This is a genomic window from Sodalis sp. RH20 (assembly GCF_047324205.1).
In the GTDB taxonomy this organism is placed as follows: Bacteria; Pseudomonadota; Gammaproteobacteria; order Enterobacterales; family Enterobacteriaceae; genus Acerihabitans.
Window position 1 is genome coordinate 4,147,283 of the sequence record NZ_CP178733.1, and the last position, 115,343, is coordinate 4,262,625.

The following is a 115,343-nucleotide window of genomic DNA, read 5'->3' on the forward strand; positions in this document are numbered from 1 at the left end:
CGGTATTCACCGGTTCCCGGGTGGTGATATCCAGCAGGCGCGCGAGCACCACTTTACTCAGCCGTTGCTGGCCGGTGGCCTCCACCGCCCGCGCCACCATGTGTTTAAAGTCGCGCTCCGGCGGTCGCTCGATTTTGCCGGTTACCTGCGGCAAGGGTTCGGCGGGCACATTCCGGCTTTGCAAAAACATCTCGCGATCGAACCCCTGGCTGCGCTGCGGGATAAACAGCGCCGCGGGCCGGTCGGCATCGAAGGGAATGGCGCCCACCACCAGCGGCCGTTCAATGCCGGCGTTTCTGGCGCGCCGGAAGGCGTGGCGCAGCTCCCGCTGAAACACGCCATCGGGCTGATCACCCCTGCCCGCGGGCGCGCTGATGGCGCAGAAACGACCCTGGGTAACGAAGCTGCGATAAGGCGACATGAAAAAAAATCCGTTTATAAGGGCATCCGCGTCGCCTGGTGTTGTCTGTCGAAACAATGAAAATTCCACGTGACGATCTCCGCTATTATCAAATGATAAACACAATAATAATAATTATCATTTGTATTGATAGCACATAAACTACGTCGTAGAATCTGCCGTGTCAATGAACGTAAACACTGCCTCACCCGCGCAAGGGTGGATTTGATTGCCCGTTTTTTGTCATCATAAGGCGGACAAAACCAGCCCCTACCCCAGGAATACCAGACATGATCACTCTATTGTCCCGGCACCGATCCGCCTGCAATTGGCTCGCCCTGATGGCCCTGCCCTTACTGCTGGCGGCCGCGTCCCCGCGCGCCGCTGAGAACGGCTGGCCGCGGCAGGTGGCGGGCGCGCATGGCGCCATTACCCTGGATCACATGCCGCAGCGCATCGTATCCACAAGCGTCACCCTTACCGGCTCGCTATTGGCCATCGGGGCGCCGGTGATAGCCAGCGGCGCCACCACGCCGAATAACCGGGTCGCGGACGAACAGGGCTTTTTTCGCCAGTGGAGCGATGTCGCCCGGCAGCGCGGCGTCAAACGCCTGTACATCGGCGAGCCGGATGCCGAGGCCATCGCCGGCCAGAATCCCGATTTGATTATTATCGCCGCCACCGGCGGCGATTCGGCCCTGCGCCTTTACGATCAGTTGTCGCCGCTGGCGCCGACCCTGGTGGTCAATTATGACGATAAAAGCTGGCAGGACCTGGCCCGGGAGCTGGGACAAGCCACCGGCCATGAAGCGCAGGCCGCGGAGGTCATCGCCCGCTTCGACGCCCGCCGGCAGGCGCTGAAACAGCATCTGGCGCTGCCGCCGCAGCCGGTATCCGCCCTGGTATACCAGCCGGACGGCAAAGCCGCCAACCTGTGGACCGCCGATTCGCCGCAGGGCCAGCTGCTGCGCCAGCTGGGCTTTACGCTGGTCGAACCGCCCGCCACCCCCGTCGGCGGCCGAAGCATGGGCGTGCGCAAGGACATCGTCCAGCTGTCCGGCGAAAACCTGGCCGCCGGCCTGAACGGGCAAACCTTTCTGCTGTTTGCCGGCGATGACGCCAGCGCCCGGTTGCTCTTGGCCAATCCGTTCCTGGCGCATCTGCCGGCGGTGCAAAACCGCCGGGTCTACGCCCTTGGCAACGACACCTTCCGCCTTGATTACTACAGCGCCAGCAATGTGCTGGCCCGCCTGGAACAGCTGTTCGCCAAGCCGTGATCTTTCCCCATCCTGCCGCGTGGCTAACCGCGTCATGCCGCGGCCATTCCCGGCCGGGCGGGGATTCATGGCGGTTATGGCTCACTGCGGCCGGCGGGCGGGATTTCATCCGCCGGCCGGCCCTGATCCCGATGCCGCGCCATATCCACGGCGCGCAGGCCCCGCAGCGCCAGCGCCGGCAGTAGCCCCGCCAGGGCCGCCGCCAGGCCGAACGCCGCGGCGGCCAGCCCCGGCGGCATCAGGGTGCCCAACCCCCCCAATACCAGCGCCCCCAGCGCGTCGCCGGTGACGTTCTGCGCGGTCCACAGGCCGTTGATGCGGCCCAGCAGATGATCCGGCGTCAGCTGTTGTATCAATGCATATTGCAGCAGCGAGTTGATGGCGCTGAAATAACCAAAGCCCGCCAGACACAGCAGCGCCAGCGCGTAGCACGGCATCAGGCTGCATGCCGCGACGCAGATAAACGCCATGACGGCGGTAAGCAGCAGCATTCTTCCCGGCCGCGCCGTGGCGGCGACGCGGCCGCTGGTAAACGCGCCTATCGCCGCGCCCAGGGGCACCGCCGCATACATCAGCCCCAGCCGGGCGGCGTTGATATGCCAGCTTATCGCCAGCGCCGGGTAAAGCACCCGTACCGCGCTTGCCATGGTCAGCAGGGCGCCGATCAGCGCCACCAGGCCGATGGTTTTATGACGAAACAGATAGGCCATGCCGCCGGCCAGCGCGTGCAGCGGGTGTTCCCGGGGCTGGGGAGGCGGCGCCAGCCTGGGCAGGCGCAGCAGCGGCAACAGCGTCAGCAGCGTGCCAAGCGCCGCCAGCCCGTAGTTCCAGGCCACCCCGCCGGAGGCGATGACCAGGCCGCCCGCCGCCGGTGATAAAATGGCGCCGAAGCGCACGGTCAGCATGCTGATGGCGCCCGCCTGCATGACATTTTCCCGCCCGACCAGCGACGGCGTGGCGGCCAGCAGCGCCGTCACCCCCACCGCGCCAAAAAAACCATCCCACACCGCCAGCAGATAAATCGCGAACAGGGACGGTACCGGCAGCAGCGCGTTAAGGCACAGGCCGATAAACCCCACCCCGCAGGTTGCGCGGGCAAACAGGATAAGCCCGCGCCGCTCGCGGCGATCCGCCATCACCCCGCCGGCCAGCAGGCCGACGAACATACCGCCGCCCGCCAGCGTCACCGCCAGCCCGACCTGCAGGGTGGACCCCGTCATGGCCTGTATCTGCACCGGCACCGCCACCGCCAGCATGCCGAGCGCCAGGATGGACAAAAACCGCGCGATAAAAACCGCCCGGAAGGCGGGGTGGGTTTTCAGCAGGCTGATATCGAGTAAATACGAGGGTTTTTGCATAAGACGCTAACTATCCGGGGAATTCGACGCCACTGGGCGCTGCAATCAGGGAAGCAGTCATGCTATCATAAGTTATTGCGAGTAATAACGATAATAAATATCATTATCATATAATTTATGGTTTAGCCTTTTATGCGCCATTATTACGGATTGCTGTTAAGCGGCGTGCTGTTGGCATTATTGATGGCGGCGAGCCTGTTTATCGGCGCCAAAACCATTCCCGCCGACCAGGTATTGCCCGCGCTGACCGGCGCCTGCCGCAGCCCGGATTGTATTATTATCCTCGAGAGCCGCCTGCCGCGCACGCTGGCCGGGCTGCTGGCGGGCATCGCCCTGGGGCTGTCCGGCGCCCTGATGCAAACCCTGACCCGCAATCCGCTGGCCGACCCCGGCATTCTTGGCGTCAACGCCGGCGCGGGGTTCGCCGTGGTGCTGGGCATCACCTTTTTCGGCGCCGCCTCCATCGATCGCTACCTGTGGTTTGCCTTTGCCGGCGCGCTGGCCGCCGCCCTGCTGGTGGCGTTAATCGGCGCGGCAGGCGGCGGGCGGCTGAACCCCATTCGCCTCACCCTGGCGGGCGTGGCGCTGGGCGCGGTGCTGGACGGCATGGCCTCCGGTATTTCCTTGCTCAATCCCCTGGTCTACGACCAATTGCGCTTCTGGCAGGCCGGTTCGCTGGATATCCGCAGCATGGCGGCGGTAAACGCCGTTATCTGGCCTATCGTCCTGGGCACCGGCCTGACGCTTTGGCTAACGCGGGCGCTCAATACCCTGGGCATGGGCAGCGAACTGGCGACGGCGCTGGGCTCGCGGGTGGGCCTGACGCAGCTGCTCGGCCTGGCGGCCATTACCCTGTTATGCGGCGCGGCTACGGCGCTGGCGGGGCCGATAGCCTTTATCGGGCTGATGATGCCGCATATCGCGCGCTGGATAGCCGGCCCGGACCACCGCTGGCTGCTGCCCTGGACGCTGCTGCTTACGCCGCTGCTGCTGCTGGGCAGCGATATGGCGGGCCGGGTGATGGTGCCCGGCGAGCTGCGCGTATCGGTGATAACGGCGCTGCTCGGCGCGCCGGTGCTGATAGCCCTGGTACGCCGCCACCGGATGATAAGCCGGTGATGATGGCGAACCGGCACGCCCGGATCAGGACGTCGCTGACCGTCGGCATCCTGCTGCTTGCCTGCCTTGCGCTGGCGATTTACGCCCTCGGCGCCGGGTCGCTCCCGCTTCCGGCCCGGCAGGTGGTGGACGCCCTGCGCGGCGCGGCGGCGCACAATATCCAGGTTATCGTGACGCAATGGCGGTTGCCCAGGGTGGCGATGGCGTTATTGCTGGGCGCGGCGTTGGGCGCCAGCGGCGCTATTTTCCAGTCGTTGATGCGCAACCCGCTCGGCAGCCCGGATGTCATGGGTTTCAATACCGGCGCGCACAGCGCCGTATTGATAGCGATAGTGCTGTTCAACAGCAGCTATCTGGGCATAACCGGCGCGGCCCTTGCCGGCGGCCTGCTGACCGCCGCCGTAGTCTACCTGCTGGCCTGGCGCAACGGCATCCAGACCTTCCGGCTCATTATCGTCGGCATTGCCGTTCGCGCCCTGCTGGTATCGCTTAACACCTGGCTGGTGGTCAGCGCCTCGCTGGAATCCGCCCTGACCGCCGGGCTATGGAGCGCCGGATCGCTTAACGGCATGACCTGGGCGAAATGCCCGCCGGTGGCCGTGCCGATTGTCCTGGCCTTTGCCCTGGCCCTGGCTTTGTCGCGGCGCATGCGCCTGTTGGAAATGGGCGATGACGCCGCCTGCGCGCTCGGCGTGCCGGTGGAAAGATCGCGACTAGGATTGATGCTGGCGGGCGTGGCCCTGACCGCCGCCGCCACGGCCGCCGCCGGCCCCATTTCCTTTATCGCCCTGGTGGCGCCGCAGATTTCACGCCGCCTGGCGGGCAGCCAAACCCTGGCGATCCCCCTGGCGGCCCTGACCGGCGCGCTGCTGTTGCTGGCGGCCGACCTCGCCGCACAGCGTATGTTTACGCCTTATCAGCTTCCGGTCGGGGTGGTTACCGTCAGCATCGGCGGCCTCTATCTGATCGGCTTATTAATCCGGGAGTCGCGAAAAAAATGAGCGCCCTTACCCCGTCGTCCAGCCGCCTGCGGGCGGAAAATCTTACGCTCGCCTATGATAAAAAAGTGATTGCCCGCGATCTGTCCATCACCATCCCCGATGGTGAACTGACGGTGATCATCGGCCCCAACGCCTGCGGCAAATCGACGTTGCTGCGCACGCTCAGCCGCCTGATGCGGCCAGGCGAGGGCACCGTATGGCTGGACGGCCGGGAGATCGGCGCCTACGCCACCAAGGAGGTGGCGCGGCGCCTGGGATTGTTGCCGCAAAGCTCCAGCGCGCCCGGGGATATCACGGTGGGCGATCTGGTGGCGCGCGGACGCTACCCGCATCAATCGCTATTAAGCCGCTGGAGCGGGCGCGATGAACAAGCGGTGCAGGAAGCGATGCGCGCCACCGGCGTCGCCGGGCTGGCGGAACGGCCGGTGGATACCCTGTCCGGCGGCCAGCGGCAGCGGGTCTGGATCGCCATGGTGCTGGCGCAGCAAACGCCGCTGCTGCTGCTGGACGAACCCACCACCTGGCTGGATATCGCCCATCAAATAGATCTGCTGGAGCTGATGCGCGAGCTGCACCGCGCCGGCCATACGCTGGTGGTGGTGCTGCACGATCTTAATCACGCCTGCCGCTACGCCACCCATCTGGTGGCGATGCGCGACGGGCGTATCCTGGCCCAGGGGGCGCCCGTGGACATCGTCACCGCCGAACTGGTGGAGGCGGTATTCGGCCTGCGCTGCATGATCATCGACGATCCGGTCTCCCATACGCCGATGATCGTGCCGCTGGGCCGGGGCTGACGCCTACAGTTCCCTGAGCGCCTGGTTAAGCAAGGGTCCGAGCACCTGGAACGACGCGGGCGAAATAATATCCACATGGGCGCAGTCCAGTTCGTGCACGCGCAGCCGGTCCACATAATCTGACCAGGTCCGGCGCACGTCCATAGCGGCGGGCAGCGTGCGCCGGGCCACGAACAGCGTGGCTTCTCCGGCAAAATACGCGCTGCGGCTGGCCGCCAGCAGGCGTACCGAATCCGCATAGTTGCCCTCGATGGCATCGAACAGCCGCCGCTGTTCGTCCCCCGCCGGCTCCGCAATACCCTGTTGCGCGGCGATGAACTGCTCGCGCTCGCGCCGTACTTCCTCCAGCACTTCGGGGTCCAGCACATGTTTACCCTGCACCGCGTCCCAATTGCGCGTCTCCGGCGGGTAGGTATCGAGCAGGCCGAGAAACGCCACCGTTTCCCCCGCCGCGCGTAAACGGGCGGCAATGCCCTGCGCCAGCGTGCCGCCCAGCGAATAGCCGATAAAATGATAAGGGCCGTGCGGCTGTATGCCGCGCACCGTCAGCAGATGCGCGTCGCACACCTGCTCCAGCGTGCCGTACCGCTGCAGCGGACCGTCCGGACGCGGCGATTGGATACCCACCAGCGGCCAGCGCGGATCGATATAGCGCCGCAGCACGCTGAACTGCCAGGCGAAACCGGAGGCGGGATGAAAGCAAAACAGCGGCGGGCCCTCGCCCTGGCGCAGCGGCAGGACCGCGTCCAGTCCGGAACGCCGGATAGCATCGCCGGGGTCGTTATCCACCTCATCATCAAACAGCGCGGCCAAGCGCGCCACCGTCGAGGCCACCATCACCTGTCCGACGGTTACCGGCTTACCCACGTCGCGGCGCAGCTCCGCCGCCAGCCGCATCGCCAGCAGGGAATGGCCGCCAAGGGCAAAAAAGTCATCATCGACGGACCCGATCTCCTGTTGCAACAGTTGCGCAAACAGCGCGGCTACCCGCCGCTCGATGGCGGTTTGCGGCGCTCGCCCCCGTGTCGCCCGACGCGACTGGGGTAACGGCAGCGCCTTGCGATCCAGTTTACCGTTGGCGCTGAGCGGCAGGGCCGGAAGTTCGACCAGCGCCACCGGCACCATATGCGCCGGCAGCCGTTCGGCCAGGGCGTCGCGCAGCGCCTCGGGGTGCAGCTTTTCACCCGGCTGCGCCACCAGATAGCCGACCAGTTGCCGCGCATCGCCGCCGATGCCGCCATCAGGCGCGGCGCCCAATACCCGGGCATGGGTCACCGCCTGGCGCACGCCCGGCAATAACAGCAGCGCATGATCGATTTCACTTAACTCCACCCGCTGCCCGCGGATTTTAAGCTGATCATCGCTGCGGCCCAGGTACTCCACCGCGCCGTCGTCCAGCCAGCGGGCAACATCGCCGGTGCGGTACATCCGCCCGCCGTCGCCGTCGGGATCGGCCACGAACCGGCTGGCGGTCAGCTCCGGGCGCGCCAGGTAACCCTGGGCCAGTTGAACGCCGGTCAGGTAAAGATCGCCCGCAACGCCCGGCGGCACCGGCCGCAGCCGCCCGTCAAGAATGCGCAGGCCGGTATTCCATACCGGGAAGCCGATCGGCACATGCGCCCCGCGCACCGCCGCCAGCGTCTCGCCGTGGGCCGGGTACCAGCTGACGTCCACCGCGGCCTCGGTGGGGCCGTAGAGGTTATGCAGCTCCACCCCGGTGCGCCGCTGCCACAGGCGCGACAGTTCGGCGGGCAACGCCTCGCCGCTGCAAAATACCCGCCGCAGGGTGGCGCAGCAGGCGATGGCGCCGTCATCGGCAAGTGAGGCGACAAACGCCGCCAGCATCGAGGGGACGAAATGCAGGGTGGTAACGCGGTAATCGGCGATAAGCTGCAGCAACACCTGCGGATCGCGGTGGGCGTCCGGCGGCGCCATGACCAGCCGCGCGCCGTTGATAAGCGGCCAGAAAAATTCCCACACCGATACGTCAAAGCTACAGGGGGTTTTTTGCAGCACCGCGTCATCCGCGCTCAGCGGATAGCGATCCTGCATCCACAGCAGCCGGTTGACGATGGCGTCATGGGCCACCACCACGCCTTTCGGCCGTCCGGTCGACCCGGAGGTATAGATAATATAAGCGGGATGATGGGCCGACGGCCGGGGGAAATCCCGCGGCAGCCGCGGGTCCGCTGTCAACGGCGCCTCATACAGCAACAGATCGCCGCGGCCGTCGAACCGCGCGGCCTGTCCGGCGCAGGTGATAATCAGCCGCGGCCGCGCATCGTCCAGCATCAGTTGCAGCCGCTCGTCCGGATAACCGGTGTCCAGCGGCAGGTAGGCGGCGCCCACCTCGATAACCGCCATCAGCGCCAGCGTCAGGAATACCGAGCGCGGGAGCGCGACGGCGACGATATCGCCCGGGCGTACCCCCTGCGCCGCCAGCCGTTGCGCCAGCGCCAGCACCTGCCCGCGGGTTTCGCCGTAGGTCAGGCGGCGCCGCGCATCCGCCAGCGCCACGGCCTGGGGCGTGCGCAACGCCTGGCGTGCCAGCAGGGTGGCGAGCGTATCCGGCGCCAGCGTTTTACCGGTATCATTGATGCGCGCCAGCAGCGCGCGGTCGGCCTCGCCCAGCAAATCGGCCTGGCCGCATGGCAGCGCGGGATCGGCGGCAAACTGGAGCAGCAGCAGCGGCAGGCGCCGGGCATGGCCGGCCAGCTCGCCGGCGGTATACCGCTCGGCGTTGGCCACCAGTTCCACCGCTACCGTTTCTTCCCCAAGATAGAGCGCGATTTCCAGATCGCGCACCGGCCCGGAAGCCAGCGCGTGCGTCACGCCCTCCACCCCGGCGAAATCAAGCTGGAAGTCGAACATCTTCAGATTAAATACCGGGCCGAACAGCGGTTGTTCATCCCCTGTGCGGCCCAGGTCGCGCAGTACCTGTTCCGCATCATAACGCTGATGGCGGCGCAGGCTCTTGAGCTCGCCGGACAGGGCGGCGGCCAAGGCGCCCAGCGTCTGCCCCGGGCCGACGGTCACGGCCAGCGGCAGGACATTGATCACCGGACCGGTGGCATCCAGGGCGGCCGAGGCCATACGGCGCATAAAGATAAAACCGGCGGCATAGGACGGTTGCCCGCACAGCCGGGCAAACCATAACGCCACCAGCGCCAGGGCCAGATCGGCGATGCCCGGCGCGCGCTCCTCCCCCGTGACCAGGCCGGCGAACAGCCGGCTATCGAGATCAAGCGCATAACGCAGCACATGGGTGGTGGCGGCCTGGCCGGACAACGGTTTGAGCGACAGCGTGCCCGGCGCCGGCAGTCGGCCGGTTTTTTCGCGCCAGAAAGCGGCGTCGCGGCGCCAGGCATCCGACTGATAATACGCCTGATATTCCTCCACCACCCCCTGAAAGGGGGTAAAAGGCGACGGCGGCGGCGTTTCCCGGCGCATGAAGGCGCTATACAGCACGGCGATGCGGCGGGTGATGGCGGTAAAACTAAAGCCGTCGACGATCAGATGATGATAGCGCTGATACCAAAACCAGCGATCGCGGGCCACGCGAATCAGCAGATGCCGGTACAACGGTTTGCCGCTCAGCACCCGCAGATCTCCCGCCAGATCCTGCTGCATCAGCGCCAGCGCGGCGTTCCGGGCGTCGCCGGCGGCGCTGAGATCCACGCAATCGGGACGGTCAAAGGTCAGATCGCCGTCAACCCATTGCACCGCAATGCCGTCACGCTCGGCAAAACGCATGCGCAGGGTGTCGGCTTCGCCCATGCCCTGGTCGATGGCGCGCAGCAGGCAGCCTTCATCGATATCGCCCTTAACCTCGATATAGTGCGCCACCGCATAGGCGTTGGGCTGCGCGGAAAGTTGGTCTGCCACCCAGATACCGGGCTGCGCCGCCACCAGCGGCAGTTCGGCCGGCTGTCCATCGGCGCCGGTTGGCAAGGATATTTCTGACACGGCGGTAACTCCTTAAAAACGATGGGTTGCGCTGCTTATGCCCCGCGCAGCGCGGCGGGACGCATATCGGTCCAGTGGGTTTCCAGCCACCGGCCGCATTCCGGGCGCGGCGCCGGGCCAAAAACCGGCGTCCATCCGGCGGGCACCGGGCTGAAATCCGGCCAGAGGCTGTATTGGGCCTGGCGGTTTTGCAAAACCAGACAAATCTGTTGCGGATCGTCGAAGGGGTTGGGGTGTTCCAAAACGCACTCCTTATTTTGTGGCGATAGCGCCAATGACGGGGATTGCCCGGGGCGAAAATAGCCAGGCCGGGCATGGACGCGGGAAGCGCCGGCCAGGGGCGCTAGCGGCCGGGCGACCAGAGCGCGGCCAGCCCGTCCAGCAGGCCGCCGCGCCAGCACAGCGCGTCATGGCCGCCGTCCACCACCCGGTAATCAACCCGGTGCCCTTGCCGGCGCAGGAGTTCCACCACCCGGTCGTTTACCTGGTGAATAAGCCGCTCCCGGTTGCCGGCCTCGATAAAGACCTTAAGCGCCAGTCCGTCGCCCAGGCCCCGCCCGATCTGCGCCGGCAGCCCACGGTCATCGCCGGAGGCGTCCCGCGCCTGTGCCGCATCCCGGTCGGGCCACCAGAACGAACCGGACTGGCTGAGCACGCAGCCAAAATGCCCGGGCCAGTTTAAGGCGGCATACAGGGCGGACAGGCCGCCATAGCTTTGCCCCGCCACCACCGTCGTCGCCGGATCGGCGCGGTACGGCGCCCAGGCTGCCAGCTGCGGCAGCAGTTCTTCCCGTACCGCCCGCCAGAATTCAGGGTTGCAGGTTAATTCACGCCCGCGCCGTGGGCTATCGATGGCGTCAATCAATACATAGACCGCCTCGGGCAGGACCCCGGCGCGCGTCATATGCAGCAACGGCGACCAGACCGGCATCTGCCGCGCCCAGAACTGCCCGTCCAGCAGGATGGCCAGCGGACGCCCGGGCGCATGCCGGCGTCCGCTGGTGAATACCCAGATATCGCGGCTGTTGCCCAGGCGTTCGCTATGCCAGCGATGGCGCTCCAGCCCCGCGGGCGACGGCAGCGGCGGCAGGGTGCGCCCGGCCACCGGGCCAAGCCTGTCGTACTCGTTCCAGGCCGTCTGCGGGGGCGCCAGCGGCATATGCAGCGCGGAAACCGGATGGCCGCGTCCGTTGGTCCAGGCGCGCAGCGGATTAAGCCGGTCGGCGACCGCGCCGGAAAATAAACCACGCCAGGCGTTACGCAGCGCGGCGCGGTCCATGGGCGCCGCCGCCGCGCCGAACGCCCCGTCGTCCCGGCATGGGATAAAGCAATAACTGCCGCGCCACCGCGCGCCGAGACTGGTTTGCCAATACCAGACATCCGTGCCGGCAATACGCTCCAGGCTTTGCGGACCGGTATCGCTATGGTGGTCGGTCACGCCGCTGATGTTAATCCATACCCGGCGGATAGGGGACGCGCGCTCGTCGCCCCCGGGGTCGCGCCACAGGAATATCACGCCGCACTGCCCGGACGCACCGGCCTCCACCCAGGGCGCGCCCTGGCGTTCCACCTCCCGCCACCAGTCGTCGCCGCCCACATCGGCGCGGGCCAACATCATTTTTTTCACCGGGCGCGATTCCTTATGTAAACCGTGAATGTAGACGTTTTAATCTAAAACGTAAACTAAATACTATTGATAATTATTTCTATTTGCAATAGTGTGTAAAAGTTCCATTAAGGGTCGGTTTTATTTGTCAATGGCGTGGCCGAACGAGGGAATAACGTAATGTTAACAGCGATTTAACATTGCGTGCTAGCCGCCGGCAGTTGCTGAAAAAACTGCTTATTTTATCCAATTTATAACATAGCAGGCCGTCCATACTGCTGGCTTTCGCCGGAGCAGTCACGGGATCGGCTACAGATCAGGGAACATATGCATACCACATTCTCAGGTTACTCCTTAGCGACCCTAATCAGTCTGGGTCTGGGAACTCTGGCGCTTCCTTTGGCCGCGCCTGCGGCCGACAGCACGACCACAGCACCGGTATCAACCTCCGCGACGACGGACGACGCCACGGCAACCAGCGGCGGCAAAAGCGCGGCGGGCGATACCATCGTCGTCACCGCGGCAAAGCAAAATCTCCAGGCGCCTGGCGTATCCACCATCAGCGCCGATGAAATCAGGAAACGGCCGCCCGCCCGCGATGTGTCGGAAATCATCCGCACCATGCCCGGCGTCAACCTGACCGGCAATTCCACCAGCGGCCAGCGCGGCAACAACCGCCAAATCGATATCCGCGGCATGGGGCCGGAAAATACCCTGATCCTGATTGATGGCCTGCCGGTCAGCAGCCGCAACTCGGTGCGCCAGGGCTGGCGCGGCGAGCGCGACACCCGGGGCGATACCGCCTGGGTGCCGCCGGAAATGATCGATCATATCGAGGTGATCCGCGGACCGGCGGCGGCGCGCTACGGCAACGGCGCCGCCGGCGGCGTGGTGAATATTATTACCAAAAAAGACACCCGCGATTGGCATGGTTCATGGAATACCTACCTGAATATGCCGCAGCATGACGACGAAGGCGCGACCAAACGCACCAACTTCAGCCTGTCCGGGCCGCTGAGCGACGCGTTCAGCTTCCGCCTGACCGGCGGCTACAGCAAAACCCAGGCCGACGCCCAGGATATTAACGACGGTCATCAGTCCCTGCGCACCGGCACCTATGCCGATACTGTCCCGGCCGGACGCGAAGGGGTCAGGGACAAAAATATCGATGCCCTCCTGCACTGGGATTTGGCGCCGATGCAAAGCCTGGAATATGAAACCACCTACAGCCGCCAGGGCAATATCTACGCCGGCGATACCCAGAACACCAATACCAGCCAGTTGGTGCAGGACAACTACGGCCATGAAACCAACCGTATCTATCGCCAGACCCATGCCCTGACCTGGCGCGGCGCCTGGGACAGCGGCGTCAGCACCCTTAATTACCTGCAATATGAGCGCACAAAAAATACCCGCCTGGACGAGGGGCTGGCCGGCGGCACGGAGGGGATTTTCGCCAGCAATGATTTTTCCACCATCCAGCTGGACAGCGTGCTGGCGCATACCGAACTCAGCGTGCCGTTTGAGCTGGGGGTCAACCAGACCCTCACGGCCGGCAGCGAGTGGAACCAGCAGAAAATGAAGGATCCGGCGTCGAATACCCAGACCCTCCTGGGCGGCGCTATCCCGGGCGTGGCCAGCACCGGACGCAGCCCCTACTCCTCGGCCGATATTTTCTCGCTGTTCGCCGAGGATAATATGGAACTGACCGACAGCACCATGCTGGTGCCGGGGCTGCGCTTCGACCACCATTCCATCGTCGGCGACAACTGGAGTCCTTCGCTTAACCTCTCGCAGGGGCTGGGACAGGATTTCACCCTGAAAATGGGCATCGCCCGCGCCTATAAAGCGCCGAGCCTGTTCCAGACCAACCCCAACTACCTGCTCTATAGCCGCGGCCAGGGCTGTGCCGCCAGCACCGGCGGGTGTTATCTGCTGGGTAATGATGATCTCAAGGCGGAAACCAGCATCAACAAAGAAATCGGGCTGGAATTTAAACGCGACGGCTACCAGGCGGGCGTGACCTATTTCCGCAATGACTACCGCGATAAAATCGAGGCGGGTTATGTGCCGACCGGCGTCTCGACCAACGGCGCGTCCGATATCTATCGCTGGGAAAACGTACCCAAGGCGGTGGTGCAGGGATTGGAAGGTACGCTGAATATCCCGGTTAGCGAAACGGTTTCCTGGAATAACAATGTTACCTATATCATTGAAAGCAAAAATAAAGAGACCGGGGACTACCTGTCGATCATTCCGGAATATACGCTGAATTCCACCCTGAGCTGGCAGGCGCGCCAGGATCTGTCGCTACAGTCCACCCTTTCATGGTATGGACGCCAGAAACCGAAAAAATACAACTACAAGGGCGAACGCGTTACCGGCAGCGAAACCAATGAGGTCAGTCCTTACGCCATTGTCGGCCTGAGCGGCACCTACGATATCAACAAATACGCCAGCCTGACCCTGGGCATCGACAACGTCTTCGACAAGCGCCAGTTCCGCGCCGGTAACGCCCAGACCACCGGCAACGCCGCCACCAACGCTTATATGTACGGCGCCGGCGCCGCCACCTACAACGAACCGGGCAGGACCTTCTACCTTGGCCTTAACACCCACTTCTGAAGCCGTCGCCGGTAGCGGGGGAAAGGGTGTGCCGCTGGTATGTTGGGTTTGTTGACAACGGAGGGGCGCTGGCGGCGAGAGGTATGGCAGGCCGGAGAGGGTTTCGCTTGCTGTGTGCGGGGTAGGCTTATGTTGCCGTGGCCGGAGGAGGCTTATGTTGCCGTGGCGGAGGTTTCGCTTGCCGTGTGCGGGTAGGCTTATGCTGCCGTGGCGGAGGTTTCGCTTGCCGTGCGTTCGGTGGTGATATGTATTGCCGGGTGCCGGCAAGCGACAAAGAGGCCGTACCGCGACGGCCTCCTTGACCTCCGCGCGTCCGACAGATCGTGCGCCGCTGCGCGGTGCCCGGCATCACCCATCCCGGCTTGTGGACCGCCCGGTATGCGCTCCAGGCGCAATCCGGGCTTTCGCCGCTCCCGGCGGCTCATCCAGCCGTGACGTGCGCCGCCGGCGCACTCTATGCCGGCACCACGTCAACACCATCGCCTGCCAGCAAAACAGCGTTTTGGGGTCCTTAGCGGTATGCGCTTACCGGGAAAAGTCTCAGTATTCATTTTGCGCTAATGTTTACAGCCTGATGGCTAATGGCTGAAAGCGTAATGCTTACTGTTAAAACTCAAAACTGAATGATGAATGCCTTACTGCCTTACTGCATGACTGCATGACTGTATGCCTGCATGACTGTATGCCTGATTTTCGCTGTGCCAACGGTTTTCCATACGTGTTGCATTCCATAACCGTCAATCCTATGCCGACGCCAGCCCCCATCCAAAACAACAGCGCCGCTATCGCTTCATAACATGCAGTACGAACAGCGACATATGGACCGGCATAAAGCGCGCTGACGGCGCCTGTGACCCCGGCATGAGCCGCCGGGAGCGGCGAAAGGCCCGGTAGCGCCGGGAGCGCATACCGGGCCGGTGCATCACGGGGGCATGGGCGGCGGAAGGCATCGCGCAGCGACGCGCGACCTGCCGGGCGCGCGGAGGTCAAGGAGGCCGTCGCGGTACGGCCTCCTTGTCGCTTGCCGGCGCCAGGCAATACATATAACCACCGGACGCACGGCAAGCGAAACCTCTGCCGCAGCAACATAAGCCTACCCGCAAACGAAACTCTCGCCGACGCAGCATAAGCCTCCCCCGCAAGCGAACCTTCCGCAGCGGCAGTATAAGCCTCCCCCGCACACGGCAAGCGACCCCCCCCGACGCAACATTCAGCTGACCGCAAACAAAACCTTTGCCCACCGGGCTCAAGCCGCCACGAGGCCGCTGTAATACCGCCCCCTTTACCCATCACGCCCGAACGAAAACAAGCGCCGGCGCCGTCAACAGCCCGGACGCGTAATCGATACGCGCCTTATACCGCATAACCGATCATCGTCAGCATCTTTTTCACCTGCTGCACCGCGTCCTGCCGCTGCCCCACCCCCAGCTTCTGGTAAAGATTACGAATATGGGTTTTGATGGTGGTCGACGCCACGTCCAGCTCGCCGGCAATCTGGTTGTTACTGTAACCCGAATAAATCAGCCCCAGCACCTGCCACTCCCGCTGGGTCAGCGGACTGATGCGAATCAACTCGGGCACCTGCGGATGATGCAGCAATTGCTGGACAAAATCTTCGTCGAAATGGGCGAACTTATGGCGATGATGGGCATTAATATCGCGCAAAATGCGCCGGGTCCGCTGTTGTTCCAGCTCCGGCAGCACGCCGAGCTGCAGCAGTTGCCGCAGCTGCATCGCCATCGTTTCGCCTTCAATAACAAAATGGCTGATAAAACCGGTGCGATTGGCTAACGACAACGCCTCCATCAGCACCCGCTGGGCATCGTTCTTGCGCCCGGTGCGCCAATAAATAAGATTATTAAGCAACAGGTTACGGTTAAGATCGCTCACCAAATGCAGTTGTCGGGCATTATCATTAAGCTCGTCCAGCACCACTTCCGCCTCGTCGAACTGGCCGAGCAGAATCTGGGCGCGGGCAATATTACGCCACTGCCCCTGCAAAAAATGGTTATCGACGTTATCCGGTTTCACCGTCTGGTCCAGCCACCTCGCGGCGGCATCGACATCCCCGGTCAGTTGCCAGAACAGCACCCGCGGCTTATCGGCATTGGTCACCCAATCGCTATGGTATTGCGCGCCGCTTATCAGGTTCTCGCAACGGTGCAGATGGCTGCGGGCATTATCGAAATCGCCGCGCGCCAGCGCGATTTTGGCCAGCATCGCCAGGCACTGCAGCTGCTGCTGCGGTTCGGCGCTTTCCAGCACCTTCAGCCCGGCGCTGGCGGCCTGTTCGGCCTCGTCCAGGCGCGCCCAGGACCACAGCAGCTGCGCGCGCAGACGCAGCAGGAACTCATGCATCGGCAATTGTTCCAGATGCTGCTCGCCCACCAGTTCGAACGCCTTATCCTGTATTTCATACGCCGCCTGCAAATACCCCTGCGCTATCAGGATTTCGCTTTGCTGCAGCAAGGCCCACAAGGCGTAGTGATACACCCCATGCCGGCGGGCCATCCGATCGGTCTGCTGCATCATGCTCAAGGCTTTGACCAACTGTCCCTGGCAATGGGCGACTTCGCCGGTCACCGACGTGGCGACAATACGGCCGTAATAATTAAACTGCGGCAAAAACCGTAGCGCTTCGGCCGCCAGGGATTCCGCTTCAAGGGGCTTGCCGGTATTTATCGCCACCTGCGCCAGCAGGGCGTTAAACTCCGCCACCAGCCAGGGGGCAAGATCGAGTTTGCGCCGCGCCATCTCCGCTTTGTCATGGGCCAGCAGGCTCGCCACCTCGGCGCTCCGGTGCTGGCCCTGGGCCAGCCAGCCCTTGAGCAACACCAGCCTGGGCCGCAGGATCAGCACGTCGTAGGGCAAATGCTTCAGGCAACGGTCCAGCAACGCCAGCTCACCATGGTTAAATAACGTCCAGCCGCTATCAAGCAGTATCCGGCACATCATACCCACATCATTCGCCGCCATCGCGTGGTGGATGGCTTCGGCGGGATAGCCCTGCGCCAGCCAGCCCTCGGCGGCGGCGCAATGGATCTCGGGCAGCTCGGCCGCCAGTTCCCACTGGCAGCGCTGGCGCAGGAAACTGGCGAATAACGGATGAAAACGAAACCATTCGCCGCTGTCGTCCATACGCTGGATAAACAGCCCCTGGTGTTCGGTCTGCTCCAGCCGCTGCTGGCCGTTTCCCTCGCCCATCAGCCGGTCAATCAGCGCATCGTTCATCGAGCGCAGCAGCGAACAGCGCAGCAGGAAACGACGGGTGGCGCCATCGACCCGATCGAGCACCTCATCCACCAGGTAATCGGACAAATGACCGGCATTAATGCCCGACAGCCGCCGGGCGGTTTTGCTGGCCGGGGTATCGGACTGGCGGGAAGACAGCACAATCAGCTGCAGCGCCGTCGCCCAGCCCGCGACCTCGTCGCACAGCCGGTTGCTGTCCTGGGCTGCGATGGGCATATCCAGGCGTCCTGCGAAAAACTGCCTGGCCTCCTCATGGGTAAAGGCCAACTGCTGGCTGCCGATTTCCAACAGTTGATCGCGCACCCGCAGATTGGCGATGCCCAGCGACGGCAGGTTGCGCGACAGCAGAACCAGCTTGAGGCTATCCGGCTGCTGGCGCAGCAGGCCGCGCATGGCGTCATGGATAACCGTATTGGTGATCAGATGGTAATCGTCGATGACCAGGAAAAGCGGCGTGGTCCAGTCGGCCAGATCCACCGACAGCTGGGCAAACAAGGTTCCCAGGCTGGCATACTGATGCTTCTGCGCCAGCGCTTCGCTGCGCAGGCAATGGCCGCCCGTCGCCTGCTGGATCGCCGCCACCAGGTAATTGGCAAAGATCTCCGGTTCATTATCGCTATCGTCAAGGGAATACCAGCCCAGATCCTGCCTCGCCGCCGCCCACTGCGCAATAAGCGTCGTTTTGCCGTAACCGGCGGGGCTGGTAATCAGCGCCAGGCGATAGTTCGCCGCGCTATCCAGCCGGTCCAGCAAACGCTGGCGCGGCACGGCACTTTGCAGCCTCACTGGCCGTCTCAGTTTTGATGGGATTAGCATTGTTTTTATTTCCCCAGGGGTACACGGCAATGTGCTAAAACTAACTGTTAACCATTGTAATTATAATGTAAATAATTATTACCTAAGGTTATCCATATCCCATTTTAGTAAATTGCGCCCTATCACAATTTTAACTCAGCCTTGGCGCTCCTCCCCTTTTAACCCGCCGCCGGGAGGATGAAAAACGCCCCATGCCGCGTCATGATGGCCGGTGGCGGCAAACGGGCGACGGCTATCCACCGCGGGAAAAATAATGGAAGAACTCTTGTTGGAACAGATATCGGCCCAGGCCGGTATCGGCAGCGACTATATCAATGCCCTGGGCCAGCGGCAGGCCATCTCGGCACAAACCAAACGACGGTTGCTGGACGCCATGGGGCGCGGGTCAGGATTGGCGGCCGTCTCGCAGGACCCGCTGCCGCCGGTGGCCGTTTGGCGCCGGGATGCGCCGGCGGCGCTGACGCCCGGCGGCCGGGGCGATTACCGCTGGCAACTGCGCACCGAGCAGGGCGGAACCCTTCAGGGCGAGATAAGCGCCGGATCGCCGCTATCGCTGCCCCACACCCTGGCGTGCGGCTATCACCGGTTAACGTTAAGCCAGGGCGCGCGGGAGTGGCATTGCCGGGTAATCATCGCCCCGCCCCGCTGTTTTCAGCCAGGGGCGCTGCTGGCCGGGCAAAAGCTCTGGGGCGCCTGCATCCAGCTCTATACGCTGCGTTCGGCGGTCAATTGGGGTATCGGCGATACCGGCGATCTGAAAACGATGGTGCGGGAAGTCGCCCGGCGCGGCGGCGCGTTTGTCGGTCTCAATCCCATCCATGCGCTCTGCCCGGCCACGCCGGGCGATGCCAGTCCCTACAGCCCGTCGTCACGGCGCTGGCTGAATATGCTGTATATCGATATCAATAGCCTGGAGGATTTCCACCTTAGCCTGGCGGCGCGGTCATGGTGGGCGCGCGAAGAGGTGCAGCAAGCGCTGGCGCTGGCGCGCGCCGCTCCCGAGGTGGATTATCCCCGGGTCGGCGCGCTGAAATTAGCCGCGCTGCGTTTGTGCTGGCAACAGTTCAGCCTGCGCGGGGAGCAGGACGCGCAGCGCCTGGCGTTTGCCGCTTTTGTGCGCCTGGGCGGCGACAGCCTGCGCCATCAGGCTGAATTTGACGCCCTGCACGCGTACCTGCTGGCGCGGGATCCGTCCTGGCGCCGCTGGCAGGACTGGCCTGCCGAGTACCGCGCCAGCCAGGGCGCCGGAACGCAGGCGTTTCGCCGGCGGCATGCCGGTGAGATCGCATTTTATCTCTGGCTGCAGTGGCTGGCCGACCGTCAGTTTGCCGAATGTTCTGCGCTCTGCCGGGCGCTTGGCATGCCTCTCGGCTTATACCGCGATTTTGCGGTGGGGGTCAGCGCCGGCGGCGCGGAAACCTGGAGCGATCCGGCATTATATTGCCTGGAAGTAGCGATAGGCGCGCCACCGGATGTGCTCGGTCCGCAGGGGCAGAACTGGGGGCTGGCGCCCATGGATCCGCGGGTGATGGCCGCCCGCGGCTACCAGCCGTTTATCGATCTTGTGCGATCGAATATGCAGGGCTGCGGCGCGCTGCGCATCGATCACGTCATGTCGCTGCTGCGCCTGTGGTGGATCCCGCGCGGCGATACCGCCGGACAGGGCGCCTACGTCCACTACCCGCTGGACGATTTGCTCGCCATCCTGGCGCTTGAGAGCCTGCGCAACCAGTGCCTGGTGATCGGCGAGGATCTGGGCACCGTGCCGCATGAAATCCTCGCGCGGCTGCGCGACAGCGCTGTTTATTCCTATAAAGTGCTCTATTTCGAGCGGGACGCCCGGCATCATTTCCAGCCGCCGGAAGCCTACCCGCCGCAGTCGATGGCCACCGCCGCCACCCATGATTTACCGACGCTGCGCGGCTACTGGGGCGCCGGCGATCTCAGCCTTGGCAAAACGCTGGGACTGTATCCCGACGCGGCGGTGCTGCATTATCTGCATGAGGACCGACGGCGCGCGCGCCAGGGGCTGCTGGACGCCCTGCACCGTCACGGCGGCCTGCCGCGGCGGGTATCGCGCCGGGCCGATGGCCTGCCGATGTCGCGCATGCTTAACCATGCCATTCACCGCTATCTGGCCGACAGCGGCAGCGCGTTATTGGGATTACAGCCCGAGGACTGGCTGGATATCACCACGCCGGTCAACGTGCCCGGCACCAGCGATGGGTATCCGAACTGGCGCCGCAAACTGACGCGCAGCCTGGAGGAGATTTTCGCCGATAAGGGCATCAATGCCCTGCTGCGGGATATCAACCGGCGTCGCCAGTTGCGTTAGAGGCTGGGGTTCAGCCTTGGATCAAAGGTAAATTCGAGCGGCGTAACCGACGCCAGACAACCAGCAAACGCCGGATGCTCATTGTTAATCAATACATTGTATTCCATAGGCACAATGGCGGAAGGCACCATTAGCCCGACGCTCGATTTTCCCTGAAACCATTGTGTGCCGATATCCTTGGTGGCGGGAATCGGCACCGGCGCATTCCAGTTAGCAGGAAGATCTTGCGCATTGAGCTTGACAATGAAATCGTCGGGTACGTCAATACTCATTAACTGATAAAAATCTAATATGGATTCGTCCTGTAAATGCACTAATACTTCCAGAATGGCCAGTGACACTGCCGAGGAGATATACACCATCGGCGTACCCATTCTGTTCCATCTTGCCACCGAGCTGTTAAAAGCGCCAACGCCACTCCACGCGGTGGCGATATATTGCTTCTGGCAAAATCGATACAAGATCACATGACAACTCCATGTTTAATGCCTTCAATCAAACTGACCACATCACGGGCACCGGTTTCAGTGCCAATCGCCTGATTGGGTGTTTCGCCGCCTAAAACTTTGGCAGGTTTGTTCATCCAGGCAATGGTTTTCTGGAAGTCATTGCCGAACAGCGCTAAAGCCATATCAAAGGCGGTAACATAACGGGTAATAGATTCACTTTGAGCCGGAGAGAGCTTCTCTTTACGCCGGGCAATGCTGCGTCCACTTAACCCAAGCGTCGCCAAAAATTCTTCCCTTTTGAAGCCGACGATGGACCTGATATTATCAATTACCGACACTTCAAGCCCTTCCATCATCAGATGACGCAGCTCGGGACCGGACGCATCCGGCAAATGAGCGGAGGCCCACAGGCTATGTGCGGGCTCTTTCATTACGGGAGGGGTATATATTTTCATGCACGCCTCACTTTCTGCCAAATGTCATACTTCATGATAGCCATTTGGCAGAAAAAATCAATATTTTCGTGCCCGGCAAAAAAATGGCGACATAACGTCGCCAAAAACACAGGACACAGACACAGACACGTACGCAAGAACAACAACAGTGGCTTAACCTTTCAGGCCTCCGGCGGTAAGACCGCTTACCAGCCAGCGCTGGGCCAACAAAAACAGCAGGGTGATGGGTAGGGCGGACAGTACCGCCGCGGCGGCAAAATCCCCCCACAGATAGTTTTGCGGATTGAGATACTGCTGCATGCCCACCGCCAGGGTGAAATTATCCACATCGCGCAGCAGCAGCGACGCCACCGGCACCTCGGTAATGGCGGCAATAAACGACAGCACGAACACCACCGCCAGTATCGGCACCGACAGCGGCAGCAACACCAGCCGGAACGCCTGCCAGGGCGTGGCGCCGTCCAGCGCGGCCGCTTCCTCAAGCGAACCCTCGATAGTGTCGAAATAGCCCTTGATGGTCCAGACATGCAGCGTGATGCCGCCAAGATAGGCGAAGATCACCCCGCCATGGGTATTAAGCCCCATAAACGGCAGATACTGACCCAACCGGTCAAACAGCGCGTACAGCGCCACCAGCGACAGTACCGCCGGGAACATCTGGAAAATCAGCATGCCCTGAAGCAACGCGCTTTTACCGTGAAAACGCATGCGGGCAAAGGCGTAGGCGCAGGTGGTGGACAGCGCCACGATGCCCAGGGCGGTAATGGTCGCCACCTTTACCGAGTTCCATAACCACAGCAGCACCGGGAACGGCGGCGGGGTTATGCTGCCGTCCGCGTGCCGTACGCTCAAACCCAGCGCCAGCCGCCAGTGCTCCAGGGATATCTGCTGCGGGATCAGGCTGCCGGTGGCGAAGTTGCCGACGCGCAGTGAAATCGCCAGCACCATCAGCAATGGAAACACGATCAGGGCGATAAAACCCAGCAGCAGCACGTGCGTCGCCGCCAGCCGCAGGAAACGCGATGAAGATTGCACCATAGCCACCCGGGACCTCCTTAATCAAATGTCAGACGCGCCGTTTTCACATTCAGTATCGCCAACCCGCCCACCAGCAGGAAAATAAGGGTGGCGATGGCGGCGGCCAGGCCGAAATCCTGCCCGCCGCCGCCTTCAAAGGCGATACGGTAGGTATAACTTACCAGCAGGTCGGTATAACCGGCGGGAGTGCTGGTGCCAATGCGGTCAGGCCCGCCGTTGGTCAGCAGCTGGATCAGCACAAAATTATTAAAATTAAACGCAAAGCTGGCAATCATCAGCGGCGTAAGCGGCTTGAGCAGCAACGGCAGCGTAATACGGAAAAAATTCTGTAACGGTCCGGCACCGTCCATGGCCGAGGCTTCGTATAAGTCATCGGGTATGGATTTCAGCAGCCCCATGCACAAAATCATCATATAGGGATACCCGAGCCAGGCGTTCACCACCACCAGCATCAGCCGCGCCAGCAGCGGATCCTGAAACCAGGCGGGCCGGATGCCGAACACAGCGTTCAGCAGCATATTGATTTCCCCAAAACTCTGGTTGAACAATCCCTTGAAAATCAATATTGAAATAAACGACGGCACGGCATACGGCAAGATCAGCAGCAGCCGGTACAAAGCGCGGCCCCGCAGCGCCTCCCATTGCACCACGCAGGCCAACACCATGCCGATGGCCACCGTCAGGACCACGGTCAGCAACGAAAACACAATGGTCCAGACAAATATGGCCAGGAAAGGCTGCCGGATTCCCTGATCCTCTACCACCCGCATAAAATTTTGCCACCCCACCGGCACGGTATAACCCGGGCTGAGCTGCCCGGCGACAAAATGGCCTTCGGCATCGACCGCCTGGTAAAAACCCGTGGCCCGGTTGGGCCGGTAGACGGCCCCGGTGCGGCTGTCGGTCAGGCGGTCCTGGCCGCCCAGCGTATACAGCGGCCGCAGGCCGGAAAATTGCCGTAACGAGCTGATGCGCAGCCGGGCGCCGTCGGGCAATTGCAGCGTCAGCCGGCCGAGGGCCTGGCGATACTGTGTTACCACCCTGAGCGTGCCGCGCTCTCCCGGCGGCGGCGCGTCGCCCGGCGACATCATTAGCGTCTGGTCCCGGCCGCCGTCCAGGCTGAACGCCGGCGAGACCCATAACCGTCCGCCGTCGGCATCGGCCAGCGCCAGCCGCCATGCGGTTCCCTGGCCGTACAGGCTGAAGGCGTAGGCTTTGCCGATTTGCAACTGCCGATCCAGCAGCACCGATTGCGCGCGCTCAAAGGACAGCTGATGGACGCTGCTGTAGTTGGTAAAGGCGATGCCGACGGTGCACAGCAGCGGAAACAACACAAACAGCCCCACGCCCGCCAGTCCCGGATACACATAGCGCCAGGCATAGGCCCCGGCATTGGCGAAAACGGCCAGCCCCGCGCTTGTCAGGATGAGCGTCAGCAGGGCAAACAGATATTCACCCCGGGCATACAGCGGTATCACCATCCAGGCGATGGCCAGGGCGCAAAAAATCACGACCGCCCACTTCACAAACCGGTGATGCCGCCAGCGCGCGGGCTTGCGGGACAGAGGAACCGAGCCGGTGTTTGACATAACCCTTCCTATAACGGCGGATGACAACCCGCTTGAACGCAGGCCCCGTGACGGCGGCCGGCGGATTATTTGGTAATGCGGTCCTTCACGCCGTCCAGCGCCGCCTGCACGCTTTGTTTACCGTTTATGGCGTTGACCACCGCGCTGCGCTCGGCATACCAAAACGCGCTCATCTGGGGAATATTGGGCATGATTTCACCCTGTTGCGCATTCGCCATGGTGGCGGCGATCCGGGGATCCTTGGCCAGCTCCGCCTGATAGCTTTTCAGCGCCACCGCGCCGAGCGGCTTGTCTTTATTCATCGCATCCAGTCCGTCCCTGGTCAGCAGGTAATTTTCCAGGAATTCTTTCGCCAGTTCCTTATTGGGGCTGGCGGCGTTAATCCCGGCGCTTAGCACGCCGACAAAAGGTTTCGACGGCCGGCCCTGGAAGGTAGGCAACGGCGCCACGCCGTAGTGAACGCCGCTTTTTTCCATATTGCCCCAGGCCCAGGGGCCGTCGATGGTCAAGGCGGTCTGTCCTTTGTTGAAGGCGGCTTCGGAGACGGAATAATCGGTATCGGCGCTGATATGCCCGCTTTTGACCAAATCGACGATAAACTGCAGCCCGGCGCGGGAGCCGGCATTGTTCACCCCCACATCCTTGATATTGTAACCGCCGTTTTCCGGCTTGAAGGCATAACCGCCGGCGGCGGCGATAATCGGCCAGGTAAAGTAGGGTTCCTGCAGGTTCCACATAATGGCGCTTTTGCCTTTGGCGCGCAGTCGGGTATCCAGCGCCGGGATCTCTTCCCAGGTTTTCGGCGGCGCGCCGACCAGATCCTTGTTGTAAATCAGCGACAGGGACTCCACCGCGATGGGATAGCCGATCAGCTTGCCGTTATAGCGCACCGCGTCCCAGGTAAAGGGGAACAGCTTATCCTGGAACGCCTGATCCGGCGCCACTTCCGCCAGCAGGCCCGACTGGGCATAACCGCCAAAGCGGTCGTGCGCCCACAAGATAATATCCGGTCCGTCGCCGGTGGCCGCCACCTGGGGATATTTTTCCTCCAGCTTATCGGGATGCTCTACGCTCACCTTGATGCCGGTATCCTGTTCGAACTTCCTGCCGACTTCAGCCAGGCCGTTGTAACTCTTGTCGCCGTTGATCCAGATAAGCAGCCGGCCTTCTTCTATTTTGGCGAACGCCGAAGAACAGGCCATCGCCGACATCAGGGACGACAGCGCCAGGGTACGGAGAGTGCATTTGATGCGGGTCATAGTTCCATCCTTACTGGTGGCAGCGTTCCCAACGCGCGCAAAGCGGGTCCCGACAGGCATCGCACCTGCAACCGGCCCGGCGATGTTCGGGGCGCACGGAAAGCTGTGGTGAATTTATACACCGGACATACTGCGTTTAACCTCAGGCGCGCTCATCCTCCCCCGTCCTACGCCCCTGCGCCTCCCGATGTGACCGCATTAACACTCCGTGGACAATTTGCGGGGCAAGCCACAAAAAGCATGCTGGATATTTGCCGCCGCCGTCACGTTTTTGCCGGCTCGCCGCCGACGCGGCCGTGAATGGCGCTTTGCCGTCATCCCGCCGCCTCCCCCTTGAAAAAAACCGTCCCGGATGATTTCCCTGCCGCGCATTTCCCTCACACTTGCCGACACTTGATGTCAGCCTGCCGCCGCACCGCCGGGCGGCAGGGTAAACAGAGGCAGGAATCCGGGTCTATGGCAAGCGTGACGCTGCGCAATATCTGTAAAAGCTACGGTGAAAACGTGATTTCCCGCGATATCAACCTGGATATCGGCGAAGGGGAGTTCGTGGTGTTTGTCGGCCCGTCGGGCTGCGGCAAATCCACCTTGCTGAGAATGATTGCCGGGCTGGAGGACATCACCTCCGGCGAGCTGAAAATCAACGATCGCCGGATGAATGACGTGCCGCCCGCCGAACGCGGGGTCGGGATGGTTTTCCAGTCCTACGCGCTTTATCCGCACCTGTCGGTGGCGGGCAATATGTCCTTCGGCCTGAAGCTGGCCCGGGTGAAAAAAGAGGAAATAACGCGCCGGGTAAACCAGGTGGCGGAGATTCTCCAGCTCGGCCATTTGCTGGACCGCCGCCCCAAAGCGTTATCCGGCGGGCAGCGCCAGCGGGTCGCCATCGGCCGCACCCTGGTGGCGGAGCCGCAGGTGTTCCTGCTAGACGAACCCTTGTCGAACCTGGACGCCGCGCTGCGCGTCCAGATGCGTATCGAGATTTCACGTCTTCACCAGCGCCTGCGGCGCACCATGATTTACGTCACCCACGACCAGACCGAGGCCATGACGCTGGCGGACAAAATCGTGGTGCTCGACGGCGGGCGCGTGGCGCAGGTCGGCAAGCCGCTGGCGCTGTATCACTACCCGGAAAATCGGTTTGTCGCCGGGTTTATCGGTTCGCCGAAGATGAATTTCCTGCCGGTAAAAGTCACCGCCATCGCCATCGACCAGGTGCAGATCGCGCTGCACAACGGCCAGAAAGTGTGGCTGCCGGTGGAGAGCAGCCGGGTGGAGATCGGCGCCACGATGTCGCTGGGTATCCGGCCCGAGCATTTGCTGGCCGGCAACATCGCCGATGTCGTCCTGGAAGGCGTGGTGCAGGTGGTGGAGCAACTGGGGTATGAAACCCTGATCCATATTCAAATTCCCTCGCTCCGCCTCAATCTGGTTTATCGCCAGAATGACGTGGTGCTGGTAAACGAGGGTGCCCAATTCGCTATCGGCCTGCCGCCCGAGCGCTGCCATTTATTCCGCGAGGATGGCAGCGCCTGCCGACGGTTACATCAGGAACCGGGCGTATAAGTCTGCCTGTCCGCAGGCAATAATAATCAGGAGAAAATAATGACTAACCTACGCATTTTACCTTTGTCAGTGGCAATCATCGCCGGCGCGGCTTCCGCCCAGGCGATGGCGGTGGATTTTGGCGGTTATGCCCGTTCCGGCATCGGCTGGACCGGGAGCGGCGGCGAGCAGCAATGCTTCAAGGCCACCGGCGCCTCCAGTAAATACCGTCTCGGCAACGAATGCGAAACCTACGCCGAATTAAAACTCGGGCAGGAGCTGTGGCGCGAAGGCAACAAGAGCTTCTACTTCGATACCAACGTGGGGTACTCCGTTTCCCAGCGTAACGATGACGAACCGCTGGAACCCAGCTTCCGCGAAGTCAACGTGGTGGGCAAGAATCTGATCGACGCCTTGCCGGGCGCCAATATGTGGGCCGGGAAACGTTTCTATCAGCGTCACGACGTCCATATGATCGACTTCTACTACTGGGACATTTCCGGTCCCGGCGCCGGTTTGGAAAATATCGATCTGGGCGTAGGCAAGCTGTCCCTGGCGGTCACGCGCAACAGCGAGTCCGGCGGCTCTTATGGTTATATCGATAACCAGCTCAACCAGGTGCCGACCATTAACGACATCTACGACGTGCGTATCGCCGAACTGGAAACCAACCCCGGCGGCAAGCTGGAATTCGGCGTGGACTACGGCCGCGCCAACGTGCAGGACAATTTCAATCTGGCGGACGGGGCCACCAAAGACGGCACCATGGCCACGATGGAGCATACCCAGACCATCGGCAACGGCTTTAACAAGTTTGTGCTGCAATACGCCACCGACGCCATGACCACCGATAATACCGGGCGCCCGCACGGCTCCTACGTCGATAACGACGGCCATATGATCCGCGTGCTGGATCACGGCGGCCTGGACTTCAACGACAAGTGGGCAATGATGTACGTCGGCATGTATCAGGATATCGACCGCGATAACAATAACGGCACCACCTGGTACACCGTCGGCATACGCCCGATGTACAAATGGACCCCGATCATGAGCACCCTGCTGGAAGTCGGCTACGACAATGTCAAATCCCAGCGCACCAGCGATCGCAACGATCAGTATAAAGTGACGCTGGCGCAGCAGTGGCAGGCCGGGGACAGCATCTTCTCCCGTCCGGCGATCCGCCTGTTCGCCACCTACGCCAAATGGAATGAAAAATGGGGTTATGGCAATAACGACGCCGGTTTTACCAACGGCATCGCGTATAGCGATAACAGCTCGACCACCTTCAGCCGCGGTAAGGATGATGAAGTCTCCTTCGGCGTGCAGATGGAAGCCTGGTGGAAATAATCCCCGGCGCGTCCCGCCCCCGGGGGTAGGACGCGTGGGATAGTACCTGGCGGGCCGGCGCTACTTGCCCGGCGACGGCCCGTCGCTCGTCACGCTGAAAAGGCGATAATAATGAAAATAAAAATACTTTCCCTGTGCCTGATGGCCGCACTGAGCGCCACCCTGCCGGCCACCACGCTGGCGGATACCCTGACCAACCCCCAAGATATGTCGGTGGCGCCGGTGATACCGCAGTCCACCTTGCGGCAATTGCCCTGGCAGACGCTGATGCCCCCGGCCAGGCAGGAAATCATTCTCGACGCCGCCTCGCCCCGCATCCAGATGGGCGATATCACCGGGCCGGTGGCCGCCATTACGCTGCCGGCCAACCGCGGATCGCTGGCCATCACCCTCAGCAGCCTGGCTAAAGGCCAGTCGATCTATGCCCCCAACGTGCTGGTGCTGGATGAACAACTGCGTCCGGCGGCGTTTTTCCCCAGCAGCTATTTCCCCTATGAAAAACCGGGCGGCATGTCGATGGACCGGCTGGAAGGCACGCTTAAGCTCACTCCCGCCCTGGGACAGAAACAAATCTACCTGCTGATCTACACCACCCGCCAGGACCTGCTGACCACCACCACCATGACCAATCCGGCCAAGGCCTACGCCGAGGGCGTCGGTAATGCGGTGCCCGATATTCCCGATCCCATCGGCCGCCATAGCGACACCGGCACCATCAGGTTAAAAGTGGAGGCGGAACAGAAGAGCGGCAATATCACCATCGGCCAGATCTTCTCCGGCCCCGAGACGCAGCCGGTCGTGGTCGGCAATACCGCGCCGCCGGCGCCCCAGGCAGCGGCAGCGGGACCGGCCGCGCCGATGCTTAACGATACCGAGAGCTATTTTAATCAAGCCATTAAACAAGCGGTGCGCGACGGTAATATCGATAAGGCGCTGAAGCTGCTCAACGAAGCGGAGCGGCTGGGATCGTCATCGGCGCGGCAAACATTTATCAGTAGTGTAAAAGGCAAGGGGTAAGGTTATCCCGATACTGCTGATATTTGGCAGAATATTGGTGCGCCCAGGCGCACCTTTTTTTTCCGGCCGGCAAAAACCGGCAAAAATCACCCGGCACTAATCTAAATCATTGTTTCAGCCGTGCAAGGTCATTATGATGCCGCAGCCCTCCTTCGGCCGCAGAGCCATCTGCGCCGTCGCGGGACGCAACAGGACAGTCAGTCCACTTCATTTTGCTTTTTTCTGCTGAGGATATATGCATACCTTTAAGTTGGCGAACCCCGGCCCGCTGGGATTAATGGGCTTTGGGATGACCACCGTCTTGCTAAACCTGCATAACGCCGGTTTTTTCCCTTTAACCTCGATCATTATCAGTATGGGGATTTTTTACGGCGGCATTGCCCAAATCATCGCCGGTATCATGGAATATAAGCACGGCAATACCTTCGGCACCACGGCGTTTACCTCGTACGGCGCGTTCTGGCTGAGCCTGGTGGGGATTCTGATGCTGCCGCGCATGGGCCTGGCCGAGCCGAGCGACGCGGTATTTTTAGGCGTTTATCTGGCGCTGTGGGGCATTTTTACCCTGTTTATGTTTTTGGGCACCCTTAAATCCAGCCGTGGCCTGCAAATCGTGTTCGGCAGCCTGACCGTGCTGTTCGCCCTGCTGGCCGCCGGCAATATTACCGGCAATCATCAGATCATCGTCATTGCCGGCTATGAAGGCCTGTTCTGCGGCGCCAGCGCCATTTATCTGGCCATGGCGCAGGTGGTCAATGAACAGCTGGGCCGCCAGGTGATGCCGGTCGGCTGAGCATCACGACGCTTACCGCGGGATTTATGCCGAACCGGTGGGGGGGCGCCTAGGAGTAAGCTTTATGCCGCCTAGGCAAAACCCGCGCCGACACGGCAACCCCTCCCGCAAGCGCCAACGGCGGGTCCGTCTTATGCGGTCAGGCCGGTCGAGGCGGCCAAGGGGAACGGTATGTGTGCCTGCGTTTGCGGCTGCGCCACCGTCGTCGCCGGCGTTTTGTAATGGGCCGGTTCCTTGCCGCGCATCTGGTCCAGTACCCGTTCCGCTACCGCCAGCACCTGCTGGCAATACTCGGGGGTAATGGTCAGGGGCGGCTCGATGCGGATGGTTTTGGAATTGTTCAGCGTACCCGCCACCAGGATTTGATGACGGAACATACCCTGGGCAAAGGCATAACCGATATCGTTGCGTCTGAATTCCAATGCCTGCAACAGCCCGCGCCCGCGCGCCTCCACCATAAACTCTGGATACGCCGACGCCAGCCGGGCGAAACCGCTAAGCAAAATCTGGCCCTTAAGCGCCGCCTGCGCCGGCAAATCCTCGCTCAGCAGCACGTTAATGGTCGCCAGGGCCGCCGCGCAGGCCAGCGGATTGCCGCCAAAAGTGGTGGTATGCAAAAACGGGTTCTCGAACAGCACCGAGAATACCTCTTCGGTGGCGACGGTGGCGCCGATCGGCATTACGCCGCCGCCCAGCGCCTTGGCCAGGCACAGGATATCCGGCTGCACGCCTTCGTGCTCGCAGGCAAACATCCGGCCGGTGCGGCCCATGCCGGTCTGCACTTCGTCGAGGATCAGCAGCGCGCCCACCTCGTCGCACAGCGCCCGCACCGCCGTCAGGTATCCCTCCGGCGGAATAATGACCCCGCCCTCCCCCTGGATAGGCTCCAGGATAACCGCCGCCACGTCCGCGCCGGTGGACCGGCAGCGATAGACATGATCGCGCATCGCCCCGATATCGCCGAACGGCACATGATCGAAACCCTGCAGCATCGGCATAAAAGGACGGCGAAAGGTGGATTTGGCGGTGGCGGACAGCGCGCCGAGGGTTTTGCCGTGAAAGGCGCCGGTGGCGGCGATAAAGGTGGTTTTGCCGCGCGGGGTTTGATACGCCTTGGCCAGCTTCAGCGCGCCCTCGACGGCCTCGGTGCCGCTGTTGCTGAAAAAACTGTATTTCAGCGTGCCGGGGGTGACCGCCGCCAGGGTCCTGGCGAGCATGGAGCGCAGCGGATCAAGCAGTTCCTGGCTATGCAGCGGTTGTTTCGCCAGTTGGTTTTCGACGGCGGAAAGAACTTTTGGATTACGGTGCCCCACGTTAAATATGCCGAAACCACCCAGGCAATCGATATATTCCCTGCCCTGGGTGTCGACCAGCGTATTAAGACCGCCGGCCCGCCATTCTACGGCTCCGTAATCCCCGCCTACCGTCACGGATTTACGGTAATCGAGAAAACCAGGATTCACATACTCTTTAAAATTGTTTATCACTTCCTTATTCAGGTTAACCATCTCATCATGCGTCAGCGTTTTTTTCTCAATCCACGAAAGCGCCTGCTGAGTACATTCTAACGGGGTAAGCATGGGGGTTGAACGAGACAAAATAAGCTCCTTGGAAGGAGATATCATATGATATCGATCTGACAGATGCAGCGTCCGGGCCAACTGTAACTACATGCTTAGGTTTAGAACAAAATATAAATAAGACCAATAAAAAAAGTTATTCACATAGGGAGAGAGAAGAACTGCGGCCGGAAATGCTGATTACTGCCAAAGGAAATATAAGGGGGATTTATTGCGAAAATAACCATGCACCATAATAGATCGCGCCTGCATTAAATAGGTGCAATTGACCAGTGATATTTAGCCAATAATATTTGAACGCAGAATTTTATAACAGACGCGGAGCGGAACGGCAATCTTTTTATGTCGATGGCAGCGCTTTTTATGGCAATTTTTTCGCGGCCCCGGCGCGGCGGCGAAAAACCCTATTCCCGCCGCCGACCGGAGTGATAAGCCGCGGCTAATGGCGAATCATAACATGCCGCACCGCGGTATAATCTTCCAGCCCGTACATCGACAGATCCTTGCCGAAGCCGGACAGCTTCTGGCCGCCGTGGGGCATTTCGCTGACCAACATAAAATGGGTGTTGACCCAGGTGCAGCCGTACTGCAAACGGGCGCTAACCCGATGGGCGCGGCCGATATCCCGCGTCCATACCGACGAGGCCAGGCCGTAGGGGGAGGCGTTGGCCCAGCGTATCGCCTGCGCTTCGTCGTCAAAGACCGTGACGGTCACCACCGGCCCGAACACTTCGCGCTGGACAATTTCATCCTCCTGGCGCGCATCGGCCAGCACCGTGGGGGCAAAATAGAACCCGGGTCCGTCGATCGGCGCGCCGCCGGTAATCACCCGGATATGCGCCAACGCCCTGGCGCGCTCGACAAACCCGCTAACCCGCCGCAGGTGCTCAGCGGTAATCAACGGCCCCAGTTCAGTGCCGGCATCGGCCGGATCGCCGGTTTTAAGGGTGGCGACGCTTTTGCCCAAGGCGTCCACCAGCGCATCGTAAACGCCACGCTGCACATACAGCCGGCAGGCGGCGGTGCAGTCCTGGCCGGCATTATAAAATCCAAAGGTGCGCACACCGTCCACCACCTCGTCGATGTCGGCATCGTCAAACACAATCACCGGCGCCTTACCGCCCAGCTCCATATGGGTCTTTTTGATCCCCCCGGCGGTATGGGACAGGATATGCGCGCCGGTGGCAATCGAACCGGTCAGCGATACCATGCGCACCCGCTCATGGCCGGTCAGGGCGTCGCCCATTTCCGCGCCGGTGCCGAACAGCACGTTAACCACCCCCGCCGGCAAGATCGGCGCCATCAGCTGCGCCAGGAACAGCGCGGTCAGCGGCGTCTGCTCGGCGGGCTTGAACACCACGCAATTGCCGGCGGCCAGCGCCGGCGCCAGTTTCCACGCCGCCATCATCAGCGGATAGTTCCAGGGCGCGATGGAGGCGATGACGCCGATGGGATCGCGCCTGATCATGGAGGTATGCCCTTCCAGATATTCCCCGGCGGCGCTGCCGCCGAGGCAGCGGCTCGCGCCGGCAAAGAAACGGAATACGTCCGCCACCGCCGGGATTTCATCGTTGATAACGCAGTGGTACGGCTTGCCGCAGTTCAGGGATTCCAGGCGCGCCAGCGCCTCGCCGTGGCGCTCGATGGCGTCGGCCAATTGCAGCAACAGCGTGGCGCGGGTTTTCGGCGTGGTTTGCCCCCAGGTTTCAAACGCCGCGTCCGCCGCCAGCACCGCCGCGTCCACCTGCTCCAGGCTGGCCTCGTTAATGGTGATAATCGTTTCGCCGGTGGCGGGGTTTATCACCGGCGTCGGTTTGCCCGCGCCCGTCACCGACCTGCCGTCTATCAATAATGTGTCATGCATAGGAGAGTCCTTGGGTTATTTGCCGCTGCCCGCCACGCCCTCGCCGCCGCGTGTCAGGTAATAGGCCAGGAGTATCGGCAGCATGGTCACCAGGGTGACCAGCAGGGAAACGACATTGGTGATGGGCACATCGCGCGGACGACCCAGTTGGTTCATCAGCCACAGCGGCAGCGTGCGCTCATGGCCGGCGGTGAAGGTGGTGACGATAATTTCGTCAAACGACAGCGCGAACGCCAGCATGCCGCCGGCCAGCAGCGCCGAGGACAGCCCCGGCATCACCACATAGCGGAAGGTCTGCCAGCCGTCGGCGCCCAGGTCCATCGACGCCTCGATCAGGCTAAAAGAGGTGCGGCGCAGCCGGGCGATAACGTTATTGAAAACAATCACCACGCAGAAAGTGGCATGGCCGATAACGATGGTCATCAGGCCGGGGCTGATATCCAGCGCCTTGAAAGCGGACAGCAGGGCGATGCCGGTGATAATGCCCGGCAGGGCGATGGGCAGCACCATCATCATGGCGATGGCCTGTTTGCCCAAAAAATCCCGCCGGTACAAAGCCGCCGCCGCCAGGGTGCCCAGCAGCAGGGCAATCAGGGTCGCCAGGCAGGCCACCTGCAGGGACAGCCACAGGGCGGACAAAATATCCGGGCGCCCGGCGGCCAGTTCAAACCAGTGCAGGGTAAATCCCCGCGGCGGAAAACTGAACGCCGCGTCCTCGATGTTAAAGGCGTACAGGGCAATGATCCCCAGGGGAAAATGCAGGAACAGGATACCGCCCCAGGCGGCAAGCCTCAGCGCCAGCGGCGCGCGATCAGAGCGCATCGAAGGCCCCCAGACGTTTGGCCAGGGTAAGATACAAACCGATCAACACCATCGGCACCAGCGTAAACGCCGCCGCCATGGGCATATTGCCGATGGCGCCCTGCTGGGCGTAAACCATGCTGCCGATAAAATAACCCGGCGGCCCCACCAGCTGCGGCACGATAAAATCGCCCAGGGTCAGCGAAAAGGTAAAAATGGAGCCGGCGGCAATGCCCGGCACCGCCAGCGGCAGCACCACATAGCGCAACGTCTGGTCCGGACGGGCGCCAAGATCGGCGGAGGCCATCAGCAGCGACGGCGGCAGGCGCTCAAGCGCCGCCTGGATCGGCAAAATCATAAACGGCAGCCAGATATACACAAACACCATAAAGCGGCCCAAATGGGAGGTGGACAGGGTGCTGCCGCCGATGCCCGGCAGGGTAAGCACCGCCTGCAGCGCCGGCTGCAGGCCGAGATGCTGTAAAAACCACTGCAACACGCCGTCATGGGCCAGCAGCAGCGTCCAGGCATACGCCTTAACGATATAGCTGGCCCACATCGGCATCATCACCGCAATATAAAAAAACGCCTTCCAGCGGCCGCTGGTATAACGCGCCATATACCAGGCGATGGGAAACGCCAGCAGCGCGCTGGCAAGCGTGACCGCCACCGCCATCGCCAGGGTGCGCAGGATAATGTCGTAGTTGGCCGGACTGAACAGCGCGAGGATATTGGCCGTGGTCAGCTCCGGCAGCACGGTCATGGTGAAATCGTCAAAGGTATAGGCGCCCTGCCACAGCAGGCTGAGCAAGGCGCCCAGGTAAATGATGACAAACCACATCAGCGGCGGCAGCAGCAGTAACGCCAGCAGCACCGCCGGCCGGCGGTAGAGGAATGTCGCTATCGCGCGGCCCGGGCGCCGGGCGGTTTGCGGCCGATCGGCCAGGCTCATAGCCATACTCCTTACTCCTCGAGGACGGTCATGGCCGCCCGGGACCAGGACGCGGTCAGCCGCTGGCCGAGGGCAATCCCTTCCTGGCCGGATGAACGAACCGGGTGGGTCTCGCTGATGGAAAAATGGGTTCCCTCCGCCAACACCAGCTCATAGCGGGTCATCGCCCCCTGAAACAGGATATTGCTCACAACGCCGCTAACCGACAGCTCGCCGGCCGGCGCGGGCGCACCCGCTACGCTGATGCGGGCAAACTCCGGGCGCACGGCGAACAGGCCGTTTTCGCCGGTCAGTTCCCGGGCCAGCTCGCCGCCAATCACATTGGCGCTGCCGACAAAATTGGCGACGAACCGGCTCCTGGGCTGAAGATAAAGCCGGCGCGGCGTATCCACCTGTTCAATGCGTCCCTGGTTAAATACCGCCACCCGGTCGGACATGGAAAGCGCCTCGCCCTGATCGTGGGTGACAAAAATAAAAGTGATTCCCAGCTCGCGCTGCAGGGTTTTCAGCTCGCCCTGCATCTGTTCGCGCAGCTTAAGATCCAGCGCCCCCAGCGGTTCGTCCAGCAGCAGGATGCGCGGTTCGTTGACCAGCGCGCGCGCCAGCGCCACCCGCTGGCGCTGGCCGCCGGAAAGGTGGGCCGGCTTGCGATCGTGCACATCGCCCAGCGCCACCCGCGCCAGCGCGGCCCGGGCCCGGGCCATGCGCTCGGCGCGCCCCACCCCTTTGACCATCAGGCCATAGGCCACGTTGTCGAGCAGCGACATATGGGGAAACAGGGCATAATCCTGGAACACGGTATTGACGTCGCGCTGATAGGGCGGCAGGTTGGCGGTGTCGACGCCGTGCAGCCGGATAACGCCGCCGTCCGGCTGCTCAAAGCCGGCAATCAGGCGCAGGCAGGTGCTTTTGCCGGAACCCGACGGCCCCAGCAGCGCGAAAAATTCCCCGTCGGGAATATCCAGCGATACCCCGTCCACGGCGGCAACGCCGTTAAAACGGCGCGTTACGTTATCCAGGCTCACCGCACTGTTCATCATGGCCCCTCCTGCTGGCGCCCCGGCGCAGGCGCCGCGGGCAAATTACCGGCGCCCTAACGGCCGCCCATCATGGCGATATAATCCTGGGTCCAGCGGCTGTAGGATACGCACTGGCCGCCGTTGCCGCTGTCGCACTTCGCCATCGGCGTTTTCCAGAAGGCGATTTTGTCGAACTGGCTGAAGCCGTTGGTTTCACACCCTTTGCTCCCCAGCAGGGTACTGGCCTTGCAGCCTTCCGGCACCGCCGGCACCGACCCGAACCAGGCGGCGACATCCCCCTGCACTTTCGGCTCCAGCGACCAGTTCATCCAGCGGTAGGCGCAGTTGGGATGGGCGGCATCGCTGTGCAGCATGGTGGTATCCGCCCAGCCGGTAACCCCTTCTTTCGGGATCACCGTGGCGATCGGCTGCCCCTCGCCCGCCAGGGCATTGGCCTGATAAGGCCAGGCGCCGGACGCCACCACCCCTTCGTTTTTAAAATCGCTCATTTGCACCGAGGTGTCGTGCCAGTAGCGGTGAATCAGGGGATGCTGCTGTTTAAGCAGCGCCAGCACCGCCTGGTACTGGGTTTCATTGAGCTGGTAGGGGTCCTTGATGCCGAGCTGCGGCTGGGTACTTTTCAGGTACAGCGCCGCGTCGGCGATATAGATCGGGCCGTCGTAAGCCTGTACCCGGCCCTTATTGCTTTTGCCGTCCGGCAGGTTTTGCGGCTCGAACACCACCGACCAGCTGTCCGGCGGCGTGGTGAATACCCGGGTATTGTACATCAGCAGATTGGGTCCCCATTGATAAGGGGCGCCATAGGTTTTGCCGTCGACGTTATACCAGGCGCCGCCCGTCAGGCGCGGATCGATCTTGCTCCAGTTGGGGATCAGGGCGGTATTGATCGGCTGGACGCGTTTGCCGAGGATCAGGCGCAGCGAGGCGTCCCCGGAGGCGGTGACCAGATCGTAGCCGCCCTTGGCCATCAGGCTGACCATCTCGTCGGAGGTGGCGGCGGTCTTGACGTTGACCTGGCAGCCGGTTTCCTTTTCAAACGCCGTCACCCAGTCATACTGCTTGTCGGTCTGGCCGCGCTCGATATAACCGGGCCAGGCGATGATATCCACCCGCCCTTCGTTTTCACCCAGCCGGGTGGGAAGATCGGCGGCCCGGGCCAGGGCGCTGATACATAACACGCTGATACATAAGGCGCTTGACCGCATTATTTTATTCATTGCCTGTCTCCTGTCTCGGGGTCGGGGGGCGGGTGGGAAAACGGGTATCGAATTTGGCCATGATATGGCGCACCACGCTGTACTCCTGCAATGCCTCGCCGGAAAGATCCTTGCCGTAGCCCGAACCCTTCAGGCCGCCGTGGGGCATCTCGCTGACCAGGGTGAAATGGGTATTGATCCAGGTACAGCCGTATTGCAGCTTCGAGGCCAGGAAAAACGCCAGGTCGACATCACGGGTCCAGACCGAGGACGCCAGGCCGTACTCCGAGTCGTTGGCCCAGGCCAGCGCCTGGGCGATATCCTCGAAGCGGGTGACGCTGACCACCGGGCCGAACACCTCTTTTTTGATGACCTCATCGTGCTGCAGGCAGCCGGCCAGCAGCGTGGGCGGGTAATAAAAGCCGGGGCCGGCGTGGGCCTGGCCGCCGGTGACCAGGGAGATATGCGGCTGCTCCAGCGCGCGTTCGATAAAACTGGCCACCCGGTCGCGCTGACGCGAAGAAATCAACGGACCAAGCTCATTGTCTGCATCATCGGGCCGGGCATAACGCAGGCCGGCCACCGCCTCCCCCAGCGCGTCCACCAGCCGGGAGTAGATGCCGGCCTGGGCGTAGATGCGGCAGGCGGCGGTGCAGTCCTGGCCGGCGTTGTAATAGCCATAGCGGCGGATCCCCTCCACCACCGCCTGCAGATCCGCGTCGTCGCAGACAATCACCGGCGCGTTGCCTCCCAGCTCAAGATGGGTACGCTTGATGCCGCCGACCGCCGCCTGGAGGATCTTCTGACCGGTGACGGTATCGCCGGTCACGGAAATCATGCGCACCAGGGGATGATTGACCAGCGCCGCGCCGGTGGTCTCGCCGCGGCCGGAGATAACATTAACCACGCCGGGGGGAAGCAGGCCGTCCAGCCGGGACATCAGCGCCAGGATCGATAGCGGGGTATGTTCGGAGGGCTTGAAGACCAACGTATTGCCCGCCGCCAGCGCCGGGGCTATTTTCCAGGCGGCCATCATCAGCGGGTAGTTCCAGGGCGCAATGGAGGCCACCACGCCGAGCGGGTCGCGGCGCAGCATCGAGGTATGGCCGGCGATATACTCCCCGCCCAATTGCCCTTGCTGGCAACGCACTGCCCCGGCAAAAAAGCGGAACACGTCGGCGGCGGCGGCGATATCGTCCTGCCGCGCCTGGTGCAGGGGCTTGCCGCAGTTCAGCGCTTCCAGCCCGGACAGCAGGCCGGCGTGGCGGTCGATGACGGCCGCGATCTCCAGCAGGATGCCGGCGCGAAAGGCCGGGGTGGTGGCGGACCAGTGCGCAAAGGCGCGATGCGCGGCGTTAACCGCGCCGATCACCTGCTCCTCGCCGGCTTCGTTAAGCGCAAGGATGACCGCGCCGGTGGCGGGATTGATAATCGGCTGCGCGGCACCTTCGCCGGCGACGGTTGCGCCGTCGATGAAGTTGAGCCAACGGGTCTCGCTTAACAGGGAAAGGTCGGTCACGGCGTTGCCCTCGGGGATTGGCGCGGGTGTTAACAACGTAGGTACAATTGCTTACACATTGAGACTATCCCGCAGGCCTGCCAGCGACAAATTCTAAATAACGAACGCCCCGTTCGATTAAAGCGAAACCTTGCGCGCCGACGTCTTTTCGCGCGCCAGCGCCAGGAACGGCGTCACCAGCTCCGGCCGGCTGTTGCCCCGCCGCCAGGCCAGGCCGATATTGAGATGTTCATTCAGATCCGACAACTGGCGGGCCTCAATCATGCTGCCTTCCAGCGACCAGGGACGGTAGGCCATGTCCGGCTGGATCGACACGCCGAGCCCGGCGGCCACCATGCTGCGCACCGCCTCGGTGGACGCGGTGCGCATGGCGATGCAGGGATGCAGCCCGGCCCTGGCCCAGATTTGCCTGGCGTGCCTTTCCATTTCATCGGCGTTGAGCTGCACCAGCGGATAGGGCGCCACATCGCCCAGGGAAATGGCTTCCTGCTCCAACAGCGGATGCAGCGGCGGCAGCCATAACCGGTACGGGGAATGGACCAACACTTCGGTCTGCAGGGCGTGGCGGTCCTCCAGGTTGCTTAAGATCAGCACGCCGATATCGATCTCGCCGTTGACCAGCAGATGCTCGATATAACGGCGTTCATCTTCAATAATCTGCACCGTCACCTCGGGATAACAGGCGCGGAACCGGGTCAGCATATCCACTAAAAAATACCCGGACACCAGGCTGGTCACCCCCAGGGTCAGGTTGCCGCTCAGGCGCGCCATGCCCTGCTTGACGCTGAATTTGGCATTATCCACCGTCGCCAGGATCAGGTTGGCCTGGCGCAGGAACTGGTGGCCCTGATGGGTGAGCGTCATGCCTTTGGCGTGCCGTTCGAACAGCGGCGCCTCCAGTTCCTCCTCCAACTGCTGCACCGCCAGCGTCAGCGAGGACTGGGCGACGAAGGTGGCCTGGGCGGCGCCGGAAATGGAGCCGGCCTCGGCCACCGCAATAAAATGACGTAACTGCCGCAGTGTCAGCATCAGCGCCCGCCCCGTTATCCAAATAATAAGCAACCTTATCTAATAGTTATATAGAGCGGGTGACCCTATAGCCAGTAAATAGCGCGCATGCCGGACAGTTTCGGAAAAATCGAACGCCGCGATCGGCGCCCGCGCCCGCCCGGGGCGCAAAGCGGTGCCGGTGCCGGTCCCGGCCGCGCCCATGCATTTACCGTCGCGGTTGCTATAGTAAACAGGGGATGGAGGTAACAGGGGTAGCGCATGTCTAACTTTGCCATCAGAAATAATAAGGTGTACTGGCGCGCCAGCGGCCAGCAGTTAATCATGGAGGCCTGGGGCGAAGACAGCCTGCGGGTCAGGGTCAGCTACTATGCCAAACTGGATATGCAGCAGGATTGGGCGCTGCTGCCGGTGAAAAAAAAATCCAGGCCGGTCATCACGCATACCGATGGGCGGGTGACCCTGGTTAACGGCAAGATCAGGGCGGAAATCGATAAGCGCGGCCGGCTGGCGTTCTACAACCAGCGCGGCGAGCTGCTGCTGGCCGAACAGTGGCGCCAGCGCACCACCGACGGCATAGAACCGGGCGAGACCGATAAGGACAAATATATCAGCCCGCTGGAAATCGAGGCGCGGGAGTTCAATCCCATTCCCGGCGGCAAATATCAGCTGACGCAGTTTTTTGAAGCGCGGCGCGGCGAGAAAATCTACGGCATGGGGCAATATCAGCAGGGCATGCTGGATCTCAAAGGCTGCCTGCTGGAGCTGGCCCAGCGCAATTCGCAGTCCAGCGTGCCCTTTATGCTTTCAAGCCTCGGCTACGGTTTTTTATGGAACAATCCGGCGGTGGGCGAAGTCCATTTCGCCGCCAACCAGACGGTCTGGCGCGCGCGGGTCACCGACCGGCTGGATTACTGGATTACCGCCGGCGACAGCCCGGCCGCCATCGAGGAAAACTATGCCCGGGCCACCGGCACGGTCTCGGTGATGCCGGAATTCGCCACCGGCTTTTGGCAATCGAAGCTGCGCTACCGCACCCAGGAGGAAGTACTGGCGGTGGCGCGGGAGTACCGGCGGCGCGGGCTGCCGCTATCGGTGCTGGTGATCGACTCCTTCCATTGGCCCATCCAGGGCACCTGGTGTTTTGATCAACGCGACTGGCCGGACCCCAAGGGCATGGTGGACGAGCTGCGCGCCATGGGCATTGAGCTCATGGTCTCCATCTGGCCGACCGTCGACAGCCGGGCCGACAGTTTTGCCGATATGGAAACCAAGGGACTGCTGGTGCGCACCGACCGCGGGGTGCCCATCAATCTCGACTCGCGCGGCAGCACCACGTTTTTTGATCCCACCAACCCCAAGGCGCGCGCGTATGTCTGGAAAAAAATCAAAAAAAACTACTACGATATCGGCATTCGCCTGTTCTGGCTGGATATGGCGGAGCCGGAATACCGCACCTACCACTTCGATAATTATCGTTATGCCATGGGCACTGCGCTTGAAGTCGGCAATGTCTATCCGCAGAACTTCACCCAATGCCTGTATGACGGACAGCGCCGGGAGGGGCAAACCGGCATCGTCAACCTGGTGCGCTGCGCCTGGGCCGGCAGCCAGCGCTTCGACGCGCTCGCCTGGTCGGGAGACGTGCATTCCTCATTCACTTCACTGCGTATCCAGGTGGTCGCCGGGTTGAATATGGGGCTGGCGGGCATCCCCTGGTGGACGACGGATATCGGCGGTTTCCAGGGCGGGGACATCCACGACCCCGGCTTTCTGGAACTGCTGGTGCGCTGGTTCCAGTGGGGCGTGTTCTGCCCGGTCATGCGCCTGCACGGCTGTCGCGAGCCGCAAATCGATCCGCCGGAAAAGTTCCGCGACGGCGTCGAACAGTGCAACAGCGGCTCGGCAAACGAGCTGTGGAGCTTCGGCGAACGGAATTACCGCATTCTGTCGCGCTGGCTGCATATCCGCGAGCGCCTGCGGCCCTATATCCAGCGCCAGATGGTGGCGGCCCATGACAAAGGCACGCCGGTGATGCGCCCGCTGTTTTACGATTTTCCGCAGGATGAGCCCTGCTGGTCAATCGAGGATCAGTATCTGTTCGGGCCGGATATCCTGGTGGCGCCGGTGCTGGAGGCGGGGATGGCATCCCGGCGCGTCTATCTGCCGCCGCTGCCCCAGGGTATGCGCTGGCGGGATTTTTTCACCGGCCGGACCCACCCCGGCGGCGCCTGGATCGAGGTGGCGACCCCTATCGACACCATTCCGGTGTTTGTCAGGAACAAGGCGGATATCGACGCGGACGCGGGCGCTACAGCTTGATAATGGCCGTTTCCCACGGGCGGATAACGCCGTTTTCCCCCAGGGTCGGGTCGGGATAGTTATTGAGCAGCGGGACCGATCGCGCGCCAAGGCGCAGTTCCGCCGGGTCGATGGTAAGCGTAAGGCCGCTGAAATTGCCGAACACCAGATATTCCTCGCGTTCATACCGCCGGCAATAGGCAAACAGCTGGCCGTGGTCGGGCAACAGCAGTTCATAACTGCCGTAGACCAGCCAGTCCGCCGTCTTGCGCAGCGCCACCAGCCGCCGGTAATAATGGAATACCGAATCCTTATCCTCCACCGCCGACAAGGCGTTGATGTCCCAATAGTTGGGGTTTACCTTTATCCACGGCGTGCCGGCGCTGAAACCGGCATGCTCGCTGGTATCCCATTGCATGGGGGTGCGGGCGTTATCGCGGCTCTTGGCGTAGATCGCCGCCATGACGCCATGGGGCCGGTACCCGGCCGCCAGGCGGTCGCGGTACATGTTCAGGGTTTCAATATCGCGGTAATCGGCGATAGCGGCAAAACGCACGTTGGTCATGCCGATCTCCTCGCCCTGGTAGATATAGGGCGTGCCCGCCATGCCGTGCAACACCGTGGCCAGCATTTTGGCGCTTTCAACCCGATACCGGCCGTCATCGCCAAACCGCGACACCGCCCGCGGCAGGTCATGGTTGTTCCAGAACAGGCTGTTCCAGCCGCGGCCGTACAGTTCGGTCTGCCAGCGGCTTAACACGGTTTTCAGCTCACGCAGGTCATAGGGGATGATATCCCATTTTTCGCCACCGACCCGGGCCTGATCCAGCGTCAGGTGGCCAAACTGGAAGATCATGCTCAGTTGCCGGCTCTCGGGATCGCTCCAGCGCACCCCGGTCTGCGGGGTGGCTCCCCAGGCTTCGCCGACGGTCAGGATATCGTCATACTGACCGAAGCCGTCTTCATTGAGTTCCAGCACGTAGTCATGCAACCGGGGACCGTTGGCGATGATGCGCTGTTCAGGGATTTTGCCGATCAAATCGATGACATCGAAGCGAAAGCCGCCCACGCCTTTTTCCAGCCAGAAGGTCAGCACATCGACGATTTCCCGGCGCACCTGGGGATTAGCCCAGTTCAGGTCCGGCTGTTTGCGCGAGAACAGATGCAGGTAATATTCATCGAGCCGTGGTTCATATTGCCAGGCGCTGCCGCCAAATACCGACATGAGATCGTTGGGTTGCTTGGTCCAGATATAATAATCATGATAAGGATTATCCGGCGATGTACGCGCCTCGCAAAACCAGCGGTGCTCGTCGCTGGTATGGTTAGCCACCACGTCCATCATGATCTTCATGCCGCGCCTGCCGGCTTCGGCGATCAGCAGATCCATATCGTCCATGGTGCCGAACTCGTCCATGATGCGGTAATAATCGGCAATGTCATAGCCGTTGTCATCGTTGGGCGACGCGTATACCGGGCATAACCACAGGACGCCCACGCCCAGCAGCGCCAGGTAATCCAGTTTGCGGATAATGCCCGCCAGATCGCCGATACCGTCGCCGTCGGCGTCATAAAAACTGCGGGGATAAATTTGATAGACTACGGAACGATGCCACCATTTATGCTCATGATTCATAAAAGACCCTTAATATCCGCCGGGAGGCTCCTCCTTCCCGGCTGCGCCGACGCGATGCTGGTTTAAGCACGATACTGTTAGGTATATGCCAAGCCGGCGAAAGTCGCCAGCGCCGGCCATGGCGCCGTTTTTGGCGTCAATGGGCCGGGGGCGTGGCCCGCGTTTGCGACGCGCGGGCCTTTTCATCCTCCGCCTCGCCCATGCGCTGCAGCAGCCGATGGCCGATATTATTGGTCCAGTTAAAGCTGTTTTGCAGCACCACCACCGCGATGTTATGCCGCGTGTCCAGCCCGATATAGCTGGAATAGCCGCCGATAAAACCGACCTGGTAGGTAATTTTCTGCGCGCCGAGATCATCGACGATCCAGCCCAGCGCCGCGGCTTCCCGCGTACGGCTATAACGTACGCTAAGGGAGTCCCGCAGCGCCGCGTCCAAGGCGGGATAACCGGTGGGGCGCAGATGTGCGCGCGCATACAGCAGCAGGTCGTCGGCATTGGTGTACAGCCCGGCGGCGCCCACCATATACGATGAAAAATGCCAGTCGGGCACCGCCTGCCCGCGGCGGATAAACTTGGGTTGATCGCCCGCGTGGCCGATGGCCCGGCGCGCATAACCAGGCAATGAGCCGGCGTCGTAGCCGGTATGCTCCAGGCCCAGCGGCCCGGTAATATTTTCCGCCAGCAGCTCTGTGACTTTTTTTCCGCCGCGGCGCTGCAGGATATAATCCAGCAAGGCATAGCCCAGGTTGGAATAGCGCGGTTCCAGGCGGGCGGGACGATGAAAACCGGCCAGCGCATCCATCAGCCGGTCATTATCCAGCGAAGAGTAGAAATTCTCGCCGGTAAATAAATAATGAACGAAAGAAGTTAATATCTCTAGGGAAAACATTTGCCTTGGCAGGCCGGAAGTATGGGTGACTAATTGCAGCAGGGTAATATTGCGCGCGTCCGGGCTGAGCGGCACGGTCGACGGTAATAGCGTCTCCAGCGTCTCATCCCAGCGCAAGAGGCCCTTATTAACCAGAATGACCGTCACCTCGGCAAGGAATCCCTTGCTCACCGATCCGACGGCAAAGAGCGTATCGCCCCGGACGGGGTATCCCCCGCGCTTATCGGTAACGCCATAACCAAAGGTGGCCATGGCGCCGTCGGGCCGCAGCACGCCGACCACCAGGCCGGGCGTTTGCCCGGCGGCGATCATGGGCAGCGCCAGGCTGTCCACCTGGGCGCGCAAATCGCCGTGGCCGGCAAGGCGCAGGCCCTCGACGGCCGAATTATCAATGGGCATGCTTGACAGGGTGGCGCAGGCGGAGAGGACAAATGTGCACGAATACATTAATCCTATTTTAATTAAATTTTTTATCATTGTTTCCAAAAATAATTTTGTCTCATACGTGCCCGCGCTTACCGTCCTGGCCGGCGGGCGCCGATTGTCCCACCCGCCCGCTCCGGTGGCAATAGCTGTCCGGACATTCTTTCAGCGCCTGGCGCGCTTATTAATGTGAGGGCGGTAATTGCGCTATGCGCGGCCCGGGGCGCCGCCGGCGGGGAATAATACGGCACGGGGAAAGGTCACTAAATGCAATAATTCCCTTCATAATAATAAAATGCGCAGAAGCAGACGAAAAATTAAGAAGGTCCTTCAGAATTTGCGCCAAATAGACCTGAATGGTTTACGCCGGCTGTTTATCCCGCGGTCCGGCCAGGCCGCAACCAGCGCGGCAGTGAAAGGCGATGGTTAAAAAAATCTGTCCGGTCGCGACTTTTGCCCTGGCCGCCGCCCGGCGAATAAATCAGCAGGCCTGTTAAATCCGCCGGAAAGGTATCCCAAATAAGATAAAAATATCTCATGATTTAATGTCATCAGTATAGCCTTATCCTCCGCCTAGTATAATCAACGGGTTAACCCACGACTATCCCAGGCCATTGCATACCGGCGCCTTATATAGCCAGGGTGGCAAAAAGCCGGCGCGGCGCGGCGGACATGGCTTTTATTCAGCGGCAATCATGGTTATGCCGGTGGAATAAAAAACAACGTTAAGTATTAACACACTCTTTTGCGGCCCTCAAAGTTCATACTTAATAATATTATTTATTCACCTATCTAATAACGGAAAATAAGCCGCCATTTTTAATGCGCACCCGATCTCAAATACGGCAAATGATTGACGACCAGAATACAGCGACGTGACATAGTTTATTGAGTAATGGCGTTTTTATTAACCCGCCGGCGGCGTGTTCCCGCAAGAATATCCTTAAGGATCGATAACTATGAGCTTAATAAATAACAGTCAGTCCATCTGGCCCGGCGCTGTTTCACCAGGTTACGGCAAAACCTCTAAATATCCCTGGCTGCTCCTGGTGGGAATACTCTATTTATTTTCGTCTGCCGCCCTGGCGGATGAAGGCGATTTCGCCATTCCCGGAGAAGCCCCGCCGCCGCCGGTCAATCACGAGGTGACCTTATTCCAGGATGTCCGCATCTTTGACGGTAAAAGCACCGCCCTGTCCGGTCCGGCCAACGTTCTGGTCAAGAACGGCGTCATTGCGCGCATCTCCGCCGACCCCATCGCCGTGGACAACGGCGACCATGCCCAGGTGATCGCCGGCAATGGGCGCGTGCTGATGCCGGGGCTTATCGACGCGCACTGGCATGCGTTTATGGCGGCAACCCCGCAGATGATGCTGATGACCGCCAGTCCGGACTATCTGCAGATGCGCGCGGCGCACGAGGCCGGCGACACCTTGATGCGCGGTTTTACCACGGTGCGCGACCTCGGCGGTCCGGTATTCGGCCTCAAGCGCGCCATCGACGAAGGGTTGATTACAGGCCCGCGCATTTATCCCTCCGGCGCGTTTATCTCGCAAACCTCCGGCCATGGCGACTTCCGCTTTATGTTCGAGCTGCCCCGCCAGCCTGGCGGCCCCTTAAGCTTTTCTGAACGCACGGGCATTGCCGCCATCGCCGACAGCCCCGACGAAGTCCGCCTGCGGGCCAGGGAACAATTAAGGCAGGGCGCCAGCCAAATCAAGCTGATGGCCGGCGGTGGCGTGGCCTCGCAGTACAATCCCCTCGAATCGGTACAATACACCGTGCCGGAAATTCGCGCGGCGGTGGAGGCCGCGGCCAACTGGGGCACCTATGTCACGGTGCACGCCTACACCCCGGCGGCAATACGCCAGGCGGTGGACGCCGGGGTTAAAAACATCGAGCATGGCCAGCTGATGGACGAGGACACCGCCAAATTACTGGCGGACAAAGGTATCTGGCTGAGCATCCAGCCGCTGCTCGACGATGAGGATGCCTCGCCGCTGCCAACGGAGCTATCCCGGCAAAAAGCCCAGCAGGTATTTGCCGGCACCGGCAACGCCTACCGGCTTGCCGGTAAATACCATATCAAGACGGCTTTCGGCACCGACGCGCTGTTCGACCAGCGGGTGGCCAGCCGCCAGGGCGCGCAGCTGGCCAAGCTGGTACGCTGGTTTACCCCGGCGGAAACGCTGAAAATGGCCACCGGCGACAACGGCGAGCTCATGGGATTATCCGGTTTTATCAATCCCTATCCCGGCCGGCTCGGCACGGTGGAGGAAGGATCGCTGGCGGATCTGCTGCTGGTGGACGGCGACCCGCTGGAAAATATCAAGCTTATCGAGGATCCGGGGAAGAATTTCGTGATCATCATGAAAGACGGCCATATCTATAAAGATATTTTGCCTAAATAGCACCGGGCCGTCTTTGCGCCGCCGGTAAATGGGTGGATTGGGCCGTTTACCGGCCGGGCTAAATTTTGGTATAGCGCAGCCAAACGCCATCGTGATCGGTTTTTTCCACCGATGCGAGCTTCAGGTAGTTCGGCGTTTTCCAGGCCTCGCGGGCAATTTCAAACGACGAGGGACGCCCGGGACGTCCGTCTACCAGCGGCAGGATTAGCACGCTGACCTCATCCACCAGGCCCGCGTTGACAAAAGCGCCGCTGACATGGGCTCCGCCTTCGACAATCAGCCTGGTCACGCCCAGTTCGGCCGCCAGCAGCGTAACCACCGCCGCCAAATCAATTTCCAGTTCGCCGCCAAACACATAGGACACCTCAATGGAGCGCAGGTAGGCCAGAAAATCGTCCGGGACCTGTTTTGTCACCACTTCAATCACATGTGAGTTAAGGGCGGTATTGCTTTTCCAGGCCACCAGACCCCGCGGATCGATGGATATGGCGTACTGTTCGGCATCGCGCCTGGCGAAATAATGGGTACGGGGCAGCGGCGTGCTCGCCAGCCTCTTGGGATAATCGGTGCCGTGGGATATTTCCTGCATGGTCACGCGGCCGCAAATCCAGCCATCGGCCTTAAAGGTGGCGGCGGTGGATTCATACAAGTCCGAGGCGTAGTCAAGGTTCCAGCCATCCGTCAGGCTGCGCCCGTCCACTGCCGACATCATGTGGCATACGATATAAGGTTTCATAATGGACATCTCCGGTGGAGTCATAACCTGAGGTAATTGTAGATCATGGCTGGGGATATTATGACAATACTCCGCCAGCGCGGCGGCAAAACATGAAAAAAGCCCTGACGGTGAGGTCAGGGCTTTCAGGGTGCTACGAATTTAAAATTTAACATTCAATACTTCAATTTTTTAACACAAACCACATTAACGATGTACATTTTCATACGGGAACATTAAGTATTTATAACGAGCTATCCTCCGGTATATTACTGAATAAAAGCTTCCCGACACTTATATTGGTTAATCAGTCCAGACGCCAACCGACTAACACAGCACATCACCCATCGCGATATATACTTTTGTTACAAGACCTTACTTTCTCCGTGATATTCTCAATCATTTGGCTACAAACCCACAATCACGAATATTCACTTCAACTACAAGGCTTTACTGTATCGCGCTAACATTTAAGACCCCATTGTGCGATGATAAAGCTTTATTACGTGGCCTTATTTACCATCGTGACGTCCGCCGTTTGGCAAACTCAAACCTTAAATCACGACTATTTTTACCACTTCGCTGCCTTTATCGCATCATCTTCTGGAACACAGGCTTAATTAAGTATTTCAAAACTGCCTTCGCCTGCGTTAATAATCAATCTACCCCTTTCCATCGTCATGTCAACACTGTAATTAATAACATCAACCCGGCATCACATAAGGACCGCTTATTTCTTAGCGTGCAATCCGCGCGCGGGACAGGAACCTGCGCCGCGACGGGCGCAGGATCATGACAATAGCCGGTTTTCCCTCAGCCTGAAGGATCAGTTGCTGCCCGGCACCCGGGAGGGCTGCGCTTTACGGCCCAGCTCATCAAGCAGGCGAAACTCCTCGTCGGTCAGGCGCACCTGGGTCGCCGCCAGGTTTTCCTCCAGATGTTTTACCTTACTGGTGCCGGGGATGGGCAACATGACCGGGCTGCGTTTTAATATCCATGCCAGCGCGATCTGCCCGGGAGTAAAGCCTTTTTCCTTCGCCAGGGTGTCAAGTATCGATCCGGGATTGGCCAGCTCGCCCGAGGCCAGCGGGAACCAGGGGATAAAGCCGATATTGTTGTCAGTACAATAATCCAGCACGGCTTCGTGGCCGCGCGACACCAGATTAAACATATTTTGCACCGAGACCACCGGGAAAAAGCGCTGGGCGTTTTTGATTTGCTGCACGTTGACTTCGCTCAGCCCGACGTGGCGGATCAACCCTTCTTTTTGCATCTGGGCAATGGCGTCGAACTGTTCATCCTCGGGGACCTTGGCGTCCACCCGGTGCAATTGCCATAACCCGATTTGCTCCACCTTGAGTTTGCGCAGGCTCATCAAAACCGCCTGACGCAGATATTCAGGACGCCCCACCGGCTGCCAGATATTCGGGCCGTGACGCGTTAAGCCGCCCTTGGTGGCGATAAGCAACCCGTCATAGGGATACAGCGCTTCCCGAATCAGGTTTTCGCTGACGTCCGGGCCGTAACTGTCGGCGGTATCGATAAAGTTAACACCCAGCTCCGGCAGGCGCCGCAGGGTATCCAGCGCGGCCTGCCGATCTTCCGGCTCGCCCCAGATGCCGTTGCCGGTGATGCGCATGGCGCCAAAACCCAACCGGTTGATGGTAATATCGCCTAGCGTAAATTGTCCTGAAGCCGCTGCGTTAATCGTGCTCATAATGGGTCCCCTTATGGAGTTGGTGTCTGGAATATCGCTAAGTGCCGCTATGGCGCTGACAGGATGGTGATGAAAATCGAAGGCGACAGCGTCGTGGCTATTTAGAACCGATTGGTTCAATTTATAGCGACACTTCGGGCTTAGCAAGATTTTTTGAACCAATTGGTTTTTTATTGCCGAACGGAACACCCCCCGGCCGGCAAACCAGGGTAAAGTATAGTGCAGGACTGGCCGGAGTGGTAAGCGGGCCCGCCCCGGCGGCCGGACGGCGGCTTTAGATGTACACGTCGACCTTATCGGCGTCGGCGGTGCGATTGACGCCATCGGCTTTAATCTCGTCGGTCGCGGCGGTTTTTTGCGTGCCGACGGATTTTTCGGCCTGCTGCTGGCGCAGTTGAGCAATTTGCGCTTCCAGCATTTTGATTTGCGCCTCAATAAGCTGTTGCTGCTCCTGTTTCAGGTCGGCAGTCAGGCTGGACTGGGAGACAGTTTTCAGTTGCTTGGTCAATTTGGTGATTTGCTGGGTAAGATTCTTGATTTGCGCGGCGACGTCGCTGCCGCCCCCGGACGATGTGGCCGACGCCGAGGATGTGATGGTATTGGACAAGGTAGGGCTCCTTTTTCTATGCACCCGGTAGGTTATCGGCAACCCTGCGGGCGTCTTCAGCGCGCACATTGCAAAGAAAGCGCAAAGAAACCGTAAAAAAAGCCCGATGACAAAGGCAAAGCGGCGCACGGGGGCGCTACGCTTTACGCTGTTTGCCCCATAGCGGCGGCAAATAGTCTGAACCCCGGTCAAAGCCGGGGTTCAGGGCCGGGCGGACAACACCGTTACGCCACATCATGCTCCAGCGCTTTCGGCGCATCCTGGTTGCGCTGTCCAATCGCTATTTTTCGCGGTTTTTCCGTTTCCGGTATTTCCTGCAGCAAATTCACCGTTAACAGGCCATTTTCCAGATTGGCGCCTTCAACCTTGACATGTTCCGGCAGCCGGTAGCTCAGGGAGAAATCAGTCCGGCTGATGCCGCGATGCACCCAGCCGTCTTGTTCTTCAGCGGTGTTTTCTTCTTTGCGTTTACCGCTGATGACCAGCGTGCCGCCCTGGGCGCTGATGTCCAGCTCGTCTTCCTTCCAGCCGGGAACGCTGAGGGTTAAATCATAGCGGTCGTCGCCATGCCGGCGTATATCATAAGACGGCGTCGTGGACAGCGGCGTGTCGCCGGTGAGTTGGCTGAACAGCCGGTCGATGCGATCGAACCGATCGCTGAAAATAGCATCGTTAAAGCTTGGGAATACGGATAATGTTGTGCGTGCCATGGTTAAACCTCCTGAATATCAGTTGCACATTCAAAAGCTCAAACCTGAAGGCAATATCATCTGTTGCCTTCGCTAGTTAAATAAGGGCGCTACCACGGCTTTCAAGGGGAAATTTTGTGATATTGATCACAAATTAAATCACTGGGCCCCGCGTCTTTCCGCCTGTGTGTCCTTACCCGGCGGCAGGCCGAACATCCGGCTATATTCCCGTGTAAACTGCGATACGCTTTCGTAGCCCACCGCAAACGCGGCGCTGCCCGCCGTCATACCTTCCGCGCGCAATAACCGGCGCGCCTCGATCAGGCGCAGCTGCTTTTGGAACTGCAGCGGCGAAAGCGAAGTGACGGCGCGAAAGTGATGGTGGAATGATGACGGACTCATGCCGGCCGCCTGCGCCAGGCTATCGACCCGCAGCGGCTGGGCGAACCCGGTGCGCAGGATGGCGACGGCGCGCGCCACGCGCCGGAAATGGCCGTCCGGCCAGCCCAGGCGGCGAATGGCCGCGCCATGCCGGCCGGCCAGGAGCCAATAATGCAGTTCGCGCACCAGCTGCGCATGCAGCACCGGCACCGCCGCCGGGCGGTCCAGCAGGCGCATCAGGCGCAGCGCCGCGTCGGCGACCTCGGCGTCGGTCGGCTGGGCATGCACCGGGATCCCGGCGGCTGCCGGGTCCGCCTGCATTTCCACCGTCAGCTCCGCTATCACCGCCAGATCCAGGTCCAGCACCAGCGAAAGGTAGGGCGCATCGCTGCTCGCGCCGGTAACCTGGCTTACCGTCGGCACATCCGCCGTGATCAGCAGCGAGTCGCCGGCGCGAAACGAGAACGCGCGGGTTCCCATCGCCACCTGCTTGCTTCCCTGCAGCACCAGGCAAACCAGCGGTCGGGAGATATCGTAAACCAGTCCGCTGGGCGCGGTCGCGCGGATGGTGGTCAGCCCGGCGATGGGAGTCTGGGCAAGTCCGGCGGGATCGGCGTAAGCCTCGACATACCGTCGCACGGCAGTAAGCAGGGTATCATTCATGCGCAGATGCTAGCCGATCGCCGGCCGGCAGGCAAATCAGTTTGGAGGAATAGGCAAAGAACGTCGAGGTTTCGGCAACGATGAAGGCACGGCGGACCGCTTATGATGGACATCCCAATCAAGAGGAGTGCCCCATGACTAAAATCGCCATCGTTACCGGCGCCAGCCGCGGACTCGGCCGCAGCAGCGCCTTAGCCATCGCCCGCCGCGGCGGGGATGTGATCATCACCTACCGCAGCCGCGGCGAAGACGCCCGATCCGTCGTCGCCGACATCAACGCCATGGGGCGCAAGGCGGTCGCCCTGCCCCTCGATACCGGCAATATCGCGGGCTTCGCGCCGTTTGCCGCGGCGGTGAAGGCGGCGCTGAGCGAAACCTGGCGGCGCGACAGCTTTGATCATCTGGTCAATAATGCCGGCCATGGTGATTACGCACCTATCGGACAAACGACCGAGGCGCAGTTCGACAGCCTGGTCAACGTCCATTTCAAAGGCGTGTTTTTCCTGACCCAGGCGCTGCTGCCGCACATGGCGGACGGCGGACGCATCGTGAACCTGTCCTCGGGCCTGACCCGGGTAGCGTATCCCGGCTACGCCGCTTATGCCGCGGTAAAGGGGGCGGTTGAGGTGTTAAGCCTCTACCTGGCGAAGGAACTGGGCAGCCGCGGGATTGCGGTCAATACCGTGGCGCCGGGCGCCATCGAAACCGACTTCGGCGGCGGCGCGGTGCGGGACAATCCGGAGATCAACAGGATTTTCGCCGCGATGACCGCACTCGGCCGCGCCGGCCTGCCCGACGATATCGGACCGATGATCGCCAGCCTGCTGTCTGAAGACAACCGCTGGATTAACGCCCAGCGTATCGAGGTCTCCGGCGGCCAAGGCATCTGAGGCGGATATCCGTGCGCCGCCGGACGCCGTTATTTCACCTCGCGGGCGATCCGCGGCGCCTGGAATAAGGGGATGTCATTACCGGTAATGTATTTCTTGCGCAGCAGGGACGAAATCTTATCCATGACCATCACAATTACCACCAGCACCAGGGTAATAAACATCACCACATCCCAATTCCACAGGCGCATATTTTCAGCGTAAACCAGCCCTACCCCGCCCGCGCCGACAAAGCCCAGCACCGCGGCGGAGCGGGTATTGGACTCAATCTGGTACAGGCTGAGCGCCAGGAAGGCGGGAAACGATTGCGTATAGATGCCGAAGCGCTGTTTTTGCACGTAGTTGGCGCCCACCGCGCTCAGGCCGCGGCCGGGCGATTTATCCACCGCCTCATGGCCTTCGGCGTACAGCTTGCCGAGCAGGCCGACATCCTGCACGATAATCGCCATCACCCCGGCCAGCGGCCCCATGCCGACGGCGCGCACGAACACCATTCCCCAGATAGCCATATCGATACCGCGGAAAATATCAAACGTGTGGCGGACCACAAGGGCGATAGGCCGCAGCGCCGGCGTGGACATCACGTTGCGCGCCGCCAGGAAAGACAGGGGCAAGGCAATCAGGGTGGCGGTAAGGGTGCCGACCCAGACAATGGCGATGGTGAGGAAGATCTGCCCGAGGTAATAGGCAAACGGCCAGTGGGCCACATCATGCCAAACCAGCATGCGCGCCATGTAATGGCCGATTTGCTGGCAACCGAGCAGGAAACGCGGCCACGGCAGGCCGAACGCCGAAAAAAAATAAACATAATACAGCGCGACGGCGGCGGTCAGCAGGCCCAGCCGGCGCAGGTAGCGGTTTTGCCGGGCGAAGATATCTTTATGCTGCCGCCTGGATTCCGCCAGCGCCTGCGGTGACAATGTTGTGGTCGGCATCAGCCTCTCCCCTCCACGACCCATTTGCGCAGCCTGCCGGAAATATAATCCAGCAGCGCCACCACCAGGATGATCAGCAGCAGCGTCATGCTGACCTGATCGTACTGATCGAGTTTAATATTGGTCATCAGCTCCTGGCCGATGCCTCCCGCCCCCACCAGCCCCAGAATGGTCGACAGGCGGAAATTGATTTCCAGGCGCATAAAGCTGTAGGACAGGAAGATCGGCTTCACCTGCGGCCACAGGCCGAAGCGCATGCGCTGCAATGTCCCCGCGCCGCAGGCGGACAGCCCGCGCACGGGTTTGTCCGAAGCCGACTCAATGGCTTCATAAAACAGTTTGGTCAGGCTGCCGACGGTATGCACCGCCAGCGTCAGGAACCCGGGGAACGCGCCGATGCCGAACGCCATCACAAACATCACCGCCCAGGCCAGCTCCGGCATGGTGCGCAAAAACGCCACCAGCGTACGCAGCGCGAAGCGCAGCGGCGCGGGACTGCGGGTATTATTGGCCGCCAGAAACGCCAGTACGCTGGCGACCAGCACCGATAATATCGTCGAAGCCAGCGCCAGCTGCACGGTATCCCAAATCAGCGGCAGCTGGATAGGCAGCCGGTAGCCCCAGTAAGGCAGCGAGCCCAGGGTATGGCGATCGGCGAACAATACCCGCCAATGCAGGACAGGGATGGTTTGCGCCAGATAGTCGAAAAAGTGGGGAATGGCGACCCAAACCGCGTACAGGTTGAATTCGGCGATATTGCCGGCGCCAAGATACAGCACCACCAGCGCCCCCGACCATAGCAGCGAGTCGCGTTTATGTTTGCGCCGGACCTGATGGTAATAGTGGTTGAAATCAGTATTCATAGGCCATCGTTTCAGAGCCGGCCGCCAACTGGCGGCCAGCGGGGGTTAACAACCCTACCGCGCCTTAGCGATTGCCTTTCACCAGCTCGCGTTTCAGGTCGATAATATCCTGGAATTCCTTCAGGGACGTGGGGGCGATATGCTGTTTGCCGCCAACCGCCTTGATAAAGCATGAGTGGTCTTGCTTATCCAACTGCTCGATAGCGTCGACCAGTTTGGCTTTAAAATCCGCCGGCAGGGAGTGGCGTACTAATATCGGGCCATTGGGAATTAACGGCGATTGCCAGATAATGCGGATTTGTTTCATCAAATCGGGATGGTCCGCCTTAATCAGGCGCACAAAGGCGCCGGTGTTGTAACCCTTATCGTAATCGCCCACCATCGACGCCCAGGTTACCGCCCCTTCGAACTGGCCGTTCAGCACGCCCAGAATATCCTGCTCATGACCGCCGGAAAAAGTAACGCTTGAGAAAAAGTTATTGTATTTATTATCAATATTGCCGCCAAATTGCTTCTTGAACACATGATCCGGGATCAGATAACCTGAGGTGGAATCCTGGTCGGCGTAACCAAAGGATTTACCTTTCAGATCTTCCAGCTTTTGATACGGGCTGTCGGCCTTGACCACCACTACAGAATGATAGCCCCTTGACTGATCGGTGTCGTCCACCACGATGCCCGCCAGATCGACCGCGTTGGGATTGGCGATATACACCGAGGCAAAGGACGACGGCGACATGCTCAATACCATATCCACCTTCTCGCCCAATAACCCCTGGATGACGCCGGAATAATCGGAGGAGTTGCGCAGCTTGGTATCGACATTTAATTTTTTATCCAGAAAATCTTTTACGCACATATTGTCTCCAATCTGCTGCGTCGCGTTCTGCCCGCCGAGAATACCCAGGTTAAGTTCTTTCGGGGCATCGGCCGCACCGGCATTCAATGTCATGAAGGCACCGGCCAGCAAGGTTATCAGGGAACATGTCTTTTTCATTAAAATAGCCTTTGTGAGTCAATGAATAAAATGGCAAAAAGTGTGGGTTAATCCAACCCGCCCGCTCTATTAACGGAGGCTGATCTGCTTATCAATGAACCTGGGCAATTTCATCGCCATATAATATCTGCAAGACGTGCTCATCCAGCAGATCGGGATGTCCGTCATAAACAATCCGTCCCTGGGAAATACCTATTACTCGCGTGCAATATTCTTTTACTAATTCAACGGAATGCAGGTTTATCAAAACGGAAATATTATTTTCGGCCACGTTCTTCAGCGCACCCATAATACGGTGGGTATTTTTGGGATCGAGAGAAGCCACCGGCTCGTCCGCCAGCATTATTTTCGGGTTTTGCATCAGCGCGCGGCAAATGGCCACCCGCTGCATTTGCCCGCCCGACAGATGCTCCGCCCGTTGCAGGGCGTGGGGCAGCATATTCAGCCATTGCAGGAGTTCGATCGCCCTGGCGCGATCGTTATCGTCGAATATTTTAAACAGGGATTTTAACGTCGATGTCTGGCTTAATCGTCCCAGCAGAACGTTGGTAATGACATCCAGGCGCGGCACCAGGCAAAAATCCTGGAAAATCATGCCGCACTGCGCCCGCCATCGCCGCATCTGGCGCGCGGGCAGACTGGCGATATCCAGCATGCCGCCGTCTTGCGCGTAATGCAGGATTTCGCCGCCGGAGGCGGGCAATGAGCCGTTGAGGATATGCAGCAGGGTGGATTTCCCCGCGCCGGAACGGCCGATGATCGCGACAAATTCACCGGCGTACAGGTCAAAGTTAATGTCCTGCAATACCTTATTTTGCGGATTAAAATGCTTATTCAATCCCCTGACCGCCAAGACCTTTTTTTGTTCCAGCGCCAGCAGTACGGGATCCTCGGGCTGCGCCAACTGCAACAGTGCCTGTGCCATAAGTTTGCTCCGGAATAAGTCTACCAAACCACTATGGATTGCTATTAACGGATTAATATATGACAGCAGGATGATATTATTATGATGCTCAGGTGACGCTGCCCCGGATTAAGTCATTCATCAGCCTGTTGCCCCAAAAAATATATTCCCGTCGCATGAGCAATATCTTTTTATCTCTTTAATTCAAATAGCTGCAGACGTTTCTTCTTTTATAAAAACAGTGAATGGCAAGTATTCATTCCGATGTCATCTTATTTTAACCGCACTGTCATCTTGCGCCGCCATCATGCTATGCAATGTCGTAACGGAAGCGTTGCCGTATGTTATGCCGCCACACCGCGCCATCCCGTTATTGCATACCCACTGTCCGCCGCCCCGTGGAGATTTTTATTATGATGCAGTTATCTAGACATCCGACCAGTTATCCCACGCTTTATCAGCATATCGCCGCGCAGCTGGAGCAGGAGCTGCGCACGCAGTACCGCAGCGGCGAATATTTGCCGTCGGAGCAGCGCCTGGCGCAGCGCTATCAGGTTAACCGCCACACCCTGAGGCGCGCGGTGGATCAACTGGTGGATCGCGGCTGGCTGCAGCGTCGGCACGGTATCGGCATCCTGGTGTTGATGCGGCCCTATGACTATCCGCTGCATGCCCAGGCGCATTTCAGCCAGAACCTGCTGGATCAGGGCAGCCACCCCACCAGCGAACTGCTGCTGGCGGTGCTGCGACCGTGCAGCGTGCCGGTGGCGGACGCGCTGTCGTGCCAGGCCGGCGCAACCGTGATTCATTTACGCACGCTGCGCCGGGTCAACGGCGTGCCGCTCAGCGTTATTGACCACTATCTGCCGGACCTGGCGTGGTGGCCCGAACTGCAGCAGTTCGCCAGCGGTTCGCTACATGAATTTATCACTACGCGCCTGGGCGAGAAGCTGGTGCGCAGGCAAACGCGCATCAGCGCGCGGCGGGCCCAGACCAAGGAAAGCCAGCTTCTGGAGGCGGCCCATCAAATCCCGCTGCTCTGCGTGCGCACGCTCAATACCCGCGGCGACAGCGACCGGATAGCGGAATACTCCTTTACCCTGGCGCGCGCCGATATGATTGAACTGACGATGGAGCACTGAATGTTTACCTTACAGCAAAGACAGCGCTGGATGTCGGTACTGGCGTCCTCCCCCGCCGCGGAAGTGCGGGCCGGCTGGCAGACCCTGGATCTTAACGTCCCGTTTGACATTATCCGCGCGCCGGAAACCGGGCTTACCCAGCTTGTCGCGCGCATGGGCGCCACAGGACGCCGTTTTGTCCTGGGCGACATGACGGTAACGCGGGCCGTGGTCCGCCTTGGCAGCGGCACCTATGGCTACAGCTACGTGGCCGGTCGCGATAAAGCCCATGCCGAGCTGTGCGCCCTGGCGGATGCCATGCTGCAACGGGCGGAGCATCATGAACGCCTGCATCGGCAATTAATCGAGCCCCTGTCCGCCCGGCGGCAAGAGCAACACCAATTACGGGCGCGTGAAATCGCCGCCAGCCGCGTGGACTTCTTTACCCTGGTGCGGGGGGATAACTGATGACGCTGCTGCCAGGATTTACCCAACCGGTGCACCAGTCCCAGCAGGCTTTTCGCCTGATCCTCAAAGCCCTGAGCGAACCCGGCTCCCGGGTGACCCTGCCGGTAAAGGACGGGTGGCATCCGCTCGGCAAGGCCGCCACCGGCGTACTGCTGACGCTGGCCGATGGGGAAACGCCGCTCGCCATCTGCCCGGCATTGGGCAGCGACGCCGTTATCAACAACCTGCGTTTCCATACCGGCGCGCCGCTGGCCGCACGCCCGGCGCTCGCCAGCCTTGCCGTATTCGATAACCGGCTTACCGCCGCGCAGCTCCAGGCGCTGGCGCACGGCACTGAAATTTCGCCCGAGCTCGGCGCCATGGTGGTAGTGCAAATCGACAGCCTGGACGATGGCGTACCGCTGCGCCTGAGCGGCCCGGGCATAGAGCATCCGCGCCGGGCGGCCCCGGCGCTGCCGGCGCCGCTGCTGGATTATCTGGTCAACCGGCCACAGCGTTTCCCGCTTGGCCTTGATTTCCTGCTGGCCTGCGAAGACGGCCTGATGGCCATTCCCAGGACCACCCATGTGGAGGTGTGCTGATGTATGTTGCGGTGAAAGGCGGGGAAAAGGCGATTGATGCCGCCCATCAACTACAGGAACATCTGCGTCGCGGCGACGACGCGATCCCGGCGATCGGCTGCGGGCAGATCGATCAACAGCTCGGCCTGGCGGTGGATCGGGTCATGACAGAAGGCGGCATCTACGATCGGCAACTGGCGTCGCTGGCGATAAAACAGGCCAGCGGCGATCTGGTCGAGGCCATCTTCCTGCTGCGGGCTTACCGCACCACTCTGCCGCGCCTGGCGGTGAGCGAACCGCTCGCCACGGAAAAAATGCGCCTGGAGCGCCGTATTTCGGCGGTTTATAAAGATCTGCCCGGCGGACAGGTGCTCGGGCCGACCTATGACTATACCCACCGGCTGCTGGACTTCGCCCTGCTGGCGGAGGGCGCGCCGGTGCCGGCCGCGCCGCGCGCCGACGCCGCGCTGCCCGATGAATGCGCCCATGTGTTCAGCCTGCTCGGCCAGCAGCAGCTGGCTCCCGGCGAACACGACGACGGCGCGGAACCGGACGATATCACCCGCCGTCCGCCCACCTATCCCAGCTCGCGCTCCGCCCGCCTACAGCAGCTGGTACGCGGCGACGAGGGTTTTCTGCTGGCGCTAAGTTACTCCGGCCAGCGCGGTTACGGCCGCACCCATCCGTTTGCCGGCGAGATCCGCAGCGGCTACGCGACGGTCACCGTCGTGCCGGAAGAGCTGGGTTTTGCCATTGATATCGGCGAAATCCTGCTGACGGAATGTGAAATGGTCAACGGCTTTGTCGACCCCGCGGACCGGCCGCCGCATTTTACCCGCGGCTACGGGCTGGTATTCGGCCGCGCCGAGCGCAAGGCGATGTCCATGGCGCTGGTCGATCGCGCGCTGCAATGCGGCGAGTACGGCGAGCAGGTCGATAGCCCGGCCCAGGACGAGGAGTTCGTGCTGGCCCATGCCGATAATGTGGAGGCGGCGGGATTTGTTTCCCATCTCAAGCTGCCGCACTACGTCGATTTCCAGGCTGAACTGGAATTGCTTAAACGCCTGCGCCAGGAATTTGTCCACGGCGCCGGCACCGGATCGGAGAACCCCCATGAGTGAGACATTGGCCGGCTATAATCCGGGCTATCTCGACGAACAAACCAAACGCATGATCCGCCGCGCCATTCTCAAGGCGGTGGCCATTCCGGGCTACCAGGTGCCGTTCGGCGGGCGTGAAATGCCGATGCCCTACGGCTGGGGCACCGGCGGGGTCCAGCTCACCGCCAGCATTATCGGCCGCAACGATGTGCTGAAGGTGATTGACCAGGGCGCGGACGATACCACCAACGCGGTGTCGATCCGCCGCTTTTTCCAGCGGGTGGCGGGCGTCGCCACCACCGGGCGCACGACCCAGGCCACGCTTATCCAGACCCGCCACCGTATCCCGGAAACGCCCCTGGCGGCGGACCAGATCCTGATTTACCAGGTGCCGATCCCCGAGCCGCTGCGCTTTATCGAACCGCGGGAAACCGAAACCCGTAAAATGCACGCCCTGGAAGAATACGGCGTCATGCAGGTCAAGCTGTACGAAGATATCGCCCGTTACGGCCATATCGCCACAACCTACGCTTATCCGGTAAAGGTGAACGATCGCTATGTCATGGATCCCTCGCCGATCCCCAAGTTCGATAATCCCAAAATGCATATGATGCCGGCGCTGCAGCTGTTCGGCGCCGGCCGTGAAAAACGCATCTACGCCCTGCCGCCCTTTACCAAGGTCAAGAGCCTGGATTTCGATGACCATCCCTTTAGCGTGCAGCGCTGGGAGCAGCCCTGCGCGCTGTGCGGATCCCGCGCCAGCTACCTGGACGAGGTGGTGCTCGACGACGCGGGCAATCGCATGTTTATCTGCTCCGATACCGATTTTTGCCAGCAGCAGTTGGCGCAACAGCCACAGGGGAATCCCGTATGACCTCCGCATCGCTTTCCCCGACACCGCTGCTGTCGGTTGAGCGCCTCACGCATCTCTACGCGCCGGGAAAAGGCTTCAGCGACGTCTCGTTCGATATCTATCCCGGCGAGGTGGTCGGCATTGTCGGCGAGTCCGGATCGGGCAAAACCACGCTGCTGAAAGCCATTTCCGCGCGGCTCACGCCGCAGGAGGGCAGGATAACCTATTGTCCGGCCACCGGTCCGGGGCGCGACCTGTACGCCATGGCGGAAAGCGACCGCCGCCGCCTGCTGCGCACCGAATGGGGCGTGGTGCACCAGCATCCCCTCGACGGACTGCGCCCGCGCGTCTCCGCCGGCGGCAATATCGGCGAGCGCCTGATGGCCGTCGGCCAGCGCCATTATGGCGAGATCCGGCAACAGGCCGCCCACTGGCTGGAGGATGTGGAAATCCCGGCGGCGCGCATTGATGATTTGCCCACCACGTTTTCCGGCGGCATGCAGCAGCGGCTGCAGATCGCCCGCAACCTGGTCACCCGGCCGCGGCTGGTGTTTATGGATGAGCCCACCGGCGGACTGGATGTGTCGGTGCAGGCCAGGCTGCTGGATCTGCTGCGCGGGCTGGTGGTCGAGATGCAGTTGGCGGCGGTGATCGTCACGCACGATCTCGGCGTGGCGCGCCTGCTGGCCCATCGGCTGCTGGTGATGAAGGAAGGACGGGTGGTGGAGAGCGGACTCACCGATCGGGTGCTGGACGATCCCCATCATCCCTACACCCAGCTCCTGGTCTCGTCGGTCTTATCCTGAGACAAAGGCATCTATCATGTGGAACCATCGGATGAATACGCAATTGCGGGTCGAACATCTCAGTAAAACCTTTGTGCTGCATCAGCAAAACGGCGTGCGCCTGCCGGTGCTGCGCGACGCCAACCTGACGGTCAAGGGCGGCGAATGCCTGGTGCTGCACGGCCATTCCGGCAGCGGCAAGTCCACCCTGCTGCGCTCGCTGTACGCCAATTACCTGCCCGACCAGGGCCATATCTGGATACGGCACCAGGGCGGATGGCTGGATATGGTCCAGGCCGAGGCCCGGCAAATCCTGGCGGTGCGCCGCCATACCGTCGGCTGGGTGAGCCAGTTTTTACGGGTGATCCCGCGCATCAGCGCCCTGGACCTGGTGATGCAGCCATTACTGGAGCTGGGCGTCGAACGCGTGCAGTGCCGCGAGCGCGCCGAGGCATTGCTCGACCGGCTGAATGTGCCCCGCCGGCTTTGGCATCTGGCGCCCTCCACCTTTTCCGGCGGCGAGCAGCAGCGGGTCAATATTGCGCGCGGTTTTATCATCGATTACCCGGTATTGCTGCTCGACGAGCCCACCGCGTCGCTCGACGGCCGCAACGGCGCGGCGGTGGTCGCCCTGATCGAACAGGCCAAACAGCGCGGCGCCGCCATTGTCGGCATTTTCCATGACGACGCCGTCCGCCAGCGGGTGGCGGACCGGCTCTACGCTATGCAACCGTCTCATGAGGTGAACACCCCCGATGATCATTAATAACGTCAAACTCATATTAAAAGATGAGATTGTCAGCGGTTCGCTGGAGATGCGCGACGGCATGATTCTCAGCTACGCCGACAGCGCCAGCCAATTGCCCCAGGCGCTGGACGGCGAGGGCGGCTGGCTGCTGCCCGGGTTAATCGAACTGCATACCGATAACCTGGATAAATTCTTTACCCCGCGCCCGAATGTCGACTGGCCGGCGCATTCCGCCATGAGCAGCCATGACGCGCTGATGGTGGCCAACGGCATCACCACCGTGCTGGACGCGGTGGCGATAGGCGATGTGCGCGACGGCGGACACCGGGCCGGCACGCTGCAAAAAATGATCGACGCCATTGTCGCCAGCCACGCCTCCGGCGCCACCCGCGCCGAACACCGGCTGCACCTGCGCTGTGAATTGCCCCATAGCAGCACCCTTGGGCTGTTTGAGCAATTTATGGATCAGCCGGCGGTGGCGCTGGTGTCATTAATGGATCATTCGCCGGGCCAGCGCCAGTTTGTCTCGTCGCTGAAATACCGTGAATATACCCAGGGTAAATATCATCTCAGCGATCGGCAAATGGATGCCTTTGAACAGGAACAGACCGCCCTGGCCCTGCGCTGGTCGGCGCCCAACCGCGCGGCGATCGCCGCCCATTGCCGCCGGCGCAATATTACCCTGGCCAGCCATGACGACGCCACCGTGGCGCATGTGCAGGAATCGCGCGCCCTGGGCAGCGCCATCGCCGAATTTCCCACCACCGAGGCGGCGGCGCGCGCCTCGCACCGGCTGGGTTTGCAGGTATTGATGGGCGCGCCGAATATCGTGCGCGGCGCATCGCATTCCGGCAATGTGGCGGCCCATCATCTGGCCTCGATTGGGGTGCTGGATATCCTCTCCTCCGATTACTATCCCGCCAGCCTGCTGGATGCCGCGTTTCGCATCGCGGCGGATGAGACCAACGATTTTACCCTGCCGCAGGCGGTGATGCTGATGACCGGCAATCCGGCGCGGGCGCTGGGACTCGGCGATCGCGGCCTGATTGCCGAAGGCTTGCGCGCCGATCTGGTGCTGGCCCATCGCCATCACGGCCATGTGTCGGTGAAAAATGTCTGGCGGCAAGGGCGGCAGGTCTTCTGACCGCGGCCCCTTTCAGCCCGCGGCGGCGGGGCAGGCAGCGCCGATCCGCCGTGAAGAATGCGTTATTTTGACAGGAACCCAACTCATGACATCCCGGTCACAGCCGAAAATCGGCAACAACGTGATACTGAACAGCACCCGCCTCGGCCAGTATGTTCATCTGGCCGATGACGCCTTTCTCGAAGAGGTGGACATGGGCGATTACTCGTATACCGACGGCCATAACAAGATTTCGTACGCCACCATCGGTAAATTCGTCTCGATCGCCTCTTATGTGCGCATCAACCCGGGCAACCATCCCACCTATCAGCGCATCGCCCAGCATCATTTTACCTATCGCAGCTCGGCATACGGACTGGGCGCCGACGACGAGGCGTTTTTCGACTGGCGGCGCGAACGGCATGTCACCATCGGTCATGACGTGTGGATCGGCCATGGCGCCACCATTATGCCCGGCGTCACCATCGGCAACGGCGCGGTCATCGGCACCGCGTCGGTGGTGACCAAGGACGTCGCGCCCTACGCGATTGTCGCCGGCGTACCGGCGAAACCCATCGGCAGCCGTTTTGACGCGACGCTGATTGAACGTATCGAGCGCAGCCAGTGGTGGCATTGGGATCATGAGACGCTGCAACAGCGCCTGGCGGATTTTCGCGATCTGGACAGTTTTATCGCGCGCTATTTGTAAGGAACGCCGTCAGCCGCCTTGCCGGCAGCGGCAGACTGGCCTGGGAGCGCACGGCAATCATCAGCCGCCGCCGGGTCCAGTTTTCGTCCAGCGGGATAAAGGCCACGCCGTCGTCCGGCCCGTTCGCCGCCATGGCGATGGGCAATATGGCAATTCCCGCGCCGCCGGCCACCATGCGCCGGATATTATCCAGGCCGCGCACCCGGGCCCGCAGCCGCAGGGTTTTACCGGCGCGGATCGCGTGTCCTTCGATATGCCGCGCCAGCGCGCTGTCTTCCGGCAGGCCGATAAACTCATGGTCCAGCGCCTCGCTGAAGCTGACCCGCCGACGCCGTTCCAGCGCATGTCCCGGCGGCACCGCCAGCACTAAACAATCCTGCCTGAACGGCAGGATTTCCAGCCCGCTGAAATCCGCATGATCCGCCGCGATACCGATATCCGCCGCGCCGCACGCCACCGCGCGGGTAATCTCCTCGCTGGGCAGTTCATCGAGCTCAATATCCACGCCGGGATGCAGCCGCAGGAAATCACACAGCGGCCCGGGCAAAAACTGCCCCAGCGCCACGGTGTTCGCCAGCAGCCGCACCTGCCCCTTTATGCCTTGGGTAAAGGCGCTTAATTCGCCCGACAGCTGCGCGGCGTGTCCCAGGATGATTTTTGCCCGGTCATAGACCACCCGTCCCGCCGGCGTGGCCGTGACGCCCCGGTGGCGGCGCGCCAGCAGGCGGACGCCCGCCTCCCGTTCCAGCCCGGCGATGCGGGCGCTGGCGGACGACAGGGACAGGCAGGCCCTGCCCGCGCCGGCGGTAATGCTGCCGGCGTCGACGACCCACACCAGCAGACGTAAATCGGTCAGGTCGAAATGCATGATATTACCTCCCTACCCGTGTGCGGCCTGGCGTCCAGCCTTCGGCAATAACGAAGGCCGACTTAAAAACATACGCATTGTGCCGCATGCTTTACGCGGCAAAAATAGAAGGACCCGCACTTTGAGAAAAAAGCTTACCATGGAACCGACGCTGTATATCCTGTTAATCGGGCTGACATTCCTGATCGCCGGTATGGTAAAGGGCGTGATTGGCCTTGGCCTGCCTACCGTTGCCATGGGCGTGCTGGGCGTGGTGATGCCGCCCGCGCAAGCGGCCGCGCTGCTGATTATCCCTTCGCTGGTGACGAATATATGGCAACTGTGCAGCGGGCCGCACCGGGCGCGTTTATGCCGCAGGCTTTGGCCGATGCTGCTGGCCGTATGCCTCGGCACCTGGTACGGCGCAGGCATGATGGCGGGCGCAATGGCGGCGTGGACATCGCTGTGGCTGGGGATCCTGCTGATGGCCTATGCGCTGGTCAGCCTGCTTAACCGGCAGGCGCGGGTGCCGCCCGCGGCGGAGAAATGGCTGGGGCCGCTGGCGGGAGGAATCACCGGCCTGGTAACCGGCGCCACCGGCGTGTTTGTCCTCCCCGCCGTGCCCTATTTAAATGCCCTGGCCCTGGCGCGGGACGAGCTTATCCAGGCGCTGGGGCTGTCGTTTACCGTCTCGACCCTGGCGCTGGCGGCCAGCCTCGCCTGGCATCATATGCTGCCGATGCACGCGCTGGGCCTGTCGCTGCTGGCCGTTATTCCCGCGCTGGCGGGCATGTTTTTCGGCGCCTGGCTGCGCGCAGTCATCAGTCCCGGACTGTTTCGCCGCTGTTTTTTCCTGGGCCTGCTCGGCCTTGGCCTGGAAATCGCCTGGCAACATTTGCCTTAGGCCGCGCCGGCGCCGGATTCGTCGCCCCAGGCCCGATTTTGCAGCACCAGCCGATAACCGTCATGATCTTGGAAGGTCTTGCCCGCCACGTCCCAGTACGGATTAAACGATACCACCCGCTCGAAACCCGCCTCGCCCAGACGCTGGCACGATCGCCGCCACCGCGCCTCATCCGGCAGGTAGAGCACCAGCAGATCTTCCGGCGTCGGCGCCGGCGGCACCGGGTGCTGTTCGCAAACGGTAAATTCAAAATGCCAGGGCAGTCCCTGCGCGCCGAGCATGACGCCGTTAAACCCATTATGGCCGGTAAAACTGCCCAGCACCCGCATGCCGAGGCCCGAGCAGTACATTTCCCTGCTGAGTTCAAGGTTGGTGACGGGGCGGGCGATGCGCATATGCGATGTGAGCATGGTAAGATCTCCGGGTTAAACAGGACCGTGGCCCCTGGCATAACTATCCTGATCTCACTGTAATACATAACCGCCGTCCGGGCATCATCTCCAAACCGGATTGTTTCCCCGGATAACGCTAGCCGCCCGGGACGACTTACGGACGCTCCCGGGCGGTATCGAAAGTCGCCCGTGCCTGGCGAAATCGGTCGGCATTCTCCACCACCCATAACCACAGCGGTATCATTTGCCCCAGCAACTGCCTGCCCAGCTCCGACAGCTCATACTCCACGCGCGGGGATTTCTCAAAATAGTCATAACGCAGCACCAGCCCGTCGCGCTCCAGCTGCCGCAGCGAGCGGGTCAGCATACGCTGCGTAACCCCGCCCATGCGCCTGGCTATCTCCGCATGGCGCAGCCGTCCCCCCACGCCCAGGATGTGTACGATGCCGAGCGACCAGCGGTTGCCGGCATGGGTCAGCACCTCGCGCTTTAAACCATCGTCGTCGTCGCTCAACGCGTCGCACACGGCCTGCGACCGTGCAATCATATCGCTCATTTCCACATTGCCTCCCGGTATCACCGGTGTGCCTTCTTGTTCTTCATCATGGGAGATGTAACCCTGGTCGCAACTTAATAGGAGAAGTCCATGAACGTCAACCCTGAAAATACCCACGACGCTATCCTGGTGATCGGCGCCGGCGAGCTCGGCATGGCGGTGATCCGCAATTTGGCGCAGCGCGCCGCCTTATCCGCCGGCACCACCATCACCGTGCTGCTGCGCCAGGCATCCATACACAGCCGGGAACCAGGCAAACAACGTGATGTGGCCGAACTGCGCGCGCTGGGCGTACAGTTGCTCGCGGGCGATCTGCTCACCGCGACCACATCGGACCTGGCCGACCTCTTCCGGCCGTTTACCACCCTGGTGTGTTGCACCGGCTTTGCCGCCGGCGGCGGCACGCAGCTTAAAATAGCCCATGCTGTACTGGCGGCGGGAGTAAAACGCTATTTTCCCTGGCAATTCGGCGTCGATTACGATCTGATCGGCAAAGGCAGCGGCCAGGATCTGTTTGACGAACAGCTCGACGTGCGTCATCTCCTGCGGGCGCAAACGCGCACCGAATGGGTCATCGTTTCCACCGGCATCTTTACCAGCTATCTGTTCGAGCCGTCTTTCGGCATCGTGGATCTGGCGCACAACACCGTGCATGCCCTGGGCAGTTGGGATAACGCCGTTACCGTCACCACGCCCGAGGACATCGGCGTACTGACCGCGGCTATTCTGTTCGCCGCGCCGCGCATCGTCAACCAGGTGGTGTATATCGCCGGCGATACTCTGACCTATGCGCGGCTGGCGGATATCGTTGACGGCGTAACCGGCACCAAGGTTCGCCGTGTGACATGGGATATAGCGTACCTCGCCGCCGGGCTGGCGCGTGAACCTGGGGATACGGTGCGCAAATACCGGCTGGCCTTCGCCAAAGGAACCGGCGTGGCATGGGATATGAACCAGACGTTTAATCATAAGCACCATATCGGCATGACAAGCGCAGAGCAGTGGGCGCGGCAAAAAATCAGCGGACAATCCCGCAGCGCTGGCGACGCGGCCTAAAGCGACCCGGCCAGGCCGATGTGTTCTCTATAACGCGCCCGGACGGTAGCGCCTGGTCGCGTAGCGGCCGGAATAACGCCCGGTTTTCCTCTTGCCATAGCATGACAATGTCAGGCATCCTGTTTCGCAACGTTGCGAAAATGACTCGGCGCCGTGCCGATAATGCGCTTAAAGGCGCGGCTGAAGGACGCCTCGGAGTCATATCCCAGCCGCTGGGCCACCTCGGAAATGCGCGCGGAATCGCGGATAATCCACTGCCGCGCCTGGTGCATACGCACCTGCGCGACATAGCGGGCCGGCGTTTCCCCAACGATGGCGGCAAACTTGCTGGCGAAGCTGGAGCGCGACGCGCCCATCACGCCGGCCAGTTCGGACAACGGCCAGTCACGGTGGGGCGCCGCGTGGATAGCCGCCAGCACGCGGCCGATTTCCGGGTTGCGCACCGCGGCAATCCATCCCGCCGCGCTGCCGCAGCCGTGTTCTACCCAGGCGCGGATAATCTGCGCGGCCAGGACATCGGCCAGGCGCGTTACCATACCGCACGCGCCCACCCGGTTCATCGCCACCTCGCAGCCCATGGCCTCCAGCAAAGGCACGATCGCCGGCTCGTTACGCATCAGCTCATGGGCGCGCATCATATCGGGCATCATGCGCAGCAAGGGATGCAGGCTATCAAGATTAAAACGCATGGAACCGTAGAACAGCACGCAATGCTCGCCTTCGTCGCCGGCGTTTAAATCGAAGAAATTACCGGTAATCGATTGACACTGCCAGCGGGGAAAGGCTTGCGGCGCCACGCCCGGGGCGCTTGCCAGCGCGTGCGCGCTGCCGCGCGGCAACAGCACCGCGTCGCCCGCGTTCAGCTCTTCCCATGCGCCGGCCGGGGTCTGCAGCCAGCAGCCTTTTTCCGCCACGAACAGAAAACAGGCGTCCTGGCGGGCCGGAAACGCAAAGGCCCAGGGCGCGGCAAGTCGGCAGCGGCCATATTCCACCCCGTCCAGGCGCAGTCCCCGCAGCATATCGGTTAAAGGATCGTTTAACGGCGGCGCGCCAGATTTGGACGAATTGTCAAGCATTACGGGTTTCCTAGCATGGATGTTCCAACTCTTCAACTGTACCATCCGGATCATACCTTGCAAAGAATCTCGTGGAGTCTCCATGTCAGAAAAGTCCTGTACCGGTGATGAAAGCTTGTCATGCCCTGGGGCGCGTACCGATAACGGGCGCTCCGCCGCGGCCTGGAGCGCGGTGGTTTCACTGTCGCTCGGCGTATTTGCCCTGGTGACGGCGGAATTTTTACCCGCCAGCCTGCTGACGCCGGTCGCCGCCGATCTGGGCATTTCGGACGGTGCCGCCGGGCAGGCGGTAACGGCGACGGCGCTGGTGGCCGCCATCGCGGGCCCCGCGGTGGTGCTCGGCACGGGCAAAGTGGACCGGCGCATGGTCGTCTGGGGGCTGGCGCTGCTGCTGGTGCTGTCGAATCTGCTGGCCGCCGTCGCCGCCAATATCTGGGTGCTGATCGCAGCCCGGGTGCTGCTCGGCATTGCCCTGGGCGGCATCTGGTCGCTGGCGGCCGCCATTGCCCTGCGCCTGGTGCCGGCCCGGTTATTGCCGCGGGCCATGATGATTATTTTTACCGGCGTTTCGGCGGCCACGGTTTGCGCCCCGGCGCTGGGCGCCTATCTGGGCGATATCCTGGGCTGGCGCGCCACTTTTCTGGCGGCCGCCGGCATCAGCATCGCCGCCTTGCTGGCACAGCTGGTCACCCTGCCCCGGCTGCCGCCGGCGGATGTGCCGAGCCTCGGGACATTTTGGCTGCTGCTGCGCCGCCCGGGCATCCGCATCGGCCTGGTTACCGTGATATTCGTCATCTCGGGGCATTTTGCCGGCTTTACCTATGTACGCCCTTTTTTGGAACAGGTGCCGCACTTTGACGTGCGCATGATTTCCCTGGCGCTGCTGGCCTTCGGCATCGGCGGGTTTTTCGGCAATCTCGCCGGTGGCTTTATCGCTGAACGCAGCGCCCGCCTGGGCGTTGGGCTGGCGGCGCTCCTGCTCAGCGTCATGGCAGCATTACTGCTTGCCTACGGCGCGTTGGCCGGGCTGGCTTTTGCCGCCACGGCGACCTGGGGTTTTGCCTTTGGCGCGCTGCCGGTAAGCTTCCAGACCTGGAACACGCTGGCCGCGCCCGATCATGCGGAAACCGCCGGCGCCCTGCTGGTGACGACGTTCCAGATCGCCATCGCGCTGGGCGCAGTGGCGGGCGGCCTCTTGGTGGACGGCTTCGGGCCGCCGGGCGCCATCGCCTACAGCGGCCTGACGCTGCTGGCCGGCGGCCTTATCATGCTGATCGCGGGCCGGCGCAGCGAGCAGCGGCCGGCGTAAAGCGTCGCAATTTTATACCGCTAAACAGCCATGGCTATAAAATATAGCCATGGCTATACTTAATCCCATGTTTTTATTGTCTTTTTTTTCCTGCGATAACGCTGTATCATCCCCTCTTTCACTGATTAACCGGTATGCGCCCGCCGCGCAGGACGAACAGCGGCAGGATCGATGCCAGGCACCACCCGGTAATAATAATGAATATGTACGCCACCATGATCCTCGCCTTCGCCATGTCGATGGACGCCTTTGCCGCCTCCATCGGCAAAGGGGCGACGCTTGAACGCCCGGGGCTGAAAGAGGCGCTGAGAACCGGCGCCATCTTTGGCGCGGTGGAAGCGATCACGCCGGTAATCGGCTGGATAATGGGCATTGCCGCCAGCAAATACATCGTCGCCTGGGATCATTGGATCGCCTTCATCCTGCTGGGTATCCTGGGCGGCAGAATGATGATTCACGGCTGTTTTAACAAAACCACCGACGATCTGCCGCCGCGCAGAAAACACAGTTTCTGGCTGCTGGTCACCACGGCCATCGCCACCAGCCTGGATGCCATGGCGGTAGGGGTCGGCCTGGCCATCCTGCAGGTGAATATCGTCACCACGGCGCTGGCCATAGGTACGGCAACGCTGGTCATGACCTCATCCGGCGTGCTGCTTGGCCGCTTCCTGGGCCCGGTCATGGGTAAATGGGCCGAGATCCTGGGCGGCATGGTGCTGGTCGGCATCGGTTGTCATATCCTGATCGAGCATCTCGGCCTGTTCAGCTAAACCGCGGCGCCTTATGCGCCGAAGCCATGGGGGCCGAGGGCCTCGACCAGGTAATCGACAAAAGACTGGATCCGGGAAGACAGCGCCGTATTACGATAATACACCGCATTAATCGGCTGGCGGACATCCAGCGTCTGCCGCTGAAACAGTTGACACAACCTCCCCTCCCGCCGATCCGCGCATGTCATAAAATCCGACAGGCAGGTGATACCGGCGCCATTGAGCGCCAGTTGCCGCAATGTTTCGCCGCTGGACGCGCGGATGGACGGCTGGATATGCAGCGGCAGCCCGCTGTCATCGGGCAGCGGCCATTCATTCAGCGCCTCGGGTTGGTTAAAACCCAGCAGGGTATGCCGGGATAATTCCGCCACGCTTGCCGGCGTGCCGCGCGCGGCCAGATAAGCGGGACTGGCGAGCACGCGGATGCGGCTGTTGCCGATAAGCCGGGCGTGCAGCGTGGAATCCTTCAGCCGCCCGATGCGGATCGCCAGATCGGTGCGTTTTTCCAGTAAATCGATAATGCCCTCATTGCTGTTCAGCTCCAGCGCCACCTGGGGATAGCGCTCACAATACCCCGCCACCAGCGGCACGATGACGTGCAGCATAAACGGCGAGGCGGCATCCACGCGCAGCAGCCCGGACGGCTGGTTACGCCGCATGGACAGCAATTCCTCCGTCTCCTCGACGGCGCGGACGATATCCCGGGCGCGCTCGAGAAAGGCCCGGCCCTCCTCGGTAAGTTCCAGCCGGCGCGTGGTGCGCCTGAGCAGCGTGGTGCGCAGTTTCTCTTCCAACCGCCCGAGGGTGCGGCTGGTGGCGGAAATGGTTTGATCCAGCTGCGCGGCGGCGGCGGTAATGGAACCGCTGTCCACTACCGCGATAAACGCCTGCATTTCATCAAGAGTCGTTTTCATATTTGATTAATTATCAAATATGTTTGCCGGATATGCCACTTTTATGAAATATATTCCCGGCAATGGTTTTACCGCGGTTTTGCCGGGAAAAACAGGCTGAACCGGGTGAGCCGTTTACTGCTTTGCGCATGCCACCTGCCCTGATGCAGCATCATGATGCTGCGGACAATGGACAAACCCAGCCCGCTGGCGCTGGCGTCGCCGGTACGCGAAGCGTCCGCGCGGTAAAAACGGTCAAAAAGGCGTTCAAGGTGCTGCGGCGCAATGTCGGGGCCGGTATTCTCCACGCTGATGGTGGTTCCCTCAGGCTGCTGCACGGCCCGCAGCACGATGGCCGTGCCCGCGTCGGCATAACGTATCGCGTTGGCCAGCAGATTGGCCAGGGCGCGGCGCAGCAGCTCGGGGTCGGCCCACGCCGTGGCGCCGTCCCGCGCACAGACCAGCGTCAGGCCGCGTTCTCCGGCCGGCCCTTCAAAATACTCGCTCAAACGCCCGAATTCGTCCGCTAACGACAGCACCACGCGCTGGATGGCATGGCCCGCATCCCCGGCCCGGGCCAGGAACAGCATGTTATCAATCATTTTTGCCAGGCGCTGCAGTTCTTCGAAATTCGAGCCCAGCAGGTTTTCATAATAGTCATTATCACGTTTGAACCGCATCGCCACTTCCGTTTGCCCGAGCAGTATGCCGATGGGGGTGCGCAGGTCGTGGGCCATATCGGCGGATACCTGGCTAAGCTGGCGAAAGTTGATTTCCAGCCGTTCCAGCATGGTATTAAACGCCGCGATCAGTTCCCGCAGTTCGGGCGGCGCATGGGTGATACCGATGCGCCTGGACAAAAAGCGGACATCCATCATGGCGGTTTCAGCGGCCAGGCGGCGCAGCGGCGCCAGACCCCGGCGGGTGAAAATCCAGGCCAGCAGCGCGGTAAGCACGGTGGCGATCGACGCGACGAGGATGATCTGGTTGCGGTACATGGCCAGGGTACGGGTGCGCTCCGACATCAGGCGGCCGGTGGTGATTTTTACCTGATAAGGCGCGCTGGCGACGTTTGCCAGGGCGGAGGCGGAAATAAAGGGAATGCCGCCGGCGGCCACCGCATGCTGTACGGCGGCGAGCGTCAGGGGCGCGTCCGCGGGCACCGGATTGATGTGCGGAATGGGCGAATGGCCGGGATTGATTTCAATCAGGGGGGGCCGGTCGGTAAATTGCAGCACCAATAACGACTCCGTATTGCCGAGCATATTGGCAAACAGGCCGGGCTTATCGTGAATCAGCGTCATGACGTCTTCATTGAGCAACAGGGTACGGATCTGCTCGACGCGGGTGATTAGCGCCCCGTCGTCGCGGATAATCAGCTGTTGCTCAAGAGTACGGTACAGGGCGTATCCGACGGTGGCCATGACCAGCATGACCAGCATGGCCAGGGCCGATGACAGGCGGGAGGTCAGCGAGAAACGTTTCATGTTTCGTCTTCACAGCGATAACCCACCCCATGGACGGTATGGATCAATGGCTTGCCGAACGGCTCGTCTATTTTCTGCCGCAGACGCCGCACCGCCACATCCACCACGTTGGTGTCGCTGTCAAAATTCATATCCCACACCCTGGAGGCAATCAGCGAGCGGGTCAGCACCTGCCCCGGGCTCAGCATAAACAGATGCAACAGGTTAAACTCCTTGTTGGTGAGGTCGACGCGCACACCGTTGCGCTCCACGCGCCGTTTGGCGACATCCATCTGCAAATCGGCGACGGCCAGCACGTCATCCTGCCGGCCCTGTCCCGCGCGCCGCAAAACAATCCGGATGCGCGCCAGCAGCTCGGCGAAGGAAAACGGCTTCACCAGGTAATCGTCCGCGCCCAGCGCCAGCCCTTTGAGTTTATCCTGCAGGGTGCCTTTGGCGGTGAGGAAGATCACCGGGGTATCAATCCGTTTGTCCATCACCTCCATCACCGACCAGCCGTCCATTCCCGGCATCATCACATCCAGCAGGATCAGATCGTAGCGTTCTTCCAGGGCCATATGCAGGCCGTCCACGCCGCCCGACGCCACGTCGACCACATAACCTGATTCGGTCAGGCCGCTGCGCATATAGTCCCGGGCCTTGGGTTCATCTTCGATGACGAGAATCTTCATATAATCTCCGGCGCGGCCTGTCGCGGCCACGGTTTAGTCTAACGCATGGCGCGCCGCCTGTTCTATCAGCGCCGCGACCTCTTGGGGATGGGATTCGTATACCGAATGGCTGGCGCCGGCGACTTCCACCGTATGACTATGCGCCCGCGCCGCATACATCCGCTCCAGGTCGGGACTGATGATTTTGTCGGCCTGCGCCACCATGTACCAGCTCGGCTTGGTTTTCCAGGCCGGGTCGGCAATATTGGCGGTAAATACGCTGGCCGAGGTCGGCATCTGCGCCTGCGCCTCGAACTCGGCCTGTTTGCGCGGCAGATCGGCGGCGAAATCCGCCGGATAATTTGCCGGGTTGATGTACAGGTAGCCGTCGGGCGTTTTGGCGAAAGGTCGCGCGGTGTTGGGCATTTTTTTACCGTTACTGGCCTCGGTTTCGCCATTATCCAGGGCGTGGGCCGCGATATACACCAGGCCGGCGACATGGGAATCGTTACCCGCCTCCGTAATGATGGCGCCGCCGTAGCTATGCCCCACCAGCACCGCCGGACCGTCCTGCATGGCCAGCGTACGTTTGGCGGCGGCCACATCTTCCGGGAACGATGTCAGCGGCTCCTGCACCAGTGTGACGTGATAGCCGTCCCTGGTCAAAATATCATACACCGGCCGCCAGCCGGCGCCGCCGACAAATGCGCCGTGCACCAGGACGATATTCCTGACCGGCGCGGCCTGGGCGGAAACCATGCCTGCCGTAAGCAAAAGCGCGCAGGCGGCGGATGACAACATAGTACGGGTTAACAAAATACGCATGATTTTAAGCTCCATATACCGTGGTGGCAGTGGTCTGTACCACTTGTTTCAGGTAAGGAGTTTACGGCCCCGGCGCTGACACCGGCCTGACGCAATCATGACAAAGTTATGACGACGGCGTGGTCCCTGCGCAAAGCGTCAAACCGGCATCGCTGCCGCCCCGAAATTATTCGCTGGGACAGGCGTCCCGCGAAATAGCATTTCCCGCCTTATAGCGTGCGAGATAATTGATTCTTTCAGCGAGCCAGTCAGGTTTTATCCCTGCGAAGATCGCAAAGAAACGGTTAAACGGCACAGGAACGAAACGGCAGGAAGCATGATTATTCTCCGGCCGGCCGGGAATAATCCCCTGGCCGAGATTGTTGGTTAAGCGTGGCCGCCGGGGACGGCCGCGCGGCAACGGCAGGCGGTGCTACTAATGCCGGGCGTCCTGATAGGCGATATAATCGCCGGATTAAAAAGGATGTCCTGATGACCAGAAAAACAACATTCAGCATGGAGTTCAGGCGGGAGGCCGCAAGCCTGGTGCTCGATAAAAACCATACCTACAAGGAAGCCTGTGACGCCACCGGGGTCAACGAAAACATATTGTACCGCTGGGTCGCGCAGCTGCGGGCTGAACGCAGCGGCATCATGCCGCCGGGCATGGCGGTCACAGCGGATCAACAGCGCATCCAGGAGCTTGAGGAACGCATCAGGTGCCTGGAGATGGAAAGGGATATCCTGAAAAAAGCCGCCGCGCTGCTGATTACGGACGATTTTAAGAGCCTGCCCCGGGAAAATGGGCCGACATCACTCCTGCCGCCCCTGCCAAAACAGCACAAATAATTCCGACTGCGTTTTCACGCCCAGCTTGGCATAGATATGCTTTTTATGGGCGCGCACGGTTTCGATGGAGATACACAGGCGACGGGCGATTTCCTTGGTGGAGCAGCCGCTTAACATGAGCTGCGTCACCTCGCTTTCGCGTTCGGTCAGCATTTCGGTGCCCGGCAGGCCGGTCAGGAAAGGAGAGGCCACGCTCTCGGCGCGGGCGGTTTCAAAACGCATGCGCTGGCGCATCAGCGGCAGCAGCCAGGCCACGGACAGCCGCAGGAAGCCCATGTCGTGATCGCTGAAACGCCGCGCCCCGCCCAGCGATAAACACAAAATCCGCCGCTCATCCAATACCAGGTTTAACTGCACTTCATCCTCGACGATATTGCGCTGGAAATAACGGCGGTAATACTCGGAGTCGCGAAAATGAATCGGCGCCACCTCGTCCAGGCGCTGCAGCCCGCTGCGCGGATTGGCCCATACGCCAAGGTAAAAGGGGTCCAGCAGGTATAGGCCTTTCTGATAATCCAAAAACAATTTGGCGTCGCTGCCGTCACTTTCATCACTTTCGGCGAAGATCACCGGCGGCGCGTCGCGGATAAACAGCAGCGCCACCCAATTATCGAATACCAGCCGTCCATGCAAATAGCGCGCGGCTTTCAGCCAAAAATCCGCCTGGTCCAGGCTATCGATCAGCAGCCCGATATCATGGTGCCAGGCCAGGTCCTCCATTGATAAGTAAAGCTTATCACCCATTTGAGTCATCCCCGTTCGTGTTATAGGCAAGCATATCCCTACATGCATAATCGGACTAATGATTAACGCCATAAATATGCACAAAGGATAACAGTGTATGCAGCTTGAATTAATACAGGCACGCAACCGCGAGGGTGATATCAAAGGCAATATGGCGCAGGCAGTAATGCATATCGAACGTTGCAGTCCGCAAACACAGCTGGTGATTTTTCCGGAAACCTTTCTGACCGGCTTTGCCGAAAACGGCCATGTGGACGATCGCGCCCTGCGGCTGGACGGGCCGGAGATCGCAACGCTTAAGGCACTCAGCGTCCGGCGCGATATCGCCATCGCCATCGGCCTGCTGGAACGGGATGAACAGGGCGTCTTCAACACCACGGTTTTTATCACCCCGGAAGACGGCGTGGCGTTTAAATACCGCAAAACCCATTTATGGCCGGATGAACGCGCGCTGGTGCTGGCCGGCGATCGCCTGGTATGCGGCCTGTGGCGCGGCAAGCGGATCGGGCTGCTTATCTGTTATGACATTGAATTCCCGGAAACCGCCCGCGCCCTGGCCGCCATGGGCTGCGATCTGCTGGTCGTGACCAATGGCAATATGGATCCCTACGGTCCGGTACACCGGCATGCGGCGCTGGCCCGGGCGTTCGAAAACCAGATTTTTTTCGCGATGACCAACCGCGCCGGCGCCGGCGCCGGTTTCACGTTTGCCGGCGAAAGCGCGGTGGTGGATCCCTATGGCAACCTGCTCGGCGCGCTGGGCAGGCAGGAGGCGACGCTCAGGGTCACGCTGGATTTTACCCTGCCGGAAAAAGCCCGCAGCCAATATCACTATCTCAAGGACCGCCGGCTCATGTTATCCGGCCATATGGAAACCTGCCCCGACGGGCAACGCTGGTGGCCGCTTTAACGGCTTAACGTTCACTTTTTAAACTTGATGTTTAGTAAAGCTAAACACACACGGGAGTTTTCCATGTCGGCATTTAAAAAGACGCTTACCACCGGTCATCTGGTGCTGTTCGGCCTGGCCTATATGACGCCGATTATCGTTTTGGGCACCTTTGGCGTACTGGCGCAGATTACCGACGGCCATGTGCCCGGCGCCTATGTGCTGGCCCTGGTGGCCATGCTGTTTACCGCGTTTAGCTACAGCCGGATGGCCAGCGCCTTCCCGGTGGCGGGTTCCGCCTATATGTACGTGCGCAATGCCATCAGCGATAACCTGGGCTTTCTCGCCGGGTGGGCGATACTGCTTGATTACCTGTTCCTGCCGATGGTGATCTGGCTTATCGGCGCGGTCTACCTCTCCTCGGCGTTTCCCGCCGTTGGGCAGTACGTATGGCTGCTGGCGTTTATCGCCGTGACCACATGTATCAATATTATCGGCCTGAAAGTCGCCAGCGCCGTCAACAGCCTGCTGATGATAGTGCAACTGCTGGTGCTGGCGGCCTTTGTGGCTCTCGCGGTGCATTATATCTGGGGCGACGCGTCCCGGCCGTTCTGGAGCCTGGCGCCCTTTACCGCCGGCGGCGCCCATCTGCTGCCGCTGCTGGTCGCCGGCGCCGCCGTGGCCTGTTATTCCTTCCTCGGGTTTGATGCCATTACCACCCTGACGGAAGAAACCATCGACGCCAAACGCAGTATTCCGCGCGCCATTATGCTGATTACGCTTATCGGCGGCATTATTTTTATCGCGGTGTCCTGGTGCGTACAGCTGGCGCACCCCGGCGCGGCATTCGCGAATACCGACGCGGCCGCATTTGAGATTGCGCGCAATATTGGCGGCGATATTTTCGTCACCCTGTTTATGATTGGCCTGGTCTTCGGCCAGTTCGCCTCCGGTATCGCCGCCCAGGCCAGCGCCAGCCGGCTTATCTATACCCTGGGCCGCGACGGCGTGCTGCCCCGGGTCCTGGGCAGGCTGGGACGCTGTAATACCCCGGTGAACGCCATCCTGCTTTGCGCCGCGGTCGCCCTGCTCGCCTTGTTTATGAGCGTCACCACTTCCACGTCATTTATTAATTTCGGCGCTTTCCTGGCCTTTACCCTGGTCAATGTGTCCGTTATCAGCCACTACTTCATCCGCCAGCGCCGGCGAGACCCCCTGTCCACCCTGCTCTATTTGGTTTGCCCGGCGTTCGGTGCCGTCGCGACCTTATGGCTGCTGGTCAGCCTGGATAAAACCGCCATGATATTAGGCCTGATCTGGCTGGCGTTAGGCGGGCTGCGCCTGTACGGGTTTCGTCGCACCCACCGGCAGCCGGCGCCGGTATTACATTTTAACGGCGATGCCGAGTAACCAAGGCGCCGGCATTCTTTCGCCCCTGCCTGGGGATGTCGCCCTGGACACCATGGCACGCCATGGACTGGGCCGCCGGCCACAGCGCCAGCGCCATATCCGCCATGGCGTCAAGCGCAGCGAATCCGGCGCCGTCGCGTGCCTGGATGGACATCCCCTGCTGGATGCTAAAGTACATCCGCGCCAGCGCCGCGGTATCGATGCCGGCCGCCAACTCCCGCTCCGCCACCGCCTGATCCAGCCGGGCGGTGAGCTTATCGATACCGCGCTGGCGCGATCGTTTCACCTGCTCGCCCAGCCGCGCGTTTCCTTCACCCGCCACATTCGACAGCGTCACCATACAGCCTGGCGGCCACGCGTCCCGGGTCAGGATGTGCGCCGAGCATTTAAGCCATTCCCCCACCGCTTCACGCGCGGTCGGCGCGGTATCCAGCGGCGACCATATCAGCGGCGCGATAGATTTTTCGTAGCAGGCCACGGCTTCCAGGAACAAGTCTTCCTTATTGCCGAATGCGGCATACAGGCTTGGCGAATGAATACCCATCGCCTGATAGAGCTCCGCCATTGACGTCGCGGTGTACCCCTTCTGCCAGAAGAGTCTCATTGCCGCGGCCAACGCCGCCTCGCGATCGAAACCCCTGGGTCGTCCTCGTGCCGCCATAACCTGCGCCTGCCCTCATTAATTATGTGTCGATCATTATAATAATACGCTTGATCTTCGGCGGCAATTCCGTTTAAGTTATTTTTGTATCGATTAACACATAAAGAGGAAGCGACCATGAATTCACTGCAAGGCAAACGCGCGCTCGTTACCGGCGCCAGCCGCGGCCTGGGCAAGGCCATGGCGATATCGCTGGCGCGGGCCGGCGCCGACGTGGCTATTACCTATGAAAAATCCGCCGACAAGGCCAGCGCGGTGGTAGCGGAGATTGAGCGGCTTGGCCGCAAGGGGCTGGCCATCCAGGCCGACAGCGCATCGTCCGGCGCGGTACGCGATGCGGTAAGCCAAACCGTGGCCGGGCTGGGCGGTCTCGATATCCTGGTCAATAACGCGGGCATCGCGCGCGGCGGCATGCTGGAGGATATGGCGCTTGAGGATATCGACGCGATGATTAACGTCAATATCCGCGGCCTGGTGGTCGCCACCCAGGCCGCGCTGCCGCACCTGGGGCAAGGCGGGCGCATTATCAATATCGGCAGTTGCCTGGCCGATCGGGTGCCGATGCCGGGCATTGCCGTTTATGCGATGACCAAGTCGGCCCTGTTGTCGCTGACCCGCGGCCTGGCCCGCGATCTGGGCCCGCGCGGCATTACCGTTAACCTGGTCCACCCCGGCCCCACCGACAGCGATATGAACCCCGCCGACGGCGAAGGCGCCGAGACCCAGCGCCAGTATATTGCGCTGGGCCATTACGGCAAGGCAGAAGACGTGGCGGCCGCGGTCACGTTCCTGGCGTCTCCGGCGGCGGGGCATATTACCGGCACCGGCATCAATGTGGACGGCGGTATTAACGCGTAATCCTAGCCGTGGATAGTGCCCTCCTGAGCCTCGCGCCAGGGCGGGACCGGCGAAAACCGTTCCCGCAGAAAACGCATGAACTGGCGCGTGCGCAGCGGCAATCCCTCACGCTGGTGGGTCAAGGCAATCACATTGGCGTCGGGGGTTTTCCAGGCCGGCATCAGGCGCACCAGTTCCCCTTTATGCAAGGCCTCCGCCACATCCCATTCCGAGCGCATGATAATGCCCAGCCCGCGCGTCGCCCACAGCCGGATAATATCGCCGTCGTTGCTGGCAAGCGTTGAGCGCACGCGCACGCTGCTGCTGGTGCGTCCGCGGGTAAAATGCCACAGCAGCACGTCTTCATTATTTTCACGCAGGGCGATGCAGGGCAGGCGGGCCAACTCTTCCGGCGAGCTGGGCTGGCCATGGTGGGCGATAAAATCGGGCGAGGCGCAGACAAAACGTCTGTTGGCGGCAATAGCATGGCCAATCAAACTGGATGACCGCAATTGGCCGATATGAATCACGATATCAAACCGTTCGGCGGCTTCAACCAGCGGGCGGTCCGACAGGGTAAGCGACATCTCGACGTCGGGATAGCGCTGCTGAAAATCCGCGGCCGCCGCCGCCAGGTAACGCCGGCCGAAGCCAAACGGGGCGTTGATTTTCAAGGTGCCGGCAAAACCGCTGCGCCGCTTATCCAGCTCATGCATCAGGGCATCGTACTGCTCCACCAGCTGTTTACCGCGCAGGCATAACAGTTCCCCTTCGCCGGTAAAACACAAACCCCGTGCGGATCGGTCGATCAAGCGCACATTTAGCCGCTTCTCTATGGTCTGCAAACGCTGGGTCACCGCCGAAGGGGTCAGGCCCAGCTGATGGGCGGCGGCCACGAGGGTATCGTTATCGCGAATCGCCAGCAGCAGCTTCAGATCCCGCATATCGTGCATAGGACATTCCTGAATCTGGGATTAATAATGATAAATTATCATAGTCACCGCCCGTTACCATACTACTGTGACTAATATTGCAATCCTGCTAAATGCATGAATCAAGTATTAAGTAGTACTGAATCATAGATACAGAAAGATTCAATTTACTCCGCCAGCGGCGGTTTTTTATACTGTCACTATTCAGCCGGAGGACCTATGCCCGATATAAGCGCCACCATGGAAACCCCTTACCTGACGCTGGATGTTGCGCGTCTGGACAACAATATTCAGCGCATGCGCCGCCAGGTTGCGCCGTTTAACGTTACGCTGCGCCCTCATGTGAAGACCAATAAATCCCTTCAGGTCAGCGAGCGTCTTTTTGCCGGGGAAAAAGGCCCGATTACCGTGTCCACCCTGCGCGAGGCGGATTTCTTTTTCGCCGCCGGCTACCGGGATATTCTGTACGGCGTGGGAATTGCGCCGAATAAATTAGCCCATGCCGCCAGGCTTATCGGCGCCGGCTGCCGGTTGCTGCTGATCCTCGATAACCTCGCCAGCGCCCGCGCGCTGACGGCCTTTGCCGGCCGTCACCAGGTCGATTTCGCCGTCCTGCTGGAAATTGATTGCGACGGCCACCGTTCCGGCGTGCCGCCGGCCTCGTCCTTGCTTATCGATATCGCCCGCGTGCTGCAAGACAGCAGGGTGCGGCTACGGGGCGTCATGACCCACGCCGGCGGCTCTTATCACTGCCGCTCCGCCGCCGCGCTGGAGCAGTGCGCCATGGATGAACGCGACGCGGTGGTCACCAGCGCCGATATGCTGCGCCGGGCCGGTTTTCCCATAGAGATCGTCAGTGTGGGTTCCACGCCCACCGCGCTGTTTGCCCGCGACCTTAGCGGCGTAACCGAAGTGCGCGCCGGGGTATTCGCGTTTTTTGATTTGGTGATGGCCGGACTGGGTGTCTGTCGTGCCGGGGATATTGCGCTGTCGGTGGCGACCACGGTCATCGGCCATCAGCCGGCCAAAGGCTGGACCCTTATCGATGCGGGCTGGATGGCCCTGTCGCGCGATCGCGGCACCGCGGCCCAACCCGTCGATCAGGGGTACGGCCTGGTGTGCGATAATCAGGGCAACCCCATCGCCGACCTGATCGTCGCCGACGCCAATCAGGAGCACGGCATTATCGCCTCCCGTTCCGGCGCGCGCGATCTGCCGGCGCTGCCGATCGGCACCCTGCTGCGGATATTGCCCAACCACGCCTGCGCTACCGCCGCGCAGTTCAGCGGTTATTACCTGGCCGATACCCAGCCTCCGGTATTCTGGCCGCGCATCAACGGCTGGTAGGCAATACGGGGCACGTCAAGGCGGACATCAGCGCCATCGCGCAACCAGACTAAGGCCAGGCAAGGAGAAACCCATGGACCAAACCGCTATCCAGGCAGGGGCACCCGTATTGCCGGTGGAGCTGGTGTTATTTGATTTGCTTACCGCCGTGCTGGACTCATGGACGGTATGGAACCGGGCCGCCGGGTCCGAAGACGCGGGACGCGCCTGGCGCATGGCCTATCTGGGGCTGACCTACGGCTGCGGCGCCTACCGGCCTTATGAAACCCTGGTGGCGGAAGCCGCCGCCGGGGTCGGCCTGGGTCAAGCCGCCGCCCGGCGCCTGGAGGAGGGCTGGCGCGATTTGCGTCCCTGGCCGGAAGCCGCGGGCGTGCTTAGGGCGTTAGCGCGGCATTACCGGCTGGGCGTGGTCACCAACTGCTCGCAGCGCCTGGGTCTGGCCGCGGCCCGCGGCGTCGGCGTGCCCTTTGATGTGGTGGTCACCTCGGAACAGGCCGGCTTCTATAAACCCGATCCGCGCCTCTATCAACTGGCCCTGGATATCGCCGGCGTCAGCGCCGATCGGGCGGTATTCGTGGCCGGTTCGGCCTATGACCTGTTCGGCACGGCCAAAGTGGGTCTGCCCACGTTCTGGCACAACCGGGTGGGACTGCCCGCCCCCGATGACGCCCCCCGGCCGGTGGCGGAGCTGGCGACGCTGGCGACATTGCCGCAGGAGATAAGGCGGCGGCGTTAAACGCGGCGCTGCCTCCTGGGTTAACGAATAACGCTAAAGCTCGCCGAATCCTGTTGCTCCACCCAATCTCCAGCGCCAGTCCCGGCACCAGCGCAAATTCTCTGATATTATTGGTCACCAGCATGGCGCCGGGAAGCCTTCTGGCCGATTGTCCCGAAGCGCATTTCGGCGTAGGTGATGGCCGATACCACGATACGGTGATTACGCAGCACCCTCTGCTCCAGGTGTTTAAATCACTATATATAATTAACATTATAATTAAAATAATCTATCTATAACTTGCAAAAAATGAATAATGATTTTAAAAAATGGATGAACTTTACCGCCCACCCAACATCCAACCCTATATAAAAACACACCACAATAGTCTATTTTAAATAGCAGTATGCGAGCATTGCATTCCGGTTAGATTATTCTGGGTCATTTTTATTTTACTTAAAATAATTTTAAAGTGAATAATTGGCATAATTTTTTTAATTAACGCGTTTTTAATAAAAATAAATTTAACGAGGATATAAGATGAAAAAATTGCTTTGCATGCTATTACCAATCGTAACGCTTAGCCCACTCACGTATGCGCACACCACACATGAGTCAGTAAAGCTGAGGGAAAACGAGAGTGAGCGGATAAAAAGCTGTACCAGGCTGCTGCCTGACGGCCATGAGTACCTCATAGATATCAAAGTGGCGGTTGATAAAAAATCACCGGGCAATCAGGATAAAATAACGAGGGAACTGAATATTAGCGACGAAACAAGCCAACCCGTCAGTCAGGACCGGCAAGAGCAAGTCAAACCTTTCCTCCAGTGTATGATCGATAATGTACTTTGATAGATAAAATGTGAAGACTTGAGGGCCTGAATGCTAATCAGGCCCATTTCCGGCCATTGCGATTTCGGTAAGAGCGTTAACGGCACAGCCGGTAATATTGCCGCCATGCCTTCCTGGCCCAGGCGATAAGCGGGGCTGATTTTTTTGATCTGTCTCATTGTGATCGCAATTTCCCCACCATTTCCCCGGCAAAATCGGTAGAATTTTCGCCCCAAAGACGCCATCCGCTTAAGAGTTCCCCGTGCCGACAAGCCTGATCCGCCCCGAACGCCAGCTGTTCTCCTATCCGCTTTACTGGGCCGAATGTTTTGGCACCGCGCCCTTTCTGCCCATGTCCCGCGCGGAGATGGACCAATTGGGCTGGGACAGCTGCGATATTATCGTGGTCACCGGCGACGCCTATGTCGATCATCCAAGCTTCGGCATGGCGATAATCGGCCGCATGCTGGAGGCGCAGGGCTTTCGGGTGGGCATCATCGCCCAGCCGGATTGGCGCGGCAAAGCGGACTTTATGCGCCTGGGCAAGCCGAACCTGTTTTTTGGCGTTACGGCCGGCAATATGGACTCGATGATCAACCACTACACGGCGGATCGTAAAGCGCGCCATGACGATGCCTATACGCCTGGCAATCTCGCCGGCAAACGCCCGGACCGCGCCACGCTGGTCTATACCCAGCGCTGCAAGGAGGCGTTCAGCGATGTGCCGGTGGTGCTGGGCGGCATCGAGGCCAGCCTGCGCCGTATCGCCCATTACGACTACTGGTCGGATACCGTGCGCCGCTCGGTACTGGTGGATGCCAAGGCCGATATGCTCATTTACGGCAACGGCGAGCGTCCGCTGGTGGAAGTGGCCCACCGCCTGGCGGCGGGAGAGCCCATCGCTGATATCAACGATGTGCGTAATACCGCCGTACTGCGTAAAACGGCGCTGCCCGGCTGGACCGGCGTCGATTCCACGCGCCTTGATGCGCCGGGGCGTATCGAGCCCATGGTTAATCCTTACGGCGACGACCTGCCCTGCGCCACCCGGACGGTAAACGCCGGCGACGCCCGGCCGGTAAGCGTGCGCGCGCCCAAACCCAAGCCCTGGGAAAAAACCTACGTCCTGTTGCCCTCGTTTGAAAAGGTCAGGAACGACAAGGTGATGTACGCCCATGCCTCGCGCATCCTGCATCATGAAACCAATCCCGGCTGCGCCCGCGCCCTGATGCAAAAACACGGCGACCGCTATGTCTGGATCAACCCGCCGGCCATTCCGCTGCTGACGGAAGAAATGGACTCGGTATTTGCCCTGCCTTACCAGCGCGTGCCGCATCCGGCCTATGGCAATACCGCTATCCCGGCCTACGATATGATCCGCTTCTCGGTGAATATTATGCGCGGCTGCTTTGGCGGCTGCGCGTTCTGCTCGATTACCGAACATGAAGGCCGCATTATCCAAAGCCGCTCGGAAACCTCCATTACGCGGGAAATCGAGCAAATCCGCGACAACGTGCCGGGCTTTACCGGCGTGATCTCCGATCTGGGCGGTCCCACCGCCAATATGTATATGCTGCGCTGCCAGGCGCCGCGCGCCGAGCAGACCTGCCGCCGGGCATCCTGCGTCTATCCGGAAATCTGCCCGCATATGGATACCAACCACGAGCCGACCATCAAACTTTATCGCCGCGCCCGGGCGCTGGCGGGCGTCAAGAAGATCCTGATCGCCTCGGGCGTGCGTTACGACCTGGCGGTGGCGGACCCGCGTTATATTAAGGAACTGGCGGAGCATCACGTTGGCGGTTATTTAAAGATTGCGCCGGAGCATACCGAGGCAGGTCCGCTGGTCAAGATGATGAAACCGGGCATGGGCAGCTATCAGCGCTTTAAGCAGCTGTTCGATACCTATTCCCGGCAGGCCGGCAAGGAGCAATACCTGATCCCCTATTTTATCGCGGCGCATCCCGGCACCCGCGACGAGGATATGGTGAACCTGGCGCTGTGGCTGAAGAAAAACCGCTTCCGGCTGAACCAGGTGCAGAATTTTTACCCCTCGCCGCTGGCCAGCGCCACCACCATGTATTACAGCGGTAAAAATCCGCTGGCGAAGGTGGATTATCACAGCGAAGAGGTGGTGATCCCGCGCGGCGAGCGCCAGCGGCGCTTGCATAAAGCGCTGCTGCGTTATCACGACCCGGCCAACTGGCCGCTGATACGCGAGGCGCTGACGGCAATGGATATGAAGCAGCTGATCGGCAACCGCAGGGAGTGCTTGATTCCGCCGGCCACCGTGGATGAGCTCAGGACGGGCAAAAAGCGGGATCGCAACGCTCAGCCGGCGTTAACGCGATTTACGGGGATGGGGGCACAGGCCGCGGGCAAGCCGGCACGCTCGGGTGGCAAGGCTCCCGGGCGAGGGAAAAAAGCAGGATAAGATCGTGCGCTATCCGTTTAATCGATAATTGCAGCCGCCATCGCAAAGTGGATAGGGTAAATTAAATGATTTAATCGAGAAATTTAATGCGATGACTTAAGAGCCTAATAACTCATTAGGCCCTTAAAAAATTATTTATTCCCAACCCAACTGGGATTCATCGGTACGTTAGGCATGGGCGCACTAATAGGCATATGATTCGCGGCCCTGCCTAACACATCGGTGGCAACCGCAATTCCGACGCCTACAGGAGTGGGAATAGCCCGCATAACCGTTGTTCCAATGCCTATTCCTAAAGGCAATAAACCATTGGTATTGTAATTAGTATTGCCCACGGGATTGGGTTGATTGCAGGCTGGGTTAGGGGTAATACCAAACTGTGGTCTGATCATAATTATCTCCTTTTGTAAAAAATGTTAATGAAATTCCATTTATTTATAATCTCACCAATATCAATAAGGTTTAATTCTTAAAAACATTAAGTGTGCAAAAGCAGCAATGAATAAACTTATGAAAAAAATAGTTATAAATACATCAAATGACATAATCAACTCAGGCGACGATGAGCTATAATTTCTGATAAAATAAGTAATAAAAAACAGGGTCATACATATGGAAAATACATTTATAAAATTAATCGTTTTATTTAATTCGGTTTTATTCTTAAAGTAAAAGCCCATTAATGATACTGAAAGTATCAACACGATCAATGACATTGTTTCTCCAGCGGTCAGCGCATGAGGTAACCCTAATGTTTATCCTTCAAAAAGTCAATATAGACAATGCACACAAGTTCGCCATGGTTTATTCAACAATATTTTTCAAGCACGCTCACATCATAACGATGACATGTTAAGTGAGCGTGCCATCTTGAACCGCATTACTGGGAACTATTCTCTTTTAGTAATTCAGTTAGTTCATTAATAGAATAGGGCGGTTTGCGCCGATGCAGCATAGCATGGCAATTCGGACATACGGGGCGCAGATCTTCAACGGGGTCGAGTTGATACTCCGCCCCGATCCCAGCCAGCGGCTTGAGATGATGGACGTGGATAAAACCTTTGCCGATCTCCCCATAGACCTTAGCAAAGTTAAACCCGCATACGGCACAAGACACGCCATGTTTATCGATGCACAGCCTACGCGCCTGGGGGTTGCGTTCATAGATATTCACTGAAATCGTTTTAGTGGCGCCTTCATAGAACTTTTCCGGCTCCACCTCTTCTTGCGCCAGCACCTCAACGCGTTGCTCTCCCGATTGTAGAAAACCCCATAGGATTTCAACCGGTCGTATATCGCGCACCTGTATCGCCTTGGCGTTGCCCGCGAAGGTGAAGGGGGAGCGATCGTCGGTGCGATAAAAGATGAAATTATTGCCGATTCCATCCCGCATTGATTTGATGGAAGGCTGATTGATATGGGAGTCGGTCTTGCCATACCACAACAGATCATCCCCAACGAATCTATTGCCATAGTTATGGCCCGTACGCCCCGGCATGCCGATATTACAAAAGATAAACCAATCCCCATCGTACTGGGTATAGCCGGTATTCCAACTGCCTTTTTGCTTTTCTACGGGAATACGGCACAGGGTATAAAGATCATTTTTGGTATAACTATTCCCTACTACAAAATCATATGTTGCCATCCCACTTTCCTGCATGCATGATTGCAATCATTATCTTGCTTATAATCAATGATTACATATTACTACATATGATTTTGATTCTGGTACTATTATTACACCGACATCAACGTAACGTGCTGTCGTTTCCTCGCCTTTATTCGTTGGGGTGACGTCCCGCTACCCGGCCCGTCTGACCTTACGATCGGCGGTGGACTGCCCGACCATGAGTCCGCGATGCAGGTGGGTGATGGATTAATCGGCGGCGGGAATATTTCCGGCCAACTCAGCGACAATCGAGATAGTATGACCGCGACATAAAATTCCAGGACGGATATTAACGAGCCTCCAGTCTGGCATTTATGCATGCAAAAAATATTTTCACAGCATACAAATATTGTATAAGTTCTCTTTATACATATTTTGTATAAAACGGAAATATACCTATTGTGTATAAAAAAGCGATATCAACCTGAATCCCCGGGACGTTTAACATAAGTTCGTACAGCGCCCTTGTTGTTGAGACGTCATCCAAGGGCAAATGAGCAATAAAAAGGGCCGTCGCCGGCCCTTATTCAGTATGTCCGGCAGAGCGATTACACCTCGTGCTCCTCCACCGCCACCTTCTTCCTGGCGGCAACGTTATAAATCACCAGCAGCACAAATACCCCGGTTATCGCCATGGTAATGGTGCCTCGGTCCATAAAGCGCGCCATGTTGCCCAGCATAATCCCCACCACGCCAAAATCGGTATCCGAGAAAGTAGTGTTGGCCAGGCCCATGGCGCCGAGCACCGGCAGCAGCGCCACGGGCAGGAAGGTGATTAATACACCGTGGGCAAAGGCCCCCGCCATGGCGCCGCGCCTGCCGCCGGTGGCATTGCCGAAGACGCCGGCGGTGGCGCCGCAGAAAAAGTGCGGTACTACGCCCGGCAGAATTAATACCCAGTGCAATTGCCCGAGGAAAAACAACCCCACCAGCCCGCCGATAAAACTGAAAATAAAGCCCAGCAGCACGGCGTTGGGCGCATAGGGATAGACAATCGGGCAGTCCAGCGCCGGACGGGCGTTAGGCACCAGCCGTTCCGAAAAGCCGGTAAAGGCGGGAACAATCTCCGCTAAAATCAAGCGCACGCCCTGCAGGATAATAAACACGCCGGCGGCGAAGGTTATCGCCTGCACAAATGAATAGACCAGATAGTTTTGGCCATGGCTGAACTGGCTTTCGACATATTCCCGGCCCGCTGAAATCGCCAGAATAAAATAAATAATCATCATGGTGATGGAGATCGAGATGGTACTGTCGCGCAAAAAACTCAGGTTTTTCGGCATGTTCATCTCTTCGGTGGATTTAGATCCCTTACCCACCAGCGAGCCTATCCAGCCGGAAAGAACATAACCCACGGTGCCGGTATGGGCCAAAGCCACCTGGTCGTTGCCGATGATCTTGCGCATATACGGCTGGGCCATCGCCGGGAAAATCGCCATCAGCAGGCCCAGCGTCAGGGACCCGGTATAAATCAGCTGCACGCCCGTAAATCCGGCCACCGACAAAATAATCGCCACCATACAGGCCATATAGAAGGTGACATGGCCGGAAAGGTAAATGTATTTCAGCCGGGTAAAGCGCGCGACGATAATGTTGGCCACCATGCCGAAAGCCATAATCAACGTGGTCGAGGCGCCATATTTTTCCAGGGCGATGGACACCATGGCTTCATTGTTGGGGATGATGCCCTGCACATCAAAGGCATGCTTGAAGATATCCCCCAGCGGCGACAGGGAACCGACCAGGACCGATGCCCCGCCGGCCAGCACCAAAAACCCCAGGATGGTTTTGACCGTGCCCTTGATGACGTCGGGAAAAGGCTTTTTCTGGGCGACCAGGCCGAACAGCGCCACCAGTCCGACCAGGATAGACGGCACCTTGAGCACGTCGACCACGACCAGTAAAAGGTTTTGTATAAACATAGCAACCTCAGCGGTAAGATGTATAACCTGTTATTGTTTCTGAAAATATTCGCTTATCTTGGTTTCCAGCTCTTTGATATCAATGATGCTGTTGACAATAATAAGCTTGTTTTCAGGTAGGTTGGCGCTATAGGCGATATCCCGGCCCATAACAAACACATCGGCCGCGTCCGGTGTTACCGACCCCAGATCCGAATGTTCAACGTCCGCGGAAATGTTCAGGTTTTTCAGGACCTTCTTGATATTCATTTCCATCATAAAGCTGCTGCCTAAGCCTGCGCCGCACACCGCCATAATTTTCATGCTTCACCTCGTTGGTCATAGTGAATAAGTGTCGATACTCAGTTAAAAACTGTTCACGATCTTGATTAATTCCGCCCGATCCCGCGCGTTAAATACGCTCGCCATCACGTCGTCATCCGACAAAAACTCCGCCAGTTGGGCAATCAGCTCCACATGGCTGTTGCCGTCAGGCGCGGCGAACATCACTACAAAATCAACCGGATCGTTTTCCTGCGCGCCGAACACCACGCCCTCGCGCAGCTTGAGGATGGACAACCCCAGGCGGTTGGCGCCTTCCTCCGGCCGGGCATGCGGCATGGCGATACGCGGCGCGATTACAAAATAAGGGCCGATGGCCTCTTTTTGCTTGATGATGTTCGCCACATAGTCCGCGGAAATAGTCCCGTCCTGTAACAGCGGCTCGGCCACCCGTTTGATGGCCTCCCGCCAGTCGCCGACGGTGTTGACATACTGGATGCGATCTTCATTTAACCATGTTGATAAAGCTGGCATATTTAACCCATTCAATTGATTGACCTTGCATTCGCCGGCGCGCGTTAAGCCGTAAGCAGCGCGCGGGCGGCCGCCAGGGCATTATCTTTCGTAAAGCCGAAATGCCCGAACAGCACCGCCGCCGGCGCCGACTCGCCAAAGCTGTTCATACCGATAACCTTGCCGTCCAATCCCGCATACCCTTGCCAAAATCCAGCGATGCTGGCTTCAATCACCAGACGTTTACGCACCGCGATGGGCAGCACGCTTTCGCGCCAGGCCGCGTCCTGTTTTTCGAAGCGTTCAACGCAGGGCAGGGAGACCACGCGTACCCGCCTGCCTTGCTCCGTGAGCCCGGCGGCGGCATAAACGGCCAGCTCGATCTCCGACCCGCTCGAGATAATGATAAGTTCAGGAACACCGTCGCAATCGCGCAGCACGTAGCCGCCCCGGGCGATATCCGCCAGCTGTCGCGCGTTCCTGGGCTGCTGCTCCAGCGGCTGGCGGGTAAACACCAGCGCGCTGGGACCGTCGTTACGCTCGATGGCCTGCTGCCAGGACACGGCGGCCTCAACCTGATCGCAGCCGCGCCAGGTTTCCATATTCGGCGTCAGACGTAATGCGGCGAGCTGTTCCACCGGCTGGTGCGTCGGCCCGTCCTCACCTAAACCAATGGAATCATGAGTATAGACAAAAATGCTGCGTATCTTCATCAGCGCGGCCATGCGTACGGCGTTGCGGGCGTATTCCATAAACATCAGGAAGGTGCCGCCGTAAGGGATAAAACCGCCGTGCAGCGCCACGCCGTTCATCATCGCCGACATGCCGAATTCGCGCACGCCATAGGAGATATAGTTGCCCGAGGCATCATCCGGCGTAATATCGCGCGCCTGGCCGTGGCGGGTTAAATTGGAGGGCGACAGGTCAGCCGATCCGCCCAGCAGTTCCGGCAGCCATTGGATAAACTGGTCAAGCGCTTTCTGGCTGGCCTGGCGGGTGGCCAGGTTGGCCGGGTTAGCCTGCAGCCGGCGGATATACTCCTGGCTGTTGGCATGCCAGTCCGCCGGCAGGATTTTCTGGCTGCGCCGTACTAAGCCGGCGGCTTCTTCGGGGTATTCCCGGCGATAGCGCGTAAACAGCTGTTGCCATTCCGCCTGGGCGGCGGCGCCTGTTTCGCGCGCGTCCCAGTGGGCGTAGATATCCGGCGGGATCTCGAACGCGGCATGGGTCCAGCCCAGGGTTTGCCGGACCAGCGCCACTTCCGCCGCCCCCAGCGCCGAGCCATGGCTGTCATGGCTATCGGCCTTGTTGGGTGAACCGTAGCCGATGGTGGTCTTGCAGCAAATAAGCGTGGGCCGGTGTGGTTCATTTCTGGCCTGTTCCAGCGCCGCCGCCACCTGCCCGGGGTTATGGCCATCGATATCGGCGATGACCTGCCAGCCGTAGGCGCGGAAACGGGCCGGGGTATCATCGCTAAACCAGCCGTCGACATGGCCGTCGATGGAGATATTGTTGTTGTCCCAAAGCGCGATAAGCTTGCCGAGTTTAAGGGTGCCGGCAAGCGAACAGGCTTCATGCGAAATCCCCTCCATCAGGCAGCCGTCGCCCATAAATACATAGGTGAAATGGTCAACCACCGGAAAACCTTCCCGGTTAAACTGCGCGGCCAGCGTCTTTTCCGCCAGGGCCATGCCCACCGCGTTGGCAATGCCCTGGCCCAGCGGCCCGGAGGTGGTTTCCACCCCGGGGGTATAACCGTATTCGGGATGCCCCGGGGTTTTGGCATGCAGCTGGCGGAAATTGCGTAAATCCTCGGTACCGAGGTCATAACCGGTCAGATGGAGCAGGGAATACAGCAGCATTGAGCTATGGCCATTGGACAGCACAAAGCGGTCGCGGTTAATCCACTGCGGATCGGCCGGGTTGTGTTTTAAAAACTTCCGCCATAACACAGTCGCCATATCCGCCATGCCCAGCGGCGCGCCGGGATGTCCCGAGTTGGCCTTCTGCACGGCATCGATGCTCAGAAACCTTATGGCGTTCGCCAGCTGCTTCTCTTCCACGATTTTCCCCTATCCGACTGAATCCATGAACCTTATGTGGTGCTGCCAAGCCGAGGGGATTGCCCCTGAGCCTGAAACGCAGACGATAAAAACACACAGAATCCATAGCAGTATGTACATGTTGAATTTGTATAGTCATCTTTAGAATGCACCTGGACGTGACTATACACAAGAGGTAAGCTTGCAAAGATGAGCAGACAGGATGGCTTTACAGTAAAGCTGTTAACTTGATCACATTTATCATGCACATCGTGCCGGCTGGTGGACTTCTGTTCCCCGCTCCGGAAACTATGCCTTTGGTGTGCGCAATCTGATAACGCGGCGGAAGATGACGAGATGACCGACAATATTACGGAAAAACAAAAAGAGGTTATCGACTATATCCTCGCTAAAATAAAGGAAGCGGATCTGCAGCCCGGGGATAAACTGGACACGGAAATAGCCATTGCACGGGCGCTATGCCTCACCCGCGCCACGGTGCGCGAAGCCACCCGCATCCTTATCGATCAGCGCCGGATTTATCGCATCAAGGGGTCGGGTATCTATATCGGCTCCATTGGTAAAAATAATCAATCCGGCCGGTTCCATGCGCTGTCTCCTTTTGATTACCAGGCGCAAAAAGGCGGCCATCGCGCCGGCCGCAAAGTGATTTCCGCCAGTATTGTCGCCGTTCCCGACGCCGCGATGGCCCAGGCGTTGCGTATTAAAAACAGCGATTCGGTTTATAAAATACTGCGGCTGATGAGCTTCGACGACATTCCGGTTTCGCTGGAGTATATCCATTTCCCGGTATCCCTGTTTAATTCAATAGAGTTTAAAGAGCTGGAAAATTCCAAATATTCTTATATCGAGCGGATTACCGGGAAAAAGGTTTATAAACGTGATCAAAATTTTCATGCATTTAATGCTACTGATCTGGAAATGATCAAGCATATGAATATAAAACCAAATGACGCCATGATGGAGTTATATGAGGTCGTGTATCTGGATGACGGTACGCCTTTTGAAGTGAATATCGCCATCGTCAATACCAATATGCTGCACCTGAGCCAGGTATCGGTACGCGGCGATTGATAGCCGGCCGTAGCGGCATAAGATGACTGAGACCGCGTTGCCGGCATAAAAACCCCTGCATATATTCCTGCTTTGTATAATGGCCGGGCCTTAGCAAACGGCGCCCGGTGACGTTGCGCGCCCAACCGCACAAATAGTTTAAATGAGTTATTGCTCTATTTGCGCAAAAATAGCATTAAAAGCTTATTGCGTCGCCACGATATTATGAAAATCACCACCGTTATAATCACATTTAAATAGCGATTTTTTTCGCTGATATGTAAATTATCGCCGTATTTTTCCGTGTCAACAGAAGCAGCGGCGATAAAAATATTTGTCATATCATCAGGTTATGTATTTTTTCTATTAATGCGTACTAATTAAAATAATTAATTAATAAAAATATCTTGCAACTATTTTTACTTATTAGATCATATGTGCAATAAGTCATTTTTATCGCTAACGGTTATTATAAACAGGCTAAGATTAAGGTAGACTTCCCGTACGGCAAACTGCCGGGTTCTGAACAAAGGGGTGACCATGGCAACAACCGCCAGGCTTGAAGCCCGTATTCCGCTGGCGCTTCACGCGTTAATCAAACATGCCGCCGACCTGCAGGGAATCACCATGACGGACTTTATCATTACCGCCACCCACGACGCCGCAAAACAGGCGATAGAAGAAGCGGCGGTACTGCAATTGGCGATGGAAGATCAGCTGCGGTTCGCCGAGACATTGCTGGAGGATCGCAAGACGCCGGCCGGATTGCTGCACGCCATGGGCCGGCGCAGGGAGTTCGGCGGAAGATAATGCGCGCGCTGACCTTTACGCTGCTCGGTGACCAGCATAACAAAACGGATTTCGATTGCGGCGTCCCCTGCCTGAACCTTTATCTGGCGAAATATGCCGGACAGGAAAGCCGCGAACGCTTTACCCAATGTTATGCGGCCGCGGATAATAATAATAACGTGCTGGGCTTTTACACCCTCTCGTCCTACGCCGTGAATATCAATGCCCTGGCGGCATCCGCCACCCAAAAGCTGCCGCGCTACCCGACCGTGCCCACCGCCCTGCTTGGCCGGCTGGCGGTCGATATTCGTTATCAGGGTAAAGGCCTGGGCGGCTCGCTTATCGTCGACGCCATCGTTAATACCCTTAACTCCGCCATAGGGGTCTGGGCTATTAACGCGCAGGCAAAACATCCCCGGGCCAAGGCATTTTATATAAAATATGGTTTCTATTCTTTTGAAAAAAATGAGCATGCCTTGTATTTACCGTTAAACGGCGATATCACCCGCACCCTCTCTTCCTTAAATCGGCATTAATGCACCTGCGCGCCCCGCGTGTGGAATAAAACCGTTTATCGCCGGCCGATTCCCTCATATTGTCCTTAGCGGTGTGGGCAAGTCGCCCGATGAAATGCTATGGTAAAGATGTACCCCGGCATTCCATAGCCGCCGTTAAGGTGAGATGTTACACCGGCTTCCCGTTGGGAACGTCCGCAAGGGCCTTGATCATGCTGACAAACCTGAGTCATGACGAAAAAAAACGATTGGCGGCCATTGAGCTGCTGAAAGCGGATGAGCATGATCGCGACGAAATACTGGGCAGGATGACCCGGCTGACCGGCAAGACGCTGGGCATCGCCACCAGCTTTATCGCTATCCTCGACGGCGATACCCAGTATTTAAAAGCGCCCTACGCGCTTCCGGCGCCGGTGACGGAAACGCGGCGGGAAGACGCATTTTGCCTGACCGCCGTGGCCGCCGACGATATCACGGTCTGCGCCGATATGCGCCTGGACCCCCGGTTTCGCGATAACCCGTTTGTGCGGGGCGCGCCCTATGTCAGGTTTTACGCCGGCGCGCCGCTGCGGTCGCGGGACGGCGTGATTATCGGCACCCTGTGCCTGATTGATATCCAGCCCCGTCTCTTTACCAGCGAGCAGATCGCGACCTTGCGCATTATGGCCGGGCTGGTTTCGGCGTTCCTGGAAGCCTGGCATAACATTGGCTATATCGACGCGGTGACCCTGCTGCCCAACCGCCAGCGGTTGATGAACGATCTGCGCCTGTTGCAAACGCCCGGCGCGGTCAGGCGCTATCGCCTGATGCTGTTTGACTGTATCGATATGCCCTTCGCCTACGAAATCGCCCGTTCCCTGGGCATGACGGTGGTGGAGGATATGCTCAGGGATATGGCCACCCTGCTCAGGCTGAAACTGGAGTGGCATGATACGCTGTATAGCGTCGCCACCGGACGGTACGCGGTGATTATGGACGATGACAGCCCGATACCGCCCGCGGAGCTTAACGACCATCTGGCGGGGCTTAGCGCCCATATCAACACGCAAATCAACATTGACCTGCATATTTCAGCGGGTTATGTCGGCTTTGCGCCGGGTGAGCTGGATCCTACCGAAATCCTGCGCCGGGCGGTAAGCGCCCTGCATGACGCCATCGGCCGCAAAAAACGCGTCATGGCGTATGACGCCGCCAGCGACGCCCGGCAAAAAGAGGATTTCCGGCTGCTGAATGATTTCTACCCGTACCTGCATGGCAAACCCGGCCTGTATCTGGTGTTCCAGCCCAAAATCGCCTTACGCAACGGGCGGGTAACGGGGCTCGAAGCCCTGATCCGCTGGCAGCATCCGGCGCTGGGCAATATCACCCCCGACCGGTTTATCCCGCTGCTGGAAAAAACCACCCTGATGGCCGCGCTGACCGACTGGGTCATCAACGCGGCCCTGGACCAGGTTAAGCAATGGTCGGCAAAAGGGATACATTTGCCGGTTTCCATTAACGTCGGCGTCAGCGATTTATCCCGGCCGCATTTTGCCGATGCGCTGGCGGAAAAAATAACGGCGCACGGGCTGCCGCCCGCGCTGCTGGGCATTGAATGCCTGGAGACGGAAAGGGTGCTGGAAAGCGCCGAGGCGCTGCACGGCCTGGAGAGGTTAAAACAGCGGGGCTTTACCATTTCGCTGGATGACTTCGGCACCGGCTACAGCAATATCGGCTATCTGCGCAAAATGCCCCTGGATATCATCAAACTCGATCGTTCCCTTATCAAAACCCTGACCACCGACAAGGCCAGCCATACTATCGTCAGCCATGTGATCAGCATGCTTAAGGCGCTGGACTATACCGTGCTGGCGGAAGGCGTCGAGGACGCCGGCACATTTACATCGCTGCGCGCGCTGGGCTGTGATGAAGTCCAGGGCTTTTATCACTCGCCGCCGCTGACGGCGGCGCATCTGGAAACCTGGCTGGGGCATTATCAAACGGCGCACGGTTAATCCCGGCGTTTGCCCGCCGACGCGGCGGCCCGGTCAGGATTTTGCCGGCGCCGTGCTGTCCCTGACGGCTAATAGCGTCGGCAGGAGGGTGGTGGCGAACGGCGTGCCCGGCTGCGCCATGCGCTTTAGCAGGGCGTCGCCCGCCAGGCGGCCCAGTTGCCGTTTTGGCTGATCGATGGTGGTCAGCCCCTGCGCGCGCAGCGCATACAGGCCGCCGACACCCAGCTTGAACGCATCGTCAAAACCGGTCACCGAGATATCGTCCGGTACCCGTAAGCCGCGTTCATTTAAAAAAGCGATAATTTCCAGGGCGACAAAGTCATTGGGCGCCAGGATGGCGGTGGGCGGCGGGCCGCACGCTAATAAAGCCGCCGCGGCCAGTCGCCCGCTTTCCCCCTGGTAGGACCCCGCGATAATAAATCCCTCCGGCACGGGGCAGCCCAGGCGCGCCATTTCCCGGATAAAACAGGCCCGCCGCTCCTGGGCGGTAGAGGACGCCGCCGGACCGGCCACATAGGCCATGCGGCGATGCCCCAGCGCGTAAAGATGCGCCAGCAGCTGCGCCACCCCCATGGCGTTATCGGGGCCGATATAATCGCCGAACAGGGGGTCGGGCCGGCGATTGACAAAGACGCAGGGCGGGCCCGCCTGCAGCAATGCGAGCGCTTCATCCGCGACGGTCTGGGATATGAGGATAAGCCCGTCCACCTGGCGGTCCAGCAGGGAGCGGATCAAGGCGCGTTGCTTAACGACGTCCTCATCGGTGTTGCACAGAAACAGGGTGTAGTTGTCCACGGATACCGCTTCGTCTATGCCCTTGACGATCTCGGGAAAGATGGGATTGGTGATATCGGCAATCAGCACGCCGATGGTGGCGGATTTCTGGGTGCGCAGCGCGCGGGCGATGGCCGAGGTGCGGTATCCCAGGCGTTCGGCGGTATCATGGATAAGCTGCCTGCGCTGGGGATTGACGTATCCCTTGCCGGACAACGCGCGGGCCACCGTCGCGCGCGAGAGGCCGCATTCGCGGGCGATATCCAGCAGCGTCGGGCGTTTGGCCGCCGCCGTGATGGTAGTGGTGTTATTCATTGCGCCTTCTTCCCGCCGGCCCATAGGTTTCCTCCCGGGTTATACACTGGTTAACGATGTTAAAACTGGGATCGATCTCACAGCCAGCGCGCGCAAAGCCCGATAATTTATAAACCAGGTCGCCGCCGTCATGACCACGTGCGTTACCGCCGGGTATTCACCGCAGAGCGACGCTTCATCCGCCCCGTTGGGCGTTTTTTTTCATTATATATGAGATCGATCTCATATACGATTCATAACCTGCCGGGCTGACGATGGACGGGCGATAAGACGCCGGATAAGGGGGGATAGTGAGCCGCACGACAAAACTGACTACGCTTGAAACCGCGGTGCATACCGTGAGGGACGGGCAGCGCATCGCCCTGGGCGGGTTCGCCATCTACCAGCGGCCCATGGCCCTGACGCGCGAACTGGTCCGTCAGCAACGGCGCAACCTGACCATTGTCGGCATCGTTAACGCCATCGAGGCCGATTGGCTTATCGGCGCCGGGGCCGTGGCGCGTATCGAGACCTCCTATGTCGGGCTGGAAAAATTCGGCCTGGCGAAAAATTTCCGCCGGGCGGTGGAAGCCGGCCGGCTGGAGGTGGTGGATTATCCTGAACTGCTGGCCTGGGACCGCTTTCGCGCCTCCCAGGAAGGGTTGCCGTTCTGGCCTTGCACCTTTCTCGGCGGCAGCGGCGTGGCGCAATACAATGCGGATATCGTGCCGTTCACCTGCCCCGTCACCGCCGCTCAGCTTTGGGCGGTGCCGCCCGCCCGGCCGGATGTGGTGCTGGTGCACGCGCCGATTGGCGACGAATACGGTAACGTGGCGTTTCACCGGCGCAAGATGTTGCCGCAAAGCGTGGATATCACCTTAACCCGCGCCTGCGATACGGTGATTGTCAGCGTGGAAAAAATCGTCACCCCGCGGGAGCTGCAAAAACAGCCGCACCTGGTGGAAATCCCGGCCTTTCGCACCACGCATATCGTCGAGGCGCCATTTGGCGCGCACCCTACCTCGCTGCCCGGTATTTACGACTGCGACGACGCGGCCTTCGCGGAATATGTGGCGGCCAGCGCGACGCCTGGGCAATTCGCCGCCTGGCAGGACGAAACACGGGCGTTGACGCCGATGGGCTGGCTGGAGCGCATCGGACTGACGCGCCTGCTGGCCCTGCGCAATACGGAGTTGCCCGCATGAGTGCGAATGACTGTACGCTTGAGGAAATCATCACCATTACGCTCGCCAGGCGCTTTCGCGACGGCGAAGTGGGTTTTACCGGTCTTGCGACCGGCGGCGCGGCCGCCCTGTATATTACCGGCATTCCCCTGGCCGCCATGGAATTTGCCCGCCATACCCATGCCCCCAATTTAACCATCCTGCTGGCCGGCTGGTGTATTAATCCCGATTTTTCCGCCCTCAGGGCGCTGCCCACCGCGGAATTCGACACCCGCTTGCAGGATCTGCCCTGCGAGGCGCAAATGCAAAGTTACCCCGGCCACTACGCCGTACGGCGCGGGGATGTGGATTTTGGTTTCGGCTCCGGCGTGCAGGTGGACCGGCAGGGCAATATCAACAGCACCTGCATCGGCGATTATCGCCGCCCGGACGTGCGCCTGGTCGGCTCCATCCTGCTGCCGGAGCATATGACCTGCTTCGGCCGCGAATACCTGATGATGCCCCATCACCAGGCGCGCAGCCTGGTCGGACAGGTGGACTATGTGTCCGGCGTCGGTTATCCGGGCGGCCGGGACGGGCGCCGGGCCCTGGGCCTGAACCACGGCGGGCCGGAATGGATAGTGACGCCGAAATGCATTTTCGCCTTCGACGACGTTTCCGGCCACGCGCGGGTGGTCAGCATCCATCCCGGCATCGACCCGGACGACGTGCGGCGCAGCACCGGGTTCCCGGTGTCCGTTGCGGACGCGCCGGTCACCCCGCTGCCCACCCGCGAGGAGCTCGCCATTTTGCGCCGCCGGGTCGACCCCCATCACGTGCTGATCCCCCATGGGCGGGGAAGCGGCTCCCCCACGGCATACTGCGCCACCACACGAGGAACGCCATGAAATCCAAACTGACCACCCTACCCGACGCGGTGTCCCGTATCCCCTCGGGCGCCACTGTCGCCCTGGGCGGCTCGCTGCTGCGCCGCCAGCCGATGGCGTTGGTGCACGAACTGATCCGCCAGGATATTACCGGCCTGCATTTGCTGACCTGGGCGACCACGCTCGCCACCGATATGCTCGCCGCCGCCGGCGCCATCCGGCGCTGGGAGGGCATTTACGCCGGTTTCTTCCGCCACGGGCTGGCGCCCAATTTCCGCCGCGCGGTGCAGGACGGCGCGATCGAGACCCATGATTATTCCGAATCCGCCTTCGTGGCCCGCTTTCGCGCGGCGGCCATGGGGCTGAGCTTCCTGCCGTCGAAAGCCCTGCTGGGCACCGGCATGCGCGCCAACAGCCCCGAGGAAATCAAACCTATTACCTGTCCGTTTAGCGGCGACACCTACCTGGCGCTGAAAGCGGCGGAAACGGATTTTACCCTGCTGCACGGCTATGTGGCCGATGAATACGGCAATGTGCAGTGGCCGGTGGTGCGCGACAGCGATGACATCGATCAGATGATGGCTTGCGCGTCCAGGCGCCTGATCGTTACCGTGGAGAAAATCGTGCCCCATGCGGAAATATGCCGGCGCCCGGCGCTGACCTACATTCCGCACACCCTGGTGGAGGCGGTGATCGAAACGCCTTACGGCGCGCATCCCACCGCCACCGATGGGTTTTATAACGAAGACGAGGCGGCGCTGAAAGCCTGGCTGGCGGCGGCAAAAGAGCCGGACGGCCCGGCGCGGTACCTGCGCGACTATATTCTCGCCACCCGGGATCGCGCCGGCTACCTGGACAAATTCGGTTCCCATACCGCGCTCCGCGCCTTTGACGTCGCCAGGGAGATGTAAGCTTATGACCGCAGATGATTACACCACGGAAGAACTGATGATAACCGCCATCGCCCGCGAACTGCGCGATGACGAGCTGGGTTTTGTCGGCCTGGGCACCGCCGCCCGCGCCTTTACCCTGGCGGTGGGCATCCCCATCGCCGCCGCGCGCCTGGCGCAGCTCCGGCACGCGCCCGGATTCTCCATTTACTGGGGCAACCTGCTGACCCCGTCCCTTGACGCCATTCCCGACGCGCTGCTGCAGGATGCCTATACCCGCTGGCCGGCCGCCGCGTCCCCCGCCGATGTGGGCTATAAAATCGATATGGTGACCCGCGGCCGGTTTGATGTGTCCTTTGAGTCCGCGCCGCAGGTTGATCGGTACGGCAACCTCAATATTACCGCCCTCGGCGGCGGCAGCCCGCCGAAAACCAGGCTGGTGGGCTGCCTGGCGCAAACCGAGCACCTGGCTTTTATCAAACGCCCGATTATCGTCACCGATCTGTCCCGGCGCGGGTTTGTGCCGAAGGTGGATTTTATCACCAGCGTCGGGTATCTCGACGGCGGCGACAGCCGCCGGGCGCTCGGCCTGCCCGGCCCGGGTCCCAGCCTGTGCGTAACCGACAAAGCCATTTTCGATTTCCATCCGGCGTCGAAAATGATGCGTTTACGCTCGATACATCCGGGTTTTACCCTGGAGCAGGTGCTGGACAATATGGGGTTCGAGCCGGTTATTGAAGGCGAGCCCCGGCCAACCGCGCCGCCGACGGCGGAAGAGGTGCGTTTGATTCGCAAGGTGATCGATCCGCACGGCACGCTGTTCCAGCCAGGATCGGTTTAACCGGATTATCGCGCCGGTTCCGGCCTGGAACCGGCCAAGGAATAGCGCGCGGCGTATGGCCCCTGACGCCGCCGGTTAGTCCGCTTTGGCCGGCCCGGTGGACCCGCGCACGATAAGCTTCATCGGGAAGATTTTCTTTTTAGGCTTGGGCGTGCTTTTCTGGCGAATCATTTTCATCAGCAGCGTGCTGGCCGCCGCGCCCATTTCACGCCGCTGCAGGGCAATGGTGGTCAGGTTGATGGGCGAAAACGACGCCATCTCGATATCATCCAGGCCGATTAACGAAAAATCGGCCGGTATGGCCAGGCCCGCCTCATGGGCGGCATTCATCACGCCGATGGCGCTCATATCATTGGCCGCCAGTATCGCGGTGGGCCGCGGGTTCATGGCGAAAAACCGTTTGGCGGCCTGGTACCCGCCCATGACATGGTAATCGCCCTGTACCACATAGCCGGGCGGCACCGGCAGCCGATGCGCCGCCATGGCCTGGAGGTAGGCCTCATAACGTTCGTCGGCGGTGGAGGAGTCGCCGGGGCCGCGAATCAGGCCGATACGCCGGTGCCCCAGGCCGGCCAGGTGCTTCACCGCCGCGCCGATGCCTTCCTCGTTATTGGCGCCGACATAGGTGTCTTCATGCGCAAGCGATCGGCGTTGCAGCAGCACGTAGGGCGTATCGCCCGCCAGCAGTTCCCTGACCTCCGGCTGCCCGCAGTGCTGCGACAGCAGCACCAGGCCATCCACCCGGCGGTCAAGCAGCACGCGCATCTGCTCGAGCTGTTTTTCCAGCCTGCCGTCGGTGTTGCACACCAGCAGGCTGCACTGTTCTTGATCGGCCACATCCTCGATGCCGCGCAGGAAATCCGGCGACGACGGGTTGGCCACGTCGGCCAGCAGCACGCCCAGCGTAAAGGTGCGGCGCATGCGCAGGGACCGCGCCACCACCGATACCCGGTAGCCCAGCCGGTCGGCCGCCGCCTGTACTTTCAGCCGGGTGTCCGCCCTGACATTGTCCTTGCCGCTCAGCGCGTTGGATACCGTGGACAGGGCAACCCCCGCTTCGCGGGCCACATCGTGGATGGAGACTTTGTTAGTCGATGACGGGCGCTTACCTGGCGCCGATTTTTTTGCCATTCAATCCGAACCTTGCACCCTTAAGCGAGATGAGCCGGGAAACCTTCGTGAACGTTATTGTACCGTCGCGCCCGCTTAAAAAAACGTTTTTATTCACATAATCAGAGATATCCCGGCGCCGCTGCAGGCGTGAAAGAAGAAAACCGTTAAGCGAAGCGCGCCGGGGCGATAGCATCCGGCCGGTGTCGGCGCGCCGCGCCTTCGCCCCGGGACACGCGATTAGCGCGTTTTCAGCAGGTACGATTCGGCGTTACCTTTATGCTTTTTTACCGGCATCATATCGCTGTTCAGATCGCGCCCGAGCGTTTCACCCGCCCCGAGGGCGCACAGCGCGGTAATCAGGCCGCAGACGATAATCATCAGGGCTATGGGCCAGAATGCGCCGCCGGCCCAGGCCACCAGCACGGTGGCGACCGCGGGGGTAAAGCCGCCGAAGATGCCGGCAATCTGCGAGCCGACGGAGACGCCGGTATAACGTACTTCGGTGGAAAACAGTTCCGACAAATAGCAGGGTTCGATACTGTACATCGACCCGACAATAAAACTGTAGGCCAGCACCAGGCCGGCATAAATACCCCAGATATTGCCGGTGTTGATCAAGTAGTAAAACGGATAGGCCAGCAGGCACGAACCCAGGGAGCCGATGAGGAATACCGACCGGCGGCCTATTTTATCGGAAAGCAGTCCCCACAGCGGGAAGGTGATAATCCCCGACGCCGCCGCAATCATGACGCCGAGTAACACCGTATTGCCCTGCATGCCAAAGTGAGAGGTGCAATATTGCAAGACAAAACTAATAACCAGGTAACCCACCACGCTTTCACTGACGCGCAGCCCGGCCGCCAGGAAAATCTGTTTGGGAAACTTTTTAAATACCACGACGATGGGCAGCTTATTTTTCTCGCGTTCCGCCTGCACTTTGCGAAACATCGGCGGTTCCTGGATTTTCAGGCGGATAAAGATGCCCACGAACATCAGCAAAATACTGGCGAGGAAAGGAATGCGCCAGCCCCAGTCCAGGAAGATGTCCTTCGGCAATGACGAGGCCAGCGCAAACGCCATGGTCGAGACCAGAACGCCGAATACGTTGCCCAACTGGACAAAGGTGCCGTAAAAGCCGCGCCGGTTAGGCGGCGCGTATTCAATCATCATGGTGGTGGCTCCGCCCCACTCGCCGCCCACCGCCAGCCCCTGGATTAACCGGGTTATCACCAGCAGGATGGGCGCGGCCACGCCGATGGTTTCATAGGTGGGCAACAGGCCGATGACCACGGTCGCGCCGCCCATAATGGTCACCGAGGCCAGCAGCATCGCCTTGCGCCCGATTGTATCGCCGAAATGGCCGAATATTACGGCGCCGATGGGACGCGTAATAAAGGCCACGCCCAGCGTGGCGAACGAAACGATGGTGGCGACGGTGGGCGGCATATCGCTGAAAAACAGATGGGGAAATACCAGCCCCGCCGCCGCGCCATAAATAAAGTAGTCATAAAATTCGATAAAAGTGCCAATCAGGCTGGCAAACGCCACACGCGACAATTCCTTTTTATTTATTTTCTCCGCCGCGGGCTGTTGCGCGGTTTCGTTCGTTACGTTAGTCATATAACCTCCGTCAGGAGCTATTAGTGTAGGGTTGTTTTTATGCGCGCGGTTTCCCGCACGCTTTATAGAGCGTGATGACAATAAAAATAAAGATGTGCCGTTAACTACCGCTAACGGCGTTATGCGTTATGTGCTTTATCGGCGCTTGCCCACCCCACGGCGGTCATGTCTCCATGCTGGTTCTCGGCCCAGACATGGAAGGTCACCCGTTGCCCGACGATGTCCTGGACCACGGCTTTGCAGGTGATGCGGTCGGCACGATAGACCGGTTTGATATAGGCCATTTTTATCCAGCCCGAGGTATGCCACGACGGGCCGATAAAACCGGCCAGCATTTCCGCCACCCAGCAGGTTTCCATCATGCCCTGGGCCAGGGTGTCGCGAAAACCGGCCTTAAGCGCCACCTCGATATCGGTATGGATGTTGTACCACTGGGTATTGCCGCCGGAAAACACCGTCATTTGCCCCTGTTCCGGGCATTTGGTGAGCGGCGTAACCGGCGTGCCCGGGCGCAGCGCGGCGTCCGCTTTCGCCGCGGGCGTCACATGCGCGGGCCAGTGCGGTTCGATATGGCCCGGCGCGGGCGCGGCGCGGGACCCGCCGGCGCCCAGCTGGATATTGTCCGGAATGCGCATGATCTCGGTGCTGATCTGGCGCACGTAGAGTTCGCCGGTATCGGCGTCGCGGGCCTCGGTATCAAACACGGTATAGCCCTTGCCGCGCTTCATATATTTATCGGTGTATTTGCCGGTGTAACGCAGCCCGGCGTTTAGCGGAACCGGGTTCACAAACCAGATCTCTTCCTTTTGATGCAGCCCCACCGTGCGGCTGGGATCGTAAACGCTGCAGAACAGGGCCACCAGATCGCGGCCCAGCATGGCGGCCGGCACGTACGGCCCGGACGCAGGGCAATAGTCCGCGCTGTAGTCGTCCAGGGCAAAACAGGCGCGGCGGCGATAGGCTTCATCCGCCGTTACCGCCAGCGGGCCGATTAATTCGCCGACCACCACATTTTCATAGGTCGGATCCCGAAGCTCAGGGTTGATACGGGCCATATAATCCTCCTCCTGGCGGCGTTTACGCCTTATGGGTATGGGTGATGCCGCACCACTCGGCCAGCACTTCGCCGGTATGCTCCCCCACCAGAGGCGGCGGGCGGCGGATCATGCCGGGCGTGTCCGACAGGCCGACGGTAACGCCATGGGTGGTATAGACGCCGGCGGTGGGATGCGTAATATCCACCAGTTGGTTGCGCGCCCTGAGCTGCGGATTCTCCAGCACCTCGTCAATGGTGGCGACCTTGGAGCAGGGCACGCCGGCCAGATCCATCCTGGCCACGACGTCCTCTGCGGTATGGTTTTTTATCCAGTCCGCCACCACCCCGTCGATGGCGCGGTAGTTTTCCAGGCGCGCGTGATAGGTGCTGAAGCGGTCATCCGCCAGCAAATCGGCGCGCTCCATGGCCTGCGCCAGGCGGCCGAACAGCGTATCGGTGCCGGCGGACAGGTAAATCCAGGCGTCGTCGCCGGTCTGGTAGCTGTTTACCGGCGCGGAGAAACGATCGAGATTGCCGATGCGCGACATGGTGCTGCCAAGCTGGGCCTGTTCCGGGATGGCTGAAATCAGCATGCTGATGGCGCTGTCGAGCAGGCAGGCCTCCACCAGCTGGCCGCGCCCGGTCAGGTGACGGGCGTTCAGCGCCGCCAGCGTGCCGATGGTGGCGTAAAGGGCGGAGGCATAATCCACCATAAAGGTGCCGGACATGGTCGGCGGACCGTCGGGCTGGCCGCAAATGCTCATCAGGCCGCTCATCGCCTGGGCGATGGCGTCAAAGCAGGGACGCTGCGCCAGCGGGCCGGTTTGGCCGAACCCTGAGATGCGTACCATGATCAGGCGCGGGTTGAGTTGTTTCAGGGCTTCCCACCCGCAGCCCATTTTTTCCATGGTGCCGGGGCGAAAGTTTTCGATCAGCACATCGGCCGCGGCGATCAGCTGCCGCAGCTGTTCCTGGTCTTGCGGGTCGCGAAAATCCAGCGCCAGGCTGCGCTTATTGCGGTTGAACGACAGGAAATAGAGGCTTTGTCCGTTTAGCTGCGGCTTGTTCTGGCGCGTGTCCTCCCCCTTGCCCCGCCGCTCGACTTTTACCACGTCCGCGCCCAGATCGGCCAGTTGCATGGCGCACAGGGGACCGGCTATAAAACGCGACAGGTCGAGCACTTTCAGTCCTTCCAGGGATCCTGGCATCATGACACCTCCTGAGGGATTGCCGCATGGCCGGCGGCGGCGTGCACCAGACAGGCAAAAGCCACCATACCGGGATCGTCCAAACCGATGGAACGTTCGGCGAACATGCGCGCGCGGCCGATTTTATTGGGTTTTTGCCGGTATTCTTCCAGCGTGGCGCGCACCGCGCCGACGGCAAGGGCGTGATAATCGTCGCCCGGCGCCGCCGCCTGCAGCGCCCGGCGCACCGCATCCAGCGGGTCCAGCACCGTTTTATCGCCAAGGCTTGCGCCGCCGCGCGCCATCAGCGCCGCCAGCACCGCCTCCAGCAAAGGCGCGATATCCTCGCGCCGCAGCGTGGTTTTGCCGGCGCATTGTTGCGCCGCGGTCAGCAGCGCCACCCCCAGCAGGGTGCCAAAGCTTGATCCCGAGGCGCGCACGCAGGCCATGGCCGCGGCCTGGAATACCGGGGCGATATCCGCGGGCGCCGCCGCCAGGGCCTGGTCGGTTAACCGCGCGCATTTCTCAAGGGTCGCCCCCAAATCGCCGTCGCCCAAACGGCCGTCCAGCTCGTTAAGCCTGGGCGAGACCTCGCGGATTTTGGCGGTACATCGCGTCAACAGCGCAATCAATTCCTGATTGGTCATCAGAGATTACTCCAGTAGGGACAATGGGCCGGCTCCAGCAGCAGGGATTCAAGTTCCCGGTCCAGCCTGATGAGAGACAATGACATGCCGGCCATTTCCATCGAGGTGGCATAACGGCCGGTGCGGGGCGCCACGACCTGGATGCCCTGGTCACGCAGGCGCCGGTCTACATGGCGATACAGTATAAACAACTCTTCCAGCGGCGTGGCGCCGAGGGAATTGACCATGACCGACACCCGGTCGCCGGCGGCGTAACCGCCGTCCTGAATCAGCGTATCCAGCATTTCACCCACCATTTCATCGGCGCTTAGCAGCGGGCCGCGGCGGATGCCCGGCTCGCCGTGGATGCCCATGCCGATTTCCATCTCGTCGTCGCCCAGCGTAAAGGTCGGTTTGCCCGCCTCCGGTACGGTACAAGACGACAGCGCCACGCCGAGCGTGACCGTGTTGTCCAGGGCGCGCGCGGCGACGGCGGCGACGGATTCCAGCGTGGCGCCGGGCTGCTCGGCCCTGGCGCCGGCAATTTTATAGGCATAAACCAGGCCGGCGACGCCGCGGCGTTTGTGCCGTTCCGCGCGCGGCGCGCTGCCGGCGTCGTCGGCGGCCAGCACCGTCGCCGTGCGGATATTTTCCGCCGCCAGCATCTCGGCGGCCATGGCGAAATTCATCTTGTCGCCGCCGTAATTGCCGAACAACAGCAGCACGCCCCGGCCGTTATCGGCGGCGCGAATGGCGTCCATGCAGTCCATCACGGCGGGGCCGGCAAACACGTTACCCACCGCGCAGGCATCCAGCAGGCCCTGGCCGACATAACCGGCAAACAAAGGCAAATGCCCGCTGCCGCCGCCGGAAACAATCGCCACTTTATCTTTTTTGACGCCGGCGTTGCGCACCACGACCCGGCCCTCTTCCCCGATCTGCCGATAGAGATGGGGATGCGCCAGGCACATACCCGCCAGCGCCTCATCGGCATAGGCGTCGGGGGAGTTCAGTATTTTTTTCATAGCGTCTCTCCGCCTGTCAGTAATCCAGGTTCTTTTGCCCGTCGAACATCGTCACCGGGGGGTAGGCGCGCTGTTCGGTAATCACATCGATAACGGTGGTGTTATCGGCGCTGAAGGCGTGTTTCAGGGCCGGTAAAAAATCAGCGGGATTCTCGATACGCACCCCCTCGCAGCCGCAGGCGCGGGCAATGGCGGCATGGTCCACCGGCTTGAAATCACAGGCGTCGGAATAATCGCCGAACAGCGTTTTCTCCGCGTGTTTTTCGTAGCCGAGGATTTCATTATTCAGCACCACCAGCACCACATTGGCCCCCATGCGCCGGGCGGTTTCCAGCTCCGACCATACATGGGCGAAACCGCCGTCGCCCACCAGCGCGAAGACCGGCGCCTCGGGACGGGCGATCTTGGCGCCTACCGCATAGGGAAATCCCCACCCCAGGCCGGCCAGGCCGCGCGGGGTAACAAACCGGGCGCCGACGGCGCGCGCCTTGAGAAAATTGGCCACCCAGATCGAGGAATAGCTGGCGTCGGAGACCACGATCGTCTCCGGCGTTAAGAGGGAATCCAGATCGAGCATCAGGCGTTCCGGGCGAATCGGGCGGGCGTTGAGATCCAGGGTTTGCTGCACCTCCGATTGCCAGGTTTCATGGGCGGCGGCAATCCTGGCGGCAATGGCGGAACGGGCGCCGCGGCGCTTGCCGAGATCCTGCCGTTTCATGGCCGCCGTCAGCGCCTGCAGGGTCAGTTTGGCGTCGCCCACCAGACGCAGCGCGTCGTAGTTGCGGCCCACTTCCTGGCTGTCGATATCCAGGTGGATATATTTGGCCTCCTGCGGATACAGGCTCCAGCTATCGGTGCCGTTCTGGTTGGTACGGTTGCCAATCAGCAGGATGACATCGGCGTCGGCCACCATATCGCGCAGATGGCGGGTACGGCCGCGCGCGCCCATAAAATACCCGACCACGCCCAACGAAAGCTCATGGTCCTCGCTGACCGCCCCTTTGCCCATGGCGGTGGTGGCCACCGGCAGGCAGGCCGCATCCTGCAGCGCCGCAACCTCCCGGGCGGCATCGGAAATATGCACGCCGCCGCCGGCGATAATCAACGGCGCCGCGGCCCCGGCCAGCAGGCGCGCCGCTTCTTCAATCGCCTCGGGCGCGGCCACCGTGCGATCCAGCGGAAAATGCCCGAGCGAGGAGGCATGCCGGCGGGGATGTTGCGGCGCGGCCTCGTTAAACAGATCGATGGGAACGATAATCACCACCGGGCCGGGGCGGCCCGACGCGGCGGCGGTAAACGCCATGTCGATATAATCATCAAGCCGGTCGATGTCGGTAACGCGGCGCGTCCACTTCGACACGCCTTTAAACAAATCGAGATGGTCCAGTTCCTGGAACGCGTTTTTATCGGTCATTTTGCGATGCACATCCTGCACCACCGCCACCACCGGCACCGAGGCCTTATAACACTCCGCCAGCCCGGCCACCAGCAGGGTGGCCGCCGGACCGTTTTGCGCGGTGACCACCGCCACCTTATGGGACAGGCGCGCATAAGCGTCCGCCATATACGTACCGGCGTTTTCCGCACGATAGCCCACCTGGCGGATACCGTATTCCGGCGTGGCCAAAAACAGCGCGGCCGGAATGCTTTGGCCAAAAATCACCTCCACGCCATGGCGTTTCAGCGCGGCGGCGAAGATATGCGCCCCGGTCCTGCGCTGCCCTGTGTTTTTCCCGCTACCTTCTGTGTCCATGCATGACTCCCCTTCGTTGTTTCCGCGCTCCCCGTTATCCAGACCTCAATCAAGGTTAACAGAGTGGCAACCAAGCCGTAACATAGCGCCAGCCTCCCATAAAAACGTTTCTAATAAAAACGTTTTTATTAGGATTTGTGGGACAGGATCACAGAATAAACACTTTCAGAAATACCGAAAAAACATTAACCCATTGTTTTAAATTAATTTATTAATTCAATGGTTTTTTAGGAAGGAGGCGGGGCAGCCTTGCGCGCCGGCAAGCCGCCTTATCACCGCTGGCGCGCCATCGCCCGGTCAGCTATCCGGTTTTTTTGCGTCCGACAGATAGATTTCCGCCATGGCATAGCTGCCGTTACCCGGCGAACCGGCGCTAAATTCGCCGATATCGTGAAAAACCAGCAGCCGGTCAAAAGCATTATTAAATTGGAGCACCATCTGCTTTTGTTTGGGATAGCTGATGCCCGCCAGATTAAACAGTGCCTCGGGCACGCTTACGCCGCCAAGAGAAATGCCCATGCCGGCGTTATTCTCATCATCGATACGGTATATTTCAATGTAACCGTCGGAGAAACCAACCGCGACCAGCGCATTCAACGCTGAGAACGCGACGCTGACCACCTTGCCCAGGCGAAAGTTCTCCAGGTTGAAAGGCCGTCCGCGCCGCAGTATCAAGCGGTTATCGGTAACGGTATCGATCAGCATTATCTCATGCTGGCGTAATGGGCTACCGTGCCCGCTATAACCGAGAAAACGCTGGTCGGGGGAGACGAAATCCGGCTGGTAACCTTCAGGCGCGCGCCAGCGGGGTTGCGGGTCATCCTGCAAGGACCAATAATGTTGCCGCGGTACAAACAGCTCGCCCCGATCGGTAACCCACCATGCCCGGCCATGGGCCACCGAACCGGTAACAACGACTTCCCTCGAATAAGCAATATCCGCCTCCCCGGTCCGCGCGCCCATGGCCGGCATGGCGTAAAACAGCGCGCGCTGCGTTATCGGTGCGCTGAAGTGAAGCACCACCACCGTGGCGCCGTCGGGAGAAACGATAATATCATCCACCGGCTGGCGGCTGTCATTGCGCAATAAGCGTCTTTTAACGCCGTCGGGTGTTTGCGCCCAGAGATGATCCGCTTCATCACACCAGAACACCGGCTGCTGTGTTTCCGCCAGGGCATGTTTGGTCACCGTCGTCCGCTGCGGGTCCTCAAACAGCGGCAGCCAACGACGGAATCCGTCCTCGCTGACGAGTTCCTGTATGGCTATCCGGTCGACAAACAGCCGTATGACAAATTTTTTTTCCTGGTGCGGCCCCGCCGGAACCGGTGTATGGCTGACAATAAACAGCATGGGCTCCGGCCCTTCGGCAATCAGGACTGGCGCCGGGAAACCCCATTCCTGTCCCGCCAACTGCGCCAACTGCCGGCTTGCCAGCAGGCTCTCTCCCTCGTTACGCCGGCCGCAGGCCGTCGCCACGTTTTCCAGCGTGGCCCAGAGTGCCAGGGGATGGAAGTCGGCAATCCACTCCATCGGCAGGCGGTCGTCTTTCCTGAACGCGCGCAGCGCTACGCTTGAAGCATGCAAAAGCTCCGATCGGCGATGAGGATCAAGACGAAGCAGCAGCGCCACCTGGCGCAGACGACCGCCAAGATGCGATTGCCGCGCGGGAGAAAGGCCGTCAGTCATGTTGCCCGGCTGGCATAACGCCGCCAGGGTGGGGTATTTTTTTTTCGCAAAGGCGCGAACGGCAAGCTTTTCAAACCGGGAAAGGAATTCGTCGTCTCCCTGGCCCGGCAGGTGAAAAGACGACCGGAGGACGGACAGCTCAAAACTTCCGGTGAACAATTCATAGCGTAAGGTCCATACGCCCTCATGGCTATCCCCTTCCTCCCCCGGCAGACCATGGTAATACGCGCCGGCGGGCGTGATGGATAAAAACCGATCGCCGTTTTTCAGGAACATGCGTTTACCGTAGCGGAAAGCGCCGTTGAAAAGCGGCGGCTGCAGGATATCGCCGGGGAATGCCCGGGCGGACGGCGGGATAGCGTCCATTTTCCGGCGCAAATCCTCGCCGATCCGGTGGGAATTGAGCCGATCGAGCGGCGAGGCAAAAACAAAATCAGCCTCGTCGGGAAGATACGCCACGCGAAAAGCCGGCGCTGCTGCGTTTCGCGGATGACGCAACAGGAAGGTGGCGGCATTCTTTTCCGGCGCAAGGAGAAATTTTGCCTCGCCGATTGCCACATCCAGGTGTGCGTCATCGTAAATATTGGCGGCGAATCCGGAAATTTCCCCCTCATCATCCAGCCGGTAATCCGTCAATAATTGACGCCACGTGCGCAGGCTGCGCGATCCCGTATCCCGTTTACGGCGTCCTGGCAACTGCATCAGGCGCAGCCTAAAAGTCCTGTCGTCAGCGCCGCGATCAATCATCGAGATAAAATCTCCGGCCACGGGGGGAGAGATATGCCATTCATCGGTATTATCCGCCGGCATCAGAATGCCGCTGTCATGGGCGAAGGCCCAGCGCCGGCCATTGATTTCAAATAGCACCCACCGATTGCCAACATATTCGACCTGATAAATAGGATGCACCACCACCAGGTTTATCGGTAAGGTGGTGTTAAGCAACCAGACAAAATGTCCCTCCTGCGCCTGGGAGATATTGGCGGCCTTTTCAATCTTGAAGTCCGGATGGCGATAGGTCTCCAGCCGGCATTGCGCATCGCCGGTATAGATGCAGTAATATTTTTTATAGATGCCGAACCGGCTCTGCAAATCCAACTGGGAAAACATTAATTCGCCGTGGGGCATGCGCTCGCCGGTCTGCGCCGCCACCATGCTGCTGTTTTGTATCTGCAATACCAAATAGGAAATCCCTTTCACATTGATGGTAAGGGGTGTATCTGCCTGGTCCCCATAGGTCAATTGATAATTCTGGGTAGCATTGATAGAGACGTACTGAGGGATTTTCCCGGTGATTTTGGCCAGGCTAGACCGCCATGGTATCAGCCCAACCGCCGTTCTGCCGAGCACCGCAAGGTAGACCCCTTTGGTCAGGAGACTCAGCGATCGCAGCGCGGCAAAACCGGGGTCGAAGCTTTTCAACACCTCTTTGCCCATCACATCCATAAATCCCGCGAGTTGCGTTTGGGCGGCCGTGACGCCGCCGGCAATTTGTGTCGAGGCCGGCACCCTGTTGGCGAAAATTTCCCGCTCCGATGCGATGAACCTCGGTCCGCCCAGTGTTTCGGCGGCACCGATAGCCGCCTCCCGGTACAGGCCCAGACCGGCTTTTACCCCGACAAATATCAGCGGCAACCCCACCAGCGCGCCGTCCACCAGACAATGTGTAAAGGCGGATTGTTGCTGGCCCGCGATAAGAGAATTTACACAGGTGTAAAAGGGAATAAACATGCCGGCCGCCTTATCCAAAATGCGGGGAAAAGGCGACTCGATGGCCTGATAGCCCTGTTCATAAATTTTTTGCCGATAGGATTGGTAGTGAATTTCGGCATAACGCTCCAGGAAAACCGCCAGTGTTTCATTTCGTTGTTTTAGGGGCGCGTTGTGATTCAGGACCGCGAGCGAAAATCGGAAGTGCGGCAGCAATCCCGGCGCCGGCCAACCCTCCATAAAGGGTTTCAGTGCCTCAAGATGGGCATTGTCATAAACAATCCTGCGCAACAGGTAGCCCTGTTCCGTGGTCCGCAACGCAAACAGCCGGCGCTCATGGGTCAGCCGGGCCTGGAAAAAAAACGTATCGGATTTACCCACATTTTGTACGGGCACGCTGGAATAAAACATGTCCGGCACGCGCCGGATGCGCTCCAGCTTCGCAATCACCCAGTCTATGCCGGCATGTTCCAGAAACTTTACGTCCACTGACTGGAGGAGGTGATCATGAAAATCGCTGGGCAGAAAGGCCGCAGCCAGAAGGGCGCCATCCAGGCTTTTGATTTTATTGGAAAAATTTTCCACTTCCTGGCGATAAAAGGCATCGAGATCCGGTATGGTCGTACCGTTTTCAGCACATTGCTGGCCGGCAGGCCGGATCATCAGTTGCCGTACCGGATTCTGCTCATAATAGCGGAAATGCCTGGCAGCCGGAGCATGTTTCCTTGACAGTGGAAGCGAAGCCGATCCGCAATACTGCCTGAGCAATTCCTCCGCGGCGCCCTGACGGGTACGCCATGCCGGGCGTTGGTAATCCGCCTGGTAATCGCTGACGCTGTCGTACAGGCGCTGGGCGATAATATGCCTGTTTTCTAATTCTTCTTTGAGAAGCGCGAAAGCAGGGCCCAGCGTTTCATTAACGACTATCTGCCCAAGGTCCAGCTCCGGCCGAGCACGCAGGTAATACAGCAGCAGGCCCAGATGAAACGTAGGTTCCACGCCGGTTGCCAGTAATCCTTGCCGGAAAAGAGCGACCAGCCCCAAGCCCAATTCCATCATGGAAAAAGG

The 115,343-nt window shown here is 60.3% G+C and carries 98 protein-coding genes and 1 pseudogene (2 of these 99 running past the window's edge); 42 read left to right on the top strand and 57 right to left on the bottom strand.

The window, feature by feature from the left end:
• Window positions 1-490, bottom strand: the 5' end (the start) of a protein-coding gene (locus ACL2XM_RS19040) for an isochorismate synthase (RefSeq protein WP_410012400.1). It extends 683 nt beyond the left edge of the window; the window shows 490 of its 1,173 coding nt (coding positions 1-490); the start codon lies at window positions 488-490; its stop codon lies beyond the left edge, outside the window.
• Between the two features lie 251 nt (window positions 491-741).
• Between ACL2XM_RS19040 and fepB the strand changes: the two genes are divergently transcribed.
• A complete protein-coding gene (gene fepB, locus ACL2XM_RS19045) occupies window positions 742-1,677 on the top strand; it encodes a Fe2+-enterobactin ABC transporter substrate-binding protein (RefSeq protein WP_413733239.1) in 936 nt (311 codons plus the stop codon).
• A 74-nt stretch (window positions 1,678-1,751) separates the two neighbouring features.
• Here the strand turns inward: fepB and entS are convergent, their stop codons facing one another.
• Entirely contained in the window at window positions 1,752-3,035 is a 1,284-nt protein-coding gene (gene entS, locus ACL2XM_RS19050) for an enterobactin transporter EntS (RefSeq protein ID WP_413728972.1), read from the bottom strand.
• 132 nt (window positions 3,036-3,167) lie between these two features.
• Between entS and fepD the strand changes: the two genes are divergently transcribed.
• Genes fepD through ACL2XM_RS19065 form a run of 3 tightly spaced genes read left to right on the top strand, consistent with a single transcriptional unit; the run spans window position 3,168 to window position 5,952 of the window.
• Window positions 3,168-4,154 (top strand): Fe(3+)-siderophore ABC transporter permease, encoded by a 987-nt coding sequence (fepD, locus tag ACL2XM_RS19055; protein WP_410012402.1) that lies wholly within the window; start codon window positions 3,168-3,170, stop codon window positions 4,152-4,154.
• Window positions 4,154-5,155: an iron-enterobactin ABC transporter permease gene (gene fepG, locus ACL2XM_RS19060; protein WP_413733240.1), complete on the top strand. Its 1,002-nt coding sequence runs from the start codon at window positions 4,154-4,156 to the stop codon at window positions 5,153-5,155. Before fepD ends, fepG begins: the two co-directional genes overlap by 1 nt.
• Window positions 5,152-5,952, top strand: coding sequence for an ATP-binding cassette domain-containing protein (locus ACL2XM_RS19065; protein ID WP_413721974.1), 801 nt, complete (start codon window positions 5,152-5,154; stop codon window positions 5,950-5,952). Before fepG ends, ACL2XM_RS19065 begins: the two co-directional genes overlap by 4 nt.
• Window positions 5,953-5,955: 3 nt before the next feature.
• Here the strand turns inward: ACL2XM_RS19065 and ACL2XM_RS19070 are convergent, their stop codons facing one another.
• From ACL2XM_RS19070 to fes, 3 genes are all read right to left on the bottom strand, one after another.
• Complete coding sequence (locus ACL2XM_RS19070; RefSeq protein WP_413731400.1) at window positions 5,956-9,918, bottom strand: enterobactin synthase subunit F; 3,963 nt, start codon at window positions 9,916-9,918, stop codon at window positions 5,956-5,958.
• A gap of 35 nt (window positions 9,919-9,953) precedes the next feature.
• A complete protein-coding gene (locus ACL2XM_RS19075; protein WP_410012406.1) occupies window positions 9,954-10,160 on the bottom strand; it encodes an MbtH family protein in 207 nt (68 codons plus the stop codon).
• A 101-nt stretch (window positions 10,161-10,261) separates the two neighbouring features.
• The gene (fes, locus tag ACL2XM_RS19080; RefSeq protein WP_413733241.1) at window positions 10,262-11,536 is read right to left on the bottom strand and encodes an enterochelin esterase; all 1,275 of its coding nucleotides are present in this window, start codon (window positions 11,534-11,536) and stop codon (window positions 10,262-10,264) included.
• A 315-nt stretch (window positions 11,537-11,851) separates the two neighbouring features.
• Here fes and ACL2XM_RS19085 point away from each other — a divergent pair, with 315 nt between their 5' ends.
• Window positions 11,852-14,149 carry a TonB-dependent siderophore receptor gene (locus ACL2XM_RS19085; RefSeq protein WP_410012407.1) on the top strand — a complete coding sequence of 766 codons (2,298 nt, stop codon included), beginning with the start codon at window positions 11,852-11,854 and terminating at the stop codon, window positions 14,147-14,149.
• Window positions 14,150-15,502: 1,353 nt separating this feature from the next.
• Here ACL2XM_RS19085 and malT read toward each other — a convergent pair.
• Window positions 15,503-18,217 carry an HTH-type transcriptional regulator MalT gene (gene malT / locus ACL2XM_RS19090; protein ID WP_410012408.1) on the bottom strand — a complete coding sequence of 905 codons (2,715 nt, stop codon included), beginning with the start codon at window positions 18,215-18,217 and terminating at the stop codon, window positions 15,503-15,505.
• A 253-nt stretch (window positions 18,218-18,470) separates the two neighbouring features.
• On the opposite strand from malT, the gene malQ reads away from it, so the two are divergent.
• Entirely contained in the window at window positions 18,471-20,552 is a 2,082-nt protein-coding gene (gene malQ, locus ACL2XM_RS19095; RefSeq protein ID WP_413731402.1) for a 4-alpha-glucanotransferase, read from the top strand.
• On the opposite strand, the gene ACL2XM_RS19100 is transcribed toward malQ, so the two are convergent.
• The 5 genes from ACL2XM_RS19100 to malE form a co-directional block, all read right to left on the bottom strand.
• Window positions 20,549-21,019 (bottom strand): RES family NAD+ phosphorylase, encoded by a 471-nt coding sequence (locus tag ACL2XM_RS19100; protein ID WP_410012410.1) that lies wholly within the window; start codon window positions 21,017-21,019, stop codon window positions 20,549-20,551. The genes malQ and ACL2XM_RS19100 overlap by 4 nt on opposite strands.
• Window positions 21,016-21,456, bottom strand: a complete 441-nt coding sequence (locus ACL2XM_RS19105) for an antitoxin Xre/MbcA/ParS toxin-binding domain-containing protein (RefSeq protein ID WP_410012411.1) — start codon at window positions 21,454-21,456, stop codon at window positions 21,016-21,018. Before ACL2XM_RS19105 ends, ACL2XM_RS19100 begins: the two co-directional genes overlap by 4 nt.
• Window positions 21,457-21,609: 153 nt before the next feature.
• Window positions 21,610-22,500 (bottom strand): maltose ABC transporter permease MalG, encoded by an 891-nt coding sequence (gene malG / locus ACL2XM_RS19110; RefSeq protein WP_410012412.1) that lies wholly within the window; start codon window positions 22,498-22,500, stop codon window positions 21,610-21,612.
• 11 nt (window positions 22,501-22,511) lie between these two features.
• The gene (malF, locus tag ACL2XM_RS19115; protein ID WP_413728977.1) at window positions 22,512-24,083 is read right to left on the bottom strand and encodes a maltose ABC transporter permease MalF; all 1,572 of its coding nucleotides are present in this window, start codon (window positions 24,081-24,083) and stop codon (window positions 22,512-22,514) included.
• 65 nt (window positions 24,084-24,148) lie between these two features.
• The gene (malE, locus tag ACL2XM_RS19120) at window positions 24,149-25,342 is read right to left on the bottom strand and encodes a maltose/maltodextrin ABC transporter substrate-binding protein MalE (protein WP_410012414.1); all 1,194 of its coding nucleotides are present in this window, start codon (window positions 25,340-25,342) and stop codon (window positions 24,149-24,151) included.
• 456 nt (window positions 25,343-25,798) lie between these two features.
• Here malE and malK point away from each other — a divergent pair, with 456 nt between their 5' ends.
• The 4 genes from malK (at window position 25,799) to satP (ending at window position 30,047) form a co-directional block, all read left to right on the top strand.
• Window positions 25,799-26,908 carry a maltose/maltodextrin ABC transporter ATP-binding protein MalK gene (malK, locus tag ACL2XM_RS19125; protein WP_413731403.1) on the top strand — a complete coding sequence of 370 codons (1,110 nt, stop codon included), beginning with the start codon at window positions 25,799-25,801 and terminating at the stop codon, window positions 26,906-26,908.
• 39 nt (window positions 26,909-26,947) lie between these two features.
• Window positions 26,948-28,237 carry a maltoporin gene (locus tag ACL2XM_RS19130; RefSeq protein ID WP_410012416.1) on the top strand — a complete coding sequence of 430 codons (1,290 nt, stop codon included), beginning with the start codon at window positions 26,948-26,950 and terminating at the stop codon, window positions 28,235-28,237.
• A gap of 111 nt (window positions 28,238-28,348) precedes the next feature.
• A complete protein-coding gene (gene malM, locus ACL2XM_RS19135; RefSeq protein WP_413731405.1) occupies window positions 28,349-29,254 on the top strand; it encodes a maltose operon protein MalM in 906 nt (301 codons plus the stop codon).
• 235 nt (window positions 29,255-29,489) lie between these two features.
• The gene (gene satP, locus ACL2XM_RS19140; protein WP_410012418.1) at window positions 29,490-30,047 is read left to right on the top strand and encodes an acetate uptake transporter; all 558 of its coding nucleotides are present in this window, start codon (window positions 29,490-29,492) and stop codon (window positions 30,045-30,047) included.
• A 131-nt stretch (window positions 30,048-30,178) separates the two neighbouring features.
• Here satP and ygjG read toward each other — a convergent pair whose 3' ends face one another.
• The 8 genes from ygjG to ACL2XM_RS19180 form a co-directional block, all read right to left on the bottom strand.
• Entirely contained in the window at window positions 30,179-31,627 is a 1,449-nt protein-coding gene (ygjG, locus tag ACL2XM_RS19145; protein WP_410016650.1) for a putrescine aminotransferase, read from the bottom strand.
• Window positions 31,628-32,066: 439 nt separating this feature from the next.
• Complete coding sequence (patD, locus tag ACL2XM_RS19150) at window positions 32,067-33,491, bottom strand: aminobutyraldehyde dehydrogenase (RefSeq protein ID WP_410012419.1); 1,425 nt, start codon at window positions 33,489-33,491, stop codon at window positions 32,067-32,069.
• A gap of 15 nt (window positions 33,492-33,506) precedes the next feature.
• Entirely contained in the window at window positions 33,507-34,313 is an 807-nt protein-coding gene (locus ACL2XM_RS19155; RefSeq protein ID WP_413731406.1) for an ABC transporter permease, read from the bottom strand.
• Complete coding sequence (locus ACL2XM_RS19160) at window positions 34,303-35,250, bottom strand: ABC transporter permease (RefSeq protein WP_413727286.1); 948 nt, start codon at window positions 35,248-35,250, stop codon at window positions 34,303-34,305. Before ACL2XM_RS19160 ends, ACL2XM_RS19155 begins: the two co-directional genes overlap by 11 nt.
• Window positions 35,251-35,255: 5 nt before the next feature.
• A complete protein-coding gene (locus ACL2XM_RS19165) occupies window positions 35,256-36,281 on the bottom strand; it encodes an ABC transporter ATP-binding protein (protein WP_413733242.1) in 1,026 nt (341 codons plus the stop codon).
• A gap of 56 nt (window positions 36,282-36,337) precedes the next feature.
• Window positions 36,338-37,489, bottom strand: a complete 1,152-nt coding sequence (gene ydcS, locus ACL2XM_RS19170; RefSeq protein WP_410016652.1) for a putative ABC transporter substrate-binding protein YdcS — start codon at window positions 37,487-37,489, stop codon at window positions 36,338-36,340.
• Between the two features lie 4 nt (window positions 37,490-37,493).
• Window positions 37,494-38,999 carry a gamma-aminobutyraldehyde dehydrogenase gene (locus ACL2XM_RS19175; RefSeq protein ID WP_413731407.1) on the bottom strand — a complete coding sequence of 502 codons (1,506 nt, stop codon included), beginning with the start codon at window positions 38,997-38,999 and terminating at the stop codon, window positions 37,494-37,496.
• A 117-nt stretch (window positions 39,000-39,116) separates the two neighbouring features.
• Window positions 39,117-40,028 (bottom strand): LysR substrate-binding domain-containing protein, encoded by a 912-nt coding sequence (locus ACL2XM_RS19180; RefSeq protein ID WP_410012423.1) that lies wholly within the window; start codon window positions 40,026-40,028, stop codon window positions 39,117-39,119.
• A gap of 240 nt (window positions 40,029-40,268) precedes the next feature.
• Between ACL2XM_RS19180 and ACL2XM_RS19185 the strand changes: the two genes are divergently transcribed.
• Window positions 40,269-42,329 carry a TIM-barrel domain-containing protein gene (locus ACL2XM_RS19185; RefSeq protein WP_413731408.1) on the top strand — a complete coding sequence of 687 codons (2,061 nt, stop codon included), beginning with the start codon at window positions 40,269-40,271 and terminating at the stop codon, window positions 42,327-42,329.
• Here the strand turns inward: ACL2XM_RS19185 and ACL2XM_RS19190 are convergent.
• Together ACL2XM_RS19190 and ACL2XM_RS19195 are read right to left on the bottom strand one after the other, a co-directional pair.
• Window positions 42,319-43,944 carry an alpha,alpha-phosphotrehalase gene (locus tag ACL2XM_RS19190; RefSeq protein ID WP_413731410.1) on the bottom strand — a complete coding sequence of 542 codons (1,626 nt, stop codon included), beginning with the start codon at window positions 43,942-43,944 and terminating at the stop codon, window positions 42,319-42,321. The genes ACL2XM_RS19185 and ACL2XM_RS19190 overlap by 11 nt on opposite strands.
• Before the next feature lie 136 nt (window positions 43,945-44,080).
• Window positions 44,081-45,280 (bottom strand): serine hydrolase domain-containing protein, encoded by a 1,200-nt coding sequence (locus ACL2XM_RS19195; RefSeq protein WP_413731411.1) that lies wholly within the window; start codon window positions 45,278-45,280, stop codon window positions 44,081-44,083.
• Window positions 45,281-46,215: 935 nt separating this feature from the next.
• Here ACL2XM_RS19195 and ACL2XM_RS19200 point away from each other — a divergent pair.
• Window positions 46,216-47,667 (top strand): amidohydrolase family protein, encoded by a 1,452-nt coding sequence (locus tag ACL2XM_RS19200; RefSeq protein WP_413731413.1) that lies wholly within the window; start codon window positions 46,216-46,218, stop codon window positions 47,665-47,667.
• A 58-nt stretch (window positions 47,668-47,725) separates the two neighbouring features.
• Here the strand turns inward: ACL2XM_RS19200 and ACL2XM_RS19205 are convergent, their stop codons facing one another.
• The 5 genes from ACL2XM_RS19205 to ACL2XM_RS19225 all read right to left on the bottom strand — a co-directional run bounded on the left by ACL2XM_RS19205 (window position 47,726) and on the right by ACL2XM_RS19225 (window position 52,439).
• Window positions 47,726-48,403, bottom strand: coding sequence for a RibD family protein (locus ACL2XM_RS19205; RefSeq protein ID WP_410012428.1), 678 nt, complete (start codon window positions 48,401-48,403; stop codon window positions 47,726-47,728).
• Window positions 48,404-49,208: 805 nt separating this feature from the next.
• Window positions 49,209-50,099 (bottom strand): aldo/keto reductase, encoded by an 891-nt coding sequence (locus tag ACL2XM_RS19210; RefSeq protein ID WP_410012429.1) that lies wholly within the window; start codon window positions 50,097-50,099, stop codon window positions 49,209-49,211.
• Between the two features lie 274 nt (window positions 50,100-50,373).
• The gene (locus tag ACL2XM_RS19215) at window positions 50,374-50,706 is read right to left on the bottom strand and encodes a FlxA-like family protein (RefSeq protein ID WP_413731416.1); all 333 of its coding nucleotides are present in this window, start codon (window positions 50,704-50,706) and stop codon (window positions 50,374-50,376) included.
• A 224-nt stretch (window positions 50,707-50,930) separates the two neighbouring features.
• On the bottom strand, window positions 50,931-51,416 hold the full coding sequence (locus tag ACL2XM_RS19220; RefSeq protein ID WP_410012431.1) for an Hsp20 family protein: 486 nt from the start codon (window positions 51,414-51,416) through the stop codon (window positions 50,931-50,933).
• Window positions 51,417-51,554: 138 nt separating this feature from the next.
• Entirely contained in the window at window positions 51,555-52,439 is an 885-nt protein-coding gene (locus ACL2XM_RS19225; RefSeq protein WP_413731418.1) for an AraC family transcriptional regulator, read from the bottom strand.
• A gap of 134 nt (window positions 52,440-52,573) precedes the next feature.
• Between ACL2XM_RS19225 and ACL2XM_RS19230 the strand changes: the two genes are divergently transcribed.
• Window positions 52,574-53,329 (top strand): SDR family NAD(P)-dependent oxidoreductase, encoded by a 756-nt coding sequence (locus ACL2XM_RS19230; protein ID WP_413731419.1) that lies wholly within the window; start codon window positions 52,574-52,576, stop codon window positions 53,327-53,329.
• Between the two features lie 29 nt (window positions 53,330-53,358).
• On the opposite strand, the gene phnE (ACL2XM_RS19235) is transcribed toward ACL2XM_RS19230, so the two are convergent.
• From phnE (ACL2XM_RS19235) to phnC, 4 genes are all read right to left on the bottom strand, one after another.
• Window positions 53,359-54,264 carry a phosphonate ABC transporter, permease protein PhnE gene (gene phnE, locus ACL2XM_RS19235; protein ID WP_413731420.1) on the bottom strand — a complete coding sequence of 302 codons (906 nt, stop codon included), beginning with the start codon at window positions 54,262-54,264 and terminating at the stop codon, window positions 53,359-53,361.
• Window positions 54,264-55,127 carry a phosphonate ABC transporter, permease protein PhnE gene (phnE, locus tag ACL2XM_RS19240; RefSeq protein WP_410012435.1) on the bottom strand — a complete coding sequence of 288 codons (864 nt, stop codon included), beginning with the start codon at window positions 55,125-55,127 and terminating at the stop codon, window positions 54,264-54,266. The genes phnE (ACL2XM_RS19235) and phnE (ACL2XM_RS19240) overlap by 1 nt, the downstream gene beginning before the upstream one ends.
• 64 nt (window positions 55,128-55,191) lie before the next feature.
• Window positions 55,192-56,124, bottom strand: coding sequence for a phosphonate ABC transporter substrate-binding protein (gene phnD, locus ACL2XM_RS19245; protein WP_410012436.1), 933 nt, complete (start codon window positions 56,122-56,124; stop codon window positions 55,192-55,194).
• A 91-nt stretch (window positions 56,125-56,215) separates the two neighbouring features.
• Window positions 56,216-57,049, bottom strand: coding sequence for a phosphonate ABC transporter ATP-binding protein (phnC, locus tag ACL2XM_RS19250; protein ID WP_413721959.1), 834 nt, complete (start codon window positions 57,047-57,049; stop codon window positions 56,216-56,218).
• 395 nt (window positions 57,050-57,444) lie between these two features.
• Between phnC and phnF the strand changes: the two genes are divergently transcribed.
• From phnF to ACL2XM_RS19295, 9 genes are all read left to right on the top strand, one after another.
• Entirely contained in the window at window positions 57,445-58,170 is a 726-nt protein-coding gene (gene phnF, locus ACL2XM_RS19255; RefSeq protein WP_410016653.1) for a phosphonate metabolism transcriptional regulator PhnF, read from the top strand.
• The gene (gene phnG, locus ACL2XM_RS19260; RefSeq protein WP_410012438.1) at window positions 58,171-58,617 is read left to right on the top strand and encodes a phosphonate C-P lyase system protein PhnG; all 447 of its coding nucleotides are present in this window, start codon (window positions 58,171-58,173) and stop codon (window positions 58,615-58,617) included.
• Window positions 58,617-59,198: a phosphonate C-P lyase system protein PhnH gene (gene phnH, locus ACL2XM_RS19265; protein ID WP_410012439.1), complete on the top strand. Its 582-nt coding sequence runs from the start codon at window positions 58,617-58,619 to the stop codon at window positions 59,196-59,198. The genes phnG and phnH overlap by 1 nt, the downstream gene beginning before the upstream one ends.
• Complete coding sequence (locus tag ACL2XM_RS19270) at window positions 59,198-60,298, top strand: carbon-phosphorus lyase complex subunit PhnI (protein ID WP_413731422.1); 1,101 nt, start codon at window positions 59,198-59,200, stop codon at window positions 60,296-60,298. The genes phnH and ACL2XM_RS19270 overlap by 1 nt, the downstream gene beginning before the upstream one ends.
• Window positions 60,291-61,151 (top strand): alpha-D-ribose 1-methylphosphonate 5-phosphate C-P-lyase PhnJ, encoded by an 861-nt coding sequence (locus tag ACL2XM_RS19275; RefSeq protein ID WP_410012441.1) that lies wholly within the window; start codon window positions 60,291-60,293, stop codon window positions 61,149-61,151. Before ACL2XM_RS19270 ends, ACL2XM_RS19275 begins: the two co-directional genes overlap by 8 nt.
• Window positions 61,148-61,936 (top strand): phosphonate C-P lyase system protein PhnK, encoded by a 789-nt coding sequence (phnK, locus tag ACL2XM_RS19280; RefSeq protein WP_413721956.1) that lies wholly within the window; start codon window positions 61,148-61,150, stop codon window positions 61,934-61,936. Before ACL2XM_RS19275 ends, phnK begins: the two co-directional genes overlap by 4 nt.
• Before the next feature lie 31 nt (window positions 61,937-61,967).
• The gene (gene phnL / locus ACL2XM_RS19285) at window positions 61,968-62,681 is read left to right on the top strand and encodes a phosphonate C-P lyase system protein PhnL (protein ID WP_413727296.1); all 714 of its coding nucleotides are present in this window, start codon (window positions 61,968-61,970) and stop codon (window positions 62,679-62,681) included.
• Window positions 62,671-63,807 (top strand): alpha-D-ribose 1-methylphosphonate 5-triphosphate diphosphatase, encoded by a 1,137-nt coding sequence (gene phnM, locus ACL2XM_RS19290; protein WP_413721954.1) that lies wholly within the window; start codon window positions 62,671-62,673, stop codon window positions 63,805-63,807. The genes phnL and phnM overlap by 11 nt, the downstream gene beginning before the upstream one ends.
• 85 nt (window positions 63,808-63,892) lie before the next feature.
• A complete protein-coding gene (locus tag ACL2XM_RS19295) occupies window positions 63,893-64,495 on the top strand; it encodes a DapH/DapD/GlmU-related protein (protein ID WP_413721953.1) in 603 nt (200 codons plus the stop codon).
• On the opposite strand, the gene ACL2XM_RS19300 is transcribed toward ACL2XM_RS19295, so the two are convergent.
• Window positions 64,476-65,363: a LysR family transcriptional regulator gene (locus ACL2XM_RS19300; protein ID WP_413731423.1), complete on the bottom strand. Its 888-nt coding sequence runs from the start codon at window positions 65,361-65,363 to the stop codon at window positions 64,476-64,478. The two genes, ACL2XM_RS19295 and ACL2XM_RS19300, sit on opposite strands and share 20 nt — an antisense overlap.
• Window positions 65,364-65,502: 139 nt before the next feature.
• Between ACL2XM_RS19300 and ACL2XM_RS19305 the strand changes: the two genes are divergently transcribed.
• A complete protein-coding gene (locus ACL2XM_RS19305; protein ID WP_413733243.1) occupies window positions 65,503-66,246 on the top strand; it encodes a sulfite exporter TauE/SafE family protein in 744 nt (247 codons plus the stop codon).
• Here the strand turns inward: ACL2XM_RS19305 and ACL2XM_RS19310 are convergent.
• The gene (locus ACL2XM_RS19310) at window positions 66,243-66,656 is read right to left on the bottom strand and encodes a VOC family protein (protein ID WP_410012450.1); all 414 of its coding nucleotides are present in this window, start codon (window positions 66,654-66,656) and stop codon (window positions 66,243-66,245) included. The genes ACL2XM_RS19305 and ACL2XM_RS19310 overlap by 4 nt on opposite strands.
• A 136-nt stretch (window positions 66,657-66,792) precedes the next feature.
• Complete coding sequence (locus ACL2XM_RS19315; RefSeq protein ID WP_410012451.1) at window positions 66,793-67,194, bottom strand: winged helix-turn-helix transcriptional regulator; 402 nt, start codon at window positions 67,192-67,194, stop codon at window positions 66,793-66,795.
• A gap of 90 nt (window positions 67,195-67,284) precedes the next feature.
• Here ACL2XM_RS19315 and ACL2XM_RS19320 point away from each other — a divergent pair, with 90 nt between their 5' ends.
• Window positions 67,285-68,250 carry an aromatic alcohol reductase gene (locus tag ACL2XM_RS19320; protein WP_413731425.1) on the top strand — a complete coding sequence of 322 codons (966 nt, stop codon included), beginning with the start codon at window positions 67,285-67,287 and terminating at the stop codon, window positions 68,248-68,250.
• Window positions 68,251-68,360: 110 nt separating this feature from the next.
• On the opposite strand, the gene ACL2XM_RS19325 is transcribed toward ACL2XM_RS19320, so the two are convergent.
• Window positions 68,361-69,326 carry an AraC family transcriptional regulator gene (locus tag ACL2XM_RS19325; RefSeq protein WP_413731427.1) on the bottom strand — a complete coding sequence of 322 codons (966 nt, stop codon included), beginning with the start codon at window positions 69,324-69,326 and terminating at the stop codon, window positions 68,361-68,363.
• An 82-nt stretch (window positions 69,327-69,408) separates the two neighbouring features.
• On the opposite strand from ACL2XM_RS19325, the gene ACL2XM_RS19330 reads away from it, so the two are divergent.
• Together ACL2XM_RS19330 and mntP are read left to right on the top strand one after the other, a co-directional pair.
• Window positions 69,409-70,635, top strand: coding sequence for an MFS transporter (locus tag ACL2XM_RS19330; protein ID WP_410012454.1), 1,227 nt, complete (start codon window positions 69,409-69,411; stop codon window positions 70,633-70,635).
• Window positions 70,636-70,832: 197 nt separating this feature from the next.
• On the top strand, window positions 70,833-71,405 hold the full coding sequence (gene mntP / locus ACL2XM_RS19335) for a manganese efflux pump MntP (protein WP_410012455.1): 573 nt from the start codon (window positions 70,833-70,835) through the stop codon (window positions 71,403-71,405).
• 11 nt (window positions 71,406-71,416) lie between these two features.
• Here mntP and ACL2XM_RS19340 read toward each other — a convergent pair whose 3' ends face one another.
• From ACL2XM_RS19340 to ACL2XM_RS19355, 4 genes are all read right to left on the bottom strand, one after another.
• Window positions 71,417-72,319 (bottom strand): LysR substrate-binding domain-containing protein, encoded by a 903-nt coding sequence (locus tag ACL2XM_RS19340; RefSeq protein ID WP_413731429.1) that lies wholly within the window; start codon window positions 72,317-72,319, stop codon window positions 71,417-71,419.
• Between the two features lie 68 nt (window positions 72,320-72,387).
• Window positions 72,388-73,785, bottom strand: coding sequence for a heavy metal sensor histidine kinase (locus ACL2XM_RS19345; RefSeq protein WP_413731431.1), 1,398 nt, complete (start codon window positions 73,783-73,785; stop codon window positions 72,388-72,390).
• Window positions 73,782-74,456 (bottom strand): heavy metal response regulator transcription factor, encoded by a 675-nt coding sequence (locus ACL2XM_RS19350; protein WP_413731432.1) that lies wholly within the window; start codon window positions 74,454-74,456, stop codon window positions 73,782-73,784. Before ACL2XM_RS19350 ends, ACL2XM_RS19345 begins: the two co-directional genes overlap by 4 nt.
• Before the next feature lie 33 nt (window positions 74,457-74,489).
• Entirely contained in the window at window positions 74,490-75,260 is a 771-nt protein-coding gene (locus tag ACL2XM_RS19355; protein WP_410012459.1) for an alpha/beta hydrolase, read from the bottom strand.
• A gap of 471 nt (window positions 75,261-75,731) precedes the next feature.
• On the opposite strand from ACL2XM_RS19355, the gene ACL2XM_RS19360 reads away from it, so the two are divergent.
• Window positions 75,732-76,088 carry a transposase gene (locus ACL2XM_RS19360; RefSeq protein ID WP_410012460.1) on the top strand — a complete coding sequence of 119 codons (357 nt, stop codon included), beginning with the start codon at window positions 75,732-75,734 and terminating at the stop codon, window positions 76,086-76,088.
• On the opposite strand, the gene ACL2XM_RS19365 is transcribed toward ACL2XM_RS19360, so the two are convergent.
• Window positions 76,053-76,832 (bottom strand): response regulator transcription factor, encoded by a 780-nt coding sequence (locus tag ACL2XM_RS19365; protein ID WP_413731434.1) that lies wholly within the window; start codon window positions 76,830-76,832, stop codon window positions 76,053-76,055. The two genes, ACL2XM_RS19360 and ACL2XM_RS19365, sit on opposite strands and share 36 nt — an antisense overlap.
• A 97-nt stretch (window positions 76,833-76,929) precedes the next feature.
• On the opposite strand from ACL2XM_RS19365, the gene ACL2XM_RS19370 reads away from it, so the two are divergent.
• Together ACL2XM_RS19370 and ACL2XM_RS19375 are read left to right on the top strand one after the other, a co-directional pair.
• Window positions 76,930-77,742 (top strand): carbon-nitrogen hydrolase family protein, encoded by an 813-nt coding sequence (locus tag ACL2XM_RS19370; RefSeq protein WP_410012462.1) that lies wholly within the window; start codon window positions 76,930-76,932, stop codon window positions 77,740-77,742.
• A gap of 63 nt (window positions 77,743-77,805) precedes the next feature.
• Window positions 77,806-79,131, top strand: coding sequence for an APC family permease (locus ACL2XM_RS19375; RefSeq protein WP_413731436.1), 1,326 nt, complete (start codon window positions 77,806-77,808; stop codon window positions 79,129-79,131).
• Here ACL2XM_RS19375 and ACL2XM_RS19380 read toward each other — a convergent pair.
• Entirely contained in the window at window positions 79,112-79,792 is a 681-nt protein-coding gene (locus tag ACL2XM_RS19380) for a TetR/AcrR family transcriptional regulator (protein ID WP_413727303.1), read from the bottom strand. The genes ACL2XM_RS19375 and ACL2XM_RS19380 overlap by 20 nt on opposite strands.
• Before the next feature lie 117 nt (window positions 79,793-79,909).
• Between ACL2XM_RS19380 and ACL2XM_RS19385 the strand changes: the two genes are divergently transcribed.
• Window positions 79,910-80,650, top strand: a complete 741-nt coding sequence (locus tag ACL2XM_RS19385; RefSeq protein WP_410012465.1) for a 3-oxoacyl-ACP reductase family protein — start codon at window positions 79,910-79,912, stop codon at window positions 80,648-80,650.
• 2 nt (window positions 80,651-80,652) lie between these two features.
• On the opposite strand, the gene ACL2XM_RS19390 is transcribed toward ACL2XM_RS19385, so the two are convergent.
• Complete coding sequence (locus ACL2XM_RS19390; RefSeq protein ID WP_413731437.1) at window positions 80,653-81,582, bottom strand: LysR family transcriptional regulator; 930 nt, start codon at window positions 81,580-81,582, stop codon at window positions 80,653-80,655.
• A 198-nt stretch (window positions 81,583-81,780) separates the two neighbouring features.
• On the opposite strand from ACL2XM_RS19390, the gene ACL2XM_RS19395 reads away from it, so the two are divergent.
• Both ACL2XM_RS19395 and ACL2XM_RS19400 read left to right on the top strand, forming a co-directional pair.
• The gene (locus ACL2XM_RS19395; RefSeq protein WP_413731438.1) at window positions 81,781-82,908 is read left to right on the top strand and encodes an alanine racemase; all 1,128 of its coding nucleotides are present in this window, start codon (window positions 81,781-81,783) and stop codon (window positions 82,906-82,908) included.
• A 73-nt stretch (window positions 82,909-82,981) separates the two neighbouring features.
• Window positions 82,982-83,644, top strand: coding sequence for an HAD-IA family hydrolase (locus ACL2XM_RS19400; protein WP_413731439.1), 663 nt, complete (start codon window positions 82,982-82,984; stop codon window positions 83,642-83,644).
• A 119-nt stretch (window positions 83,645-83,763) separates the two neighbouring features.
• Here the strand turns inward: ACL2XM_RS19400 and ACL2XM_RS19405 are convergent.
• Window positions 83,764-83,874, bottom strand: a pseudogene (locus tag ACL2XM_RS19405) (VapC toxin family PIN domain ribonuclease); the annotation flags it as partial.
• Window positions 83,875-84,163: 289 nt separating this feature from the next.
• Between ACL2XM_RS19405 and ACL2XM_RS19410 the strand changes: the two are divergent.
• On the top strand, window positions 84,164-84,475 hold the full coding sequence (locus ACL2XM_RS19410) for a hypothetical protein (RefSeq protein ID WP_413731440.1): 312 nt from the start codon (window positions 84,164-84,166) through the stop codon (window positions 84,473-84,475).
• Between the two features lie 241 nt (window positions 84,476-84,716).
• Window positions 84,717-86,888: a YgiQ family radical SAM protein gene (locus ACL2XM_RS19415; protein ID WP_413727305.1), complete on the top strand. Its 2,172-nt coding sequence runs from the start codon at window positions 84,717-84,719 to the stop codon at window positions 86,886-86,888.
• 131 nt (window positions 86,889-87,019) lie between these two features.
• On the opposite strand, the gene ACL2XM_RS19420 is transcribed toward ACL2XM_RS19415, so the two are convergent.
• The 6 genes from ACL2XM_RS19420 to tkt all read right to left on the bottom strand — a co-directional run bounded on the left by ACL2XM_RS19420 (window position 87,020) and on the right by tkt (window position 93,322).
• Entirely contained in the window at window positions 87,020-87,280 is a 261-nt protein-coding gene (locus ACL2XM_RS19420; protein WP_413721945.1) for a hypothetical protein, read from the bottom strand.
• A gap of 488 nt (window positions 87,281-87,768) precedes the next feature.
• Window positions 87,769-88,536: an HNH endonuclease gene (locus tag ACL2XM_RS19425; protein ID WP_413731442.1), complete on the bottom strand. Its 768-nt coding sequence runs from the start codon at window positions 88,534-88,536 to the stop codon at window positions 87,769-87,771.
• 572 nt (window positions 88,537-89,108) lie between these two features.
• The gene (locus tag ACL2XM_RS19430; RefSeq protein WP_413731444.1) at window positions 89,109-90,482 is read right to left on the bottom strand and encodes a PTS ascorbate transporter subunit IIC; all 1,374 of its coding nucleotides are present in this window, start codon (window positions 90,480-90,482) and stop codon (window positions 89,109-89,111) included.
• 30 nt (window positions 90,483-90,512) lie between these two features.
• Window positions 90,513-90,785 (bottom strand): PTS sugar transporter subunit IIB, encoded by a 273-nt coding sequence (locus ACL2XM_RS19435; RefSeq protein ID WP_410012474.1) that lies wholly within the window; start codon window positions 90,783-90,785, stop codon window positions 90,513-90,515.
• Window positions 90,786-90,827: 42 nt separating this feature from the next.
• The gene (locus ACL2XM_RS19440) at window positions 90,828-91,277 is read right to left on the bottom strand and encodes a PTS sugar transporter subunit IIA (RefSeq protein WP_413721940.1); all 450 of its coding nucleotides are present in this window, start codon (window positions 91,275-91,277) and stop codon (window positions 90,828-90,830) included.
• 44 nt (window positions 91,278-91,321) lie between these two features.
• Window positions 91,322-93,322, bottom strand: a complete 2,001-nt coding sequence (tkt, locus tag ACL2XM_RS19445) for a transketolase (RefSeq protein WP_413733244.1) — start codon at window positions 93,320-93,322, stop codon at window positions 91,322-91,324.
• Window positions 93,323-93,655: 333 nt separating this feature from the next.
• Between tkt and ACL2XM_RS19450 the strand changes: the two genes are divergently transcribed.
• The 4 genes from ACL2XM_RS19450 (at window position 93,656) to ACL2XM_RS19465 (ending at window position 97,670) form a co-directional block, all read left to right on the top strand.
• Window positions 93,656-94,393: a GntR family transcriptional regulator gene (locus ACL2XM_RS19450; RefSeq protein WP_410012476.1), complete on the top strand. Its 738-nt coding sequence runs from the start codon at window positions 93,656-93,658 to the stop codon at window positions 94,391-94,393.
• Window positions 94,394-94,912: 519 nt separating this feature from the next.
• A complete protein-coding gene (locus tag ACL2XM_RS19455; protein ID WP_413721939.1) occupies window positions 94,913-95,182 on the top strand; it encodes a DUF1778 domain-containing protein in 270 nt (89 codons plus the stop codon).
• On the top strand, window positions 95,182-95,697 hold the full coding sequence (locus tag ACL2XM_RS19460; protein WP_413721938.1) for a GNAT family N-acetyltransferase: 516 nt from the start codon (window positions 95,182-95,184) through the stop codon (window positions 95,695-95,697). Before ACL2XM_RS19455 ends, ACL2XM_RS19460 begins: the two co-directional genes overlap by 1 nt.
• Window positions 95,698-95,888: 191 nt before the next feature.
• A complete protein-coding gene (locus ACL2XM_RS19465) occupies window positions 95,889-97,670 on the top strand; it encodes an EAL domain-containing protein (protein WP_413731445.1) in 1,782 nt (593 codons plus the stop codon).
• Window positions 97,671-97,703: 33 nt separating this feature from the next.
• Here ACL2XM_RS19465 and ACL2XM_RS19470 read toward each other — a convergent pair whose 3' ends face one another.
• Window positions 97,704-98,759 carry a LacI family DNA-binding transcriptional regulator gene (locus tag ACL2XM_RS19470; RefSeq protein ID WP_413731447.1) on the bottom strand — a complete coding sequence of 352 codons (1,056 nt, stop codon included), beginning with the start codon at window positions 98,757-98,759 and terminating at the stop codon, window positions 97,704-97,706.
• A 290-nt stretch (window positions 98,760-99,049) separates the two neighbouring features.
• Here ACL2XM_RS19470 and ACL2XM_RS19475 point away from each other — a divergent pair, with 290 nt between their 5' ends.
• Genes ACL2XM_RS19475 through ACL2XM_RS19490 form a run of 4 tightly spaced genes read left to right on the top strand, consistent with a single transcriptional unit; the run spans window position 99,050 to window position 102,519 of the window.
• On the top strand, window positions 99,050-99,943 hold the full coding sequence (locus ACL2XM_RS19475; protein WP_413721935.1) for a CoA transferase subunit A: 894 nt from the start codon (window positions 99,050-99,052) through the stop codon (window positions 99,941-99,943).
• Complete coding sequence (locus tag ACL2XM_RS19480) at window positions 99,940-100,809, top strand: hypothetical protein (protein ID WP_413727309.1); 870 nt, start codon at window positions 99,940-99,942, stop codon at window positions 100,807-100,809. Before ACL2XM_RS19475 ends, ACL2XM_RS19480 begins: the two co-directional genes overlap by 4 nt.
• Window positions 100,806-101,699 carry a CoA transferase subunit A gene (locus ACL2XM_RS19485; RefSeq protein WP_413727310.1) on the top strand — a complete coding sequence of 298 codons (894 nt, stop codon included), beginning with the start codon at window positions 100,806-100,808 and terminating at the stop codon, window positions 101,697-101,699. The genes ACL2XM_RS19480 and ACL2XM_RS19485 overlap by 4 nt, the downstream gene beginning before the upstream one ends.
• A 4-nt stretch (window positions 101,700-101,703) precedes the next feature.
• The gene (locus tag ACL2XM_RS19490; RefSeq protein WP_413721932.1) at window positions 101,704-102,519 is read left to right on the top strand and encodes a CoA-transferase subunit beta; all 816 of its coding nucleotides are present in this window, start codon (window positions 101,704-101,706) and stop codon (window positions 102,517-102,519) included.
• A gap of 75 nt (window positions 102,520-102,594) precedes the next feature.
• On the opposite strand, the gene ACL2XM_RS19495 is transcribed toward ACL2XM_RS19490, so the two are convergent.
• From ACL2XM_RS19495 to ACL2XM_RS19530, 8 genes are all read right to left on the bottom strand, one after another.
• The gene (locus tag ACL2XM_RS19495) at window positions 102,595-103,650 is read right to left on the bottom strand and encodes a LacI family DNA-binding transcriptional regulator (protein WP_413727312.1); all 1,056 of its coding nucleotides are present in this window, start codon (window positions 103,648-103,650) and stop codon (window positions 102,595-102,597) included.
• Window positions 103,651-103,869: 219 nt separating this feature from the next.
• Window positions 103,870-105,252 carry an MFS transporter gene (locus ACL2XM_RS19500; RefSeq protein WP_410012486.1) on the bottom strand — a complete coding sequence of 461 codons (1,383 nt, stop codon included), beginning with the start codon at window positions 105,250-105,252 and terminating at the stop codon, window positions 103,870-103,872.
• Window positions 105,253-105,371: 119 nt separating this feature from the next.
• Window positions 105,372-106,307: a MaoC family dehydratase gene (locus ACL2XM_RS19505; RefSeq protein WP_410012487.1), complete on the bottom strand. Its 936-nt coding sequence runs from the start codon at window positions 106,305-106,307 to the stop codon at window positions 105,372-105,374.
• A gap of 22 nt (window positions 106,308-106,329) precedes the next feature.
• Window positions 106,330-107,499, bottom strand: coding sequence for a CaiB/BaiF CoA transferase family protein (locus ACL2XM_RS19510; RefSeq protein WP_410012488.1), 1,170 nt, complete (start codon window positions 107,497-107,499; stop codon window positions 106,330-106,332).
• Window positions 107,496-108,122, bottom strand: a complete 627-nt coding sequence (locus ACL2XM_RS19515) for a DAK2 domain-containing protein (RefSeq protein ID WP_410012489.1) — start codon at window positions 108,120-108,122, stop codon at window positions 107,496-107,498. Before ACL2XM_RS19515 ends, ACL2XM_RS19510 begins: the two co-directional genes overlap by 4 nt.
• Entirely contained in the window at window positions 108,122-109,126 is a 1,005-nt protein-coding gene (locus tag ACL2XM_RS19520) for a dihydroxyacetone kinase subunit DhaK (protein WP_413721930.1), read from the bottom strand. Before ACL2XM_RS19520 ends, ACL2XM_RS19515 begins: the two co-directional genes overlap by 1 nt.
• Before the next feature lie 16 nt (window positions 109,127-109,142).
• On the bottom strand, window positions 109,143-110,879 hold the full coding sequence (locus ACL2XM_RS19525; protein ID WP_413731448.1) for an acetolactate synthase catalytic subunit: 1,737 nt from the start codon (window positions 110,877-110,879) through the stop codon (window positions 109,143-109,145).
• A 297-nt stretch (window positions 110,880-111,176) separates the two neighbouring features.
• Window positions 111,177-115,343, bottom strand: partial view of a hypothetical protein gene (locus ACL2XM_RS19530; RefSeq protein WP_413731450.1) — the 3' portion only. Its footprint extends 687 nt past the window's final position; 4,167 of the gene's 4,854 nt are visible here — the last part of the coding sequence; its start codon lies beyond the right edge, outside the window; it ends in the stop codon at window positions 111,177-111,179.

Coding starts and splice junctions, on each gene's coding strand:
- satP (WP_410012418.1), top strand. CDS start 29,490: ATGCATACCTTTAAGTTGGCGAACCCCGGCCCGCTGGGATTAATGGGC.
- ACL2XM_RS19435 (WP_410012474.1), bottom strand. CDS start 90,785: ATGAAAATTATGGCGGTGTGCGGCGCAGGCTTAGGCAGCAGCTTTATG.
- ACL2XM_RS19470 (WP_413731447.1), bottom strand. CDS start 98,759: ATGAATAACACCACTACCATCACGGCGGCGGCCAAACGCCCGACGCTG.
- ACL2XM_RS19485 (WP_413727310.1), top strand. CDS start 100,806: ATGAAATCCAAACTGACCACCCTACCCGACGCGGTGTCCCGTATCCCC.
- ACL2XM_RS19105 (WP_410012411.1), bottom strand. CDS start 21,456: ATGAAAATATATACCCCTCCCGTAATGAAAGAGCCCGCACATAGCCTG.
- ACL2XM_RS19515 (WP_410012489.1), bottom strand. CDS start 108,122: ATGACCAATCAGGAATTGATTGCGCTGTTGACGCGATGTACCGCCAAA.
- fes (WP_413733241.1), bottom strand. CDS start 11,536: ATGATGTTGGCCCGCGCCGATGTGGGCGGCGACGACTGGTGGCGGGAG.
- ACL2XM_RS19390 (WP_413731437.1), bottom strand. CDS start 81,582: ATGCACGATATGCGGGATCTGAAGCTGCTGCTGGCGATTCGCGATAAC.
- ACL2XM_RS19210 (WP_410012429.1), bottom strand. CDS start 50,099: ATGAGCACGATTAACGCAGCGGCTTCAGGACAATTTACGCTAGGCGAT.
- entS (WP_413728972.1), bottom strand. CDS start 3,035: ATGCAAAAACCCTCGTATTTACTCGATATCAGCCTGCTGAAAACCCAC.
- phnH (WP_410012439.1), top strand. CDS start 58,617: ATGACGCTGCTGCCAGGATTTACCCAACCGGTGCACCAGTCCCAGCAG.
- ACL2XM_RS19085 (WP_410012407.1), top strand. CDS start 11,852: ATGCATACCACATTCTCAGGTTACTCCTTAGCGACCCTAATCAGTCTG.
- ACL2XM_RS19440 (WP_413721940.1), bottom strand. CDS start 91,277: ATGCCAGCTTTATCAACATGGTTAAATGAAGATCGCATCCAGTATGTC.
- ACL2XM_RS19520 (WP_413721930.1), bottom strand. CDS start 109,126: ATGAAAAAAATACTGAACTCCCCCGACGCCTATGCCGATGAGGCGCTG.
- ACL2XM_RS19130 (WP_410012416.1), top strand. CDS start 26,948: ATGACTAACCTACGCATTTTACCTTTGTCAGTGGCAATCATCGCCGGC.
- ACL2XM_RS19230 (WP_413731419.1), top strand. CDS start 52,574: ATGACTAAAATCGCCATCGTTACCGGCGCCAGCCGCGGACTCGGCCGC.
- ACL2XM_RS19425 (WP_413731442.1), bottom strand. CDS start 88,536: ATGGCAACATATGATTTTGTAGTAGGGAATAGTTATACCAAAAATGAT.
- phnF (WP_410016653.1), top strand. CDS start 57,445: ATGCAGTTATCTAGACATCCGACCAGTTATCCCACGCTTTATCAGCAT.
- fepB (WP_413733239.1), top strand. CDS start 742: ATGGCCCTGCCCTTACTGCTGGCGGCCGCGTCCCCGCGCGCCGCTGAG.
- ACL2XM_RS19500 (WP_410012486.1), bottom strand. CDS start 105,252: ATGACTAACGTAACGAACGAAACCGCGCAACAGCCCGCGGCGGAGAAA.
- ACL2XM_RS19380 (WP_413727303.1), bottom strand. CDS start 79,792: ATGGCGGCACGAGGACGACCCAGGGGTTTCGATCGCGAGGCGGCGTTG.
- phnG (WP_410012438.1), top strand. CDS start 58,171: ATGTTTACCTTACAGCAAAGACAGCGCTGGATGTCGGTACTGGCGTCC.
- ACL2XM_RS19190 (WP_413731410.1), bottom strand. CDS start 43,944: ATGAATCATGAGCATAAATGGTGGCATCGTTCCGTAGTCTATCAAATT.
- ACL2XM_RS19385 (WP_410012465.1), top strand. CDS start 79,910: ATGAATTCACTGCAAGGCAAACGCGCGCTCGTTACCGGCGCCAGCCGC.
- ACL2XM_RS19180 (WP_410012423.1), bottom strand. CDS start 40,028: ATGCTGACACTGCGGCAGTTACGTCATTTTATTGCGGTGGCCGAGGCC.
- ACL2XM_RS19370 (WP_410012462.1), top strand. CDS start 76,930: ATGCAGCTTGAATTAATACAGGCACGCAACCGCGAGGGTGATATCAAA.
- ACL2XM_RS19185 (WP_413731408.1), top strand. CDS start 40,269: ATGTCTAACTTTGCCATCAGAAATAATAAGGTGTACTGGCGCGCCAGC.
- phnL (WP_413727296.1), top strand. CDS start 61,968: ATGAATACGCAATTGCGGGTCGAACATCTCAGTAAAACCTTTGTGCTG.
- ACL2XM_RS19400 (WP_413731439.1), top strand. CDS start 82,982: ATGGACCAAACCGCTATCCAGGCAGGGGCACCCGTATTGCCGGTGGAG.
- fepD (WP_410012402.1), top strand. CDS start 3,168: ATGCGCCATTATTACGGATTGCTGTTAAGCGGCGTGCTGTTGGCATTA.
- phnE (WP_410012435.1), bottom strand. CDS start 55,127: ATGAATACTGATTTCAACCACTATTACCATCAGGTCCGGCGCAAACAT.
- ACL2XM_RS19155 (WP_413731406.1), bottom strand. CDS start 34,313: ATGCGCTCTGATCGCGCGCCGCTGGCGCTGAGGCTTGCCGCCTGGGGC.
- ACL2XM_RS19365 (WP_413731434.1), bottom strand. CDS start 76,832: ATGGGTGATAAGCTTTACTTATCAATGGAGGACCTGGCCTGGCACCAT.
- ACL2XM_RS19525 (WP_413731448.1), bottom strand. CDS start 110,879: ATGGACACAGAAGGTAGCGGGAAAAACACAGGGCAGCGCAGGACCGGG.
- ACL2XM_RS19325 (WP_413731427.1), bottom strand. CDS start 69,326: ATGCTTGACAATTCGTCCAAATCTGGCGCGCCGCCGTTAAACGATCCT.
- ygjG (WP_410016650.1), bottom strand. CDS start 31,627: ATGCTTACCCCGTTAGAATGTACTCAGCAGGCGCTTTCGTGGATTGAG.
- ACL2XM_RS19315 (WP_410012451.1), bottom strand. CDS start 67,194: ATGAGCGATATGATTGCACGGTCGCAGGCCGTGTGCGACGCGTTGAGC.
- ACL2XM_RS19375 (WP_413731436.1), top strand. CDS start 77,806: ATGTCGGCATTTAAAAAGACGCTTACCACCGGTCATCTGGTGCTGTTC.
- ACL2XM_RS19200 (WP_413731413.1), top strand. CDS start 46,216: ATGAGCTTAATAAATAACAGTCAGTCCATCTGGCCCGGCGCTGTTTCA.
- phnM (WP_413721954.1), top strand. CDS start 62,671: ATGATCATTAATAACGTCAAACTCATATTAAAAGATGAGATTGTCAGC.
- ACL2XM_RS19465 (WP_413731445.1), top strand. CDS start 95,889: ATGCTGACAAACCTGAGTCATGACGAAAAAAAACGATTGGCGGCCATT.
- malE (WP_410012414.1), bottom strand. CDS start 25,342: ATGACCCGCATCAAATGCACTCTCCGTACCCTGGCGCTGTCGTCCCTG.
- phnD (WP_410012436.1), bottom strand. CDS start 56,124: ATGAAAAAGACATGTTCCCTGATAACCTTGCTGGCCGGTGCCTTCATG.
- ACL2XM_RS19195 (WP_413731411.1), bottom strand. CDS start 45,280: ATGTATTCGTGCACATTTGTCCTCTCCGCCTGCGCCACCCTGTCAAGC.
- ACL2XM_RS19395 (WP_413731438.1), top strand. CDS start 81,781: ATGCCCGATATAAGCGCCACCATGGAAACCCCTTACCTGACGCTGGAT.
- ACL2XM_RS19330 (WP_410012454.1), top strand. CDS start 69,409: ATGTCAGAAAAGTCCTGTACCGGTGATGAAAGCTTGTCATGCCCTGGG.
- malK (WP_413731403.1), top strand. CDS start 25,799: ATGGCAAGCGTGACGCTGCGCAATATCTGTAAAAGCTACGGTGAAAAC.
- ACL2XM_RS19305 (WP_413733243.1), top strand. CDS start 65,503: ATGGAACCGACGCTGTATATCCTGTTAATCGGGCTGACATTCCTGATC.
- malT (WP_410012408.1), bottom strand. CDS start 18,217: ATGCTAATCCCATCAAAACTGAGACGGCCAGTGAGGCTGCAAAGTGCC.
- ACL2XM_RS19275 (WP_410012441.1), top strand. CDS start 60,291: ATGAGTGAGACATTGGCCGGCTATAATCCGGGCTATCTCGACGAACAA.
- ACL2XM_RS19345 (WP_413731431.1), bottom strand. CDS start 73,785: ATGAAACGTTTCTCGCTGACCTCCCGCCTGTCATCGGCCCTGGCCATG.
- ACL2XM_RS19420 (WP_413721945.1), bottom strand. CDS start 87,280: ATGATCAGACCACAGTTTGGTATTACCCCTAACCCAGCCTGCAATCAA.
- ACL2XM_RS19300 (WP_413731423.1), bottom strand. CDS start 65,363: ATGCATTTCGACCTGACCGATTTACGTCTGCTGGTGTGGGTCGTCGAC.
- malM (WP_413731405.1), top strand. CDS start 28,349: ATGAAAATAAAAATACTTTCCCTGTGCCTGATGGCCGCACTGAGCGCC.
- malF (WP_413728977.1), bottom strand. CDS start 24,083: ATGTCAAACACCGGCTCGGTTCCTCTGTCCCGCAAGCCCGCGCGCTGG.
- ACL2XM_RS19310 (WP_410012450.1), bottom strand. CDS start 66,656: ATGCTCACATCGCATATGCGCATCGCCCGCCCCGTCACCAACCTTGAA.
- ACL2XM_RS19205 (WP_410012428.1), bottom strand. CDS start 48,403: ATGAAACCTTATATCGTATGCCACATGATGTCGGCAGTGGACGGGCGC.
- ACL2XM_RS19495 (WP_413727312.1), bottom strand. CDS start 103,650: ATGGCAAAAAAATCGGCGCCAGGTAAGCGCCCGTCATCGACTAACAAA.
- ACL2XM_RS19510 (WP_410012488.1), bottom strand. CDS start 107,499: ATGATGCCAGGATCCCTGGAAGGACTGAAAGTGCTCGACCTGTCGCGT.
- ACL2XM_RS19455 (WP_413721939.1), top strand. CDS start 94,913: ATGGCAACAACCGCCAGGCTTGAAGCCCGTATTCCGCTGGCGCTTCAC.
- malQ (WP_413731402.1), top strand. CDS start 18,471: ATGGAAGAACTCTTGTTGGAACAGATATCGGCCCAGGCCGGTATCGGC.
- ACL2XM_RS19165 (WP_413733242.1), bottom strand. CDS start 36,281: ATGAACAGTGCGGTGAGCCTGGATAACGTAACGCGCCGTTTTAACGGC.
- mntP (WP_410012455.1), top strand. CDS start 70,833: ATGAATATGTACGCCACCATGATCCTCGCCTTCGCCATGTCGATGGAC.
- ACL2XM_RS19450 (WP_410012476.1), top strand. CDS start 93,656: ATGACCGACAATATTACGGAAAAACAAAAAGAGGTTATCGACTATATC.
- ACL2XM_RS19065 (WP_413721974.1), top strand. CDS start 5,152: ATGAGCGCCCTTACCCCGTCGTCCAGCCGCCTGCGGGCGGAAAATCTT.
- ACL2XM_RS19270 (WP_413731422.1), top strand. CDS start 59,198: ATGTATGTTGCGGTGAAAGGCGGGGAAAAGGCGATTGATGCCGCCCAT.
- ACL2XM_RS19225 (WP_413731418.1), bottom strand. CDS start 52,439: ATGAATGATACCCTGCTTACTGCCGTGCGACGGTATGTCGAGGCTTAC.
- ACL2XM_RS19490 (WP_413721932.1), top strand. CDS start 101,704: ATGACCGCAGATGATTACACCACGGAAGAACTGATGATAACCGCCATC.
- fepG (WP_413733240.1), top strand. CDS start 4,154: ATGATGGCGAACCGGCACGCCCGGATCAGGACGTCGCTGACCGTCGGC.
- ACL2XM_RS19295 (WP_413721953.1), top strand. CDS start 63,893: ATGACATCCCGGTCACAGCCGAAAATCGGCAACAACGTGATACTGAAC.
- ACL2XM_RS19430 (WP_413731444.1), bottom strand. CDS start 90,482: ATGTTTATACAAAACCTTTTACTGGTCGTGGTCGACGTGCTCAAGGTG.
- ACL2XM_RS19220 (WP_410012431.1), bottom strand. CDS start 51,416: ATGGCACGCACAACATTATCCGTATTCCCAAGCTTTAACGATGCTATT.
- ACL2XM_RS19460 (WP_413721938.1), top strand. CDS start 95,182: ATGCGCGCGCTGACCTTTACGCTGCTCGGTGACCAGCATAACAAAACG.
- phnK (WP_413721956.1), top strand. CDS start 61,148: ATGACCTCCGCATCGCTTTCCCCGACACCGCTGCTGTCGGTTGAGCGC.
- ACL2XM_RS19350 (WP_413731432.1), bottom strand. CDS start 74,456: ATGAAGATTCTCGTCATCGAAGATGAACCCAAGGCCCGGGACTATATG.
- ACL2XM_RS19505 (WP_410012487.1), bottom strand. CDS start 106,307: ATGGCCCGTATCAACCCTGAGCTTCGGGATCCGACCTATGAAAATGTG.
- ACL2XM_RS19480 (WP_413727309.1), top strand. CDS start 99,940: ATGAGTGCGAATGACTGTACGCTTGAGGAAATCATCACCATTACGCTC.
- ACL2XM_RS19360 (WP_410012460.1), top strand. CDS start 75,732: ATGACCAGAAAAACAACATTCAGCATGGAGTTCAGGCGGGAGGCCGCA.
- patD (WP_410012419.1), bottom strand. CDS start 33,491: ATGCATGACACATTATTGATAGACGGCAGGTCGGTGACGGGCGCGGGC.
- phnE (WP_413731420.1), bottom strand. CDS start 54,264: ATGCCGACCACAACATTGTCACCGCAGGCGCTGGCGGAATCCAGGCGG.
- ACL2XM_RS19355 (WP_410012459.1), bottom strand. CDS start 75,260: ATGCGTATTTTGTTAACCCGTACTATGTTGTCATCCGCCGCCTGCGCG.
- ACL2XM_RS19340 (WP_413731429.1), bottom strand. CDS start 72,319: ATGAAAACGACTCTTGATGAAATGCAGGCGTTTATCGCGGTAGTGGAC.
- ACL2XM_RS19160 (WP_413727286.1), bottom strand. CDS start 35,250: ATGGCTATGAGCCTGGCCGATCGGCCGCAAACCGCCCGGCGCCCGGGC.
- ACL2XM_RS19410 (WP_413731440.1), top strand. CDS start 84,164: ATGAAAAAATTGCTTTGCATGCTATTACCAATCGTAACGCTTAGCCCA.
- phnC (WP_413721959.1), bottom strand. CDS start 57,049: ATGGCACAGGCACTGTTGCAGTTGGCGCAGCCCGAGGATCCCGTACTG.
- ACL2XM_RS19320 (WP_413731425.1), top strand. CDS start 67,285: ATGAACGTCAACCCTGAAAATACCCACGACGCTATCCTGGTGATCGGC.
- ydcS (WP_410016652.1), bottom strand. CDS start 37,489: ATGCGGTCAAGCGCCTTATGTATCAGCGTGTTATGTATCAGCGCCCTG.